The sequence below is a fragment of the Stenotrophomonas sp. OVS01A genome (genome assembly GCF_019969775.1).
Lineage (GTDB): Bacteria > Pseudomonadota > Gammaproteobacteria > Xanthomonadales > Xanthomonadaceae > Stenotrophomonas > Stenotrophomonas indicatrix.
In genome coordinates this window covers 114,803-230,145 of the sequence record NZ_JAHXYV010000005.1, presented here as the reverse complement: position 1 = coordinate 230,145, position 115,343 = coordinate 114,803, and the positions used below count along the sequence as shown (strand labels likewise).

The window sequence follows — 115,343 nt, the reverse complement described above, 5'->3', positions numbered from 1 at the left end:
ACGATTTTCCGCTTCAGCGTGTCGTTGCCCACCGAGATCTGGTTCCCTGCGGTGGTCTGGGAGCCATTGCCCAGCGCCACGCTGTCGGTGTGGGCCGCTACGGCGCGGTCACCCAGCGCCACGGCGCTCTCCGCGCGGGCGCTGGCCAGATTGCCCAGCGCGGTGGAGAACGTGCCGGATGCCGATGCTTCACGACCAACAGCCGTCGCTTGGTTCGCGCTGGCGGTAGCTTTGTAGCCCGCTGCGGTTGCGTGGGTGGCCGCTGCGTTAGCATCGTTGCCCAGCGCCACTGCGCGATCGCCAATGGCGCTCGCACGCAAGCCGGAGGCGACCGCGCCATTGCCACTGCGGCTGAGTGCGCCAATAGCGACTGCGCCAGTGGCGGCGGTGCTTTTCTCGCCCTTGTCATTCACACCGGCACGTGCATCTGCACCCATCGCCACACCATTGCCGTTGTACGCCTTTGCCGCCGATCCCAATGCGGCGCTGGCCGTGCTTCCACTGCCTTCAGCCACCGCCGCTTGACCCAGAGCGACAGCTGCAGCACCGATACGGCCTACGGCAGCATCCGCCGATGCTTTCGCGGCATTGGCGGTGCTGGTGGCAGTGCTCACACGCTGGTTGGTGGCGTGCAGCTGCTTGCCGGTGACGGCCTCGGTACTGGTGGTGCTCAATGCTGCGTCGGCTACGCCGCTGATCTTTCGATTGGCGTTCGACCGGTTACGCACGTCCAGGACGGTGCCGCTATTCTCAGCGCCAACGCGGATCTGCCCGCTGGCAGATGCCTGCGTGACCAGCTTGCTGTTGTCCAATGCGCGCTCCGCCGTCTCCTTCACGCCCAGGAGCTGGCGCCCGTTCACGGCGTCCATGCTGTGCTGACTGACATTGCCGTCAGCGACATAAACGACCCTGCGTGGCGCAGCGGCATTGCCTACGGAGACCACATAGCTCTCCGTAGCTACTGCACCGCGCCCCAATGCCACCGAGCCGGCGCCCTTTGCCTGCGCCTCATAGCCAAGCGCCACACCGTCGTACTCCGCACGAGCAAGACCACCGAACGCGATGGCGCCCGTCCAACCCGGTGTACCAGCGTAAGAATCATTGCCGATGGCGATCCGGGAAATACCGCCACCGTTGTCCACCGTTCTGGCCGCATAGCCCATGGCAATTCCGAATTGGCCGGATGCATGCGCATAGGTCCCGACCGCCACCGCGCCAAATCCGTCGGCTACCGATCGCGCACCAAATACGGCGCTTCCCCCCTGCCTGGCGCGAGCATCGAATCCGAACACAGCATTGTTGTCACCTACCGAGCTTGACCAGTTCCCGAACAACGAGGAGTACCTGCCCTGCATATGGCTTCCAGCACCCAGCATCATGTATGAACTGGTGTTTGGACCAAGCGTGTTTTGGGCCATGCTCGGAACATGGGCCATGAACGGCACGCAGTTGAGGATGATCTGCTCGGGGTTCTGGCACGCGTGATAGGTGACCGCCCCGGCGGTTTCCACACCCGCACCGGGTACGAGCGACGCAGTCACGATCAGCACGGCCGCTCCGACCGATGAGGCCGGCTTACCGCGTGGCGAAGTCAGTTCACTGGCCACCACCCAGCATTGCCGTGCGGTGGACCATAGGCGACGGTAGATCTTGTTCATCGAACTCTCCTTAACAACGATGTCAACAACGCACCCGCCATGGGAATCCGCGTGGCGGGCGTGGAAAAATCAGGGCGTGAGGGTGGTCACGTGTTCGCGATAGCCATCGCGCGTGAGCCGATAGCGCAGCTGCACGGTGTGGCCGGGCACCACCGTGAAGGGCAGCGCAAGGGAACTGCCGGGGTACAGGCTGTGCGATACGTCATGAGCGGTGCAGCGGCTGCCCTCGCAATCGGCGATGCTGGTGATGCCCAGGCGCAGGGTGCCGTCGTTGTACAGCGCATCGCCCTGCACCCGCGGCTGCACAGTGCCTTCGGCCGGCAGCACATTGACCAGCGCACCCCAGACCAGATTCACACCGATACTGGCCTGCGCACCGTCACCGCCCTCGATGCTGGTTTCCTCGGGCCCACGCACCCCTTCGAAGTAGACGCGGTAGGCTGTCTCGGCCTCGACGGGCTGCAGCGGAATCAACCGGATCAACCGGTTGCCGCCGCCCGCGAGGGCGAATTTCCCGGGTGTGATGGCGATGGCCGCCTCGCCCGGCTCGACCTCCACCTCGTGCTCCTGGTCGCTGGCAGGATCTACGATCCGCCGCAGCGAGGCCTGGATGTACTGCGGTTGGGTGGACTGTGAATAGATGCGCATCTGGGTGCTGCGCTTGCCATCCACCGAGGCGCGCATCGGATGCACGGTGAGATTGGCCTGGGCTGGCAACGCCAGCAGCAGCGTCAACGGAATGAGGCAGGCGGCGAGTCGTTTCATGCGGCTTCCTGGGGGGATCAGGGGGTGGTGGTGGGCACACGCAGCTCCACCTGCAGCTCGCCGAAGTAAGTGCCGGCCTGCTGGGTGGAAATGGGAACGCGGGGAATATCGAAGGTGATCGGCGTGGGCACACAGAACACCGGCTGGCTCATGCCCGGCAGGATCACCAGGCGCAGCTGGGCGCTGTCGATGGCGTGCAGTTGCTGTTCCACGCCGTTGGGCATCCGCACCGTCGCGCCGCTATGGGCGAGGCTGACGGCGTAGTCCAGGCGCCGTGTGTCGTCGGTACCGCCATCGGTGTGCCAGAGCGAATAGCCGCTGGGACCGGGCGGATGCCCGCCACGATCGCGGACCGTCACGCCGAGATACTGCGCCTGCGAACCGAGGCCGTCGTACAGGCACATCTCCAGCACCGTGCGTCCACCCACGGTCTGCCCGATGGGATCGTAGGCAGCGTTGAGCTGTACCAGCGGAGTAACGTTGTGAAATGCGGGGAAGTAGATCGAGACAGCGTTTCGATCGGTGATGGTGAAGTCGAAGTTAAAGCGATAGGTCGCGAGTGAACCTCCATCAGGTTCGTCATGCAAGGTCATCACTAGAACGGCGTCCCAATGACCAGCCACCAGCCGAGAAAGCTCGTTCTCCGGCAATACCAAACCAGCGCGTGTTCCGACTGTGGGGTCGCCCCCGCAGGCATCTCCCACTGCTATCCAAGGCGGACGAATGGGTGAAAGCCAGTACGTTCCACATACGCGCGTGTCCATCGCGCGATTAATCCACCCGCGCACGCTTATGTTCGTGGTCATGCCAGAGCGCCGTTCCCGCGCTTGAACAGAGATGAGCCCTGCGCCGTCGCCAATGGCGGTTATTCCGCTTGTAGGGCACGCACCCGTGGCGGAGTCGCTGGACGACGCGCATGTCAGATGAAGTTGTCCGTATTTAAGTGACCTATCCGCGCTGTAACCGAGAACGAATTCGGGCAGCCAGAGCGACACGTCCCCAGGCATCGCCGAGCGATCCCACGTCATCACGATGTTCTGCGCTGCACTCACCGGGTGGGTTTCCGGCGGTCGCTGCCCCCACGCCTTCGGCATCACCAGCAGCCACGCCATCACCAGCATCACCACCCACACACGACGCCGGTTCATGGCGTACCTCCAGCGGCTGCGGTCTGCGGTACAGCGGCGATCAGCGCCTGTTCCTGCAGCAGGCGGGTAACCCGTGCCTGCTGGCGGATATCGGCGGGCAGCTGGGCGACGTTCAACGGCGCGCATTCCACCTGGCCCACCAGCATCACGACATTGCGGCGCTCGCGAACCTCCAGCGGGCACTGCAGCAGGCGATCGTCCTGCAGCAAGTACAGGGTGCGTTCGCGGCGTGGGAAATCGGCGACGAAGCCGCCGTTGGCGCCGGTACCGGGCACTGGCGCATTGAGGATGCGGGCGCCGCGCAGTGGCGCGCCGGCGATGTCGCGGGCGCTGCCGATGAAGGTGTAGGTCACCTCGATCGGTACCGGCATCTGCACCAGCCGGCCGGGAGAGAGGAACAATGGCCGTGCGCCGCCCACCCCGGTCACGCGGATGGCGGCATCGCTGGTCAGCGCACTGGCGTCCTGCACTTCGGCGCGGTGGGTCTGGTAGGCCGGCAGCGGCAGCAGGCGGCGCTCGCCCAGCGCCAGCCGCTGCCGGCGCAATCCGCCCACCTGCAGCTCGGCGGCCACCCCGGTCAGTTCCAGGTCGTCGGTGTCATCCACCTGTACGGCCAGGCCGGCGTCGGCGCCCAGGCCGCCGCCCCAGTAGAAGCCGCGGCGGCCCAGGGCCAGCCCGGAGCTGTGCGTGGCGCTGTAGGCCATCTCGTTGCCACCGCGCTGCTGGTAGTGCGCCAGGGTGGCGCCGGTGTGGCCGATGCTGTTCTGCAGCTGGGCACTGAGCGCGGCACTGTAGCGGTCGTTGTTGTTGCCGCGCAGGTCCAGAGAGGCCTCGCGGTACTGCGTATCCATTTCCTGGCGGACGGTCTGGCCGGCGCTGTAGTTGACGTCCGGCCGCAGGTGCTGCGGCTGCCGGAAGTCGATGCCATAGCGGCGTTGCGAACTGCCGCGCTGGCCGCGTTGCAGGCGGGTCAGGCTCACGTTGAGGTAGATACCGCGGTCGCGGCCGTCGCGCAGGCTGCTGCGCGTATCCTGCTGCCACAGGCCGAGCCGGGTGGAGACACTGAACTGCTGCCAGCGCTGCACGCGGCTGTAGCTGGCCTGCCAGGTGCGGCTGAGCTGCGGCTCGCGCGTGTAGCGCTGCTGCCACGGGGGCAGCAGCGGGTCGAGCCCGGCCATCGGATCGTCGATGTCGCCCGGCAGCAGCGAGCCACGGCTCCAGGTCTGGCGGCGGGTATAGGCCATGTAGGCGCTGCCACCGGCAACCGGCAGCGCGACAGAGGCGCTCAGCGAATCGGCGCAGCCCAAGCGGTCGCGCGCATCATCCTCGAACACACAGGCCTTGCCGCGTACCCGCTGCTGATAGAGATTCCACGAGGCGTGGCGGCGATAGGAGAGCTGGTGCTGCTGGCCGCTGCTGCCGTCGCTGCCCTGCAGGCCACTGAAGGTGGCACGGATGTCCTGGGTGGCGAAGGCATGGCGCAGGTCCACACGCAGCTCGCCATAGCTGAAGCCGCCGAGGTCGGCGACGCCGGCGGTGACCGCCGTGGTGCGGCCCAGTGGCAGGCGCAGGCCGGCCATGGCGGCCATCTCGCCGTCGAAGCGGTCGCTGCGGCGCTCGTTGCGGCGGCCGCCCTGCAGGAACCACTGCACGCTGCTGTTGGTCCAGTCGCCGCCCTTGTCGAACGGCGCGTCTTCGCTGCGCACCAGCTGGCCGTCTTCGTAGACGCGCAGGGTGACGGTGTAGTTGCCGAACGGGAACCGGCGGGTGTCGAGCTGGTTGATGCCGGCCGGCAGGTAGAAGGTCTGCAGCAGGCGCTCGCCATCGAAGGCGTCCACCCGTGCATCGCGGGCCAGCAGCACGGTCAGTGGCAGTGCCTGCACGGCGGCATTGGCATCCACGTAGGCTTGGGTGGTGCCTACGCGCAGGCCGGCGAAGCGATCCATCGGCAGCATGCTGAAACTGAAGGTGCCGCCCTGCGGGCTGGACAGGTTGCGGCGGTCCATGCGCCCGGCCTGCAGATAATGCTGCTGGCCCAGGTCATGGCGGTAATAGGCGTTGTCGAACTGGAAATCATCGCGGCGGCGGCCACCGCGGTACTGCTGGCTGTTGAAGTTCCAGTCCACGGCGAGGTGGCCACGTTGCAGCACGCCCAGCGCACCCGCGCCTTGGGCGGTCAGTGCCTGGTAGCCACGGCCACCGCTGAAATTGAGGGTCTGCTGGTGCAGGAACGCGTTCTCGGCGTTGTTGCTGACCTGATGGAAGCGGTCGGCGGCGGGTTCGGCCGCGATCCACTGGCGGGCGACGAACAGGCGCACCGCGCCTTCGCCTTCGTCGTACAGGGCACGCACGGAATGAGGGTCCTCGGGAGGATCGAGATAGCCGCAGCCGGCACTGCCGCCGCCATAGCGGCAGGCAAGATGGCTGTTGCGTGGCAATGGCTGCGACAGCGCGGGCAGCAACGCGGCCTGCGCCTCGGCGGAAAGGTCCAGCGCCTGCAGCACGCGCGCGGGGTCTTCCAGCTGCACGTATTCCAAAGTCACGCGCACCGGCGAAAGCCCGGCCGAGCGACCGAACAGGCGCACATCGAGTTGTTCGATCTGGCCTTCAACCAGATCCTCGAAGCCGGGCGGAACGCCGCGTGCCGCGACCAGGGGCATGGCCAACGACAAGGCGAGCGCGACCGCCAGCCGGGTGACGGCGGGTGCAGGAACGTTCATGGGAGTGATGCCTGAGGCGGCCGGCCCGTTGCCGGGCCGGCGCGGAGTGTTACGGCGGAGTGGTCTTCTGCTTCATGGCGATGCTGACGATGCCCTCGTAGGCACCAGCGACGGTCAACGGGGCCTTGGTAGCCTGGGCGATATCCAGGTCCATGATGAACGAGGCGCCCGGCAGGGCACCGTCAAAGATCTCCGAGGCCAGGAAGTCCTTCGGCGCCACGGTCAACGGTGTTTTGTTGAGGCTGACGCGCAGCGGCACCGCTGGCGCAGTACCGCTCTGAATGACAAGCATCGGGTCGTGCATCACATTGACTTCAATGTCCTTGCTCTCGTCATTGGTGAAGACACGAACGCGCTCGGTGATGGTGCGCAGGCCATCACCCGGTATGTGGGTCATTTCCATCATGTCGGGCAGCGGGCTGCCATCAGCCTTCAGCAGGGCCAGCGACAGGTCGACGTTGGTGTACACCTTGATGTGGGATTCGGCAGCATTCGCCGACAGCGAAACGGTAGCCAGCGCTGCAGCGAGCGCGGCCTTCTTCAGGATGGAGTTCATGGTGTCTCTCTCGGACGGTGGGATATGAGGCCTCCAGTGCGGAGGCATCACCCGCCTGCGTGGGGGCGGGCGACGGAGAGAATGGTAGGTACCCCTACCCTGCGACGGCCATTCAACCATTCCTAAATAGCTGAACGTTAAGGAAATTCTTTGAAGGCGTTCAATGTTTGAGGGTTATGCAAATTTCCTCAACCGGTCTTTGCAACAAACCTCATTGCGAGACATGCACTTTGCAGAGTCGAGCCATGATCGACGCACGGGTGCTCGTGCTGAGCGCTGGTGGTCAATCCTGGCCACCAGCGTGCCCGGCAGCACCACAGGCTGGTCGTCACGCTGGTCGCGGATGTGATGATCCGAAAAGATGTGGAAACGACCTCCCGTGCCAGAAACCATTCATCCCGGAACCGACGCCTCTTTCAGGAACGATTCCATGGCCGCCACCAGGGCCAGCGGCGTTTCGTTCATCGGGTAATGCCCGGCATCCTCCAGGACCTCCATCGTGACCTGCCGGTAGCGGCGCAGATAGGTGCGCTCCATCAGTGCGCGGTTGAAGGTGGGATCGTGCCTACCCACCAGCACCTTCAACCGATGCTTGCCGACGATCTCATTGCTGAAATCGGTATCCGCCCATGCTGGAAGATAGGCAGCAAATGCTGCAGGTGAAGCGTGTGCCGCCGAATACGCGGCCTTCCAGTCGAGCCATTGCGCTGGCAGCCGCCCGCCGGTACTGCGATCGATGATGGTCCGACGCACGCCTACGTCCCCGGCTGCCGTTTCAAGCAGGCTTCGCGTCGCGGCGTCGTAGGCAATGCCGCCGCAGGGCACCGGCGCAATGGCCACCATGCCGTGTACCCGTTCCGGCGCAAGCACCGCCATTCGTTCAATGGCCATGCCGCCCATCGAATGACCCGCCACGCTGAAGCGTTCGTGGCCCAGGGCGGCCATCAGATCCAATGCATCGGATGCAATCTGGCCGATGGTATAGGCCCCCCGTGCATCGCGCATGCCGCCGTAGCCCCGGCAGTCCATGAAGATGTAGCTGAAGTCGTCGCGCGACAGCCATGGCTCGATGGGCTCGAACGCGTGCGCGTCGCCGAACCAGCCGTGCAGCACCAGGACAGCATGGGGTCCGTGTCCCACGCGATGGAAAGTATTGGTCATGTGGTTCCATTACAGCTGAGGGGAGCGTTGATGCTAGACAGCGCGGATCCGGCCCACCGTCGATGACGGGTCAATCGCTATAGAATCCGGGCCATGCGCAATTCGCTGCTTGATCCCTACGAAGACCTGCCACGCGATGTCGTGGTCACCTCGAACGACTACGCCGCCGAATTTGCGTTTCCCCGCCATGCCCACCGGCGCGGGCAGTTCGCGTTCGCTGCGCGCGGCACCATCAGTGTGGCTACGCCGCAGGGGCGGTGGCTGGTTCCCCCACAGCGCGCCTGCTGGGTGCCTGCAGGCTTGGCGCATGAGATGACCATGCGCGGGCCAGTGACGATGCTCAACGCCTTTCTCTCCGCCGATGCGGCCGACGCCGTGGCGCTGCCGGAGCACTGCCGGGTGTACGCGGTCTCTGCGCTGTTGCAGCAGCTGCTGGAGGCGGCCGTGGACCTGCCCCCGCTGTACGACGAGGACGGGCGCGCAGGCAAACTGATGCAGCTGCTGGTGGCGGAAATCGCATCGATGCCGACACTTTCCCTGCATGCACCGCTGCCCGCCGATGCACGCCTCGCACGTGTCTGCCGCGCATTGCTCGACAGTCCTTCGCTGGCAGTGCGCCTCGATGACGTTGCCGCCGAAGCAGGCATGAGCCGGCGCACGTTCACGCGCCTGTTCCGCGCCGGTACCGGGGTGGGTTTTGCCGAGTGGCGGCAGCAGGTGTGCCTGCTGGTGGCCATCGAGCGGCTGGGACAGGGCCAGGCGGTGACGCGCGTGGCATTGGACCTGGGCTATGCAAGCCCGAGCGCGTTTTCTGCTGCCTTCCGACGTGTGCTGGGATGTTCGCCGAGCCGGTACGCAGAAGCGTAGTACTCGGCCGATGCTTGGTTGTCATGCGCGCTGCGCGCGTGGGTCGAGCGTCGCTCGACGCTGTAAATGTCCATGTGCAACTGGATGGCATCAGGCCGCCTCGCGGCGGCCTGATGGATCTCACTCAACGACAGGATCTCAGAAGAAGATCGCGTACAGGATCAACAGCGGAATCGGCACGCCCAAGAACCAGAGCAGAAGCGTTTTCATGGCAGGTCTCCTTGCATCAGATGCGGGTTACAGGTCGCGGCGACGGCCGCCCCAGGTGGCGCTGAGGCTGGCGAAGAACGCGCCGATCAGCAGGGTGATGAACAGCCACAGTGCGGCATAGGCCGTGGCCTTGCGCGCATCGTCGGCAGCTTGCTTGGCGGTGTTCTTGGCCTTTTCCAGCGCAGCACGCATGCGGGTCTGCACGTCGGTCACACGGGCCTGCGCTTCAGCCGGGCTCATGCCCGTCTCGCGCGCGATCAGCTGCGACAGGTACTGGGTATCGGCCGGGTCCAGGCCGTCCCCCTGCAGACTGTTGACGATGATGCGGTTCACTTCGGCACGGACTTCGCGGCGGTCGCCCATCGGGCCATTGCCCGGCATCGGGCGCGGCGGCGGCGGGGCCGTGCGGGCGTCACGTGGGCCAACGCTGGCGGCGGTCGGGGGCGGCGGCGGTGCGGCAGGGTCCATTGGGCTGGTACCCGGCGCTGCGCCCGCTGCCGGCGCAACCGGAGGTGCACCGGCAGCGTCCGGGCCCGCCGTGGTGGCACCGCGGAACAGCGAATCCACCCAGTAGTTGAGGTCGCTCTCCGGTGCGCCTGCAGCAGCGCTGCCAGCTCCGGCCACGGCAGCACCGGCAGTGGTGGCAGCGGCGCCTGCGGTCGCGCCGGCAACCTTTGCGCCGGCGCCCAGCACGCCACCGATGGCCGAGGTCAACAGGCCAGCAGTGAGCAGGGTCGCCACAGCCCAGGACACGAAGCCGTGCGCGGTGTCGCGGAAGTAGGTTTCATCACCGTGCAGCTGCGTCCACTTGGTGCGCAGGCGACCGGCCAGGTAGCCGCCAAGACCGGAAGCGGCCAGCGCGGTGAAGGTCAGCCACGCGACGCTGGTCCAGCCGAAGGTTTCCTTGGACACCCCTTCGAACGACCAGGGCGAAACCGAGGACAGGCCGAGGCCAACGCCCAGGATCAACAGGATCAGCGACAGTGCGGCGGCCGCAACGGCGCCGGCGAAAATGGCGCCCCAGGACACCGCGCTTTCGCTGGGCGGTGGCACGACGGGAGTGGCCACCACGGTGGCGATGTCAGGACCGAGTGGATCGCGCTCGGGCAGGTCGAAACGGGTACTCATGGGTTGGACGCTCCGTATCAGTGCTGCAGGTGCAGCTGGCGTCCTGAGGCTGCGCGAGCGCTTGTGAAGCTGGTGAGACCCTTGAATCACGCGGTCTTGCCGCGGCGAACATCGTGCCAAGCGCCCGGGCGCAGGAGATCCACGCCACGCGTGGATGGGAAAGCGTGCCAACCAAGGTTGGCATCTACCGAAGCCGGGGCGCAGTAGATCCACGCCATGCGTGGATGATGTTTCGCGGACACTCAAATCGTGCCAACCAAGGTTGGCACCCACCGAAGCCGGAGCGCAGTAGATCCACGCCATGCGTGGATGATGTTTCGCGGGCGCCGAAAGCTTGCCAACCAAGGTTGGCATCTACCCAAAGCGAAGCAAAAAAAACGCCCCGCAATCGCGGGGCGTCTTCAGCACAACCTACCGCAGGCGATCAGCCCTGGTAGTCGCGCACGTCGTGGCCGGTGTAGACCTGGCGCGGACGGCCGATCTTCATTTCCGGGTCGACCTGCTGTTCCAGCCAATGCGAGACCCAGCCAGAGGTACGGCCCAGGGCGAACATGACGGTGAACATCTCGGTCGGGATCTGCAGCGCCTTGTAGATGATGCCGCTGTAGAAATCGACGTTCGGGTACAGCTTGCGCGCGACGAAATACTCGTCCTGCAGCGCGGCCTGTTCCAGCTTCACGGCCACGTCCAGCAGCGGATCCTGCACGCCCAGCTGCTTGAGCACCTTGCCGGTCATCTCGCCGATGACCTTGGCGCGCGGGTCGAAGTTCTTGTACACGCGGTGGCCGAAGCCCATCAGGCGGAAGCCGGAGGTCTTGTCCTTGGCCTTGAGCACGGCCGACTCGACGTTGTCGGCCGAACCGATCTCTTCCAGCATCTTCAGCACGGCTTCGTTGGCACCGCCGTGGGCCGGACCCCACAGCGCGGTGACGCCAGCGGCGACCGACGCATACGGGTTGGCACCGGTCGAACCGACCAGACGCACGGTCGAGGTCGACGCGTTCTGTTCGTGGTCGGCGTGCAGGATGAACAGCAGGTCCAGTGCCTTGACCACGTCCTGGTTCAGCTCGTACTTGCCATCAGCCGACTCGAAGGTCTGCTTCAGGAAGCGGCTGACGTAGTCCAGCGAGGTATCCGGCTTGTTGGCCGGCAGGCCCTTGCCGTGGCGGTAGATCAGCGCCGACAGGGTCGGCACCTTGGCGATCAGGCGCACGGCAGCCTGGCGGCGCTGTTCGGCGTCGGACAGGTCCAGCGAGGCGTGGTAGATGCCCGACAGCTGCGCGATGGCGGCGGTCAGGATGGCCATCGGATGGGCATCCTTGGCGAAGCTGCCGATCAGGGTGTTGATCGACTCATCGACGTTGGCTTCGGCAGCCAGCTCGTCGGTGAAGGCCTTCAGCTGCTCGGCGCTCGGGCGCTCGCCGTTGATCAGCAGGTAGGCCACTTCGACGTAGCTCGACTTTTCCGACAGCTGCTCGATCGGGTAGCCGCGATACAGCAGCACGCCCTTGTCGCCGTCGATGTAGGTGATGGCGGACTTGCAGCTGGCCGTCGCGGTGAAACCGGAATCGTAGGTGAAATACCCCGTTTCCTTGGTCAGCTTCGCGATGTCGACGCAGTCGTTGCCGAGGGTGGGTTTGATGACGGGCAGAACGACCGACTTATCGCCGGCGTTGAGCGTGACCTGATCAAGATCGGACACTGTGTGCGCTCCTTCATGGGAAGGCGCCTGCCCAAGCGCATTGGTCAGGCACGTGAATGACGTCCTCGGCCTGTGCCGGGGATCAGGTCATTATCGCACAGCAGCATTTGCCGGGCGCTAGACAGAAGTCGTAGACGACAGGCAGCCGGCACCCTGCCAGCGAGCGGCCGGGATCGGCAAAAGCGTTGTCACAAGGACGCAGTGTTCCGTCCATCCAAACGCCCGTTGGGCAGGCGCTGGACAAAAACAAACGGCCGCGCAGAGCGCGGCCGTCGGTTCGAACCGGGAACGACGTATCAGCGCGCGTAGCGCTTCTGGAACTTGTCGATACGGCCCGAGGTGTCGATGACCTTGTGCTTGCCCGTGTAGAACGGGTGCGAAGCCGAGGAAATTTCAACCTTCACCAGCGGGTAGTCGTTGCCGTCTTCCCACTTGATGGTTTCCTTCGTGCTCATGGTCGAGCGGGTCAGGATCTTGAAATCGGAGGTGACGTCATGGAAGACGACGTCGCGGTAGTTCGGATGGATATCGGCCTTCATGGGCTCACACCGTAAATGGGCTGGTGGTCAAGAGCGGCATTATAAGCACTGGTTGCCGCCCGGGGCAACCAGTGCAGGGGGCTGACCTCAGTCCGCACCCAGGGCCTGGCGTACCAGGGCCTCGAAACGCCCTTGGTCGTAGGCCATCAGCAGGTCGCAGTTGTCCGCCTGGCCGGTCTGGCGGTTCCAGTCGACGATGGTCGCGCCGCGGCTGAACGTGCCGTTCAGTTCCACATTCAGCGGCCGCGATTCAACCTGCAGCTGCCCTTCCGGGTTCAGCGCCCAGGCCATGGCCAGCGCGTCGGCGGTATACCAGCGGCCGCCCTTGCTGTCTTCGGACAGGCCACGGGTCTTGCGCGAGATCAGCTCGTAGAAGCGCGCGCGATCGGAATCGGCACCCAGCCATTGCTCGGCTTCGGCCAACGGCAGGCCGTGTGCAACGGTGGCTTCCCAGTCCGACACCAGCAAGTGCGGGAACGCGGTGAACACCACATGCGCGGCTTCCGGATCGAAGGCGATGTTGAATTCGGCGGCGGGGGTGATGTTGCCGTGGCAGGTGACTGCGCCGCCCATCACCACGATGCGCTTGATGCGCTGGGGCAGGGTCGGATCGAGTTTCAGCGCCAGCGCCAGGTTGGTCAGCGGGCCGAGCATCACCAGCATCAGTTCGCCGGCATGCTGGTGCGACAGGCGCAGGATGGCCAGCGCGGCGTGCTCGGCGTCGGCCTGGCGGCTCGGCGGCGGCAGGTCCACATCGCCATAGCCATCGCGGCCATGCACGTGGGCGGCGTCGACGGACGGATGCAGCAGCGGATCGGGGCTGCCGGCGAACACCGGCACGTCGGTGCGGCCGACGATGTCGCAGAGCTTGAGGGCGTTGCGGACGGTGTACTGCAGGCCTACGTTGCCGGCGGCGATGGTCAGGGCGACCACGTCATGCCGTTCATCGGCGAAGGCCATCAGCAGGGCCAGTGCGTCGTCGACACCGGGGTCGGTATCGATCAACAGCGGGATCTTCTTGGTCATCGTTGCCGTCTTCAGATCGGCAACGAAGTGTGGACCGGGATGATGACCGTTGCAAGTACGGGGGTTCGGGTTCGGCCGGGCTGCGCCCGGCACCCGCCGAATCAACGGCAACGGCAACGGCAACGGCAGAAGCTGGCATTCCGTGGGATGGCGGGGTGGGTCCGGTTGCGGGGGACGCTGCAAGTACATCCATGTAAGCTCGGTCGCCGCATCCATGCGGCTCACGCCCCCGCAACCGGACCCACCCCGCCTTCGACAGATTTCCGCGATCTGTCGGAATGGCATGACCTGCTTTTGGTGGGTGCCGACCCTGCTGCTGTTGGTGGGTGTCGACCTTGGTCGACACGGTAGATCCACGCCATGCGTGGATGGACGTCGGCGGGATCGGGAAAGATGACGTAATCGGCGTGCCGGGCGGGGCCGCGCTGCAATTGCAGCGTTTTCGATCTCTCCAACTTTTCTCATTGAGGCGCACGGTCCTTCATGGAAAACATGGGAGGCCATCGACAACGGATGGCGCGGGCTTCCAATCCCGTTTGACTGCCTTGTTGTTTACGCTTGCCTGCCGGCATTGCGCGCGTGTTACTGCGTGGCGTCCGGCAGGCAATCCGTCCGCGCGTTCTATGGCGGGCGGTGCGTGGGGGCTTCGCGCCCGCCGGCGTTCTTGAGGCAGTCACCGGTATTGGAACCACTCACCGTCCGCCACCCTCGCCTTCGCGTGCGTGGCCTCCTGCCTTGCGCACAAGGACCGCCGACATGACCGCGTCCCGTTATCCCTTCGGGTTGCTGCTGGCATGCCGGGGTTTGGCCGAATACATGGGCACGCAGTTGCCGGCAGCGTAGGAAATGCAGGGGTCGGATTCGTTGGTCGCAGGGCAAGGGCTCTAACCCCGGCCGGCTGCCCGATCCTTACGCCGAGGCGTAGCGCACGGCCGTACCGATCCAGCGCTGCACCACGCGATCTGCAAGCGCCGGTTGCTGCGCCAGCAGGCGTTCGGCCAGCGCATGCACGCCCGGCAGCAGGCCGGCATCGCGGGCCAGATCGGCAATGCGGAAACCGGCCAGGCCGGTCTGCCGGGTGCCCAGCAGTTCGCCGGGCCCGCGCAGCTCCAGATCCTTCTCGGCAATGACGAAACCGTCGTTGGTTTCGCGCATGGTCTGCAGGCGTTCGCGTGCCATCTGCGAAAGCGGTGCCTGGTACAGCAGCACGCAGCGCGACACCGCCGAACCACGGCCGACGCGGCCACGCAGCTGGTGCAGCTGGGCCAGGCCCAGGCGCTCGGCGTTCTCGATCACCATCAGCGAGGCGTTGGGCACGTCCACGCCGACTTCGATCACGGTGGTGGCCACCAGCAGGTCGATGTCGCCGGCCTTGAACGCGACCATCGTCGCCAGCTTCTCGGCCGCTTTCAGCCGGCCATGCACCAGCCCCACGCGCACGCCCGGCAGCAGCGCCTGCAGCGATTCGTAGGTGGCCTGTGCCGGGGTGGCATCCAGTTCTTCGCTTTCTTCGATGAGCGTGCACACCCAGTACACCTGCCGCCCTTCGCGGCAGGCCAGGGCGATGCGCTCGATCAGCTCGGGGCGGCGATCGTTGTTCAGTGCCACGGTCTGCACCGGCGTGCGGCCCGGCGGCAGTTCGTCGATGGCCGATACATCCAGGTCGGCGTATTCGGACATCGCCAGCGTGCGCGGAATCGGCGTGGCGGTCATCACCAGCTGGTGCGGCACGTTGTTGCCGCCCTTGCCTTTGTCGCGCAGCGCCAGGCGCTGGTGAACGCCGAAGCGGTGCTGCTCATCGACGATGGCCAGCGCCAGATCGTGGAATACCACCGCCTCCTGCATCAGTGCGTGGGTACCCACAACCACCTGCGCTTCGCCGTTGGCAACCTGTTCCATCACCTTCGCGCGCGCCTTGCCGGTGACCTTGCCGGCCAGCCAGGCGATGCGCACGCCCAACGGCTCCAGCCAGCCGCGCAGGTTGTTGAGATGCTGTTCGGCCAGCAGTTCGGTGGGGGCGGCCAGTGCGACCTGCTTGCCCTGCTCAACCGCCAGCATCGCTGCCAATGCCGCCACCACGGTCTTGCCCGAGCCGACATCGCCCTGCACCAGCCGCAGCATCGGGCTGGGGCGCGCAAGGTCTTCGCGGATCTGCTTGAACACGCGTGCCTGCGCGCCGGTCAACGCGAACGGCAACTGCTTCAACAACGCCTTGGCCAGCTTGCCGGGACCGGCCAGCGGCGGCGCGTGATGCGCCTGCAACGCAATGCGCTGGCGACGCAGGCTGAGGTGGTGCGCCAGCAGTTCTTCCATTGCCAGCCGGCGCTGCGCTGGATGGGTACCGGCGGCAAGTGCGGCCAGGTCTGCATCCGGCGGTGGTTGATGCACGGTCAGCAGCGCACTGCGCAGCGATGGCAGGCCGAGGCCCTCGAGCCAGCCGGTCGGCAGCAGTTCCAGCGTGCTTTCTTCCGGCAGGCGATCAAGCGCCTGGCCGATCAGCTTGCGCATCGTCATCGGGCCGACGCCTTCGACGGTGGGATACACCGGGTCGAGGCGGTCGCCGAGATCGGGATCGTCGTTGCGGCCCAGTACCTGGTAGCTGGGATGGACAATCTCCAACCCGAGGTGACCCGGTTTGGGCGTACCAAAGCAGCGCAGACGGTTGCCGACCGCGAACTGGCCGACCTGCTGCTGGCGGAAATGGAAGAAGCGCAGCACCAGGGTGCCCTGCCCTTCATCCTCCACTGCCACTTTCAGCATCGGCCGGTAGCGCATGCCGCGCTCGACGGCCACCACCCGCACTTCCACCTGCGCCGGAATGCCGTTGCGCAGGTCTTCGATGCGGGTCAGCCGGGTACGGTCTTCATAGCGCAGCGGCAGGTGCAGCCAGAGATCCTGCAGGGTGGCCAGGCCACGCGCCTGCAGCTTGGCGGCCACGGCCGGCCCGACGCCGGCGAGCATCGCAAGCGATGCTTCACCGGACGGTGCCAGTGCCGGGGTGACCGCCGCCTTGCGTGCCACGTGGCGGTCAGTCGATGACCATCACCGCGTCGACCTCGAAGTTGGCGCCCTTCGGCAGGCCGGAGACTTCGATGGTGGAACGGGCCGGGAACGGGGCCTGGAAGTAGTCCTGCATCACCGCGTTGACCTTGGCGAATTCGGCCAGGTCGGTCAGGTACAGGCCCAGGCGCACGACCTTGTCCAGCGAACCGCCGGCGGCTTCGGCCACGGCCTTGAGGTTGTCGAAGGCACGACGGGCCTGCGCTTCGACGTCACCGACGCCGACGATGTCGCCGGTGGCCGGGTCGAGCGGAATCTGGCCGGAGAAATACACGGTGTTGCCGGCGCGCACGGCCTGCGAGTACGGGCCGATGGCGGCCGGGGCCTTTTCGGTGTTGATGATCTGGCGGGACATGGGTCGCTCCGGTGCGTTGGGGGAAAACAGAGCGGTGATTGTACCGGGTGGGGGCAATGTCGGCTGGGGTCGGATCCGTTTCCCGGCGGGAAACGGATCCGACCCCGTGCGTTGTGTGCGCGGAACGTCATCCACGCATGGCGTGGATCTACTGCCGGCGAACGGCCTGCACGACCGACAGGCGGCGCAGGCGACGCATCACTTCGGCCAGATGGTTGCGGTCGCGCACCTGGATGTTGAACGCCAGCACTGCGGCGTTGAAGTCGCGGTCCAGGTAATCCACGCGCTCGATGTTGGAATGGCTCTGCGCGATCGCCGCGGCCAGCTGTGCAAGCACGCCGGTACCGTTCTCCACTTCCACCACCAGCGAGGTGTCGTAGTCGCCGGATACGGTGGTATCCCAGCCGATCAGCACCCACCGCTCGGGCGACTTGCGCAGTTCGGCCAGGTTCGGGCAATCCATGCGGTGCACCACGATGCCCTTGCCGGCCGTGTGGTAGCCCATGATGTCGTCGCCCGGAATGGGCTGGCAGCAGCCGGCGAAGGTGACCACGCCACGCTCGCTGCCGTTGATCAGGATCTTTTCCTGCGAACTGTGGCGCGAATGCGCGCCGCCGCGCAGTTCGGCGTAGGCCATCAGTGCCTGCGCGGCCTGGGTCGGCATCCAGTTGCCCAGCGCGACTTCCGCCAGCAGGGCCTCCAGGCGCGGGAACCGGTGTTCGGCCAGGAAGGCATCCAGGCGGCCCTTGGGCAGGCGCTCCAGCGAGCTGTCCATCGCCTCCAGCGCGCGGTCGAGCATGCGGTGGCCCAACTGCACGGCGTCTTCGTGCTCCAGCTGCTTGAGCTGGTGGCGGATGGCGGTGCGCGCCTTGCTGGTCACCACGAATTCGAGCCACTGCGGCTTGGGCGTGGCCGAGCGCGCGGTGATGATCTCCACCGACTGCCCGGACACCAGCTTGGTGCGCAGCGGCACCAGTTTCTTGTCCACGCGCGAGGCCACGGCCATGTTGCCGACGTCGGTATGCACGGCGTAGGCGAAGTCGAGCGCGGTGGAATTGCGCGGCAGGGCCAGGATCTTGCCCTTGGGAGTGAACAGGTAGACCTCGTCCGGGAACAGGTCGACCTTGACGTTGTCGAGGAACTCCAGCGACGAACCGGCGGCCCGCTGCGAATCGATCAGTTCGACGATCCAGGCGTGGGCGCGGCTCTGCGCGCTGTTGGGCGAATCACCGCCGAACTTGTAGGTCCAGTGCGCAGCCACGCCGCGCTCGGCGATCAGGTCCATTTCCTCGGTGCGGATCTGCACCTCGATCGGCGAACCATACGGGCCGAACAGTACCGTGTGCAGCGACTGGTAGCCGTTGGCCTTGGGAATGGCGATGAAATCGCGGAAGCGCCCATCCAGCGGCTTGAACGCGGCATGCACCGCGCCCAGCGAGTGGTAGCACTGCGGTACGCCGCGCACGACCAGGCGGAAGCCGAACACATCCATCACCTGGTCGAAGGATTTGTTCTCGTCGCGCATCTTGTTGTAGATGCTCCACGGGGTCTTGATGCGGCTGACCAGGCGGTGCTCGATGCCTTCCTTGGCCAAGCGCTGCGACAGCTGCACTTCCACCTGCGCCAGCGCCTCGCGGCGCACGACCGGCTGGCTGCGGATGTGCTTTTCCAGGATCGCGTGGCGCCACGGGTACAGCGCCTTGAAGCCAAGGTTCTGCAGTTCGCTCTTGACCAGGCTCATGCCCAGCCGCTGCGCGATCGGGGCGTAGATCTCCAACGTCTCGCGGGCGATGCGGCCACGCGCTTCGCGGCTCTGCGCGCCCAGCGTGCGCATGTTGTGCAGGCGGTCGGCCAGCTTGATCATGATCACGCGCAGGTCGCGCGACATCGCCAGCAGCATCTTGCGGAAGCTCTCGGCGGCCGCTTCCTGGCGGTCGCGGAACTTCAGCTTGTCCAGCTTGGTGACGCCGTCCACCAGTTCGGCCACGGCTTCGCCGAACTCGGCCGACAGGGCCTCGCGGGTCAGCGGGGTGTCTTCGATGGTGTCGTGCAGGATCGCGGCGATCAGCGCTTCCACGTCCAGGCCGAGCTCGGCCAGCACCTGGGCCACGGCCACCGGATGGGTGATGTAGGGTTCGCCCGACTTGCGCGTCTGCCCAGCGTGCGCGGAGGCGCCGACTTCCCACGCACGGCGCAGCAGCGGCAGCTGCTCGGGCGGCAGGTAGTGGGCGGCGCGTTCGAGCTGGAGGACGTAATCGGGTACGGCGGCAGCGGGGACTGCGGCGACCTTGGCAGTGGGGCCTGGGTTCATGGCCAAAGCCTATGCCAGCGCGACGTTTACGGCAAACCCTGAATGCGAAACAGCCCGCACGGGGCGGGCTGTTCGGCGTATCCAGCAATGACGTTGATCGATGCGATCAATCGTCGTTCTTGGACATGTCTTCGTCGGCGACCACTTCAGCGGCGGCCCACTCCAGCGCTTCGCGCTCGGCGCGCTCACGCTCGGCCTTCTCGACTTCGTCGATCAGCGCGTTGTCGATCTTGCGGGCAGCGATTTCGCGCAGCGCCAGCACGGTCGGCTTGTCCTCGGTCTCGCTGTTGTCCAGCGTGGCCTGCACGCCATTGGCGAGCTGACGGGCGCGCTTGGAGGCCATCATCACCAGCTCGAAACGGTTGTTAACGACTTCCAGGCAATCTTCTACGGTAATGCGGGCCATACGGGCTCCCGGCGACCGGTCGGCCGCTCAGTCGAATGAGGGAAAGGGGACGGAGTGTACTGGCAGGGGCTGGACAAAATCAAGCCAACCCCCACCGGACCCTTTAGGAATCAATCAGTTGAACTCGCATCCGGGGTCAGCAGGGCCTGGATCAGGCCGGCATGGCGGACCTTCTGGGCGTCCCGGCGCAGGCGGCTGGCGGTGAAGATCGCACACAGTTCATCCACGGCGGTGTCGAACACTTCATTGACGATGACGTAGTCGAACTCGTTGAAGTGCAGCATTTCATCGCGGGCGGCGCCCAGGCGCTGGGCGATGACCGCCTCGCTGTCCTGGCCACGCTTGCGCATGCGGTCCTGCAGGGCCTGCTTGGACGGCGGCAGGATGAACACCGTCACCGTGCCCGGCACCAGCTGGCGCACCTGCTGCGCACCCTGCCAGTCGATTTCCAGCAGCACGTCCTGGCCGGCCGCCAGCTGCGGCTCCACCGACTGCCGGGCGGTGCCCTTCCAGTCACCATGCACCCAGGCGTGTTCGAAGAAATCGCCAGCGGCGATCATTTCCTCGAACTTCTCGGCGCTGACGAAGTGGTAGTGCTGGCCGTTCACTTCACCCGGGCGCATGGCGCGCGAGGTGAAGGAGATCGACAGGGCAATCTGCGGGTCGCGCGCCAGGGTGGCGTTGACGATGCTGCTCTTGCCGGCGCCGGAGGGGGCGGCAACGATGTACAGCGTGCCGCGTGCGATCGCGGCCGGGGGCGTGGAAATGCTCATTCGATGTTCTGCACCTGCTCGCGGATCTGGTCGATCAGCACCTTCAGCTCGACGGCGGCGTTGGACGTGCGGCTGTCCACCGACTTCGAGCCCAGCGTGTTGGCCTCGCGGTTGAACTCCTGCAGCAGGAAGTCCAGACGGCGGCCGACCGGTTCACGCTGCTTGAGCACGCGGCGGATCTCGACGATATGGCTGGACAGGCGATCCAGCTCCTCGTCCACGTCCAGCTTCTGCAGCCACATCACCAGTTCCTGCTCGGCGCGGCCCGGATCAACCGGATGCGGCAGGTCGGCCAGGCGAGCGGCGAGCTTGGTGCGCTGGCCGTCGCGAATGGCGGGAATCAGCGTGCAGACCTCCGCGGCGATGCGCTCGATGGCATCCACGCGCTCGGCGATGGCGGTGGCCAGCGTATTGCCTTCACGCTCGCGGGCGGCGATGAAGCCCTCCAGCACCTGGTCCAGCAGCGCCAGTGCTTCAATCTGCAGGGCTGCCGCATCGGTGGCCTCACCCTGGGTGACGCCCGGCAGCTGCAGCAGGTCGGTGAAGCTGACCTGCAGGTTGGGGAAATCGGAGGTCAGCCGGTGCGCCAGCTGGCCCAGCTGGCCCAGCAGCACCTCGTTGACCTGCAGGCTGGCAGCCGAGTCCGGCGCGCGCAGGCGCATCACCAGATCCAGCTTGCCACGGCTCAGGCGCGCGGAAATGCGTTCGCGCAGCTGCGGTTCCAATGCGCGCAGTTCCTCGGGCAGGCGCGTGCCCACTTCCAGGAAGCGGTGGTTGACCGAGCGCAGCTCGCAGCCCAGCGTTCCCCACGGGGTGGAGCGCTCGCCGCCGGCATAGGCCGTCATGCTTCGAATCATGGATGTATCCGGTGCTTGCAAAGGGGGAATGGTACCCTAGCGGTCTCTTTTGAGCCCCTTTCCCCGCCCCGTGAAGGCCGCGGGGATGGTGGCGTACTCCCTTTCCCTACGGAACCTGCCCCATGTCCGATTTCCGCCCCAGTGGCCGTCAGCCCGATCAGCTGCGCCCGGTCGTCATCCAGCGCGGTTTCACCCGCCACGCCGAAGGTTCGGTGCTGGTCTGCTTCGGTGAAACCCGCGTGCTGTGCACGGCCAGCATCGAGAACCGGGTGCCGGGCTTCCTGCGTGGCAAGGGCGAAGGCTGGGTGACCGCCGAATACGGCATGCTGCCGCGCGCCACCCACACCCGCAGCGACCGCGAAGCCGCACGCGGCAAGCAGGGCGGCCGCACGCTGGAGATCCAGCGCCTGATCGGTCGCAGCCTGCGCGCCTGCGTCGACCGCAACGCACTGGGCGAACGCACCATCACCCTGGACTGCGACGTGCTGCAGGCCGACGGCGGCACCCGCACCGCGGCCATCACCGGCGCCTACGTGGCCCTGGTCGATGCGGTGAACGTGCTGATGAAGCGCGGCGACATCAAGCGCAACCCGATCCTCGGCGCGGTGGCGGCGGTGTCGGTCGGCGTCTACCGCGGCACCCCGGTGCTGGACCTGGACTACGCCGAAGACAGCGACTGCGACACCGACATGAACGTGGTGATGAACGACGGTGGCGGCTTCATCGAACTGCAGGGCACCGCCGAAGGCCATGCCTTCCGCCGTGACGAGCTCGATGCGCTGCTGGGCCTGGCCGAGAAGGGCGTGACCGAGCTGCTGGCCGCGCAGCAGGCAGCGCTGTCGGCATGAACCGGCGCATTGCCCTGACCACCCTGGTGGTGGCCGACTATGACGAGGCCATCGCCTGGTACACCGGCAAGCTCGGCTTCCAGCTGCTGGACGACATCGACCAGGGCAGCAAGCGCTGGGTGGTGGTCGGCCCGACCGATGGCAGCGCCGCCGCCCTGCTGCTGGCCCGCGCCAGCGACGACGAGCAGCGCAGTCGTATCGGCAACCAGACCGGTGGCCGCGTCGGCTTCTTCCTCAATACCGATGATTTCCGCCGCGACCACGCGGCGATGCTGGCTGCCGGTGTCCAGTTCCTGGAAGAACCGCGCGAAGAACCCTACGCCACGGTCGCGGTGTTCCGCGACCTGTACGGCAACACCTGGGACCTGTTGGAGCCCCGCTGATGAAGAAGCTTGTCCTGGCCAGCCACAACGCTGGCAAGCTGGTGGAAATGCAGGAAATCCTCGCCGACCTGCCGCTGCAGATCACTTCGGCCGCCGAACTGGGCCTGGGCGATGTGGAAGAGACCGGCCTGACCTTCGTCGAGAACGCGCTGCTTAAGGCGCGCGCGGCCTGCGAAGCGACCGGCCTGCCGGCGCTGGCCGATGATTCGGGCCTGATCGTCGATGCCCTCGGCGGTGCACCGGGCCTGTACAGCGCGCGCTATGCCGGTCACCCGACCAATGCGGCAGCCAACAATGCCAAGCTGCTGGAAGCGATGGCCGACATCGCCGATGGCCAGCGCAGCGCCCGCTTCTACGCCGTGATCGTGCTGCTGCGCCATGCCACCGACCCGCAGCCACTGATCTGCGAAGGCCGCTGGGAAGGTCAGATCATCCGCGAACTGCGTGGTACGAATGGGTTCGGCTACAACCCGGTGTTCCTGGACACCACCCACGGCCTGACCGCGGCGGAAATGGAACCGGCGTTGAAGAACGCCATCAGCCATCGCGCCATCGCCCTGCAGCAGCTCAAGCAGCAGCTCAAGCAGCAGTTCGCGGCCTGAACCAGCATCCGACAGGAGACTCAAGGATGACAGTGAAGCGCTACCGCACCGGAATGGAACTGGTGCAACTGCTTGCCGTACTGGGGCTGATCAGTGGTGCGATCTTTGGCGGCATGTTGGCGTGGACAGGGAAGGAATCCTGGTGGGCGGTACCGGTGGTTGCGCTGGTCGGCATGACCGTCATCACGCTCATCGGCGCGCCCATCATGTGGCAGCGCGTCGAACTGGACGCTGCTGCCGGCCACATGCGCTATCACAACATCGGCAGCCTGCATCGGTGGCGCCATGTGGCGTTGGTGGACGTGCTGGAAGTACGGCTTGACAGTTTTGCCGACAAGCGCAAGGCCATGGTCTCCGGTCTCCATCTGTGCATGCGCAATGGCTGCAGTCCGGCGCGCCACCGTTTGATGGACAACGCTATAGGCAGCTACAAAGGGCCCTCGCCCTTCTTCCGCCAGATTGCCGCTGCCGTGCTTCGCGCGCAGCCGCGCTCCCTGGTCGACCCTCTTCTACGGGCGGCGGACTGATCTGCCGCTCCCCCACGTCCGCATCACGCCAGCCATGCCGCACGCCCACGACCACGACCACTGCAACCACCTGCCCGGCGAGTCCTGCGACCACGACGCCCCGCCACGTCTGGTGCCACCGCCGCTGGCGCTGTACGTGCATCTGCCATGGTGCGTGCGCAAGTGCCCGTACTGCGACTTCAACTCGCACCAGGCCAAGGGCGAACTGCCCTTCGATGCCTACATCGATGCGCTGGTGCGCGACCTCGACCAGGACCTGCCGCTGGTCTGGGGCCGGGTGGTCAGCAGCGTGTTCTTCGGGGGGGGCACGCCCAGCCTGTTCCCGCCCGAGGCGATCGACCGCTTCCTGCAGCAGGCCAGTGCCCGCCTGCGCTTTGCACCGAATGCCGAGATCACTCTGGAAACCAACCCGGGCACCGCCGAGCACGGTCGCTTCGATCGTTACCGCGCGGCCGGGGTGAACCGCCTCAGCTTCGGCATCCAGAGTTTTGACGATGCCGCGCTGAAACGCCTGGGCCGCATCCACGACAGTGGCGAGGCCGAGCGCGCGGTGAAGATGGCGCAGGACGCGGGCTACGACAATTTCAACATCGACCTGATGTACGCACTGCCGGAGCAGACCCTGGCCGGTGCCGAGGCCGATCTGGAACGCGCGTTCGCGTTGCAGCCGGCCCACATCTCGCACTACCAGCTGACCCTGGAACCGAACACCGTGTTCTTCGCGCGGCCGCCGCAGGGCATCCCCGATGAAGACCATGCCTGGGACATGCAGGAACACTGCCAGGCGCTGCTGGCGCAGGCCGGCTTCGGCCAGTACGAGGTGAGTGCCTATGCCCGCCCCGGCCGGCAGAGCGCGCACAATCTGAATTACTGGCGTTTTGGTGACTACCTCGGCATTGGTGCCGGCGCACACGGCAAGATCAGTTCCGGTGCCGAGGAACACGTGCTGCGACGCTGGAAGCACAAGCACCCGCAGACGTTCATGGATACCGCAGGCACTGCCGCATCGTTCGGCGGTGATGAAGTGATCGCCGCCGAGCGCCTGCCGTTCGAGTACATGCTCAACCTGCTGCGCCTGCACGAAGGGTTCAGCCTGCGCGACTTCGAATCGCGCACCGGCCTGGCCCGCAGCGTGCTGGACACACCACTGCGCGAAGCAGTGCAGCGTGGCTGGCTGGTGGTGGCAGACGGGCACGTGCAGCCGACCGAACTGGGCCGGCGCTTCACCAACGATGTGGTCAGCCTGTTCCTGGAAGCATGATCTGCTTCGGCGCCGCCATCGCAGGCGGCCCTGAATGGATCCATCGCTAAAGTAGCGCCTTCACCGGCCGACACGGTAGATTCCAAGATCGATCCGCGGGAATCCGGACCCCCTCGCCGATGTCTGCTGTCTTTTCCCTTTCCAGTGCCGACACTGCCCGCCTGGCCGCAGCCGACCTGCCGCCGCGCGTGCGCGAGCTGCTGGGCGCGTTGATCGGCCTGTGCCACCAGGCCCTGACGGCACCGCTGATCCTGACCGTGGAAGCGCTGGAGCAGACCCTGCTGCATGACGCCGACCATGCCCGCAACCCGCAACAGCAGGCCGACCTGCTGGCACAGCGCGGCCAGCTGCATGCGTTCGCCGGCCACTTCAGCGACCGTATGCTCGATGCGCTGGCCGATGCGCTTGCGCGGCTTCGTGAACCGATTGCCCCGGTCGTAGCCGCCACCACGCCACCGCCCTTGCCCGGCATGCTGGGGTTGACCCTGGTCGCCGAGCATGAAGTCGACCGCGACCTGCTGCTGACCGAAATGGTGCGCCGGGAAACCCTGCGTTCGGCCAACGCCTTGAACCTGCTGGGCCAGCGCCTGGGTGTTGTTGCCGGCGCACCAGCCTTTGAAGCTGACACCCTGCCCCTGGCACCGCAGGCCCTGTGCGCGATGGTACGGAAGCTGGCCGAACAGGATGCCCTCAGCGCCGAGGTACAGATGGCGCTGTACCGCAGCTTCGAGCGGCAGGTACTGGAGCGGCTGGGCAATGTGCTCGACCGCGCCAATGCGCTGCTGGCACAGCACGGCATCCTGCCGGGCCTGGTCTACACCCCGTACCTGGCACGTTCTTCGAGCACCCGCCGGATCATCACCCAGTCGGTCGGCAGCGGCCGCAGTGGACGCCCGTCTCCGCGCGTGCCCACGCCGATGACCGGCTGGGGCGGCTCGGCACCGCCCGGCTCGTGGTCGACGTTGATGCAGGACGCCTTCGCCGATGCGGACGCGCCCGGCGCGTCGGCCGGCATGACGGTACCGGCCAGCAGCGTGCTGCACGAGATGCTGCAACAGGCGCGGCAGACCCCGCAGCCAGCGGCCGATCCAGCGGCCCTGCCCAGTGCAGCGGTTGATGCCGTGCTCGCGCGCCTGCAGGGGCAGGCCAGCGCCGCCAGCGCCATGACCGATCTGCAGGCCGCCGTGGTCGCCCAGCTGCGCAGCGAACATGGCGCGCAGGCCAGCCTTGGCAGCCACGACCGCGACAACCTCGATCTGCTGCGTCTGCTGCTGCAGCAGGTGCAGCAGCAGCAACGGCCGGACCCGGTGCCAGCCGCCCTGCTCGCGCGCCTGCAGGTACCGCTGGCGCGCGCAGCGATGGCCGACCCGGGCTTCTTCGTGCGCGACGAACATCCGGCACGCGAACTGCTCAACCATGTCGCTGAAGCCGGCGCCAGCTGGCTCGGCGATGACGATGTCGATCCGCAGCTGCTGCAGCGACTGGCGCAGAGCGTGCAGGGCCTGCTCGGCCAGGATGCACGCACGCCCGAGGCCTTTGCCGCCGCCAACGACGAGATACAGCAGCACCAGCGCGCCGCCGCGCACCGCGCCGAGCTGGCCGAGCGCCGTCACGTGGAAGCCGCACGCGGCAAGGAGCGGCTGGAACTTGCGCGACGCCAGGCCAATGCGCAGATCGACCAGTGCTGCGATACGCAGGAGCCGCCGCGCTTCGTACAGACACTGCTGCGCCAGGCGTGGGCAGATGCATTGACGCTGACCCGCCTGCGCCACGGCGATGATTCTCCGCAATGGCAGGAGCGCCTGCAGCAGACCGAACGCATCGCGGCGATCACTGCCGAGGCCGCCAGCGAAAGCAGCGCGACCGACGCTGCGCTGGCTGCCGAGGTTGAATCGGCCCTGCTGCAGGTGGGCTACCACGCAGAGGAGGCGGCTGCCGTCGCGCGCCGCCTGTCCACGCCGGGTGGCGAAGACGAAAGCACCTCGCGCACCGAGCTCAGTGCACGCCTGAAGGCCCGTGCACGGCTGGGCGAACACACCGGCGCACAGGCCCCGGCAAGCGATGCGGCACCACGCAGCGAGGCCGAGGAGGCCAGTTACCAGCAGCTGTGCGCGCTGCCCTTCGGCAGCTGGTTCGATATCGACGATGGCGAAGGCGCGCTGCGCCGCCAGCGCCTGTCCTGGTACAGCCTGCTGACCGGTCATGTGCTGCTGGTCAACGCGCGTGGGCAGAAGATCGGCGAAACCACCCTGGATGCCCTCGCCCGGCAGATGGCCGCCGGACGCGCGCAACTGGTCACCGAAGACAAGGGCCGTCTGGTCGACCGCGCCTGGCAGGCCAGCCTGAGCGCACTGCGCACTCTGGCCGGACGTCGCCCGCAGGAGTCCAAGGCATGAGTACGCAACCGCCCGTTGATACCCGCCGCGCGCCGCGCCGGCAGGTGTCCGATCTGGTACCGGTGACCGACCAGATGCGCGACAGCGTGGTCGGCCGGCTTGGCAACGTGTCCGAGACCGGCATGCTGATGCTGGCCAGCGCCGCGCTGCGCGACGACGCGCTGTATCAGTTGCGCTTCCCGTTGCCATTGGCCGATGGCCGCAGCGAGTGGATCGACGTCGGCGTACACCTGCTGTGGAGCGAACCGGCGCATGCCCCCGGCCAGAGCTGGGCAGGCTTCCGCTTCCTGACCCTGTCACGCGAGCATCGGCAGCTGCTGCGCCGGTGGATCGGCGAAGACAGCGACGAGGCACCGGTTTCGACGGGCTGAGTGCCGGTTCCGGCACAGCGGATTGCGTCGGTATCCGGCAGAATCTAGGGCCGTTTTCCGTGTCGAGCCACCGCAATGATCCAGCAAGACCCCGGCGCCCTGTATCCCGACCACCTGGCCGTGCTGTGCCGACGCGCCGAGCAGGCGCTGGCACGCGGCGGCTTCGACCACTTGGTGGTGCCCAGCGGCACCCTGCACTACCAGGTCTTCGACGATCGTGACTATCCGTACGCGGTCAACCCGCAGTTCAAGGCCTGGCTGCCGCTGACCCGTGTACCCAACAGCTGGATCGTGTTCACCCCGGGCAAGCGTCCGGCGGTGATCTTCCACCAGCCGTTCGACTACTGGCATGTGGTGCCGGATGCACCGAGCGGCTGGTGGGTCGAGCACTTCGACATCCATATCATCCGCACGCCGGACGAAGCGCTGGCACTGCTGCCGCCCGACCCGGCGCGCTGCGCGATCCTGGGTGAGCCGCAGAGCGCGCTGGGCGCGTATGTGCCCAACAATCCGGCGCCGGTGGTGAACTACCTGGAATGGCACCGCGGCAGCAAGACGCCGTACGAAATCGCCCTGATGCGCCAGGCGCAGGTGTTCGGCGTGCGCGGCCATCGCGCGGCCGAAGCGGCGTTCCGCAACGGCGCCGACGAATTCAGCATCCACATGGCGTACTGCCAGGCCGTGGGCCAGGACGCCACCGAGCTGCCGTACGGCAACATCGTGGCCTTGAACGAGCATGCGGCGGTGCTGCATTACACCGAACTGGGCCGCAAGGCACCGCAGCCGCTGCGCAGCTTCCTGATCGATGCCGGCGCCAGCGCGCACGGCTATGCCAGCGACATCACCCGCACCTACGCCGCCGCCGGCCATGACGAGTTCGCGGCGATGATCGAAGCGGTCGATGCCGCGCAGCAGACGATGTGCGCGGCCGTGCGCCCGGGCTTCGACTACAAGCAGCTGCACGTGGATGCGCACCTGTCGCTGATGGGCGTGCTGAAGGACTTCGGCGTGATCAAGGTATCGCCACAGACTGCGCTGGAAACCGGCGTCAGCGCCGCGTTCTTCCCGCATGGCATCGGCCACCTGATCGGCCTGCAGGTGCATGACGTGGCCGGTTTCGCGGCCAGCGATGAGGGCGGCCGCATCGAGCGGCCTGCCGGCCATCCGTACCTGCGCCTGACCCGCGTGCTGGAGCCGGGCATGGTGGTGACGATCGAGCCTGGCCTGTACTTCATCGACATGCTGTTGAACGAAGTGAAGGCCGCCGGTCATGGCGATGCGATCAACTGGGAGCGTGTGGACTTCTTCCGTCCGTACGGCGGCATCCGCATTGAAGACGAAGTGCTTTGCACTGATGGCGAGGCGGACAACCTGACGCGCCCGGTGTTTGCGGCGGCCAACGGCTGAGCCCCTCGTGGTTGGATGCTGAAATCAAAAGCCGCGGTTGGCGGGGCGGGTGGGCCATGCAGGGGACGCTGCAAGTACGTCCCTGTAAGCTCGATGGCGCCATCCATGGCGCCAACGCCCCTGCATGGCCCACCCGCCCCACCTTTGACAGTTCCTTGCGCGCGTCCAACCACGGAAAAGAAAAAAGAAAAGCAGAAGCGGGTCGCTTGCTGCGCTCGCTCCGTGTCGACCAAGGTCGACACCTACCAATAGTCCCGCGTGCCGACAACCGCCGTTACCAACAGCCGCGGGAAACTGTCGAAGGCGGGGTACTGTGGGTTTGCGGGGTGTGAGCGGCATGGATGCCGCGACCAAGCCTACAAGGACGTACTTGCGGCGGCCCCGCAAACCCACAGTACCCCGCCATCCCACGGAATGCCGCTGTTGCTGTTGCTGTTGCTGTTGCTGTTGCTCTGGCTTGTAGCGGGTGCAGGGCTGCAAGCCCTGCAGAAACACCCTTACCCCGCCATCAACGCTTCGATCTCGTCGGCGCTGCGCTCCAGCCCTTCGGTCAACACCCGATGCCCGTCGTCGGTGATCAGCACGTCATCTTCGGTACGGATGCCGATGCCGCGCCAACGCGGTTCCACCGTCGTGTCGTCCACGCCGATGTACAGCCCCGGCTCGATGGTGAAGGCCATGCCCGGCTCCAGCAGGCGCGAATCGCCGGCCAGGCGGTAGTCACCTACGTCGTGCACATCCAGCCCGATCCAGTGCCCGGTCTTGTGCCGGTAGAAGCGCTGGTACAAGCCTTCGGTGAGATTCTTTTCCAGCGTGCCCTTCAACAGGCCCAGTTGCAGCAACCCTTCGGTGAGGGTCTGCACCGCCGCCAGATGGCCCATTTCGTACGCCACGCCCGGTTTGGCCTGGGCAAGCGCCGCCGCCTGCGCGGCACCCACCAGATCATGCAGCGCGCGCTGCTCGGCGCTGAAACGACCATTGACCGGGAACGTACGGGTGATGTCACTGGCGTAGCCGCGGTACTCGGCGCCGGCATCGATCAACACCAGTTCACCGTCGCGCGAGCGCGCGTTGTTGTCGCGGTAATGCAGGATGCAGGCGTTGCGGCCGGCGCCGACGATGCTGCAGTACGCAGGCACCGCGTCGTTGGCACGGAACACCCGCTCCAGCTCGGCCTGCAGTTCGTACTCGTGGATGCCCGCCTTCGCACTCTGCATGGCCGCGCGATGCGCCAGCACACTGATGTCGGCCGCGCGCTGCATCAACGCCACCTCGGCACCGGACTTGAACAACCGCTGCTCGTGCAGCAGATGGCCCAGTTCCAGGAACTCATGCGGCGGCTGTGCGCCATGGCGCACCTGCGAACGTACGCGGTTCACCCAGCCGATCAGCTTCAGGTCGAAATCCGCATCGCGGCCGAAGTGGTAGTACACCCGCGAACGCCCTTCCAGCAGGCCCGGCAGGATGTCGTCCAGGTCGGTGATCGGGTAGGCATCGTCCATCGCGAACTGCGCCACGGCGCCTTCCTGCCCGGCGCGACCGCCATCCCAGGCTTCGCGCTCGGGATCGCGCTCGCGGCAGAACAGGATCGCTTCGCCGTGGCGACGGCCGGGAATCAGCACCAGCACCGCTTCCGGCTCCGGGAAGCCGCTCAGGTACTGGAAATCCGAATCCTGCCGGTACGGATAATGGGTATCAAGGCTGCGCACCTTCTCAGATGCCGCCGGCAGCACCAGGATCGCGTCTTCGCCCGCCATGTCCATCAACTGCCGGCGACGACGCTTGTACTCGCCGGCAGCGATGCCGGTGCGCTGCTTGATATCCATCAGTTCAGGCGCTGCCGATGGCGCGCGGCCAGCACCACGTCACCGTGCAGCAGCAGCACCGCCACGCGGATGAACTCCTCGATCTCCGACAGGGCTTCGTCGTCATCATCACCGCCCGCTTCAAAATCCTCGCTCGAGGCACGGGCCAGGCTGGCCAGGTCGTTCAGCGCCTCCTCGCCTTCTTCGGACAGGGCCGGCCGGTGGCCGCCACTGCCCAGGCCGAAGCCGCCCAGGAAGGAACGGGTCCAGCTGAACATGGCGTCCGCCTGCGCGGCCACGTCGCTGCTGTCGGTCAACAGCAGCTCGAAGGCGAAGTCCCGGTCTTCCAGCTGCTTGATGGTGGCCTCCAGCAACTGCGCCAGCGCACTGTCGGCAGCTACCTGCGGCAGATTGTCGTCGGCCAGCACGCGCGCCGGCCAATCGTTGCCAGGAGCACCACCAGCGGCCAGCCAGCCGCACAGCCCGCCATGCAGCTCGGCAGCAGTGGCGCCCAGGCCCAGTTCCTGGCTGGCGCGGGTAACGTCGTCGACGGAGGGAAGTTCGGTCATCGTGCGGCTCGTTCGGAAGGGAAACTGCGGAGCGCGCACGCGCGCGCCCGTGAGCCCGGTAGTGTAGCAATGTGTCCGCCTGCTCTCCGTAGCCGCCGGGCCCTGCTGCGACAGTGCTTGACCGCCCTGACCCGGCTTGCCTATCGTGCGGGCATGGAACCCGCCGATCCCCTTGCCCAGCTGCAGGCCTTCGCCGCCCGTGTGGAGGCGTTGCTCGACCGCAACCAGCGGCTGGCCGAGGAGAACCGCAGCCTGCGCCACCAGCAGGAACAGCTGGTGGCCGAGCGCTCGACGCTGCTGGCCAAGAATGAGCAGGCGCGTTCGCGGGTGGAAGCGATGATCACCCGGCTCAAATCCCTGGAGCAGCACACATGAGTGCCGAACCGGTCAGCGTCCGTATCCTAGACCGCGAATACACGGTCGGCGTTGGTGGCGATGAACGCGACAGCCTGATGGCGGCCGCCCGCCTGCTGGATGCGCGCATGCGCGAGATCCGCGGCAGCAACCGGATGGCCGCGGTGGACCGCATCGCGGTGCTGGCGGCACTCAACCTGGCACACGAACTGCAGCTGCTGCGCGATGAGAACGCCCGCCAGGCGGTCGCCCTGCAACAGACCCTGGCCGACCTGAACCGGCGCCTGGACCGGGCGATCGACAGCAGCACCTGAGATGGGCGCGGAATGCGCCTTCTCTTTTCTGAATTGGCACGCACTGTTGCCGACGAACGGCCTATCCAGATCACGCGCGGTAGCTATAATGGCCACGCGTTCTCTGCGGTACTCGACGGCATGTGCAAACATTCGCCTTGTCCCTTAAGAACGACACCGGGAGCGCGACAGCGCCGGGAGTGCAGGTCCGCCTTGCAGCGGGAAGCCCGATGGTTCTCCAGCGTTCCCACTTGAGCCCCCGGGTTCAAGGTCGTTTCGCATGCATCGACATTGCGGAGAATGCAATATTCCAGCAAGGGCGGCGTCTTCGGGCGTCGCCCTTGTTCTTTCCGGCACAATGACGGCTGATCCTTGCCGCACGCTGCCATGACCGACCCGCGACAGGCCCTGCGCCACGACCTGCGGCAACGCCGCCGCGACCTTTCCGCCCCCGCCCGTATCGCCGCTGCCGAATCGCTGGCCGATGCGCTGCTGGCGCTGCCGTTCGCCCCGCGCGAAGGCGCCGTGGCCGGCTACTGGGCGCTGGATGGCGAAATCGCCCTGCACCGCTGGCAACTGCAGCTTCCCGATCGCTTGACCTACTGCCTGCCGGTGCTGCACGGCGACGTGCTGCGCTTCGCGCCCTGGCGCCCCGGCCAACCGTTGACCAGCAACCGCTACGGCATTCCCGAGCCGGACATCGCCATCGAAGACACGCTGGAACCGGCGCAGATGGCCCTGGTGGTGACGCCACTGGTGGGCTTCGACGCACGGTGCCGGCGGCTGGGCATGGGAGGTGGCTGGTATGATCGCAGCTTCGCCTTCCGCCATGATCGGCCGGCGCCACCCTGGCTGGTCGGCGCGGCATTCTCGGTGCAGCAGGTCGAGTCCTTGCCGGTGGCGTCCTGGGACGTGCCGGTGGATGCGATCTGCACTGAAGCCGGCACCCTGCTCCCTTCCGCTGCCCCCGTGAACGCATGACCGCCCGCAAGCGCTACTGGCTGATGAAGTCCGAACCGGACGCTTTTTCCATCGATGACCTGGCCAAGGTCAAGGTTGAACCCTGGAACGGCGTGCGCAACTACCAGGCGCGCAATTTCATGCGCGATGGCATGCAGGTCGGTGACGGCATCCTGTTCTACCACTCCAATACCAAGGTGCCCGGCATCGTCGGCCTGGCCACGGTGGCCAGCGCGGCCTACCCGGACGACACCCAGTTCGATCCGAAATCCGACTACCACGATCCCAAGAGCACGCGCGAGAACCCGCGCTGGATGCTGGTGGACGTGGCCTTCGACCGCAAGCTGAAGCAGGTGATCGCGCTGGACGAGATCAAGCTGCATGCCGAGGAACTCGGCGAAGGCTTCCCGCTGGTTGCCAAGGGCAACCGCCTGTCCGTGTTCCCGGTGACCGCTGCGCAGTGGAAGCTGCTGCTGTCGCTGGAAAAGAAATCCTGATTCCCTGCCTGAGAGCTCTCCGCAATGTCTGAAGCCAAGCGCCTGGCCGCCGAAAAGGCCATCGAGTACGTCGAAGACGGCATGATCGTCGGTGTCGGCACCGGTTCCACCGTCGCCTATTTCATCGATGCGCTGGCCCGCATCCAGCATCGCATCAAGGGTGCGGTGTCCAGTTCCGAACAGAGCACCGCGCGCCTGAAGCAGCATGGCATCGAGGTGATCGAACTGAACCACACCGGCACCCTGTCGCTGTACGTGGATGGCGCCGACGAGTGCGATCCCGGCAAGTGCCTGATCAAGGGCGGCGGCGCTGCGCTGACCCGCGAGAAGATCATCGCCGAGGCCAGCGAGCGCTTCGTCTGCATCGTGGACCCGAGCAAGCAGGTACCGGTGCTGGGCAGGTTCCCGCTGCCGGTGGAAGTGATCCCGATGGCCCGCAGCCTGGTTGCCCGCCAGATCCGCGACATGACCGGCGGCCAGCCGACCTGGCGCGAGGGCGTGGTGACCGACAACGGCAACCAGATCCTGGACATCCACAACCTGCAGATCACCGATCCGGAAAAGCTCGAGCGTGAGCTCAACCAGCTGCCGGGCGTGGTCTGCGTCGGCCTGTTCGCACGGCGCCGTGCCGATGTGGTGATCGTCGGCGGCGAGCCGCCGATCGTGCTCTGACCCTTTCGAAGGACCCTGACGATGTCGTTGCTGCGCTCACTGCTGATGCTCCCGCTGCTGGCCCTGACCGGCTGCGCCACCGATGCTGCCCGCCACTGGGTGGAACTTGACGGTGCGCGCTATGACGTTGAACTGGCCACCAACGATGAAACCCGTGCGCGCGGGTTGATGTTCCGCGACCAGATGGCCGAGGACCACGGCATGCTGTTCGTGCATGACCGCGAGGAAATGCAGGCGTACTGGATGAAGAACACCAAGATCGCGCTGGACATCCTGTACTTCGACAGCGAGCGGCGGCTGGTGAGCCAGCAGCGCGACGTGCCGCCGTGCTCGGCCGGTGACATGTGCCCGCCCTACCCCAGCGGTGGCCCGGCACGCTTCGTGCTGGAACTCAATGCCGGCCAGGCGGAGAAGCTCAAGCTGAAGGATGGCACCGAGCTGATCTTCGGCCCGGGCATCGAGAAGTAGGGGGCGGCCGGGCAGCGCCCGGCACCCGCCGAATCAACATCAAAAGCAAGAGCTGGGTTATCGAGGCATGGTGGGGCGGTGTGGGCTTGCAGGACACCCCGTAAACCCATCCCTGGGGGCTCGTAGGCGCCATCCATGGCGCCTGCGGGCCTGCAAGCCCACACCACCCCACCTCTGACAGCTTCCTGCCGCTGTTGGTGGGTGTCGACCTTGGTCGACACGGTAGATCCACGCCATGCGTGGATGGAAGGACGGCGACGTGACGAATTCACGCCACGCTGCTTGAAACCGCCTGCGATTGCCGCCAGTCTGTGGACATGCAGGACCGGATCACACTCCCCGACTGGGATGCACTGGCCGACTTCGACGACGAGGCGCTGCCACTGCTGCCGACCGCGCTGCTGATCGCGCGCGATGAATATCCCGATCTGCAGCCGTCGACCTACGATGCGCTGGTGCAGAGCCACGTCGAGCACCTGCGCGCCGAGGTGGACAGCATCGAGCACAGCCCGCTGAAGATGGCGGCCATCAACCGGCATCTGTTCGATGAGCTGGGCTACAGCGGCGACCACCAGGAGTACTACGACCCGCGCAACAGCTACCTCAACCAGGTCTTCGAGCGCCGCCTGGGCAATCCGATCTCGCTGGCACTGGTGCAGATGGAGGTGGCGCGACGGCTGGGCATTCCGTTGGACGGCGTGTCATTCCCCGGTCATTTTCTGGTGCGCCTGCCGGTTGACGATGGCGTGCTGGTGATGGACCCGTTCAATGGGGGCCGGCCGCTGGACGTGGACGAACTGCGCGAACGCGCCAAATCACACCTGGGCGGGCAGATGCCCGACGACCAGGTGCTGGCGCAGATCCTCGATCCTGCACCGAGCCGCGCGATCCTGATCCGCATGCTGCGCAACCTGCATGGGGTCTATGCCGAGGCCAGCGAGTGGGATCGTGCCGCGCGCAGTGCCGACCGCCTGCTCAAGCTTGCCCCCGAACAGGACGATGCCCTGCGCGATCGCGGCCTGGCCTACTTGCAGCTGGACTACCTGGCCGGCGCGCGCAACGACCTGGGCCTGTACCTCAAGCGCAACCCCGAGGCCAGCGACGCGCAATGGCTGCGCGAGAAGCTGATCGACCTGGGCGGACCGGTACCGCGGCTGCATTGAGGTTGTCCGGTGTGCGGACCAACGGTCCGCACCCACAGACAGGTCCGATCAATCGATCTCGACCATCTCGAAATCGTCCTTGGTCACGCCACAATCCGGGCAGGTCCAGGTCTCGGGAATGTCTTCCCAGCGCGTGCCCGGGGCGATGCCCTCTTCTGGCAGCCCATCCGCTTCGCGGTACAGGAATCCGCAGACCACGCACATCCAGGTACGCAAGGTGGTGGGGGTGGCTTCGCTCATCGGATAATCAGGGCTGGATTCACGGGCCGCCATTGTCCCATCGCGGTCCACTCACCGGTAGCCATCGATGACTTCTGCTTCCCCGGCGCCCCGCGGCGTCTACCTGATCACCCCGGATGAACCCGATACCGCCCGCCTGCTGGCGCGCACCGCGCCGCTGCTCGCCGCCGGCGCCACCTGGCTGCAGTACCGCAACAAGACCGCCAGCGATGCCCTGCGACGGGAACAGGCCACGGCGCTGCAGGCCTTGTGCGCTGCCCACGGCGTGCCGCTGATCGTCAACGACGACCCCGAGCTTGCCCAGGCCGTCGGCGCGGCGGGCGTGCACCTGGGCGGCACCGACGGTGACATCGGCGCCGCACGCAGCCTGCTCGGCCCGGACGCCATCATCGGCGCCTCCTGCTACGACCAGCTGGCCAACGCAGAGCGTGCCGTGGCGGCCGGCGCCAGCTACGTGGCCTTCGGAGCGTTCTTCCCCACCACCACCAAGGTCACCAGCAGCCGCGCCCACCCCGACCTGCTGCGGCAAAGCGCCGCACTGGGCGTGCCGCGGGTGGCGATTGGTGGCCTGAGCCCGGACAATGTCGGTCCCATCATCGATGCCGGCGCCGACCTGCTGGCCGTGGTCAGCGGCATCTACGCCGCGCAGGACCCGGTCGCGACCCAGCGCGCCTACCTCGCCCGATTCGATACGCAGCAGTAACCCCCAGGAAACCCCATGAACCACGACCAGTCCCACGCCCTGTTCTCCCGCGCCCAGGAATTGCTGCCTGGCGGCGTCAACTCACCGGTGCGCGCGTTCAAGTCGGTCGGCGGCGAACCCTTCTTCGTCGAGCGCGCTGACGGCGCCTACCTGTACGACGTCGACGGCAACCGCTACATCGACTACGTGGGATCGTGGGGCCCGATGATCGTCGGCCACAACCACACCGCCGTACGCCAGGCGGTGAAGAAGGCGATCGACAACGGCCTGTCCTTCGGTGCGCCGTGCGCAGCGGAAGTGACCATGGCCGAGACCATCACCCGGCTGGTGCCGTCGTGCGAGATGGTGCGCATGGTCAACTCCGGTACCGAAGCCACCCTGTCGGCGATCCGCCTGGCGCGCGGTGCCACCGGCCGCAGCTGCATCGTCAAGTTCGAAGGCTGCTACCACGGCCACGGCGACTCGTTCCTGGTCAAGGCCGGCAGCGGCATGCTGACCCTGGGCGTGCCGACCTCGCCCGGCGTGCCGGCCGGCCTGAGCGAACTGACCCTGACCCTGCCCTACAACGACTTCGAGGCGGCCACCGCCCTGTTCGACGCACGCGGCAGCGAGATCGCCGGCCTGATCATCGAGCCGGTGGTGGGCAACGCCAACTGCATTCCGCCCCGCGAAGGCTACCTGCAGCACCTGCGCGCGCTGTGCACGCAGCATGGCGCGCTGCTGATCTTCGACGAAGTGATGACCGGTTTCCGCGTTGCCCTTGGCGGTGCGCAGGCGCACTACGGTATCAGCCCGGACCTGACCACCTTCGGCAAGATCATCGGCGGCGGCATGCCGGTGGGCGCCTACGGCGGCCGCCGCGAGCTGATGCAGCAGATCGCGCCCGCTGGCCCGATCTACCAGGCCGGCACGCTCAGCGGCAACCCGGTGGCGATGGCCGCCGGCCTGGCCATGCTGGAGCTGATCCAGCAGCCGGGTTTCCACGACGACCTGAGCGCGCGCGCCGCACGCCTGTGCGCGGGGCTGGAAGCTGCCGCCGCCGATGCAGGCGTAGCGGTGACCACCACCCAGGTGGGCGCGATGTTCGGGCTGTTCTTCACCGCTGAGAAGGTGGAGACCTATGCCCAGGCCACGGCCTGCGACATCCCGGCGTTCAACCGCTTCTTCCACGCGATGCTGGACCAGGGTGTGTTCCTGGCACCGTCGGCGTACGAGGCCGGCTTCCTGTCCAGCGCACACGACGATGACGTGATCGAGGCCACGCTGGCAGCGGCACGCGTGGCGTTCAAGGCGGCCAAGGGCTGAACCCCGGCCTGGTAGGTGCCGACCGTGGTCGGCACTGCCTGCCCTCATCCACGCATGGCGTGGATCTACTGGATCGACGTGCCTCATCCACGCATGGCGTGGATCTACTGGATCGATGTGCTTCATCCACGCATGGCGTGGATCTACTGGATCGATGTGCTTCATCCACGCATGGCGTGGATCTACTGAGCTGCGTCTCTGGAGTAGAGCCACGCCATGCGTGGCTGCTGCGCACTCAACCGAAGACGAACTTGCCCTTCATCATCGCGAAGTGGCCGGGGAACGAGCAGAAGAAGGTGTAATCGCCGCCCTTCTGCATGCCCTTCGTGGAAAAACGCACGCGGGCGGTCTCGCCACCACCGATCACCTTGGTGTGGGCCAGCACGCGCTTGTCGGCCTTCGGCAGGTAGCTGTCGGCCAGGGTCATGCGCATGCCTGCCATCGCCACCGGCTGGTAGTCGGCGGTGCGGGTCAGCACCCAGTTGTGGCCCATCGCGGTGGCGGCCAGCCTGCCGGTGTGGCGCAGGGTCAGGTCGATTTCGCTGCAATCGGCGGCCACCTTGATCTCCCGGCTGCTGAAGCTCATCTGGTCGGTGCTGTCGATGCTCACCGCACATACGCGCGCCATCGCCGATGGCGCCAGCATCAGCGCACCCAGCCCCACCGCTACCGTCCAAGCCTTCATCGTCGCGTCTCCTGCAGGTTCGGTGGTCATTCTAGGCAGACACCTGGCCACCCGGCTGCGACCGTGTGTCGCAGTGGTGGTCCAGGGTTTGCGCGGGGATACGGCAATGGCATGCTCGACCGATGCGGATCGATCTTCTCCTGCTCGATGTTGATGGCGTGCTGCTGCACTACCAGCGCGCACAGCGCGTGCTGCATCTGGCGCAGGCGCTGGGCGTGCCGACCGCGCACGTGCAGGCCGCGCTGTACGACGGCGGGCTCGAAGTGGCACACGACAGCGGCACGCTGGATGGCGCGCGCTATCTGGCCCAGCTGGGCGAACGGCTCGGCACAACGGTAACGCTGCAGACATGGATCGCCGCCCGGCACGCGGCCAGCCACCCGCAACACGCCGTGCTGCAACGGCTGCATGCCCTGCAGGTGCCGATGGCGGTGCTGACCAACAATGGTGCCTTGATGACGCAGGCGCTGCCGACGCTGCTGCCGGAGCTGTTTCCCAAGTTGCACGGCCGGGTGTTCTGCAGCGCGGACTTCGGCCTGCGCAAGCCTGCGCCGGAGGTGTTCCTGCGCACGCTCGCAGCCCTCGAGGTGGCACCGGCGCACACGCTGTTCGTCGATGACCTGTTCGTCAACGTGCGCGGTGCACGCGCAGCGGGCCTGCACGCGGAAACCGTGCAGGACGGGCGCGGACTGGGGAAGGTGCTGAGGCGCTACGGGGTGCGGTAGCGCCAGGCCATGCCCGACGAGCGCAGCGGAAAAGCAACGCCGGGCATGGCCCGGCGCTACCTTGGTCAATGATCAGCGCGCTGCGACGAACGCGGCAATCGCCGCACGCAGGCGCTTGAGGCCTTCCGCCACTTCTTCGTCGGTGATGTTCAGCGACGGCACGAAGCGCAGCACGTCCGGGCCAGCCTGCAGGGTCAACAGGCCCTGCTCCGCAGCGTGGTCGAGGATGGCACCGGCCTGGCCAGCGAACTCCTTGCTCAGCACCGCGCCCAGCATCAGGCCGCGACCGCGCACCTCGCTGAACACCTTGAACTCATCGTTGATGCGGGCAAAGCCATCGCGCAGCGCCTTCGACTGGCGGCTGACATTGGCCGCGATCTCGGCCGAGGCCAGCTTGCGCAGCGCCACGCGGGCGACGGCCGCGGCCAGCGGATTGCCGCCGAAGGTGGTGCCGTGGGCACCGAACTGCATGGTCTCGGCCACCTTCGGGCCGGCCAGCATCGCGCCGATCGGGAAACCACCGCCCAGTGCCTTGGCCAGGGTCACCATGTCCGGCACCACGTCATCCTGCCAATGCGCGAACAAGGTACCGGTACGGCCCATGCCAGCCTGGATCTCGTCCAGCACCAGCAGTGCGTTGTGCTGGTCGCACAGCTCGCGCACGCGCTTGAGGAAACCGGACTTGGCCGGCATCACCCCGCCCTCGCCCTGGATCGGCTCCAGCATCACCGCCGCCACGTCGCCAGCGGCCATCGCCGTTTCCAGCTGCACTTCATCGTTGAAGTCGATGTAGCGGAAGCCCCCCGGCAGCGGCTCGTAGCCTTCCTGGTACTTCGGCTGGGCGGTAGCGGTCACCGCGCCCATGGTGCGGCCGTGGAAGCTGCCGCGGAAGGTGATGATGACGCGCTTGTCGGCCGGGCGGCCCTGGCTGGAGGCCCACTTGCGGACCATCTTGATCGCCACTTCGTTGGCTTCGGCGCCGGAGTTGCACAGGAACACGCGCTCGGCGAAGCGACTGGCCTTCACCAGTTCCTCGGCCAGGTGCAGCGGCGGCGCGCTGTAGAACACGTTGCTGGTGTGCCACAGCTTGCCGGCCTGTTCGACCAGCGCGGCGACCAGGTCCGGGTCGTTGTGGCCCAGGCCGCACACGGCGATGCCCGCGGCCAGATCGATGAACTCACGGCCCTGGCTGTCCCACACGCGGGCGCCCTGGCCTCGCTCCAGCACCACCTGGCGGGGCTTGTACACCGGCAGGTAGTAGTGCGACAGGGAGATCAGCGGATCGGTAGCGGCGGTCATGGCGGTCAGCAGGGTTCAGGAATGCCCATTCTCGCGCTGGAACCCGTGCGGCACAATGCACGCATGCGACCGTTTTCCGCCCCCCAGCTGAACCCCGCCACCGAGACCGGCTGGCGCCGCCGGTGGTTCGACATCATCTACCGCCACGACAGCCGGCCCTCGCGCAATTTCGACCTGCTGCTGGTCTACGCGATCATCGCCAGCGTGCTGGTGGTGATGTTCGACAGCGTGCAACGCTTCCACATCGCCCATGCCGACTGGCTGTACGTGCTGGAATGGGGCTTCACCATCCTGTTCACCGCCGAATACGTGCTGCGGCTGGTGGTGGTCAAGCGCCCGCTGCGCTACGCGGTGAGCATCTGGGGCATCATCGACCTGGCCTCGATTCTGCCGACCTACCTGTCGCTGTTCATTCCCGGTGCGCAGAGCCTGCTGGTGGTGCGCGCACTGCGCATCCTGCGCGTATTCCGCATCCTCAAGCTGACCCGCTACATCGAAGAAAGCGGCGTGCTGATGCAGTCGCTGTGGCGCAGCCGGCGCAAGATCCTGCTGTTCCTGTTCACGGTGGTCACCATCACCATCATCGCCGGCACGCTGATGTACGTGATCGAGGGACCGAACCATGGCTTCACCAGCATTCCCAGCAGCATGTACTGGGCGGTGGTGACGATGGCCACGGTCGGCTTCGGCGACATCGTGCCGCAGACCGTGCTCGGCCGCTTCGTGACCTCGGTGCTGATCCTGATCGGTTACAGCATCATCGCCGTGCCCACCGGCATCTACACCGCCGAACTGGCCAGCACCATGCGCGATGCCGAGCTGGCCGCGCGCCGCGATGCACGTGGCTGCCCGCACTGCGGGCTGGAAGGCCACGAGCCGGATGCGCGGCACTGCCGCAAGTGTGGCGGACCGCTGCCGGATACGTTCAGCCACTGACGATGAGCCCAGCCGACGGCCGGCCCCACCGAAGCCAGCGGAGTAGATCCACGCCATGCGTGGATGAAGCCCCACCAAAGGCACACAGCAGATCCGCGCGATGGACGAATGCGGCATCCCGCATCCATCCATCGCAGTCGACCCACTGGCTCAATTCATGCGATTGCTGGTGGTCACCAGATCGTTGTAGGCGGCCATCACTGCCGCCTCCGAGCCCGCAGGCGCCGATCCGACACGGCCACTGGATGCCCGTTCTTCCTCGCGCTCACGTTCGGTGAATGCCTTACCTGACGCAAGGCGGTCGACGCGGCGGCCGGCATCCCGGATCAGTACGTCCGTCGACCGCTGTACATGCGCCCACAGCGGGTTGTCCTTGCCCACGCCTGCATCCTGCATTTCCTTGACCAGCGCTTGGTAATCGGCCAGCTGTGTGCGCGCCACCTGCAGGTCCGGCGCCTCTCCCTGCAGCGACAGCGCCAAGCGCTTGCCGTCACCGATCATGCGCAGGTGGTAGTACGCCAGTGAACGACCTTCGTCCGCTTCGATCTGCTTGAGCTGCGCGGCACGGCGTTCCTCCTCGTTCTTCTCCAGCGCCGCATCCAGGGCCTCGCTGGCCTTGAAGAAGTCAGCGTAGGCCTGCATCAGCAGCGCATGCTGCGCGCGCATGCCTTCGCCGTTGTCGCGCCGATAGTCCTCACGGGTGAAATAGCCATCAGCGCGTTCGATCAGCGCATACAACGACTGGAAGGCCGTCTGGTACTGCCGCACCGGCTCATCCAGCGGCGTGGCCGGCGTCCGGGCCAATGCATCGGTCAGCGGTTGGCCGCAGTACTCGACACGATGCGACAGCACCTTGCCCGGCGAGCGCGGCTGCGCTTCCTTGCCCGTCGGCCCCGCTTCGGGATCCTTGATCCAGGCGGTATAGGTCTGGAAGCCCTCTTGGATGGGCTGTTCGACGCCGTTGTAGCACTCGATGTAGGCGTTGATCTTCTGCAGGCCCGGATCGGCCACCGCCAGTCCTGTCGATCCGTTGCAACCAGAGAGGGTGGCGGCAGCGCCGAGCATAAGCAGAGAAAGTACACGCGCGGAAGAATTCAAACCGGTTCCTTGCAGATATGAGACGGCGCACATTCTCGCGCGCGGTGGAACAGCCCGCATACGCGGACGCCGATGCCATTGAGACGACGGGACACCCCATCCTTCACGTCGCAATCAGCCAGGTCGAATGCGACAAAAGTGGGGGCAGTGCGCCGGATTACTGGCGGTTGCTCTGGAACACCAGTGCGTTGTAGATGTGCAGCAGTCGCCCGGTCGAGCCGCTCGGCGCCATCGACGGCGACGCCAGCATCCTCTGCTCGAAATCGGTGTACGGAACCTTGCCACTGACCCGCTGCAGCCGCTCCTTGCCTTCGCGGCGGAAGTTCTCGGCCTCGCGTTCGAAGCTGTTCCAGTCCAGCTTGCCCGGCTCCTGATCGGCCACCTTGGCATGCGCTTCGTCGGAAATGCGGTTGAAGGCGTCCAGTCGCTCCCGTGCCCGGGCCACGTCGAAGTCGTCCTCGCCCATCATCTCCATGATCGCTTTCGCTTCCAGCATCATCGCCAGTCGGTAGTACTCGCGGGTGCGTCCTTCGGCCTGCTCCAGCGCCTTGAGCTGTTCGCGCTGGGCAGCGTCGTTCTGGCGCTCCAGTTCGGCGTTGAACGTTTCACTGGCAACGACGAAATCCTTGAAGGCGGCCATCAATGGCGCGTGCAGCTGCTTGCCCTTGGCAAACCCGTCGTCTTCGTAGTCCTGGCGATCGTAGTAGTCGTGCGCGTCCTTGCTGATCGGCACCAGGGCCTTCAGCGCCTGCTGATAGCGACCCGCAGCGGCATCGAGATCGGCAAGCGCCGGCTTGGCAGCCATCGCCTCGGTCACGGGGGCGTCGCATTGTTTCATGTCGTAATCGCCGATCTCGAACGGTCCGTACACGTTCGTCTCGCGCCCGCTCGGGCCGGCGTCCACGTCCTTGATCCAGCGCGTGTAGGTCTGGATGCTGCCGTGCGTCTTCGAATCAAGCGCGTTGAAGCAGCCGATGTAGGCGTTGAGCTTTGCGGTCAACTGCTGTTGGGCGTCAGCCGGCGCCGTGCTGGCCTCCGGCTTGCCGGCGGAACCCGCGTCGCCGTCAGTTGCGGGCGCCTTGCCACCACAGGCAGCCAGAAGAAGCGACAGCGAAGCGGCGAGCGCCGCGATGGAAAGAGTACGTGACATGGGCTCACATCCCTGTTGAAAACGATTACAGCCGCGCATTCTAGCGCAGCGGGCCGAAGGCGGCAGCCATCGGCCTTTCCCTACCGGCAGGCTCAATCCAGGAACAGATCCGGCAGCAACGGACGCGACGCATCCACCGCATACCCGGAAAGATCGGTCACGCCAGCTTCGGCCAGCACCTCCTCATCGATCAGGAAACGGCCGTGGAAACCTGCCGCCTCGCGCACCAGCACCGCATGTGCAGCGTCGGCCATGATCTGCGGCGTGCGGCAGCCGCCGACGTCCACGCCCGGAATCATGTTGATCGCATCGGTCGCAATGACCGTGCGCGGCCACAGCGCATTGACCGCCACGCCCTGCGGACCGAACTCGGCGGCCAGGCCGAGGGTGACAAAGCTCATGCCCATCTTCGCCAGCGTGTAGCCGGTATGCGCGCCCCACCACTTGGGCTCGAGGCTCGGCGGCGGCGCGAGGGTCAGGATATGCGGGTTCGGCGCCTGCAGCAGGTACGGCAGGCAGGCCTGCGCGCACAGGAAGCTGCCGCGCGAATTGACCTGCTGCATCAGGTCGAAGCGCTTCATCGGCGTGTCCAGGGTGCCGCGCAACCAGATGGCGCTGGCGTTGTTGACCAGGATGTCGATGCCACCGAACGTGTCCACGGCGGCAGCAACGGCCGCCTGCACCTGGTCTTCTTCGCGGATGTCGCACTTCAGCGCAAGGCCCTGGCCACCGGCTGCAGTGACGGCCTCGGCAGCACTGTGGATGGTGCCCGGCAGCTTCGGATTGGGCACCGACGACTTGGCGGCAATGGCGACGTTGGCGCCGTCACGCGCGGCCCGCAGCGCGATCGCCAGGCCGATGCCACGCGAGGCACCGGTGATGAAAAGGGTTTTGCCCTGCAGACTGCCCACGTTCCACACTCCAGCGTATGCAATGAGCCGCTAGTATGCCGCGCCGACGCGGAGTTCACCGCACGTTGACGATACTGGCGCCCCGGTCACTGCACGAGGTCCATGCCATGCGCTGTTCCCGCCTGTTGTTGCCTGCCCTGGGCCTGGCCCTGCTCACCGCCTGCCAGGGCCGCTCGCCCGAACCCGGCAGCGCGCCGGCCAAGGATGACGCCGCCAGCGTCGACAAGGCCACCGGTGATGGCAAGCTGCGCTGGAGCGAGGCCGTTGTCTGGGATGGTGACCTCAACGCCTGCCGCCAGGGCGACAGCGCGGCCACCCGCGATTGCCTGCGCGATGCGATGCGGTCCGGTGGGGCCAGTGCCGATGCGGTCACTGCGGCCGAGCAGCTGTCCACCGGTGGCGAACTGGCCTACGTGACCGCCTGGCATGAACACGACGGCCTGGGCGTGGCCACCGTCGAGTATCCGTTCCGCGCCAATACCAATGAAGGCACGCGCCTGGTCGATGCCGCAGGCAAGCGTATCGACGTGGATGCGGTGCAGCTGGACGACACGCTGCGCGCCGATCCCGGCGTGCAGGAGGTGCTCAAGGCGCATCCGCAGGCCACGCCGTTCGCGCCGGCGCAGGCCGCGGGTACCGCGGCGCTGGATGGGGGCGGCATCCGCCTGCTGTACCGCACGCCGCTGCGCGACTGCCATGCGTGCCCGGACGTGGGCCAGCTGCAGATCGGCTATGACTTCGATGGCAAGCGCAACTTCATCGGCCAGCAGGTGGTGCCGGTGACGCCGTAGGGGTTTGCCGCGCCATGCGGCAACGCGCATCCACGCATGGCGCGGATCTACTGATATCCGCGCACCTGCTTGCTCAGCAGGTGCGGCGCGATCCATCGATGCACCGGTGCCACCGGCAGCATGTACAGGCGGCCGAACGCGTTGTGGGTGTGCACCACCGTCGCCACTTCCAACATATCGCCGTGCCATTGCAGCGCCAGCTGCACGCGCAGATGGCGGTCGTTGTCTTCCAGCACGATGGCATCCTCGTCCAGCGCCTGCAGGGTGAAGATGCCGAGGCGTTGCCCGGGCTGCGGATCGGCGGTCTGCTGCACTCCGCGCAGCGAGCCGAGATCCTTCATGCCCAGCAGCCGCATGCCCCTGTTGCGCAGCGCCATCAGTCCATCGAACCAGCCGGGCACCGTCGCGGCCATATCGCGGTAGGCCTGCAGCGCCGAACGGCCGTTGCGCGGCGCCGCCTCTTGGCAGGCATGGACGAAATCGGCACCCGGCAGTTGCGAACGCAGCACGCTGCCTTCGCTCAGCTGGGTGCTCACGGCTTGGGGCCCTGCCCTTCGTTGTCTTCCCAATGCAGGATGCGGCGGGTGACGAAGCGGTAGACCGGCTTGCCGGTGGCGAACCAGAGATCGCGCACCCACGACGTGCGCTTGAGCACGCGCTTCTCCACCGGCGTCAGCGACTCCCGGCAGTACATGCGCTTGTGCTTGAGCAGGTGGCGCAGGTCCTCGCGCGCCAACAGGCGCATCCAGCGCGAGCGCGGGTCACCGATCACTGCCAGCTGGAAGTCGATCAGGGCCGGTCGACCGTCCTCGGTCACCAGCCAGTTGGCTTCCTTGGCCAGGTCGTTGTGGGCCACACCGCGCCGATGCAGCTGCTGCAGCAGGCGGCGTGCGGCGCGGAACCAGGCCACGTCACCGCGCGGCGGACGCTGGTACATCGCGTCGCCGGCCATGAAGCTGCGGTCGAGGTGGCGGCCATCCCAGTCCAGCAGTTGCGGCACGTCGGCCATGCCATGGATGTGGCGCAATGCACGCGCTTCGCGTCGCGCCAACCACCACGCTGGCAACCGCAGCCACAGCGGCGTGGCCCCCAGATCGCGGCGCACGAAGGGGCCTTCAGGCCCCTGCACGAGGAGGATCCGGCCGAAACTGTCGGCCTTCAGTGCATGCGTTGGCGCGTCATTGGATACAGGCATGGCGACATTCTAGGCGATGGCGCCGGTTGCAAACGGTCACCAAGCGGCTGGGAACCAGTCACCTTCACGCCCCTATAATCGGGCAATGGACTCTTCATGGATCGACGCCACCCTCGCGTGGATTGCCGCTCATCCCGTGTTGGCGGGTGCGGTCATCTTTCTGATCGCCTTCTGCGATGCGGTCATCATTCTTGGCGCCATCGTGCCGGCGCTGCCGTTGCTGTTCGCCGTTGGCGTGTTCATCGGCCTGGGCCAGATCTCCGGGCCGTATGCGGTTGCCGCCGCGGCGCTGGGCGCGTTCGCCGGTGATGGCATCAGCTACTGGATAGGCCGGCGCTGGGGCGACCGCCTGCGTGGCGTCTGGCCGTTCAGCCGCTACCCGCAGCTGCTTGACCGGGGCGAGAACCTGTTCCGCCGCAATGCGTTCAAGAGCATCCTGATCGCCCGCTATGTCGGTGCCATCCGGCCGTTCGTGCCCGCCATTGCCGGCATGTTGAAAATGCCCGCCAGCCGTTACGTGCAGGCCAGTGGCATCGCCAGTATTTCCTGGGCCATGCTGTTCCTGGCACCGGGCTGGATTCTTGGCGAAGCCTATGATGCCGTCGCTGCTGTTGCCGGCCGGCTGGTGGTGGTGGTGGGCTTGTTGGCCGTGATCCTCAGCCTGGTCTGGGCCATCGTGCTGTACGGCTATCGCTGGTCGGCCGCGCGCATGGACAGCTGGCTGGCGCGGCTGCTCGACTGGTCCAACCGGCACCCGACGCTGGGCCGCTACACGGTGGGCGTGCTCGACCCGAAGCGCCGCGAATCGGTGCCGCTGGCGATGCTGGCGCTGATGCTGCTGTTGTTGGGTTGGGGCTGGTTCGCGCTGCTGACGGTGGTGGTCGCCCATGGCGAGCCGTTGGCGGTGGACCTGCTGGTGCACCAGGCGATGCTGGCCCTGCGCAATCCGCTGGCCGACTACCCGATGGCCGCGTTGGCCTCGCTCGGCGCATGGCAGGTGCTGCTGCCGGCAACCGCTGCCGCGATGGGCTATCTGGTCTGGCGCCGGCGCTGGATGGCGGCCGCCCATTGGCTGGCCGCATTGGCCTTCGGCCTGGCCCTGACCAAACTGCTCGGCGCCACCGTCGATGTGGTGCGCCCGATCGATGCCAGCAGCGGCTTCGGCTTCCCGTCGGTGTCGGTGACCATGGCCACCATCACCTTCGGCTTCTTCGCGGTGCTGATCGCCCGCGAAATGCCCGGCCGCACCCGCGTCTGGCCCTACCTGGTGTCGGGCATCGTGGTCAGCCTGATCGGCTTTGCGCGCCTGTACCTGGGTGCGCACTGGCTGAGCGATGTCATCGGCGGCATGTTGTTCGGCACCTTCTGGCTGCTGGTGCTGGGCATCGCCTACCGCCGCCGCTTCAACCGCTCGTTCTGGGTAAAGCCGGTGGCATGGCTGTTCTACGGCGTCTTCGTGGTGGCGGCGATGTGGTACGCGCCGCGCAACATCGCCATCAAGCTGGAACGCTTCGAGCCGACCCTGCCGGCGCCGCTGGCGATGGACGCGCAGGCCTGGTGGCAGCACGACTGGGCGAAGCTGCCGGCGCGTCGCAACGAATTCGACGATGACCAGCGCTGGCCACTGGACGTGCAGGTGGCCGGTGCGTTGGCGCCGCTGCAGGCGCAGCTGGAAGCGCGCGGCTGGCAGGTGCAGGCCCAGGCCGGCTGGCAGGAAGCGCTGCTGATGCTGGACAAGAACACCGGCGCCAATGAACTGCCGGTACTGCCGGCGACACTGGATACGCGCGTTGAAGCGCTGCTGATGGTGCGCCAGGGCGCGCAGACCGACGAGCGCTACGTGCTGCGCTTGTGGCAGGCGCCGGCGCAGCTGCAGCCGGGCGACACCCCGTTGTGGCTGGGCAGCGCACAGACCCTGCGCTACGAGCGCCACTTCCAGTGGATCGGCATGTGGCACCCGGTGCGGGGCATCGACCCGGCGTTGAACGCGGTCAAGGAAGCGGTGCAGTCGTTGCCGCAGCGCGAGGATGTGCAGCCGGAGACCGGGCTGCCGGTACTGCGGTTGAAGACCGCCACGCCGTAACGAAGCCGCCGGGCATGGCCCGGCGCTACCGTCCCGCTCTGGTAGTTGCCAACCTTGGTTGGCGCTTTCGGGAAAGGCTGCCAACCAAGGTTGGCATCTACCGACGACGCCGGGCCATGCCCGGCGAGCACCGCGGCCGGGCTTTTACGGCATCCAGCCCAGCAGCTGCTGCAGGCGCTGGTGCGGGTCGTCCAGCTGCAGCAGTTGCAGGCGCTGCTGTTCGCTCAGCGGCAGCAGCTCGGCCAGCCGCCAGCTGACCCAGCTGGCCTGGTCCATCAAGGCCGGCGAGGCCGGTGCGAACGCCGTGCCCGCCTGCTCGATGATGTGGTCCAGTACCGTCGCCAGCAACGCATGCTGCGGACGCAGTTCGTCATCGGGATCCTCATCGCACCAGCGCACATCGGCAACCACCAGCCCGTTGTCGCGCACGCGCGTGCGCTCGACGTGGAAACGACGGGTGCCGCGCAATCGCAGCTGCAGCACGCCATCGGCGCCGACATCGAAATCCTCGATCTTCACCTGCACGCCGAAGGCGGCCGGCGTTGCAGGCGCTCCCACTTCGTTTCCTTCCAGGATCAGGCAGACACCGAAACCTTCACCGCTGCGGCCGGTTTCGCGCACCAGATCCAGGTAGCGTGGCTCGAAGACCCGCAGGCCGATGGCCGCGCCCGGCAGCAGCGTCGTATGCAGCGGGAACAGCGGCAGCGAACCCTCACTGCTCATCGTGCCTGCAGCCCTGCAAGGAAGCGGCGCGGCGCGCCGTCGAAGCCGCCGTTGGACATGAACACCACATGGTCGCCGCTGCGCACGTCGGCCTGCAGCTGCGCCAACAGCGCATCGGTGTCGGCCACGGCATGCGCCTGTCCGCGCACCGCCGCGATCACCGCTGCCGCATCCCAGGCCAGCTCCGGGCGGTGCAGGAACACCACCTCATCGGCGAGTGCCAAGGACGGTGCCAGTGCTTGTGCGTGAGCGCCCAACCGCATCGAATTGCTGCGCGGCTCCATCGCCACCACGATGCGGGCATCACCGACCTTGGCACGCAGCCCTTCGAGGGTCGTCGCAATCGCGGTCGGGTGATGGGCGAAGTCGTCGTAGACGGTGATGCCATCGTGGTTGCCGATCACTTCCATGCGCCGCTTGACGCTGCGGAAGCGCGCCAGCGCCGGGATCACCTCGGCCGGCGCGACACCCACGGCGTGCGCAGCGGCCAGCGCAGCCAGGCCATTGAGCACATTGTGCCGGCCCAGCAGCGACCAGTGCACATCACCCAGCGCCTGCCCGCGATGATGGACGCGGAACGCGCTGCCATCGGCGGCCAACAGCTCGGCATGCCATTCCAGCGCGGGGTCGAAGCCGAAGCGTTCGACCGGGGTCCAGCAGCCCATCGCCAGCACTTCGGCCAGGTGCGCGTCTTCGCCATTGACGATCAGGCGGCCGCGCGCCGGCACGGTACGCACCAGGTGGTGGAACTGGCGCTGGATCGCCGCCACGTCGGGGAAGATGTCGGCGTGGTCGTATTCAAGGTTGTTGAGGATCGCCACCAGCGGCCGGTAGTGCACGAACTTGCTGCGCTTGTCGAAGAACGCGGTGTCGTACTCGTCGGCTTCGACAACGAACTCGCGGCCCTGGCCCAAGCGGGCGGACACGCCGAAGTCCTCGGCCACGCCGCCGATCAGGAAGCCGGGGGAGCGACCGGCATTCTCCAGCAGCCAGGTCAGGATGGTGGTGGTGGTGGTCTTGCCATGGGTACCGGCCACGGCCAGGGTGTCACGGCCCGGCAGGACCTGCTCGGACAGCCACTGGGCGCCGGAAATGTAGCGCTGGCCGGCGTCCAGGACGGCTTCGACGGCAGGATTGCCGCGCGACAGCGCGTTGCCGATCACCACCTGCCCGGTGCCCTCCGGCACGCTGTCGGCGCGGTAGCCCTGGTCCAGGGTGATGCCCAGCTGCTCGAGCTGGGTCGACATCGGCGGATAGATGGCCTGGTCGCTGCCACTGACCGTATGGCCCAGTTCCCGCGCCAGGGCGGCCACGCCACCCATGAAGGTGCCGGCGATTGCAAGGATATGTACGCTGCTCATGACCGGGGATTGTGACCGATCACGGCTGTATAGGGCCATTGTCAGCACCGGGGTAAGAGAACCCCTACAGCTGCTGTGAGAAAACTCCAGCCACATGTCAGGGAATTCCTGATAGCGATGTTCTGTGAACCCGGACACAATTCAGGATGCCAGCCGCAGTACCCGAACCGGTCCTACTCCCCAAGAGGCCATCCCCAAGGGAGCTCATGCTGTGGGGGCCCTGAGCAAGCCCTTTGCTGGCACCTATGAAACGAAACAGGCCTGATCCTCGCGGATCAGGCCTGTTTTTTTGCGCCTGCGGTGGCCGGCATCAACCGGCCACGAGGGTCAGCGCTTGATCGCCGCCAGGATGCGGGCTTCGATCTCGTCCAGTTCGCCGACGCCATCGACGCGGGCCAGGGTGCCCCGGCCGGCGTAGAAGTCCACCACCGGAGCAGTCTGCTCGGTGTAGACCTGCAGGCGCTTGCGCACCGATTCCGGATTGTCGTCAGCGCGGCCCTGCTCCTGCGCACGGCCGGCGATGCGCTCGACCAGCAGTTCGGTGGCCACGTCCAGCTGCACCACGGCATCCAGCGGCTGGCCGATCTCGGCCAGCATGCCGTCCAGCGCGTTGGCCTGGGCCACATTGCGCGGATAGCCGTCAAGGATGAAGCCCTTGGCGACATCGGCCTGGGCCAGGCGCGACTTCAGCATGCCCAGCAGGATCTCATCGGACACCAGGTTGCCGGCATCCATCACCGACTTGGCCTGCTTGCCCAGCTCCGAGCCGGCGGCAATTTCAGCGCGCAGCATGTCGCCAGTGGAAATGTGGGCGATCTCGAGCTTTTCCTTCAGGCGCGTCGCCTGTGTCCCCTTGCCCGAACCGGGCGGTCCCAACAGAACCAATCGCATTGACCTGACTCCAACGTGTTGAAAATAAAGAAGGTTCGCGCCCCGGACGGTCCGGTATCGCTGCACCGCAATAGCGCCACTTTAGCGCATCCGGGTAATGTCCCTGCAATGTCCCCTCCCCCGAACAGGTAGAAGCATGCGCAATGGCACCCTCCTTTACGCCCAGTCCGGCGGCGTCACCGCCGTCATCAACGCCACTGCCGCGGCGGTGATCGAACAGGCCCGCGCCAAGGGAATCAAGGTCCTGGCTGCGCGCAACGGCATCCTAGGCGCCCTGCGCGAGGAGCTGATCGACACCAGCAAGGAGAGTGCTGCAGCCATCCGCGCCCTGGCCCACACCCCCGGCGGCGCGTTCGGCTCGTGCCGGGTCAAGCTGAAATCGCTGGAGGCCGACCGTGCACGTTACGACCGCCTGCTGGAGGTCCTGCGCGCCCATGACGTGCGCTGGTTCCTCTACAACGGCGGCAACGACTCGGCCGATACCGCACTGAAGGTGTCGCAGCTGGCAAAAAGCTCCGGCTACGACCTGACCTGCATCGGCGTGCCCAAGACCATCGACAACGACCTGGCGGTGACCGACACCTGCCCCGGCTTCGGCTCGGCGGCCAAGTACACGGCCGTGTCCGTGCGCGAAGCGGCGTTGGACGTGGCGGCGATGGCCGAGACCTCCACCCGCGTCTTCATCTACGAGGCGATGGGCCGCCACGCCGGCTGGCTGGCCGCGGCCGCCGGCCTGGCCGGCACCGGCGAGGACGACGCCCCGCACATCATCCTGCTGCCCGAGCGCGCCTATGACGAGGCCGCGTTCCTGGCCAAGGTCAAGGCCGTGGTCGCGCGCGTGGGCTACTGCGTGGTGGTGGCGTCGGAAGGCATCGCCACCGCCGATGGCCGCTTCGTCGCCGACGCCGGCGGCGGCAAGGACTCCTTCGGCCATTCGCAGCTGGGCGGCGTGGCCGCGCATCTGGCCGGGCGGGTCAAGGACCAGCTGGGGCTGAAGGTGCACTGGGCCCTGCCCGACTACCTGCAGCGCTCAGCCCGCCACCTGGCCAGCAAAACCGACTGGGAACAGGCCCAGGCGGTGGGCAAGGCCGCGGTGCAGCTGGCGCTGAAGGGCCAGAACGGGGTGATGCCAGTGATCGTGCGCAGCAGCGATGCACCGTATCGCTGGAAGATCGAAGCCGCACCGCTGTCGAAGATCGCCAACCACGAGAAGAAGATGCCGGCCAGCTTCATCCGTCGCGATGGATTCGGCATCACGGCCAAGGCGCGCGCCTACCTGCAGCCGTTGATCAAGGGCGAAGCACCGTTGCCCTACGGTAGCGATGGCCTGCCCAAGTACGTGACGCTGAAGAACGTGGCGGTGAAGCAGAAGCTGCCTGCGTTCGAAGGCTGACCCCCTCCGTCCCCTTTTTGCGAGGAATGCCATGGCGTTGCGTGTTGTTCGACTTGGCTCAGCGCGCGCGCCCGGTGAAGGCCTGCGCATCGGCACCGTGCGGCGCCCGCCGCGCGGTGTGCCGCGCAGCGAATTTGCCCGGCAGGACTGGTACGACGTGTGGTTCCCGACGCTGTCACCCAGCGCGGAGCTGGTGAAACAGGCGCATGAGGCGAAGAGCGCCGCCGACTGGACGGCGTTTTTCCGTCACTACAACGCCGAAATGAAGGCGCCCGATGCAGCGCATGCGCTGGACCTGCTCGCAGCGCTGTCGCAGCACAGCGATATCGCGGTGGGCTGCTATTGCGAGGACGAGGCGCATTGCCACCGGTCGGCACTGCGCGATCTGCTGGTGGCGCGTGGAGCGAGGCTTGCGGATTGATCGCGGGGTTGCCGGCCAGCGGCCGGCACTACCCAGGTCTCACACCCAGTAGATCCACGCCATGCGTGGATGCCTGGCCTCAATTGCAGGCCTTGCCCAGGCCTCCCTCCCAGTAGATCCACGCCATGCGTGGATGCTCGGCCTCAATTGCAGGCTTTGCCCGGGTCTCCAATCCAGTAGATCCACGCCATGCGTGGATGCTCGGCCTCAATTGCAGGCTTTGCCCAGGCCTCCCTCCCAGTAGATCCACGCCATGCGTGGATGCTCGGCCTCAATTGCAGGCTTTGCCTTCCATCTGCAGCTGCGCGGCGAACATCGTCACCTGCGGGATCTTGCCGGCAGCGGCCTGCTTCTTGGCTTCCTCCAGATAGATGCGCGACTGTCCCTGCCCATCCAGCGCCTGGGCGTTGTTCACCGGCAGACGCCACACGCGCACCACCGCCTGCTGCGCCGGGCAGGCGGCATTCGGAACACGGATCACATCATTGAGTTTCCAGCCCTTGTCAGCGCTCGGTTGTGCCTTGCTGTAGTCGACAAAGCGGGCACGCGGCTGGCACTGCTCGCTGGTGCGCACCGCCGAGAAACGATAGGGCTCCGCCGCCTGGCCGGTGAACGCGCCTTCCAGGCGGGCACAGGCTTCGGGAATCTGCCGCAGCGTGTGCACCGCGCCGACCGCTTGTGGTGCACCCACCGCGCGCTGCAGTTCCGGTGCTTCCGCCGCGAAGGCAGGCAGGGCCGGGGCCAGAACGGCAAGCATCAACAGGGACAGGCGCATGGGGATTCTCCGACGGGACTGCGCGCAGGCTTGCAGAGGTTGGCTTAACGGGGTGCAAAGGTGGCGATGGGGACGACGGATATCGCGTCGGTGCAGCAACCGCTGCGCTCGCCGGGCGCGGCCCGGCGCTACCATCCGGGCGCGGGTGCACGCATACTGCGGACACCAGGGAATGCTGAACACCGCCATACGTCGGACGACCACCAAGGTCGGTACGGGTTGGTTCCAGGCTGCAGCCCGTCGTCCCCCTCGTGGTGCCGTTCATCGCCACTGGATGCTTGTCCATCCATTCTGCGGAGGGGTCTAATGCTGGAACGTCACGGGCTGTCATTGGCGCTGGGCTGCGCCATTCTCGCGATCCTGTACGGAATCGTCTCGGCGCGCTGGATCCTGCGCCAACCCACCGGCAATGAACGCATGGTCGCCATCGCCACGGCCATCCAGGAAGGCGCGCGCGCCTACCTCAACCGCCAGTACCTGACCATCGGCATCGCCGGCGTGGTGCTGTTCGTGCTGGTCGGCATCTTCCTGAGCTGGTACACCGCGATCGGCTTCGCGGTCGGTGCGGTGCTGTCCGGTGCAGCGGGCTACATCGGCATGAACGTGTCGGTGCGCGCCAACGTACGCACCGCAGAGGCGGCGCGCCACGGCATCAGCGCGGCAATGGACGTGGCCTTCCGCGGCGGTGCGATCACCGGCATGCTGGTGGTCGGCCTGGGCCTGCTCGGCGTGGCCGGCTACTACGCGTTGCTGCTGCGCATGGGCCTGCCGATGGAACAGGCACTGCATGCACTGGTCGGCCTGGCCTTCGGCTCATCGCTGATCTCGATCTTCGCGCGCCTGGGCGGCGGCATCTTCACCAAGGGTGCCGATGTCGGCGCCGATCTGGTCGGCAAGGTCGAAGCGGGCATTCCCGAGGACGACCCGCGCAACCCGGCGGTGATCGCCGACAACGTCGGCGACAACGTGGGCGACTGCGCCGGCATGGCCGCCGACCTGTTTGAAACCTATGCGGTCACCGTGATCGCCACCATGCTGCTGGGCAGCCTGATGCTGGCCGAGGCCGGCGCCAATGCGGTGCTGTATCCGCTGGTGCTGGGCGGTGTTTCGATCATCGCTTCGATCATCGGCGCGCTGTTTGTGAAGGTGAAGCCCGGTGGCTCGATCATGGGCGCGCTGTACAAGGGCGTGATTGTCTCTGGTGTGCTGGCAGCGATCGCGTTCTATCCGATCACCACAGGACTGATGGCGGACAACGTGTACGGGCCGATGGCGCTGTATGGCTGTGCGCTGATCGGCCTGGTATTGACCGGCCTGATCGTGTGGATCACCGAGTACTACACCGGTACCCAGTACAAGCCGGTGCAGCATGTGGCACAGGCCTCGACCACCGGCCATGGCACCAACATCATCGCCGGCCTCGGCATCTCGATGAAGTCCACCGCGCTGCCGGTGATTGCCGTCTGCGCGGCGATCTGGGGCGCGCACGCGCTGGCCGGTTTGTACGGCATCGCCATCGCCGCCACCGCAATGCTGTCGATGGCGGGCATGATCGTCGCACTCGATGCCTACGGGCCGATCACCGACAACGCTGGTGGCATCGCCGAGATGGCAGAGCTGCCTTCGGAGATCCGCGACATCACCGATCCGCTGGATGCGGTGGGCAACACCACCAAGGCGGTCACCAAGGGCTATGCCATCGGTTCGGCAGCACTGGCCGCGCTGGTGTTGTTCGCCGACTACACGCACAACCTGCAGGCGGCCAATCCCGGCCAGGAGTTCCGCTTCGACCTCAGCGACCACACGGTGATCATCGGCCTGCTGATCGGTGGCCTGATTCCGTACCTGTTCGGTGCGATGGCGATGGAAGCCGTCGGTCGCGCGGCCGGCGCGGTCGTGGAGGAAGTGCGGCGGCAGTTCCGCGAGATTCCCGGCATCATGCAGGGCACCGCCAAGCCGCAGTACGACAAGGCGGTGGACATGCTGACCCGCTCGGCAATCCGCGAAATGATCGTACCGTCGCTGCTGCCGGTGGCCGTGCCGGTGGTGGTCGGCCTGCTGCTGGGGCCACGCGCGCTGGGTGGGCTGCTGATCGGCACGATCGTCACCGGGCTGTTCGTGGCCATTTCGATGACCACCGGCGGCGGTGCCTGGGACAACGCCAAGAAGTACATCGAGGATGGCCACTTCGGCGGCAAGGGCAGCGAGGCACACAAGGCAGCGGTGACCGGCGACACCGTCGGTGACCCGTACAAGGACACCGCCGGCCCGGCGATCAACCCGCTGATCAAGATCATCAACATCGTGGCGCTGCTGCTGGTGCCGTTGCTGTAGCAGGTGTGCGGCTGACGGCCATGTCGATGGCCGTCAGTCACTGCACTTATGCAATCGGCGATACAGGAGCGATCTCGGCCGGCACAGGCGTTTTCGAACCGTGGAGCCGCCTCATTGCCGGCCTATCGAATGCGATGCGCCCCCTTCACGTCCGACACTAACGGCCCCACGCAATCGGCAATTCCCCAGTAGGCACTTGTCTTTCCACCCGGCAATGGATCGAAGAAGGGATCTCGATCATCTGCGGTTTCCAGCAGCACCTGCAATGGGATATCGCTCGCCAAGGGAATTTCACAGATGACCGATCGAATTTCGTACTCAGATGTGCCGGTTTCGGGATCAGTTCTCTCGACGGTCCCCACGATCGCCCAATGGCAACTCTTCAGGACTCCATCAATGGAACGTACCGCACAGCTGATCTTGAAGGGGCGCTGATAGTCATAGACACCAGTGCAGAGCGCATCGCCACAGGCAACATCAAAGCCTTCGAGCCACCTTTCCTCAAGTCGATCAAACGCGGCGGTTCCCATTCCCGGAGCGGGATAGTTACGCGCATCGACAAAGGCAGGCTGTGCCTGGGCAGGCCACGCCAGCCATAGCCCGAAGATGGCGGCAATCAACGTTGAGCGGCTCATCCCAGCCTCCCCGGTACACAATCCTTGCTCAGATGCCACAACGACGTATCGCTTCCAGGTAGTGGGACATGTAACGGATCCCGGTTCCGTAGGGCGGCTGCCAGCGCAACGGCCCCCACCCTGGCCATTGGCAGAACGCAGTCGTACGTCGTTGCCGCTCCGTGCACGGCCCCTGTCGACGGAGTCATTTCCAGCTGCATGGCAACAAATACCCAGTGGCAAGCAGCGATGTCTCCGGTACGAGTATCAGCGGAACAACGGAAATGCACCGGACGGTACTCACCCAGCGAACTGGCACAGGTGCCTTTCGCACACTCCCTGTTGAAGCTCTTTCCTATTGCCCTGGCTGTTTCGGGGAAGTCGGACGTCTCCTTCGAATAGCTACCCAGATCAACATAAGGCGATCTCGCCGGTGCCGCTCCCAGGGGATGGGAAGCACCAGCAATCCCCACAACCAACAACACAGCGACTGCCCACATCGAAACTCTCCAGCATTGAGTGGAATTCCAGTCTGCGCGCCGCGTCCATCGTGCTGCACCAAGAAACCCCGGGACTCGACGTCAGAGTTCACCGCGCCACGATGTCGATCGTCCAAGAAGACCTCCCCCCCACCTTTATATGAACCACGCGAGGGTTCCTCTGACCCTGCTTGCGTTGATAATGCAGTTTCTTTCCCTTACCAGCCCGCACCGATGATCACCACCGAACCGCGCATGACCAATCTTTTTCTGCAGCTGGGCCTGGACGCCAGCTCCGACGGCATTGCCCGGTTCATCGCCGACCACCAGTTGGCTGCCGAAGTGGAAGTGGCTGACGCGCCGTACTGGAACAACGCCCAGCGCCAGTTCCTGGCCGAGTCGCTGCAGGCAGACGCGGCCTGGACCACCGTGGTCGACGAATTGAACGAAGCGCTGCACGAAGCAGCGGTGAAGGCCGCGACCGGACAATAAACACCCGGTCCCAGGCATCGGTGCGGACGCAGCGTCCGCACCGGCCCGGCCTGCGCCGACGTTCGAACACGATCACTCGATACCGCCAAGGAGAGGCCAGGCGCGCGGCGCGACACGGTGCCAGCATCACGCCCAGCGCCAGCCTATCCAGCCGTCAAAGACAGTCTGTCAGCCCGTCATAGACGCTCGTGGTCGTACCGGGCAAGGGCGCGTGGATCGCCTCATCCCCGGAACCCACCTGCCAGACCTGCAGGAGCTGCTCCAACCGGGTTCCAGATGCCAGCGGCAGCACGCATGCATAGCTGCCAAGGTCGACATCGATCCGTCCTTCCTTCCGCACCCAGGTATCGCTGCCGGCGAAGGTCCAGATACAGCTGCCGACCACACCTGTTGCTCGCTCCACCGAACAGCGCAGGCGCATGGCCCACAGGTTGTAGTACTGCCCCTCGCAGAACGTGTCGCCGCAGACATCATCGAACCCGCGCACCAGCATCCGTTCGGCGGCCAGGAACCGCTCCCGGCCGGTCGCTGGATCGGGATAGTCACGGGCGTCCACGAACGCCGGCGCGGCCTGCGCAGCGCCAACCACCATCAGACCGCAGAGCAGCCATCGTGCCGGGAAAGTGCGCATCAGGCGTCCCTCCCCTGCGCCCGCAGGCAGTCGGCAAGCCCGTCGAACAGCCCATGATCGAGCCCGGGCAGCGGTGCCATCAGCCCATCCGGCGCCTCCAGCGCGGCAAAGAAGGCTTCAACCGGCACCCCGGGCCGCATCTCCACCGGGCAGGTCCAGCGACCGTTGTCGACCTGCACCTGGCCGGTGTCACCCTGCACCACCAGTTCGCTGGCCGCCAGCACCCACACACATCGCTGCACCGTGCCCCGATGGGCCAGCACCGCACAACGGAACTCCATCACCCGGTAGTTGCTGTAATCGCCTTCGCAGAAGGTATCGGCGCACACACGGTCGAACGCCTGTGCAAGCGCTCCCTCAAGCGCGTAGGCCCTGTCCCACCCGGCCTCCCGGGTCGGGTAGTGGATCAGGTCGACATGCGTCCCGCGCGCGAGCGCGGCCAACGGAGCAAGCAACAGCAGGACGCCGCAGCGCCAACGATTCCAGTTCATGGCAGGTCTCCTCGGTTCAGGGTTCCAGCCTGCCCCGGCCGCCCGGCCGGCCCCATCGGGAAACCCCGGCCTGGCCGGTCGTCGGCTACCGCGACGGCCCGTCGGCGCCCCACCCTGCACAGCGACCGGCAAAGGCATAAAATGGAGGGCTATCCGTCTACATCCCCCACCTGGAGCACACCATGGGTCTGGAACTCGTCTCGCCCGGCAAGAACCCGCCGGAAGAAATCAACGTCATCATCGAGATCCCGAAGGATTCCGAGCCGGTGAAGTACGAAGTGGACAAGGAAACCGGCGCGATCTTCGTCGACCGCATCCTCTCCACCCCGATGCGCTACCCCTGCAACTACGGCTACGTGCCGAGCACCCTGTGCGGCGACGGCGATCCGGCCGACGTGCTGGTGGTGCTGCCGCTGCCGCTGGTCCCGGGTTCGGTGGTGCGCTGCCGTCCGGTCGGCGTGCTGAAGATGAGCGATGAGGCAGGCAGCGACGAGAAGATCCTGGCCGTGCCGGTTTCGAAGATCTTCAGCGGCTATGCCCACGTCGAGGACATCGCCCAGGTGTCCAGCCACTGGCTGGAGCGCATCGGCCACTTCTTCGAGCACTACAAGGACCTGGAGAAGGGCAAGTGGGTCAAGCTGGACGGTTGGGGCGGCGCGGCCGAGGCCAAGCAGATCCTGATCGAGGCGCACCAGCGCCACCTCGACAGCAAGGCCTGAGACTGAACAGCATTGCTCCGGCGCACGGCGTCGGAGCGATGCGGGTCACGTTTCATGACGGCGGCACATCACCTTTGCCGCCGTATTAGGTAAATTGCGTCACTTCACACGTCGTCGACATCGACCGTCGAGACAGCCAGGGGAATGTGTCGTGCGTATTCTGCTTGTTGGGGATACAGCCAGCCTGCCGGCTGAGCTGACCGAATTCATTGCCGATCTTGGGGAAGACTGGCAGCCGTTGACCGCCACCGATGGCCATGCCGCGATGACCGCGGTCGCCACCCAGGGCGTGGACGCGGTGATCGTCTGCCCGCAGTTGCCTGATCTCAACGCGACCACGTTGCTGGGACAGATCCGCACCTTGCGCCCGGAGACCATCCGCATCGCGCTGGTCGATGCACAGCATGGCAACCGGCCGCCGCCGGCGCGCCTGATCGGGGTCGCCCATCGCTTCCTGCCATTGCCGCTGGCACCAGAAGTACTGCTGGAAGCATTGACCAGCCTGGAAGAGCTGCGCGAAGTGCTGGACAGCCCGCGCCTGCGCGATGCCATCGGCCGCATCGAGAAGCTGCCTTCGCCGCCGCACCTGTACCTGAGCCTGACCCAGGCTCTGGAACATGACGACGACGCCGACAGCGCCGATGTCGCCAAGCTGGTCGCCGCCGACCCGGCGATCGCGGCCAAGGTGCTGCAGCTTTCCAATTCGGCGTTCTTCAGCCAGGGCCGCACCATCGCCGACCTGCGCACCGCCGTGACCCGGCTGGGCCTGGCCACGCTGCGTGACCTGGTGCTGGCCAGTGAGGTGTTCTCCGCGCCGACCTTGTCCGGGGCCGAACGCAACTCGCTGCAGCAGCGTGCCTTGATGGCCTCGCGATTGGCCGCACGCCTGCTGCCCGACTCCAGCGCCGAACTCGGTGCCACCGCCGCCCTGCTGGCCGACATCGGCCTGCTGCTGCCGGGTGTACGCAACGAGCGCAGCGAAACGGAGCCGGCCGATGATGATCGCCCCGGGCATGCCGAAGCCGGCGCCTATCTGCTGGGCCTGTGGGGCCTGCCGATGCCGATCATCGAGGCGGTGGCGTTCCATCTGCAGCCGCAGCGCGCCAATACACGCAGCTTCTGGGTGACCGGTGCGGTGCACGTGGCACTGGCGCTGGTCAACGGTGACCCGGTGGATGAAGAGTATCTGCAGCGCGCCGGTGTGCTGAACAAGCTGCCGCAGTGGCGCGAGCACGCCAACAGCCTGATGGGGCTGGTGCCGAGCGAGGCCTGAGGCGTAGCGTCAGGCGGGTACGAAGGGGACGAAAGGCAGGCCACGTGGCCTGCCTTTTTTCGTTGTGCCGGACGTTCATCCACGCATGGCGTGGATCTACACGGGCATGGATCAACCGTCGGTGACCGGAGGTTCGGCGCGCGCGGCGTGGACAGCCGCGTTGCTCGACCGCACAAACAAGAAGGGCGGACCTTGCGGCCCGCCCTCCTCTTTCTGCTGTCACGCTTCGATGGATCAGAAGCGCTGGGTGTACTTCATGTAGTAGTAGCGACCGATGTCGAAGCCACCGTAGTAGGAGAAGCTCGAGTTCGGCTGGCTGTACATGACCGGGCCTTCGTGGTTGAACACGTTGTTGGCACCGACCGAGACCGTAGCCTGCCACGGCAGGGTGTAACGCACCTGCACATCGTGGAAGGTGTTCGAACCGACCTTGCGGGTCGGCTGGCCCAGGGTGTAGGCCGAGTTGAAGTCAGGCAGGTTGCACTCGGTGTCGTAGGAGCACGGCTCCTTCATGCTCGAGTAGTAACGCACGGCCCAGTTGACGCCCAGGTTGCCCAGGCTCCAATCGACATTCAGGTTCGAGCGGACGCGGAAGTTCGCACCCCAGTCGCCGGTTGCCCAGCTGGTGTGCTGCTCGACCGGAGTCTCGGCTTCGTTGTCGCGCTTGTACTCGAGGTAATCGACGTAGGTGGTCTTCCAGTCAACCACGATCTTGCCGAAGGAGAACTCCGGCAGGCGGTACTTGATGCCCAGGTCGTAACCTGCGGTTTCCTGGTAGCCACCGTTGATCAGGGTACGGGTAACGTCGACCACCTGGTTGACGGTGCGGCCTTCGGTACCGCGGCTGAAGCGGTCACACGCCGACGCCACGCCCAGCACGTAGCACTGGTTGAGGATCGAGGTCACCGACTCGGCGGCGATCACGTTGTTGATGCGGATCTTCCACCAGTCCAGGCTGACGTCCAGGCCCTGCACGAAGTTCGGGCTGTAGACCAGGCCAGCAGTCCAGGTCTTGGAGGTTTCCGGCTGCAGTTCCGGGTTGGAACCCGACTCGAAGGCGCTGTAGGACTGGGTGCCCGGGCCGGTCGACTGTGCGCCACCGGAGGTGATCTGGCGGAAGTTCGCCGGAACGCCACGTGCGCCGCAGGCCGCGGCAACCGACGGATTGCGCGAAGCCGAGCCGAAGCTGCTGTCGCACGGATCGGTGTAGGCGTCGAAGGTCTGCGAGGTGCCGCCGTACATGTTGGCGATATTCGGCGCGCGGAAGCCCGTCGAATAGGTCGCACGCACCAGCAGGTCGTCGATCGGCTTCCACTTCAGGCCGAACTTGCTGTTGATCGTGTCGCCGAAGGTGTTGTAGTCCGAATAGCGACCGGCCATGTCGAGCGACAGTTCCTTGGCGAACGGCATGTCGGCCAGCACCGGCACGTTCAGTTCGACGTAGAACTCGTCGAGCTTGTAGCTGCCCTTGGTCGGTGCGCCGGCCAGGTCGGTGCTCAGGCCCGACTGCAGCAGTGCATCCGGGTTGTACTCACCGCTTTCCTGGCGGTGCTCGTAACCGGCAGCGATGGCCAGGTCACCGGCCGGCAGCGTGAACAGCGAACCGGAGATGTTGGCGCTGTAGGCCTTGGTGGTGTTGGTGTAGGTGTCGTGGCTCGGCAGGAACAGGTAGGCCTGCAGTGCCGGGTCAGCCAGCGAACCGTTGCCGGTGGAGCCGTACGGTGCGAGCGGGTTCCACGGGGTGCAACCGGCGATCACCTTGCCCGGGGTGCCGCAACGGGCAACGTCGCCGTCCATGAAGGACGGGCCGACGGCGTTCTGCACGTTCGGGATGAACAGGTTGCCGGTGCCGGTCTTGACGCCCTTGTTCTGGTTGTAGACGTAGCCCACGTCCCAGTCCCAGAACTTGTCGGCGAACTCGAACGAACCTTCCAGGCCGGCCGAGAAGCGGAAGGTTTCCTGCTCGGATTCGGTCTGGCGCGGGAACTCGGAGGTGCGACGGATGAAGTTCGCGTCCTTGCCCAGCGGGTTGTAGATGCTGTCGGCCGACAGCGGGGTGCCATAGACCTCGGACTGGTACGGGTAGCCGGCAATCTGCGAGGTCGCGGTGCGCTTGGTGTACAGCACGTTCGCGGTGGCGCGGATGTTGTCGGTCAGGTCGTAGTTGCCGTTGGCAAAGACCGAGCGACGGGTCAGCTTGTTCTGCAGCCACATTTCCTGGCTGGCATTGGTGTAGTCGGCGGTGCCGAACTCACGGAAGTCGCCCATGCCGTTGCCGGCACCGGTATTGGCACGGGTGTACCAGATATCGTCGTTGGCGTCCTTCGGGGTACCCATGTCGTCGATCAGCACGCCCTGGTTCGACGCCGGCGACCAGCCATTGGCATCGTCGTCGGTCGGGAACGGGTGGAAGCGGCCGTTCGGGTAGCGGCTGAAGGAACGATCCTTGGCCTGGACCTCATCTTCCTTGCTGTATTCGGCGCCGAAGGTGATCGAACCGCGCTCACCGGTCTGGCCGTAGACGAAGTTGTAGACCTGCTTCTGGCCGTCGCCCTGGCCGTACTGGCCACCGTAGACGCTGGCTTCCAGGCCGTCGAAGTTCTTGCGGGTGATGATGTTGACCACGCCGGCGATGGCGTCGGAACCATAGATGGCCGATGCACCGTCGGTCAGCACTTCGATGCGTTCCACGACCGAGGTCGGGATCGAGGCCAGGTCGGTGTAGCCGCCGGTGCTGGTGCCCATGCGCTTGCCGTCCAGCAGCACCAGGGTGCGCTCCGGGCCGAGGTTGCGCAGGTCGACGTACTGGCCGCCGACTTCTTCGCCGGAGCTCAGGGCATCGGCGCGGCTGATCGCCGGCGAACCGGTCGCCGACAGGTTCTGGACGATGTCGGCAACGCTGGTGAAGCCCTGCTTTTCAATGTCGGCGCGCTGCAGCGCGATCACCGGCTGCGCGGTTTCCATGCTCGCCTGGCGGATGCGCGAACCGGTGACCGAAATGCGGTCCAGGTCGGTCGTGCCGCCGGCAGCTGCGTCCTGCGCCGAAGCGAAGGACGGTGCCAAGGCAAGCGCAATGCCGGCCGGCAACAAGCCGAGCCGCACTGCAGGAATACGAACGTTCATCAATCTCTCCAAGGTACGTGTTAGTAGCGTGTTAAAACGCCGTAGCACGTTACGATTGCGTTGCAGCGCTGTATTTGCGCGACACAACCGGAGACTTTGCGGAGTGTGGCGGAAGCTGTCCGTCATTCTCGCGGAAGCGCGAGGCGGACTGGCCGTAGCGGGCGCGGAAGGCACGCGCGAAGCTGCAGCAGTTGTCGAAACCGCTGGCGGCAGCGACTTCGCCGACCATCATGTCGGTATCGCGCAGCAGATCGGCCGCACGTTCGAGGCGCAACCGTGCCGAAAGCGACTGCGGGCTTTCCTCGTACAGGCTCTGGAACGTCTTGGAGAGATACCAGCTGGAGAAGTTGGTCAGCTCGGCCAGTTCGCCGATGCGCACCACACGGTGGCTGTTGCCTTCCAGATACAGGCGCGCGCGCTGCATGCGACCAAACACCTGGCGCTTGCGGCTGCGCGAGCGGCCCGGGCAACGCTGTACGTTGTCGGCCAGGCTGCGCTGCAGACCGGCCAGATGCAGCAGCAACGGACGCAGTGCCTGCGCCGGCTGCCCGCTGGCGAGGGCGTCACGCCACAGGCGCAGCGCCACCCGCGCATCAGCGCGGTTCATCTGGCCACGACCGGCGTACAGGCCGCAGTCGGCCATTTCGGTCAGCACGCGCAGCGCTTCCACGTTCAGGTTCATGCCCACGCACAAGCCGTTGCGTCCGGCCTGGACCAGCGGCCTGGACTCCTTCTCGAACGCGATCCACTCGCCCTGGCGAAGCCGGAACCGCCCTTCCTTGGCTTCCACCCACGAGGTGCCGCGCACCTGCATCCAGACGCTGAAACTGGTGCCGGCGGTCTGCAGGCTGCCGAGGCGGGCAACCCCCATGCAGGTCGGCGCGACATCGTCGATCGCCTTGTCCAGGGATACGGTTTGGCCACGATCGGCCAGCGAGAGTTGACGCATAGGGGCACCACGGATTTGCCAAGTACAGGCCTCCGTTTTGCCAAATGAGGTGACAGCGCGTCAGGAAAGACTGCCGAGATCGCCACGAATTCGCGGCGAGATCGTCACGAAGAAATTACGAAGGCCCTTTCTCGTTCAAGATCAATAATTTGGAGAATGCCGGGAACAGTGCGGGCGGTTGTTCGGGCAGTCGCATCACACCGATGTCGGCGCCATCGCTGATGGCCAGGGCCAGGTACAGGCTGTTTCCGTCGGCACTGGCGCTCAGTCCATTGCCCGCGCTCAGCCGCTGGGCGTCCAGGCAACGCTCGGCTTCTTCGCGTCCGGACTGGATACGGACCAGAGTCGTGCCACAGCTGGCACTGCTGCCGAGGTAGTCGATGCTGCCGTTGCCGGCCACTGTCCAGGTCCGGTAGCGCCAGCGGCTGGGCCGGTCCTCACTGACCTGCTGCACGCTGGCAGGGGTCAACGCTGCGTCCACCGACCACAGCCCACCGGCTGCCAGCCGGGTGAACAGCACCCGCCCGGTACTGCGGTCGAAACGCGCCTGCGATACGCCTTCCAGGCTGGCCAACCGCCGCCATGGCTGCGCGCTGCGGTCGAACAGGCTCAAGCGGGTGTGCTGGTCGGCATCACGTTCGACCACCAGCAGCTGCTCCGCGTCTGCGCCGTACAACGCCTGCAATGGCTGCTCGGCGGGAACCGGAAGGCGATGCAGTTGTTCATCGCGCGGTGCGATCTCGTAGACAACCGCTTCGCCATGCTCATCGCGGCCCACCACCAGCAGATGCCGGCTGTCGGCCGACCAGTCGGGCGCCTGCCGTGCCTCGGGCTTCAGCCCCTCGATCGGCCGCAGCGACTCCGGCCGCTGCATGTCGGCCCACCACAGGGCGAAGCTGCCGGAACGATCGGAACTGAACACCAGTTGCCGCCCATCCGGTGCCACCATCGGTTGCCCGTCGCGGCCACTGGAGGCGAACAGGCGCTCACCGGCACCGCCCTGCGCGGGCATCCTGAACACCCCGAACTGCGCGCGCCGATGCACGAACGCCAGCATGTCACCGCGGCGGGACACTGCCGGCCACTGCGCATCGTCGAGCCCAGCGTCGCGCAACGTGCGGCGCTCGACGTCGAGGTAGTACAGGCGTGCTTCGCTGTCCACGCGGCGACCGAACACGATATGCCGACCGTCGCCCAGCCACGCCCAACCACGCAGTTCGGCCGATTCGGTGGTCAACTGCTCGGGCGTGCCGCCGCTGGCAGGCATCCGCCACAGGTCGCCCAGCTGAGGGTTGCGGACAAACACCAGCCATCGGCCATCCGGGGAATAGCGCGGGGCGTAGTCGAAATCATCCTCGTCGACAGCGTACTCCAGCGCACGCCATTGGCCGGTGGCCAGATCGAGCACGCGGATGCCGCGATGGGCATAGCGACCGACCATGCTGCCGAAGACCAGGCCACGACCATCGGGCGTCCAGTCGAAACTGAGCAGCTCGGTGCCGTCGCAGCGCGTGGCCTGGCGCACGGCGCCGCCGGTGGCGCTGGCGATCAGCACCTGGCAGCTGGCATCGGCACCAAAGCGGGCGAAGGCGATTTCGCGGCCATCGGGCGACCAGTTCGGGAAGCGGTCGCTGGCACCTGCCGGTGGCGATAGCAGCTGGCGCGCCGGGGCATTGCCAGAGGTCTGCACCTTGATGGCGTTGCCGCCGGTGCCATCGTCGTTGGCGCCTTCGTAGGCGACCTGCGATCCATCAGGAGAAAGTGTGGGATAGGTCTCGAAACCGGCCGTCGCGGTAATCAATCGATACGGCCGCTCCGGACTTCCGATCACCCGCGTGCCGTTCTCCACTGCCGCATCCACCGGAGAATTCACCGGCGCCGGGCGGCGCAGCAGCAGTACGCTCAACACCACCAGCGCAAGCAGCATCACCACGCCCAGTGCCAGCAGCAAGCGACGGCGCAGACGGCGCCAGCGGCGGCTTCCGCGTTCAACCACCGGCACGCCGGCGGCGGCCACGGCATCCGGCGCAGGCGGCTGTGATGCGGTCGAGTCCTCTACAACGGCGATCGCATCGGTCTCGTGGTCCGCCAGCGGTTGCACCGGCACAAGCAGGCGGTAGCCGGTCTTGGCGATGGTTTCGATGTACGCCTGGCCGTTGTCGTCGTCGACGCTGAACGCCTTGCGCAGCTGGGTCACGGCCTGGGTCAGCACATCGTTGGTCGGCAGCGTGTCCGGCCACACTTCGGCGAACAGCTCGTCACGGGTCACCACCCGCCCCGGCTGCCGCATCAACACGCGCAGCACGCCCAGCGACTTGGGCGTCAAACGGCGTGTACGGCGGGCACCGGCGACTTCGACCTCACGCGAGGACAAAGTAACGATGCACTCACCGACGCGGACGCGGTCGGATTCAGGCGACTGGATTTCGCTATTGATCATTCGTTGCTATGGGGCTGAAACAGGCCGCAAACACTGTTCACCATCGATCCCTTCCCATCCTTGGCACAGCAAGAAGCCAGATTCCGCACAAAGCATCGGCGCATACCGCAAAAAAAACGAAGCCTCCGGATATTAGCCTATGCGAGTTACCTCGCCTATCGCGTGGTCGACATCAGGCTCTCTCTCGCCGACGCATTCACATAATACGCATCATCATTCGCGCCCTTTTGGGCGCGATATTTTTATCTGGCGTTCATTTTCAGAAGCGTTTCAGCATGGTCAGGCCAACCAGCCGCGAAACCACCAGCGCTACGTACATGACGCCGGAAAACTGCTCCAGCATTACCAGCGCGCGGGCCTGCGGATGCAGTGGCACGACGTCGCTGAGACCTACCCCCGACAATAAGCTGAAGCTCAGATAAAGCAGCTCCATCCATGTGCGCTGCGCGCCGCCACTGGCGCCCTGGAAACTGCCCGGATACCACTGCTGACATACGGCAAAGGTAAAAGCGAATGCCCATGCCAGCAGAGTGAACGTGGCACCGGCGGCGAACAGCTCGTCGCGCGTCACTTTGTGGTCCTGCAGCATGTAAGCGATCAGCGCACCGGCGGTGTAGAAATACAGCAGGCTTTCCAGCAGCTGCGCGGTGATGCCCAGTGCAGGCCGGTCGAGCAGGGCCGCCGAAAGGGAAAACACCACCGCCGGGATGGCCAGCACCAACGCCAGCCATGTCCCCAGCGGGCTGCGCTGCACCACCCACAGTGCCAGGCCGAGCACGGCCATGCCGAATACGCCTACTGCCGCGCGCCCGGCAGCAGTTTCGTCCAACGCCGGGTACAGCAGCACCGACAACAGCTGTGCGCCGAGCAGCCAGGCAGAGGGATGACGGCGGGCGATGGCCAGCCAGCGGGTGGTGACGGCAATAGGCATGGTTCCGTGTCCCCGGGGAACGATGGGGCGAGGATAGCGGCATGTCGGTAAGTTGGGTGACTGGACGGTGCCGGGCATGACCCGGCACTGCCCATCTGCGATCAGCCCTGCTGGTACACCTCGGCGCCGGCCGCCCGGAACTGCTCGGACTTTTCCTGCATGCCCTTCTCGGCGTACTCGCGCACGTCCTGGGTGATCTTCATCGAACAGAAATGCGGGCCGCACATCGAACAGAAGTGGGCCAGCTTGTGCGCGTCCTTGGGCAGGGTCTCGTCGTGGAATTCCTTGGCCTTCTCCGGGTCCAGGCCGAGGTGGAACTGGTCTTCCCAGCGGAATTCGAAGCGTGCCTTGCTCAGCGCGTTGTCACGCACCTGCGCACCCGGATGCCCCTTGGCCAGGTCAGCAGCATGGGCGGCGATGCGATAGGCCATGATGCCGTCGCGCACGTCCTGCCGGTTGGGCAGGCCCAGATGCTCCTTCGGCGTGACGTAGCAGAGCATGGCAGTGCCGAACCAACCGATCATCGCCGCACCGATCGCGCTGGTGATGTGGTCGTAGCCCGGTGCGATGTCGGTGGTCAGCGGGCCAAGCGTGTAGAACGGCGCCTCGCCGCACTCGCGCAGCTGCTTGTCCATGTTTTCCTTGATCAGCTGCATCGGCACATGGCCGGGGCCTTCGATCATGGTCTGCACGTCGTGCTTCCACGCAATCTTCGTCAACTCGCCCAGCGTCTCCAGCTCGCCGAACTGCGCCGCATCGTTGGCATCGGCGATGCAGCCAGGACGCAGGCCATCACCCAGCGAGAAGGTCACGTCGTAGGCCTTCATGATTTCGCAGATGTCTTCGAAATGCGTGTAGAGGAAGTTTTCCTTGTGGTGGGCCAGGCACCACTTGGCCATGATCGAACCGCCGCGGCTGACGATGCCGGTAACCCGCCTGGCGGTGAGTGGCACATAGCGCAGCAGCACCCCGGCATGGATGGTGAAGTAGTCCACGCCCTGCTCTGCCTGTTCGATCAGGGTGTCGCGGAAGATCTCCCAGGTCAGCGCTTCGGCGCGGCCATCGACCTTCTCCAGCGCCTGGTAGATCGGCACCGTACCGATCGCCACCGGCGAATTGCGGATGATCCATTCGCGCGTTTCATGGATGTGCTTGCCGGTTGACAGGTCCATCACCGTGTCGCCGCCCCAGCGGATCGCCCACACCAGCTTTTCCACTTCCTCTGCAATGCCCGAGGACACCGCGCTGTTGCCGATGTTGGCGTTGATCTTGGTCAGGAAGTTGCGGCCGATGATCATCGGCTCGCTTTCCGGGTGATTGATGTTGTTGGGCAGCACCGCACGGCCGCGGGCGATTTCCTCGCGCACGAATTCCGGGGTGATGATCTGCTGGATCGACGCACCGAATGCCTCGCCAGGATGCTGCTGCAGCAGTGCGGCATCGCGGATCGCTTCCAGCCGCTGGTTCTCGCGGATTGCCACGAATTCCATTTCCGGGGTGATGATGCCGCGGCGCGCATAGTGCATCTGGGTGACGTTGGCGCCGGCCCGCGCGCGACGTGGCAGGCTGCGCGCGGGAAAACGCACCGGGTCCAGCTTCGGATCATGTTCGCGCGCGCGGCCGAACGAGGAGCTGAGGCCGTCGAGCTGCTCGGTGTCGTTGCGCTCCTCCACCCAGCCACGCCGCAGTGCCGGCAGGCCCGCGGACAGGTCGATGCGCACGTCCGGATCGGTGTACGGGCCGGAGGTGTCGTAGACGGTGACCGGTGCGTTCTCTTCGCCGCCGAACACGGTCGGCGTGCGGGTCAGCGCGATCTCGCGCATCGGCACCTGCAGGTCCGGGCGCGAGCCAGGCACGTGGATCTTGCGCGAGCCGGGAATGGGCCGGGTCACGGATTCGGAGAGTTGCTGGGCCTGTTGCTGCAGGGCGGAGAGCTGTGCGTTCATCGGGCATCGTCCAGGAAGGTCAGGGACGAAGCGGCGGCGCACTGCCACCGCGCACGGACGGCACCAAGGCGCTCCCTGGGCAGGTTCCGGGTACGGCTGCATTGCAAAGCTTCCCTACGCCGGTATGAGCCGGATCAGGTTCCAAGGGACTATCTCAACCGTGGCCACAAGGCCGCGGTACCCCCGCTTCTTGGTGGGCATTAGAGCATAGAAACCACTCGACCTCCTGGCCGTTCATCCACGCAGGGCGCAGATCTGCCGCACCCGCGTTAACAGAACCGTGACGTCGCATTCAGTAACGTGCACGCGCGCCGCACCGTTGCACGTGGCGCTTTCCCTGCCGCCATCGCGGTGCCTGTCCGGTGCGCGCACACTGTCGCCGGCCTACTCCCTGCAAGCTTTCGCTCGCTCCCCTCAATCCCTTGATCGGAGAAGCTCCTTCATGGTGTTTCGCATTTCCATCGCACTGGTGCTTGCCCTGGTGCTGCTGGCCGGCCTCGCGCCCGGTCCCTTCAATACCGTCGTGCAGGCGGCGCTGGCTGATGTCATCCGCAGCGTCGGTTGGCTGTACCTGCTGGTGGTGTTCCTGGCGCTGGTGTTCCTGATGTACCTGGCCTTCGGCCGCTTCGGCAACCTGCGCATCGGTGGCGAAGACGCCGAACCCGAATTTTCGCGCGCCAGCTGGATGTCGATGCTGTTCGCCGCCGGCATGGGCATCGGCCTGGTGTTCTGGGGCGCGGCCGAGCCGATCTCACACTTCACCAAGCCACCGGAAGGCATTGCGCCACAGAGCATGGATGCCGCGCGTGCATCGATGCGCTATGCGTTTTTCCACTGGGGCCTGCATCCGTGGGCGATCTATGCACTGATCGGCCTGGCGATGGCCTGGTTCCAGTTCAACCGCAATGGACGGGGGCTGGTCAGCGATATGCTGCAGCCGATCATCGGCCGCCACCATCGCGGCTGGATCGGCCGTGTCGTCAACATCGCGGCGGTGGTCGCCACGGCGATCGGCGTGGCGACGACGCTCGGCTTCGGCACCATCCAGATCGCTGCAGGCGTGGAGCGCGTATTTGGCCTGCAGGCGACTGTACCGGTGCAGATGACCATCATCGCCATTGCCTTCGTGCTGTACATGGCCTCGACCGCCAGCGGTGTGGAGCGCGGCGTGAAGTGGCTCTCCAACTTCAACCTGGCACTGGCTGCATTGCTGGCCGCGACCGTACTTGTGCTGGGGCCGACTGGCTTCATCTTCGATACGTTCACCACCACGCTGGGTTCCTACCTCAACCAGCTGGTGACCATGAGCCTGCGCATGTCGCCGTTCTCCGGCAGCACGTGGGTGGCCGACTGGACGATCTTCTACTGGGCCTGGTGGATTTCGTGGGCCCCGTTCGTGGGTTCCTTCATCGCGCGCATCTCGCGCGGCCGCAGCGTGCGCGAGTTCGTGATCGGCGTGGTGTTGGCACCGACCCTGCTGGGCTTCTTCTGGTTCGCCGTGTTCGGGGGAACGGCATTGTGGGCGCAGATCTTCGGCCACGCCGACCTTGTGCAGGCACTGGGCAATGGCTATGAGACGGTGCTGTTCACCCTGTTCGACAGCCTGCCGGCGTCGCTGATGCTGTCGGCGGTGGCGTTGGTGCTGTTGATGATCTTCTTCGTGACCTCGGCCGATTCGGCGGTGCTGGTACTGGCCAGCATGTCCACCGACGAAGCCGGGGATCCGCCGCTGAAGCGCAAGCTGGCGTGGGGCATCGCGGTAGCGTTGATTGCGGCGGCATTGCTGCTGGCGGGCGGGCTGGATGCGTTGCAGGGCATGATCACGATTGCGGCGTTGCCGTTCGCGCTGCTGATGGTGCTGGTGATGGTGTCGCTGTACCGGGTGCTGGACCAGGAGTACACGCGCGAGCGGCGGCAGGCGCAGCGCCAGCGACGCATGATCGATGCGTGGATCGCACGCGAGATGGCGGCGCAGGAAGAGACCCAGGCGGAGGCGGCACGCGCGCAGGATCAGGATTGAGGGTGTTTTGCAGCCTGCGGCTGCACCGCTTCTTTCAAGCAACTGCAAGTGCAACTTCAAAAGCCGAGGCGGCTCTGGGCTGTTGCTTGCCTGGCAGGGAGGGGGCCGATGGCGGGACACGCCGCAAGTACGTCCCTGTAGGCTCGGCCACGGCATCCATGCCGTGGACGGTCCCGCCATCGGCCCCCTCCCCGCCTCCGACAATTTCCCGGTGACGGTTGGTGGATCCACGCCATGCGTGGATGAAGGTGTATCGGAAAACAAGAAGGGGTCGGATCCGTTTTCCAAAGGGAAACGGATCCGACCCCAACCATCAGCACGCGGCTGTTGTTGTTGCTTTTGCTTTTGATCTTCTTCTTTCTCTTCCTGCGGTGGCCGCCGCAGGAAACTGTCAGGCGCCGGGTGGGTGGGCTGGGCGGGGGTGTCAGCCGCATGGATGCGGCTGCCAAGCCTCCAGGGACGGATTCACGGCGTCCCCCGACCAGCCCACCCGCCCGGCCCAACAAGCGATCCCGCTTCTTAACCCACCGCAGAGGGGGCTCAGCCCGTTGGCCGGGGAACCTCAGTAGCCCGCCGCCTGCCCGTCCTTGCGGCTCTCCGACGCGCCGTAATACACGCCGGTTTCCGGATCACGCTGGATCGCCTGATAACCACCATATGGACCATCGGCGAACACCACCCGGTGCCCCTTGCGCATCAGCGCCCGCACCGTCTCGTACGGGAACCCGGTTTCCAGATTGACCTCGCCACCATCAGTCATCGCCGTCGCCTGCCCGGTCGGTTCGGTCGATCCCTCATGCTGGATGCGGGGGGCATCACCGGCCTCCTGCAGGTTCATGCCGAAGTCCACCAGGTTCATCACGATCTGTGCGTGCCCCTGCGGCTGCATCGCACCGCCCATCACGCCGAAACTTGCATAAGGCTTGCCGCCCTTGGTGATGAAGGCCGGAATGATGGTCTGGAAGGGACGCTTGCCCGGTGCGTAACCGTTGGGATGGTTCTTCTGCAGCACGAACATCTCGCCGCGATCCTGCAGGATGAAGCCCAGCCCCGGCGGGGCCATGCCGCTGCCCATGCCGCGGTAGTTGGACTGGATCAGTGACACCATCATGCCGTCGGCATCGGCCACGGTCATGTAGATCGTGTCGCCCTCTTCCAGCTGCTTGGGCGTGCCCGGCTGCACTTCCTTCAGCGCCTTGTCCATCGAAATCAGCGCGCGACGCTGCGCTGCGTACTCCTTGGAAATCAGCTTCTGTATCGGCGCGGGCTGGAACGCCATGTCGGCGTAGAAGCGCGCACGGTCGGCGAAGGCCAGCTTCTTGGCTTCCACGAACAGATGCACGTGCTCGGGTGAGCCGAACGGAATCTTCGAGAAGTCGTAGCCTTCCAGTACGTTGAGGATCTGCAGCGCGGCGATGCCCTGGCTGTTGGGCGGCAGCTCCCACACGTCGTAGCCGCGGTAGTTGCTGCTGACCGGCTCGACCCACTCGCCATGATGGTCGGCCATGTCCTGGTAGCTCAGGTAGCCGCCGTTCTTCTTGAAGTAATCGCCGATGGTATGGGCGATGTCGCCCTTGTAGAAGGCATCACGGCCGCCGTCGGCAATCTTCTGCAGGGTGTCGGCAAGGTTGGGGTTCTTCCACATCTCGCCCTTGCGCGGCGCGTGGCCATCGATCGTGAACTGTTCCTTGAAACCCGGATACTGCGACAGCTTCGGCACCGAGCGATCCCAGTAATAGGCAATCACTTCGGCAACGGGATGACCGTCGCGCGCGTAGCGGATGGCCGGGGCCAGGTTGTCGGCCATCGGCTTGCGGCCGAAGCGCTCGTGCAGCGCGAACCAGCCATCAACCGCGCCCGGCACCGATACCGGCAGCGGGCCGGTCGCGGGGATCTCCTTCAGGCCACGGCGCTGGAACTCGGCCAGAGTGAGTGACTTCGGCGAACGGCCCGAGCCGTTGTAGCCGTAGAGCTTCTGCGTCTTCGGGTCCCACACGATGGCGAACAGGTCGCCGCCGACGCCATTGCCAGTCGGCTCCATCAACCCCAGCGCTGCGTTGGCCGCAATGGCGGCATCGACGGCTGAGCCACCGGCCTTCATCACGTCCAGCGCGATCTGGGTAGCCAGCGGCTGCGAGGTGGCGGCCATCGCATGCGGGGCGATCACCTCCGAACGGGTGGCGAAGGTGTGGCCGGTAATGCGGTCGGCGGCCTGGGACAGCATGGGCACGGCAGCCAGCACGGCAGCTGCCAGCAGGGAACGGGCAAGACGTCGGGACACGGTCAGGTTCCGAGGGAAGGGGTGGTGACCCGATCTTCGCCGCTACCGCGACCGGGGGCCATCGGGCATAGGTCATGGGGCGCCTCATGGAGCCACGGACGCCATTGCCACGAACGCTTCGCAATGCGCGCGGAACCTCCCGCGGCACACGGGGCGCTGCACGACCCGGCGAGCGCAGCTGGTATCGCCGGAATCCGCGCAAAAAACCCGTTGAAAAGAGTGAATTCGGGTTCACCGAAACACTTTCAGCAGCAACCATCCTTGCGCCACAAGCGATTGCACTGCATGCAGCGGAAACTGACGGAAATAGTGCTGCGAGGGTTGACACAGCGGAAATGGCTGTGGTTTTCTCGATCACATGTTGCATCACAACACACCACCGCGAACCCACATCGAAGCCGCCGATACCGGCGCCGCCTCGCTGCGTTCGATTCTTGTGCTCGTACTTATTACCCAACCAACAGGTGCGGGACGAGCCAGCGTGTAAGCAACAAACACACCGGAACTCTTTAAAAACCCGCACCCGCCCAGGTGCGGGTTTTTTCATTTCAGGACCTGGTTTCAGACGCAACCACCATGACCACCGCCTCCTCCACAACTTGGACCTGCTGCACCACGAACTCTCGTGGTGGCAGTACCTGTGCGATGCGCGGCGCTGCCCTCCCCGCTTTTCCCTGACCGGCCGGTACGTCGCTTCGACTGCCGGCCGTCTTTTTTCTTCCCACCCGCAAGGAACCTCCCCCATGAGCACCAACGAACTGCCCCAGACCAAGATCGCCGTCATCGGCTACGGCAGCCAGGGCCGCGCGCACGCGCTGAACCTGCGTGAATCCGGCTTCGATGTGGTGGTAGGCCTGCGTCCGGGCGGCCCCACCGAGGTCAAGGCACAGGCCGATGGCTTCACCGTGAAGGCACCGGCCGATGCGGTGAAGGATGCCGACCTGGTCGCGGTACTGACCCCGGACATGGTGCAGAAGAAGCTGTACGAGGACGTGCTGGCGTCGAACATGAAGCAGGGCGCGGTGCTGCTGTTCGCGCATGGTCTGAACGTGCACTTCGACATGATCAAGCCGCGCGAAGACCTGGACGTCGTGCTGGTCGCACCGAAGGGCCCGGGTGCACTGGTCCGTCGCGAATATGAAATCGGCCGCGGTGTGCCATGCATCTGGGCGGTCTACCAGGACAAGAGCGGCAAGGCCGCCGAGTACGCGCTCGCCTATGCGGCCGGCCTGGGTGGTGCGCGCGCCAACCTGATCCAGACCACCTTCAAGGAAGAAACCGAAACCGATCTGTTCGGCGAGCAGGCGGTGCTGTGCGGCGGCGCTTCGGCACTGGTGCAGGCGGGCTTCGAGACGCTGGTCGAAGCCGGTTACCAGCCGGAAATCGCCTACTACGAAGTGCTGCACGAACTGAAGCTGATCGTCGACCTGTTCTACGAAGGCGGCATCTCGCGGATGCTGGAGTTCATCTCCGAGACCGCGCAGTACGGCGACTACGTCAGCGGCCCGCGGGTGATCGACGCCGGTACCAAGGCGCGCATGAAGGAAGTGCTGAAGGACATCCAGGACGGCACCTTCACCAAGAACTGGGTGGCCGAGTACGAAGCGGGCCTGCCGAACTACAACAAGTTCAAGCAGGCCGACCTGGAGCACCCGATCGAGAAGGTAGGCAAGGAACTGCGCGCCAAGATGGTCTGGTTGCAAGGTCAAGCCGCGTAACAACGCGGCACCCCCACCCGCTCTGCAAGGTTCCCCCATGAACTCTCCCACACACCGCAGCGCGCCGCCCAACGGCGCGCGCTGGCTGACCCAGGCGCTGGAGGCCGAGGGTGTCCGTACGCTGTTCGGCTATCCGGGCGGCACCATCATGCCGTTCTACGACGCGCTGGTGGATTCGTCGCTGAAGCACATCCTGGTGCGCCATGAGCAGGGCGCGGCACTGGCCGCCAACGGCTTTGCGCGCGCCAGTGGCCAGGTCGGCGTCTGCGTGGCGACCTCCGGTCCGGGCGCGTCGAACCTGGTCACCGGCATCGCCGATGCGATGCTCGATTCGGTGCCGATGGTCTGCATCACCGGCCAGGTCGCCACGCCGCTGCTGGGCACCGATGCGTTCCAGGAACTGGACGTGTTCGGCCTGACGATGCCGATCGTCAAGCACAGCTGGCTGGTGCGCAGCGTCGATGACCTGCCGCGCGTGGTGGCCGATGCTTTCCGCATCGCCCGCGAAGGCCGTCCCGGCCCGGTGCTGATCGATCTGCCCAAGGACGTGCAGCTGGCCGATGCCAGCCACCTGCCGGCGCATGTGCCAGCCAATGTGGAACCGCCGCCGGCCCCCGCCGACGCGGCCATCGCCGAGGCCATCGCGGCTCTGGCGGCGGCCGAGAAGCCGGTGGTCTACGCCGGTGGTGGCATCGCCTTGGGCGATGCCGTGCAGGACCTGCGCGAATTCGTCGAAGCCAGCGCCATCCCCACCGTGATGACCCTGCGTGGGCTGGGCGCGCTGCCTCCCCAGCACCCGCAGTCGCTGGGCATGCTGGGCATGCACGGCACCCGCGCGGCGAACATGGCCGTGCAGGAAAGCGATCTGCTGCTGGTGCTGGGTGCGCGCTTCGATGATCGGGCGACCGGCAAGCTGGCCGAGTTCGCACCGTTTGCCCGCGTGGTGCACATCGATGCCGATGCGTACGAGATCTCCAAGCTGCGCAGCGCCGATGTCGCCGTGCCCGGCAACGTCGGCCACGCCATCCGCGCCCTGCGTGCGGCCTTCCCCTCCCCCAAGGCCCACCAGGACGCATGGCGCAAGCGCTGCGCCCAGCATCGCGATCGTTTCGCCGCGCGCTACGACGCACCCGGCCAGCACATCTACGCCCCGGCGCTGCTGAAGCGCCTGAGCGAACTGGCGCCGGCCGATACGGTGGTCGCCTGCGACGTCGGCCAGCACCAGATGTGGGTTGCGCAGCACTGCCGCTTCACTCATCCGCGCAACCACCTGACCAGCGGTGCACTGGGCACGATGGGCTTCGGCCTGCCGGCGGCGATGGGCGCGCAGTTCGCCTGCCCCGAGCGCACGGTGGTGCTGGTGTCCGGAGATGGCAGCTTCATGATGAACGTGCAGGAGCTGGCGACCATCGCCCGCTGCCGCCTGCCGGTGAAGATCATCCTGCTGGACAACAGTTCGCTGGGCATGGTGCGGCAGTGGCAGGAACTGTTCTTTGCCGAGCGTTACAGCGAGATCGACCTGTCCGACAACCCGGACTTCGTCGCCCTGGCCAAGGTATTCGGCATCGCGGCCACGCGCATCGATGCACGTGATGACGTCGAGGGTGGCCTGGCCGCGCTGCTGGCCGAACCCGGCCCGGCCCTGCTGCACGTGGCCATCGATGCACGCGCGAACGTGTGGCCGCTGGTACCGCCCAATACCGCCAACAGCACCATGCTGGAAAGCAACCCTGCACATGCACGCCAGGAGATCCCCAATGCAATACCGGCTTGACCTGGTGCTGCAACCGGCCGAGGGCGCGCTGCTGCGCGTGATCGGCATGGCCGAACGCCGCGGTTTCGCGCCGCGCGCGATCACCGGTGCGCCGGTAGCCGCCGATGATGGCCGTTGGCACCTGCAACTGGTGGTGGACAGCCAGCGCCCGCCGGAAACGCTGTGCCGGCAGATGGAAAAGATCTACGACTGCGTTTCGGTGCAGATGACCGCACTGGAAGGAGCATCCGCATGAACGCCCGTACCGTTTGCAACACGGTGCCGGTACGGAGGCGTCTTCTTCGCCGCCCGTGCCCGCATGCGGTGGTCGGCAACACCCTGCTGGTGGCCCATGCCGGCCGCTGACGCCAGCAAGGAAAGCGATGTCGGCGACGTAACCGTTGCCGACGTACTGGCTGCGCAGGCCCGCCTGCGCCGCTTCCTGCCGCCCACGCCGCTGCATCATGCCGAGCGCTTCGGCACCTGGCTGAAGCTGGAAAACCTGCAGCGCACCGGCTCGTACAAGGTGCGCGGCGCGCTAAATGCCCTGCTGGCCGCCCGCGAACGTGGCGATACCCGGCCGGTGATCTGCGCCTCGGCCGGCAACCACGCCCAGGGCGTGGCCTGGGCCGCCTATCGCCTGGATGTGCCAGCCATCACCGTGATGCCGCATGGCGCACCGGCCACCAAGATCGCTGGCGTCGCCCATTGGGGTGCAACGGTGCGACAGCACGGCAACAGCTATGACGAGGCCTATGCGTTCGCCGTCGAACTGGCGCAGCGCCACGGCTACCGCTTCCTGTCCGCCTTCGACGATGCCGATGTCATCGCCGGCCAGGGCACCGTCGGCATCGAGCTGGCCGCACACGCGCCGGACGTGGTGATCGTACCGATCGGCGGTGGCGGCCTGGCATCCGGCGTCGCCCTGGCGCTGAAATCGCAGGGCGTGCGCATCGTCGGCGCGCAGGTCGAGGGAGTCGATTCGATGGCCCGCGCGATCCGCGGCGACGTGCGCGAGATCAATCCCGTGCCGTCGCTGGCCGATGGCGTGCGGGTGAAGATCCCCGGTTTCCTGACCCGTCGCCTGTGTACCTCGCTGCTGGACGACGTGGTGATCGTGCGCGAAGCCGAGCTGCGCGAGACCCTGGTGCGGCTGGCACTGGAAGAACACATCATCGCCGAAGGCGCCGGTGCGCTGGCACTGGCCGCCGGCCGTCGCGTCGCCGGGCGCCGCAAGTGCGCGGTCGTCTCCGGCGGCAACATCGACGCCGGCGTGCTCGCCGGCCTGCTCACCGACATCCGCCCACGCCCGCCACGCAAGCCGCGCCGGCGCCGGGCAGAAACCCCGCGCTCGCCAGGCAAGGCGACCGCCACCGCTTTTCCCACGCCTTCCCCTTCCCCCCTGCAAGCCGTCGCACCCGCTGTCGAGGAGATTTCCCTGTGACCACCATCGAACGAATTACCACCCCGCGCATCCGCATCTTCGACACCACCCTGCGTGACGGCGAGCAGTCCCCCGGCTGCAGCATGAGCCCGCCGCAGAAGCTGGTGATGGCGCGTGCGCTGGACGAACTGGGCGTGGACATCATCGAGACCGGCTTCCCGGCCAGCTCGCAGTCCGACCGCGAAGCGATGGCCCTGATCGGCCGCGAACTGCGCCGCCCGAGCCTGAGCCTGGCGGTGCTGTCGCGCTGCCTGCAGGCCGACATCGAAACCTCGGCGCGTGCGCTGGAAGCCGCTGCCAACCCGCGCCTGCATGTATTCCTGTCGACCAGCCCGCTGCACCGTGAGCACAAGCTGCGGATGACCCGCGAGCAGGTACTGGAATCGGTACGCAGGCACGTAGCGCTGGCCCGTTCCTACATCGATGACGTGGAGTTCTCCGCCGAGGATGCCACCCGCACCGAACTGGACTACCTGATCGAGGTCTCGCGCGTGGCGATCGCTGCCGGCGCCACCACCATCAACCTGCCCGACACCGTCGGCTTCACCACGCCGGAAGAGATCCGCACGATGTTCCAGCAGGTCATCGCTGGCGTCGCCGATGTGCCGAACGCAGCCAACGTGATCTTCAGCGCCCACTGCCACAACGACCTGGGCCTGGCCGTGGCCAACTCGCTGGCCGCCATCGAAGGCGGCGCGCGCCAGGTCGAATGCACCGTCAACGGCATCGGTGAGCGCGCCGGCAACTGCTCGCTGGAAGAGATCGCGATGGTGCTGAAGGTGCGCCAGGCTTTCTACGAGCAGGACACCGCCATCGACACCCCGCGCATCGTCGGCACCTCGCAGCTGCTGCAGCGCCTGGTCGGCATGCCGGTACAGCGCAACAAGGCCATCGTGGGTGCCAATGCCTTCGCCCATGAGTCGGGCATCCATCAGCACGGCATGCTGCGTCACCGCGGCACCTACGAAATCATGCGTCCGGAAGACGTGGGCTGGGAAGATTCGCAGATGGTGCTGGGCCGCCACAGTGGCCGCGCTGCCGTCGAAGCACGCCTGCGCGCACTGGGCTTCTGGCTGGAAGAAGACGAGCTGAAGCTGGTGTTCGAGCAGTTCAAGGGACTGTGCGAGCAGCAGCGTGTTGTCACCGATGCCGACCTGCAGACGCTGATGCAGGGCGGCTCCAATGCCCAGGGCTACCGTCTGGCTTCGATGACCATCAGCGATGTCGGCAGCCGCGCCAACGCGCTGGTCGAACTGTCCGACCCGGACGGCAACCGCGTGGCCGAGACCGCGCAGGGAGACGGCCCGGTCGATGCGCTGTTCGGCGCATTGTCGGCTGCCACCGGCGTGCAGCTGATGCTGGACAGCTACCACGTGCACAGCGTCGGTATCGGCGCCGACGCGCGTGGCGAAGCCAACCTGAGCGTGCGCCACGAGGGCGTGGAGTACGACGGCACCGGTACCAGCAAGGACATCATCGAAGCGTCCGCGCTGGCCTGGCTGGACGTGGCCAACCGCCTGCTGCGCCAGCGCCAGGCCAACGCCGGCATCAGTACTGAATCACCTGCCACCGCCACCGCCACCGCCTGAGGAATGTGAGATGAGCGCCTTCGACACCGCAACCACCGCCAGCAGCGCTGGCCAGCAGTGGAATGCCCAGGACTATGCGATCGATGCCGGCTTCGTGCCGACCCTCGGTGGCGCCGTTGCGCGCCTGCTCGATGCGCGTGCCGGTGAGCGCATTCTCGACCTGGGTTGTGGCGATGGCGTGCTCACCACCGAACTGGCCCTCAGCGGCGCACATATGCAGGGCGTCGATGCCTCGCCGGAAATGGTGATCGCCGCGCGTGCGCGGGGCGTCGATGCGAAGGTGATGGACGGCCACGCCCTGGCCTTCGACCGTGCGTTCGATGCAGTGTTCAGCAACGCAGCCCTGCATTGGATGCCCGACCCGGATCGCGTGCTGGAGGGCGTGCGCCGCGCCCTGCGCCCCGGCGGGCGCTTCGTCGCCGAGTTCGGCGGCCATGGCAACGTGGCCACGATCACTGCCGCCGTGCAGGCCGCGCGCGTCGCCCATGGCCATGGTGCCAGCGCATTCCAGTGGTACTTCCCCACCGCCGATGCCTACGCAGACCGCCTGCGCCAGCATGGCTTCCAGGTGCAGCTGATCGAATGCCTGCCGCGACCGACCGCGCTGCCGACCGGCGTTGCCGGCTGGCTGCGGGTATTCGCCGCTCCACTGCTGGACGACCTGCCGGCCGAGGCGCGCGCCACGGTGCGCGATGCCGCCACTGCCCTGCTGGCCGACCTGCCGCGCAATGCCGCCGGCCAGCCGCTGGCCGACTATGTGCGCCTGCGCGTGCTCGCGCGGCGCCGCTGACCTGCTCCTGTTACTTTCTCTTCGATGCCCGTTACTCCGTACTCCTGCCAGGCAAACGCATGACTTCCGCACCCCGCACCCTGTACGACAAACTGTGGGACGCCCACGTGGTGGTTCCAGAAACCGACAGCGCGCCCGCCGTGCTGTATATCGACCTGCACCTGATCCATGAAGTGACCTCGCCGCAGGCTTTCACCGAGCTGCGCGAGCGTGGCCTGAAGCCGCGCCGTCCGGATCGGACCAAGGCCACGATGGACCATTCAACGCCGACCCTGCCGGCCGCTGCCGACGGTACGCTGCCCTACGCCAGTGCCGCCTCCGAAGCACAGGTCGCGATGCTGGCGCGCAACTGCGCCGAGCACGGCATCGAACTGTTCGACATGGCCTCGGACAACCGCGGCATCGTCCACGTGATCGCACCGGAACAGGGCTTCACCCAGCCGGGCATGACCATCGTCTGCGGCGACAGCCACACCTCCACCCACGGCGCATTCGGGTCGCTGGCCTTCGGCATCGGCACCAGCGAAGTCGGCCACGTGCTGGCCACGCAGTGCCTGCTGCAGCGCAAGGCGAAGACGCTGGCGATCACCGTTGATGGCAAGGTCGCGCCGGGTATCGGCGCCAAGGACGTGGTCCTGCACATCATCGGCGTGATCGGCGTCAATGGTGGCACCGGGCACGTGATCGAGTTCCGCGGCAGCACCATCGAAGCGATGGACATGGAACAGCGCATGACCCTGTGCAACATGTCGATCGAAGCCGGTGCACGCGCCGGCATGGTTGCGCCCGACCAGGTGACGTTCGACTTCGTCGCCAATACGCCGCGCGGCCCCAAGGGCGCCGACTTCGACGCTGCCGTTGCCCGCTGGACGCAGCTGCGCAGCGATGAAGGCGCGCGCTTCGACAGCGAGGTGCACATCGATGCCGCCGATATCCGCCCGACCCTGACCTGGGGCACCCACCCCGGCACCGCCATCGCGGTGGATGCGCCGATCCCGGCGGCCAACGATGCCGCCGCGCAGAAGGGCCTGGATTACATGCACTTCCAGGCGGGACAGACGCTGGCCGGCACGCCCGTGGACGTGGTGTTCGTCGGCTCCTGCACCAATGGCCGGCTGAGCGACATGCGCGAAGTGGCACAGGTGCTGCGTGGCCGTCGCATCGCCGAGCGCGTGCGCATGCTGGTGGTGCCTGGTTCTGAAATCGTCAAGCGCCAGGCCGAGGCCGAAGGCATCCATGAGATCGTGCGCGCGGCCGGTGCCGAATGGCGCGAACCGGGCTGTTCTATGTGCATCGCCATGAATGGCGACCTGGTCGCCCCCGGCCAACTGGCGGTCAGCACCAGCAACCGCAATTTCGAGGGCCGCCAAGGCCCGGGCTCGCGCACCCTGTTGGCCTCGCCGATGAGTGCTGCCTGGGCCGCGGTGCAGGGCCACGTTGCCGATGCCCGTGAGCTGTTCGCCCAGGAGGTGGCCTGATGAGCGGCTTCCGCACCCTGAGCTCGGCCAGCGTGGTGCTGCGCCAGACCAACATCGACACCGACCAGATCATTCCGGCGCGGTTCCTGTCCACCACCGAACGTGCTGGCCTGGGCCGCAATGCGTTCAACGACTGGCGCTGGCAGGCCGATGGCTCGCCCGTGGCGGACTTCGCCTTCAACCAACCGCACAATGCCGGCCGCAGCATCCTGCTGGCCGGGCGCAACTTCGGCTGCGGCTCATCGCGCGAACATGCGCCGTGGGCACTGACCGACCTCGGCCTGCGTGCCATCGTCAGCAGCGAGATCGCCGACATCTTCCGCGGCAATTCGCTGAAGAACGGCCTGCTGCCGATCGTACTGGACGAGGCCGACGTGCAGCTGCTGATGCAGCGCCCTGACGATGAGCTGACCATCGACATTGCGGCGCGCGAGCTGCGCACGCCCGATGGCCGCATCTACTCCTTCCCGTTGGACGGCTTCTCGCAGACCTGCCTGCTGGAAGGCGTCGATCAACTGGGTTATCTGTTGGGCCGTGTCCCTGAAATCGAACGTTACGAGAGTGAGCATGCACGCTGAAATTGTTGTCCTGCCCGGTGATGGCATCGGCCCGGAAGTGGCCGCCGCCGCGGTCGCCGTTCTGAACGCCGTCGCCAAGCGCTTCAACCACACCTTCACCTTCAGCGAGCACGACATCGGTGGCATCGCCATCGACCGCCACGGCGAACCGCTGCCGGCGTCGACCCTGGCCGCCTGCCAGGCCGCCAATGCTGTGCTGCTGGGCGCCGTGGGCGGGCCGAAGTGGTCCGACCCGAACGCCAAGGTCCGCCCGGAACAGGGCCTGCTGGCGATCCGCAAGGCGCTGGGCCTGTATGCCAACCTGCGTCCGGTGCGCACCCATGAAGCCGCACTCCACGCCTCGCCGATCAAGGCCGAGCTGCTGCAGGGCGTGGACTTCGTCGTGGTGCGCGAACTGACCGGTGGCATCTACTTCGGCGACAAGACCCGCGATGCCGACAGCGCAAGCGATCTGTGCCGCTACACCGTGGCCGAGATCGAGCGTGTGCTGCGCAGTGCCTTCCGGTTGGCGCAGCAGCGTCGCGGCAAGGTCACTTCGGTGGACAAGGCCAACGTGCTGGAAACCTCACGCCTGTGGCGTGACGTGGCCGCGCGCATCGGCCGCGAGGAATTCCCGGACGTGGCGCTGGAACACCAGCTGGTCGATTCCATGGCGATGCATCTGCTGGCCAAGCCACGCGAGTACGACGTGATCGTGACCGAGAACATGTTCGGCGACATCCTCACCGATGAGGCCTCGATGCTGGCCGGTTCGCTGGGCCTGCTGCCATCGGCATCGCTGGGCGAGCCGGGTGCGGTGGGTATCTACGAGCCGATCCACGGCTCGGCACCGGACATCGCCGGCAAGGGCATCGCCAACCCGTACGCGACGATCTTCAGCGCGGCAATGCTGCTGCGCCATTCGCTGGGGCTGGAAGACGAAGCAGCAGCGGTGGAAGCGGCGGTGCACGCGGTGCTGGACGATGGCGTTTTCACCGCAGACCTGGCCGCCAAGGGCCACGCGGTGAGCACGGCGACGGCCACCGACGCGGTGCTGGCCAAACTGGGATGAGTGATCGGGGTACCGGACGGCGTCCGGTACCCGTTCTCTCTGCGCATCCCGCACTGACTCACTCAGTGCGGGATGTTCGCGCTCTGCGGATCGCTCGCGGCCGCGCGCATCTGCGAGCTGCTGCATCCGGTCAGGATAGTGCCGTCGTCAGCTCTGGCCACCACGCGTTCATGGATTCGGATGCTGCCTGAAGGCAAGCCGCTGCGCGACGCTTCGCGTTGCCAGACCTGCACGCCGGCCTGCTGGTGAGCAGTTGTCAGACCGGCATCGAGCAACACGCTTGCCACGTTGATTCTGCCAAGGTCTGCAGCGGTCAGGCCGGCCGGTGCGGCCAGCACCTTGTCGGTGGTGATGCCCTGGATCTGCAGCGGCGTCTGCAGTTCGATCTGGAAGATGGGGAGCACCGTGCCGTTGATCGCATGCGTGGGTGCCGACACTGCGCGCACCTCTGCCGGCCATTCGCCCTGCGGCTGTTCCATCACCTGCTGCAGCAAGCGCCCGACGCGGCGCAGGGCCGCATCGTCGGCACGGCACTCGATGGCCGCAGTGAGGTCATTGGCATCTGCACGCTGCTGCCGATCCAGTGGCAACGTTCCCTGCGTGCTGGCAGATTGGGCAGTACATCCCAACCGATAGCCGTCGCCATCGCTGCTCACCATGATCGACGGGGCCGACGTGTTGCCATCAACCGATCGTGCGGACCACACCCGGAAAGGTTCACGCAGCGTGCTCGACTGCAGCTGCAGGCCATGGCGGGCAACGATACGATCACGCGCTGCAGCATCGATGGCAATGGACAACCCCTGCGCGTCTGCGAATACGCGCTGGGTCCGGACGCCCTGCGCGGTCAACGGCACCGGCACATCGATGACCGTCACCGAAGCAGCGTCGGCGTCTCCGGCCTGCTCGAAATGCCAGTCACGCAGATGCAACGGGTGACCGGCCGGATCGCCGTAGCGTGCCGCCCGCAGGGTGCTGGCGACGGTCTGCCGGGTATCTGCACTGGCACGGCATTCGAGCACGGCGAGCAGGTTCTGCTGGAAGCGCAGGGCCTCGGTCTGCGCCGGCTCTGCATCGGCATGACCGCAGCAGGCAACCAGCATCAGCACGCAAGCGCGGATCGTGCGAGGGAACATGCAGGCTCTCCGGCCCCGGGACAGCCCGCTATTGTGCCCGTGAACGCCCTGAAGCTGTCCACTTGGGGATCAACAGTAGATCCACGCCATGCGTGGATGAAGCCAAGAGCATCCACGCATGGCGTGGATCTACTGCGCGAACCCAAGCCTCGCGTGTCTCTACTTGGTGGTGTAGCCGCCGTTGACCAGGATGGTCTGCCCGGTCATCCACCAACCGTCGGTCACCAGGAAGCGGATCCACGGCACGATGTCGGCGATGTCGGTCAGGCCGGTACGGGTGAACGCCGACAGCGCCGCGGCGGTCTTGTGATACGCCTGCGCATCGGCACTCTCGGCCGGATAGAAGAACGGCGTATCCATCGGCCCGGGGCCGATCGCGGTCACCGAGATCCCTCGCTCGCCAAACTCCTTCGATGCCGCGCGGGTGAAGTGTTCCACCGGCGCCTTGGTGCCCGCGTAGCTGGAATAGAACGGCGTGAACGCGCCCAGCAGGGACGTGACCAGCGTGCAGATGCGGCCGCCGTCGTTGACATGGCGCCCTGCCTCCTTGAGGAAAAAGAAGGCCGTCTTCGCATTGACCGCGCTCATCTGGTCGTACTCCGCTTCGCTGATGTCCAGCATCGGCTTCTTCAGCACTTTGCCGACGGTGTTGATGGCGATGTCGGGGCGACCGACGGCGGCGACCGCGTCGGCGAACAGGCGCTCCATCGCAGCGGCCGAGGTCAGATCGGCCTGCAACGCCACGGCCTTGGCACCTGCGGCCTGCACCGCCGCAACGGTCGCCTCGGCGTCGGCCTGGGTGGCGGCGCTGTTGTAGTGGATGACGATGGCCTTGGCGCCCTGTTCGGCGAAGTCGCGGGCGATCAGCCCGCCGAGATTCTTGGCACCGCCGGCGATCAGCACGGTCTTGCCCTGGATACGGTGGTCGGTCATGGCATCGGTCTCGGGAAGAGGCTGCCGGGCTGGCAACCCTGTGCCGACGACGATATCGTGCAGAAATTGCGGATAAAGACCGCAACATTGACTTACTTTCCAAAGCGGGCGAACAATGGACCGGATCGAGCGTTTCCGCATCTTTGCCCGGGTGGTGGAGTGCACCAGCTTCACCCGCGCCGCCGACCAGCTCGGCCTACCCCGCTCCACCGTCTCGGCGGCCGTGGCGGAACTCGAGCAGCGCCTGGGCACGCGCCTGCTGCAGCGGTCCACCCGCAGGGTCTCCACCACCCACGACGGCGACACCTTCTACGTGCGCTGCCTGCGCCTGATCGCCGAGGTGGAAGACGCCGAGTCGCTGTTCCGCCAGGACGACGCACAGCCGAGTGGCCTGTTGAAGATCGATGTACCCAGCCGGATCGGCCGCCGCATCATCGCCCCGGCGCTGCCGGACTTCTTCGCACGGCACCCCCAGGTCGAGCTGGACCTGGGCATGACCGATCGCGCGGTGAATCTGATCGAGGACGGCTGCGATGCGGTGCTGAGGGTGGGCCAGCTGGGTGACTCCAGCCTGGTGGCCCGCACGCTGGGCCAGCTGGACTTCGTCAACGTTGCCGCGCCGGCGTACCTGCACGCGCACGGCGTACCGCAACACCCCACCGACCTGCAGCAGCACCGCGCGGTGAACTATGCGTCGCCTACCACGGCGCGGGTGGAGCCGTGGGAATGGCAGGACGGCGCGCAGCTGCGCACGCTGCCGATGCCCGGCTGGGTGCGGGTGAACAGCGCCGAGGCGTCGATTGCCTGCTGCGTAGCAGGGCTGGGACTGCTGCAGATTCCACGCTACGACGTGCAGGCCGAACTGCAAACCGGTGCGCTGGTGGAAGTGATGCCCCAGTACGCGGCGCAGCCGCTGCCGGTGACCCTGTTGCTGCCGCACCGGCAGCATCGCGCGCAACGTGTGCAGGTGTTCCTGGATTGGCTGGTGCCGCTGCTGCGTGAGCGGCTGCAGTTGCAGGGGTGATCGGCCGGGCGGCTGCCCGGCGCCCGCAGATGCAACTGCAACTGCAAAAGCCAGAGCGGCTCTGGGTTGTTGCTTGGTTGGCGGGGAGGGGGGCAGCTGGCGGGACACGCCGCAAGTACGTCCCTGTAGGCTCGGCCACGGCATCCATGCCGTGGACGGTCCCGCCAGCTGCCCCCTCCCCGCCTCCGACAATTTCCCGATGACGGTTGGTGGATCCACGCCATGCGTGGATGAGGTGTATCGGAAAACACAAAGGGGTCGGATCCGTTTTCCAATGGAAAACGGATCCGACCCCAACCATCAGCACGCGGCTGTTGCTGTTGCTTTTCGCTCTTCTTCTTTCTCTTCCTGCGGTGCAGGCCACAGGAAACTGTCAGGGGCCGGGTGGGTGGGCTGGGCGGGGGTGTCAGCCGCATGGGCCCGAGGCATGCCTCGGGCGGGCTGGGCAGGACGCCCAACCCCGGTCTTGCCGTGTGCGCAGGACAGCGCACACGAGCAAGCGGCTGCCAAGCCTACAAGGACGTACTTGCGGCGTCCCCCGAACAGCCCACCCACCCAGCCCAGACCAGCGATCCCGCTTCTGAACCCACCGCAGAGGGGGCTCAGCCCGGTGGCCGGGAAACCCGGGGCATCACGCCCCGGATTCGTCCGGCTTGACCCGGAACCACGCCGCATACAACGCCGGCAGGAACACCAGCGTCAGCACCGTGCCGACAATCAATCCACCCATGATCGAAATCGCCATCGAGCCATAGAAAGCGCTGCGCGACAGCGGGATCATCGCCAGCACCGCCGCCAGCGCAGTCAGCACGATCGGGCGGAAACGCCGCACCGTCGCATCGATGATCGAATGCCAGCGGTCATGCCCGGCATCGATGTCCTGCTGGATCTGGTCGATCAGGATCACCGAGTTGCGCATGATCATGCCCGCCAGCGCGATGGTGCCCAGCAGCGCCACGAAGCCGAACGGCGCGCGGAACAGCAACAGGAACAGCGTCGCACCGATGATGCCCAGCGGAGCGGTCACCAGCACCATCGCCGCACGCGAGAAGCTGCGCAGCTGCAGCATCAGCAACGTGGCCACCACGATCAGGAACAGCGGCATGCCGGCCTTGATCGAGTTCTGCCCGCGAGCCGAATCCTCAACCGAGCCGCCGGTCTCCAGCAGGTAGCCGCTGGGCAGGTCGGCACGGATGCCATCCAGGGTCGGCACGATCTGCTGCACCACGTCCAGCGGCTGCATGCCATCACTGATGTCGGCACGCACGGTCACCGTCGGCAGGCGATTGCGGTGCCAGATGATGCCGTCCTCGAAGGCGTATTCCAGCCGCGCGACCTGCGACAGCGTCACCGCGGTACCACTGCTGGTCGGAATCGCCAGGCTGCCGAGCAGGTCCAGCTGCGCTCGCTCGTTGTCCGGGCCACGCAGCAGCATCTCGATCTGGCGGTTGCCTTCGCGATAGGTGCTCACGCTCATGCCCGACAACGAGCTGCTGAGGAACTGGCTGACCTGCGCACTGCTGACGCCCAGCGCGCGGGCGCGGTCCTGGTCGATCACCAGCCGTACCACCTTGCTCGGCTCGCTCCAGTCCAGGTTCACGTTCATCACGTGCGGGTTCTCGCGCACCTTGGCCTCGACCTGGCGCGCGATCGCCTGCACCTGCGCGATGTGCTCGCCGGACACGCGCATCTGCACCGGATAACCGACCGGCGGCCCATTCTCCAGGCGCGTCACGCGCATCTGCACATCGGGGAACTGCTTTATCACTTCCTTCAGCATCCAGTCGCGGGTCGATTCGCGGGCCTTGGCGTCTTCGGTGAGCACCACGAACTGGGCGAAGTTGGTGGCCGGCAGCTGCTGGTCCAGCGGCAGGTAGAAGCGCGGCGAACCGGTGCCGACGTAGGCCACGTAGTTGCTGATGCCTTCGCGCCCCTTCAGCAGCTTCTCCAGCTTGTCGGCCTGTGCCTGGGTCGCGGCCAGCGACGCACCTTCGGCCAGCTCGATGTCCACCATAAGTTCCGGGCGGGTCGAGTCGGGGAAGAACTGCTGTGGCACGAAGCGGAACAGCATCAACGAACCGATGAACAGTGCAATGGTCGCAGCGATCACCCACCAGCGATGGCGCAGGCAGGTATCCAGGAACGCCCGGAAGCGGGTGTAGAACGGCCGCTGGTACGGATCATGATCGTGCGCATGCTCCTTCGGTGCGATCCAGCGCGCGAGTGAAGGATGCCGGTCGGCCCACTGCAGGCGCTTGGCGCGCCAGCGGCCGGCCAGGCTGTCCGGCTTCGGCAGCTGCGGGTTGAACAGGTCCGGCAGCATCTTGTCACCCAGGTACGGGATGAACAGCACTGCCGCGATCCACGACACCACCAGCGCGATGGTCACCACTTGGAACAGCGAACGGGTGTACTCACCCGTGCTGGATGCCGCCGTGGCGATGGGCAGGAAGCCAGCGGCAGTGATCAGGGTACCGGTCAACATCGGGAAGGCGGTGGATTCCCAGGCGAAACTGGCCGCGCGCAGGCGGTCGTAGCCCTGCTCCATCTTGGTGGCCATCATCTCCACCGCGATGATCGCATCGTCCACCAGCAGGCCCAGTGCCAGCACCAGTGCACCCAGCGAAATCTTGTGCAGGCCGATATCGAAGTAGTGCATGACGAAGAAGGTCATCGCCAGCACCAGCGGGATGGTCACGCCCACCACCAGGCCGGTACGCAGGCCCAGCGAGAAGAAGCTGACCAGCAGCACGATCACCACCGCTTCGGTGAGCACCTGCACGAACTCGCCCACCGACTCTTCCACCGCATGCGGCTGGTCGGACACCTTGCGCAGCTGCATGCCGGCCGGCAGGGTCTTCTGCAGGCGTTCGAACTCGGCATCCAGGGTGGCACCGAGCTTGAGGATGTCTCCGCCGTCCTTCATCGCCACCGCCAGGCCGATCGCATCCTGGCCCATGAAGCGCATCTTCGGCGAGGCCGGATCGGCAAAGCCACGCTTGACCTCGGCGATGTCGCCCAGATGCAACGTGCGTTCGCCGGCCTGGATCGGGAATTTGCGGATGTCCTCGATCGAATCGAACTGACCGGTCACGCGCAGCTGCACGCGGTCGGTCGGGGTTTCGAAGAAGCTGGTGGCGCTGACCGCGTTCTGGTCGGCCAGCGCCTGCTGCACCTGCTGCAGCGATACGCCCAGCGTGGCCAGCTTGGTGTTGGACAGCTCGATCCACACCTTCTCGTCCTGCAGGCCGACCAGGTCGATCTTGCCGACGTCGGGCACGCGCTGCAGCTCCAGCTGGATGCGGTCGGCATAGTCGCGCATCACCGCGTAGTCGAAGCCTTCGCCGGTCAACGCGTAGATGTTGCCGAAGGTGTCGCCGAACTCATCGTTGTAGAAGGGCCCGACGATCTCCCTCGGCAGCGTCGCGCGGATATCGCCCACGCGCTTGCGCACCTGGTACCACAGGTCCGGGATCTGCTTGGAGCGCAGGCTGTCGCGCGCCATGAAGATCACCTGCGATTCGCCCGGCCGCGAGTACGAACGGATGAATTCGTACTCGCCGGTGTTCATCAGCGCTTTTTCGATCGGCTCGGTCACCTGCCGCGAGACCTGCTCGGCGGTGGCGCCCGGCCACATCGTGCGTACCACCATCGCCTTGAAGGTAAAGGGCGGATCTTCAGACTGGCCCAGGTGCTTGTAGGACCAGGCACCGATGACGGCGAACGCCAGCATCGCGAACAACACCAGCGCACGGTTGCCCAGCGCCCATTCGGAGAGATTGAAGCGGCGCACGGGTCAGTGCCCCTTGCCTGCGGCCGGCGCCGGCTTGGCGGCCGACGGTGCCAGCACCGGGCGGTTCTGGCGGTCGACCGGCGTCACCACCTGGCCTTCGCGCAGCAGATGGCCGCCGGCAGCGACCACCCAGTCCGTCGCGCCCACGCCGGACACGACCGGCACGGCCTGCGCGCCGTAGGCACCCACCTGCACCGGCGTTGCCTTCAATGCACCGTTGGACGGATTGACCACCCACACGCTGGCCTTGCCATCACTGCCGCGCAGCACAGCCGCCAGCGGCAGCTGCAACGCACCACTGCGCCCGGCGGTGGCAAACACCCGCGCACTCTGGCCCAGTTCCACTTCGCTCAGTGCTTCCGGCGCCAGGCTCACGCGCGTGGCATAGGTGCGCGCCTGTGCATCGGCGGCCGGGGCGATCTCGCGCAGGGTGCCCGGCAGCAGCTGGCCCGGACGGTTCCACAGTTCCACCTGCACCGACTGGCCGACCTTGTAGTCGCGGATGCTGCTTTCCGGCAGCGCGATCAGCACCTCACGGCCACCATCGGCGGCCAGGGTGAACACCGTCTGCCCCGCGCTCACGACCTGGCCGGCTTCGGCCTGGCGGCTGGCGATCACGCCATCGGCGGGTGCGCGCAGCTGCGCGTACTCGGCCTGGTTGCGGGCCACCGCGAGGTTGGCCCGGGCGGCGTTGGCCTGGCCCTGTGCAGCCTTGAATGCCGCCGTCTGCTGGTCCAGTGCCGAGCGGCTCACCAGCTGGTCTTCCGCCAGCTTGGCATAGCGCTTCTGGTCATCGCGCGCGCGCACCAGGTCTGCTTCCGCCGCCGCCAGCTGCGCCTGCGACGCCGCCGCCTGCGAGGCGTAGTCGGCCGCATCCAGCTCGGCCAGCAGCTGGCCCTTCTTCACCCGCTCGCCTGCGTCGACGAGGCGCCTGACCAAGTTGCCGCCAACCCGGAACGACAGTGGGCTTTCCTGGCGGGCACGCACCTCGCCGGGGTAGGCGGCCGCGGCCTGTCCATCCTGCGTGGTGGGATGCACCACCAGCACCGGGATGGCCGCCGCCGGCTCGGCGGCCTGCTTGCCGCACGCTGCCAACACCACGACCAGTACGCCTACGCCCAACCAACGCATGTTTTTCATGAGGTACAGGACCTGAAAAGAAATCCGGGGGGAACGCGCCGGCAACATACTGTTGCAACGCGGACATTAGTGAACCAGCCGGTATAGTATAAATATCGAACCGCTTGGTCTAGTATTAGCGGAATGAGTTCTCCCACTTCCCGAAAGCCGACGGCCAAGCCCGCTGCCAAGGCTGCCGGTCCCGGGCGCCCCAAGGATCTGGGCAAGCGCGCGGCAATACTCGAGGCAGCCAAGACACTGTTCATTGAACAGGGCTACAGCGGCGTGAGCATGGACAGCATTGCTGCCCAGGCCGGCGTCTCGAAGCTGACCGTTTACAGCCATTTCGGCGACAAAGAGACCCTGTTCTCCGAAGCTGTGCAGTCCAAGTGCATCGAGATGCTGCCCGACGCGCTGTTCGTGGCCGACGTCGAAGGCCCCCTGCGTGACCAGTTGCTGGGCATCGGCATGGCGTTCTTCGAGATGATCACCTCCGACGCGGCCCTGTCGATCCAGCGGATGATGATGGCGCCGGAGACCGACGAGCGCCTGCGTGAACTGTTCTGGCAGGCGGGCCCGCAACGCACCTGCGAGGCACTGGCCGACTTCATGCGTTCGCGTGCCGAGCGCGGCGAACTGGATATCCCCGACTGCTACATCGCCGGCCAGCAGTTCCTGACCCTGGTGAAGGGCGAAGTGCACATGCATATGATGTGCGGCATGCCACTGTCCCCCGTCGAGACCGATGCTGCGATCCATGTGGCCGCCAGTGTGGATTTCTTCCTGCGCGCCTACGCGCCGCGGGGGGCTGGGAATGCTGGATAACCAAAACTGAACGAACCGGAGGTCGCGATGACTTCCGGCACTGCGACCCCGGCCACCCCGCAGCTGATGCTCTGGGCGCGCCGCCGGCCTCCGGCACCGGTAAAATGGCCGGCCCACTGCGCTGGATTTGAACCTCATGACGATTGATTACGCCCACGCCCGCGAACTGATGGTGGAACAGCAGATCCGTCCCTGGGACGTGCTGGACATCAAGGTGCTCGACGTCCTGGCCCGCCTGCCGCGCGAGGCCTTCGTCGCCGACGCGCACCGGGCGCTGGCCTATGCCGATGTCGAACTGCCGATCGGCAACGGCCAGAAGATGATGAAGCCGGTCATCGAGGGCCGTACCCTGCAGGCACTGGATCTGCAGCCGGGTGACGAAGTGCTGGAAATCGGCACCGGCAGCGGCTTCCTGTCGGCCTGCATCGGCGCGCTGGCGCGCGACGTGCTGAGCCTGGAAATCGACCCGGAACTGGCCGCCGCTGCGCGCGCCCGCCTGGATGCCACCGGCCTCGGCACCAACGTGCGCGTGGAAGTGGCCGATGGCCTGGCCTGGCAGACCGAACGCCGCTTCGACGTGATCTGTGTCACTGGCGCCGTTGACGTGGTGCCGTCACAGTTTGCTTCGTGGTTGCGTCCGGGTGGTCGCCTGTATGTCATCCAGGGCCGTTCGCCGGCGATGGAAGCACTGCTGGTGAAGGCCGATGGCAGCACCGAGTCGCTGTTCGAGACCGATATCGATTACCTGCGTGGTGCCGCCCCGGCCCCCCAGTTCCACCTCTGAGTCCAAGGAAGCCGCAATGATCCGCCGATCCCTCGCTGTTGCGCTGGCCACTGCCCTGCTGCCGTTGTCCGCCCATGCCGCCGACCTGCTGCAGGTCTATGAAATGGCGCGCAATGGTGACCCGCAGCTGTCCGCCGCCGAATCTACCCGGCTGTACGACAAGGAAGGCGCCGTGCAGGCGCGTGCTGCCCTGCTGCCGCAGATCAATGGCCAGGCCCAGTTGAGCCGCACCCGCACCGAAGCCGACCATGATGCCAACTCCGGCACGGTCACCAGCAAGCGCCGCAACTACACGATCGACGGTTCGCAGACGCTGTTCAACTGGACGCAGATCAACAACCTGCGCTCGCAGCGCGAGCTGAGCAAGGCGGCTGATTTCACCCTCGACTCGGCCAACGACAACCTGATCGTGCGCACCTCGGCGGCCTACTTCAACGTGCTGGTGGCGATCGAATCGCTGAACGCCGCACAGACCAATGAAGCGGCCGCGAAGAAGCAGTTCGACTTCGCCGACAAGCGCCTGGAAGTGGGCCTGGCGCCGATCACCGACGTGCATGAAGCCCGCGCCCAGTACGACCAGGCGCGCGCCAACACCATCGTTGCGCAGAACACCCTGGCCGATAACTACCAGGCCCTGACCGAACTGACCGGCCAGCCGGTGGTCAACCTGAAGGGCCTGCCGGCCGATTTCCGTCCGGAAGTGCCGGCCAACCGCGGCAACCTGGACCAGCTGGTGCAGCAGGCGACCACGCAGAATCCGGCGCTGAAGGCGCAGGAGCTGAAGGTCGGTGCCGCCGAAGCCGGCGTGCAGGCCGCCCGTGGCGGTCACTACCCGACCCTGTCGCTGGGCGGCAGCTGGGGCAAGAGCGCAACCTGGGGCGACAGCGTCGGTGCCGGTTCGCTCTCCCCCGATGCACGCACCAACAGCATCGGCCTGACCCTGAGCGTGCCGATCTTCTCCGGCGGCGCCACCCAGTCCGGCGTGCGCCAGGCGCTGGCCCAGCGTGACATCGCCCAGGATGGTTTCGAGCAGCAGAAGCGCGCGCTGGACCGCAACACCCGCAATGCCTACCAGACCCTGGTGCAGGGCATCAGCGAAGTGGAAGCGCGCCGTTTGGCCGTGGTTTCCGCGCAGAGCGCCTACGATGCCTCGCAGGTTGGCCTGGAAGTGGGTACCCGCACCGTGCTGGACGTGATCCAGAACCAGCGCATCCTGTTCTCCGCACAGCTGGATTACGCGCAGGCCCGCTACAACTTCCTGCAGAACCGCCTGCTGCTGAGCCAGGCCGTGGGTGGCCTGGATGTCGCCGAACTGCAGGACATCAACCGCCTGCTGACCCAAGACGCGGGCAACCCGTCGACGACCACGAACTGAGTCGGCGCGACCGGCCTGGTCACAAAGCCACCCGCGAGGGTGGCTTTTTTATTGATTGCAGATGGCCTGCGGTGTGTGGGGGGCGCTAGCGCGAACGCCCGGCGCGCCGACGCAACAGGACGCCTGCCAACACGACCGCCAGCACCACCAGCACCGGTAGAAACAGCCGCGACGTGACTGCCGGCAACAGGCACAGTGCGGTTGCCACTGGGGAGAGCACCATCGGGATCAGCCGCCGTTCGCCGGCCGCGGCCCGCACCTGCCACTGGCTGCGGGCAACGCCGAGGCACACGGCGGCCAGGACCAGCAGGCCTGCAGGCCCCGGCAGCTGTGGAAGCCACCCCTCCGGCAGCGACAGCGCCAACGCCGCCGACAGCACGGTCAGCGCCAGCGTCAGCAGCAAGCGCGCACCGGTACCCACTTCGCCGGACTTCGGCGGCCAGACTTCCACCCCCAGCCGCGCGGCCAACAGCAGCAGCACCAACTGCAGGGCCGCCAGCCCCGCGCCGCCCGCCAACGGCAACAGTGGCAGCAACCACTGCAGCTGCGGGATCCCCTGCAACGCCACCGACAGCGGCCGCGTGCTGGCCAACGCGGCAAACTCGACGAGGCCCGACTGCAGCGCAGCCAATACCATCAGCCACAACATCGCCATCAGCACCGCTGCGCCAGCGGCTCTGGAAACCTGCGAACGAGGGCGCGGCACCCGCCCGGAAAACCCTGCCAGCAGACCTGCACCCAGCAGGACGCCTAGCAATGCCACGCCCGCTGCCAGCACGCCACCCACCCCGAAGCGATAGGGCGCGGTAGCCGATGGCAGCCACGGAATCCAATGCGCGTAGTGCACATGGCGTGCTGCCAGCAACAACAGCAGCAGGCCCACGCCCAGCTTCACCGTCAACAGTGCACTGGCCAACAACAGCGCGCGCGGCGTCCGCAGCACTGCAGCGGCGGCCCCCAGCAGCAGCACCAGGATCGCCGCCGCCAGCGGCAAGGGCAGCCACTGCCCGGGTGCAGCGTCGATGACCTCGGCGGCTGCGTACAGATGACGCGCCATCGATTGCGCCAGCCCTGCGATGGTCGCCGTCAGTTCCAGCAGCAGGGCAATCACCAGTACGTCGGCAGGCAGCCTGCCCCAGGCGGCACGCAGCAGACCATGCAGACCCGAAGCATCCGGCAGGCGCCGCATCGCCATGCGCAGGCAATACAGCATCGGCACTGCGCCCAACGCCGCCAGCAACAGGCTGAGGACAATGGCGGGCCCCGCCTGTGCCGCCGTGTGCTGCCCGACCAGGGCGACAACGCTGCCGCCCAACAGCAGGGTCAGCGCCACCACCAGCAGATGGTCGGTGCCCAGCCTCCCGGGCTTCGCGCTGGCGTGCAGCGCGCCTCCGTTGTCGCCGATCATTCAAAGCTCCCTTGATGTCGCCCAAGCGTGGTCGACAACAAGCTGGCAGCCTGACGCGGTAAGCGGAATCGGAATCTGCGCCATACGAACGATGATGTGACAGCTTGCACGCCGTGGTCGGCGCGAGCGGTCCAGCTACGACAGATTCACCACCATCAAGCGGGCTTGATGCAGGCGTTCACGACAGCGCAAAGGCAGGGCGCCCTTGAAACACCTGAGGGCGACAGGCGGGGTCTCAGGCCAGCGGCGGCGGCAGGTGTGGAGCCACCAGCTGCAGGGTCCGCTGCAGCGCGCCGCGGCCATTGCTGACCAGCGTGCAACCGGCGCGGGCCATGTCTTCGCGCGCCTGCACGTCGTCGAGCAGGTGCAGCAGCAGATCACCCACCGCCTGCACGTCTTCGCCGATCAGCAGTGCACCGGCCTCGCGCATGCGCCGCGAGATCTCGGCGAAGTTGTGCAGATGCGGGCCGGTCACCGCTGCGGTGCCCATCGCTGCCGGTTCCAGCAGGTTGTGGCCGCCGATGGCCTGCAGGCTGCCACCGACGAAGGCGACCTGGGCACAGCCGTAGAACGGCATCAGTTCGCCCAGCGTGTCGATGACGAAGACATCGCTACGCGCGTCCGGCCACTGCTGTGCGCGCCGTGTCGACACGTTCCAGCCCTGCTCGCGGGCCAGCGCCTCCACCTTGGGGAAGCGCTCCGGATGCCGCGGCGCCCACAGCAGCAGCAGGTCCGGATGCTGCTGGCGCAGGCGGCGGTGCAGGTCGATCACTGCCTGCTCTTCACCATCATGCGTGCTGGCCGCGATCCACACCGGGCGCGTGGCCGGCACATGGGCATGGAACTGTTCAATGAAGGGCTGCACGTCCGGCGTGGCGATGTCGAACTTCAGGTTGCCCAGTGCCTGCACCTGTTCCGGCGCCGCGCCCAGCTGCACGAACCGCGCAGCGTCATCCTGCGACTGTGCGGCCACGCAGGTGACCGTGCGCAGCGCACGCCGGATCAACGCCGCCAGCACGCGGTAGCCGCGCAGCGATCGGGCCGACAGGCGCGCATTGAGGATGTACACCGGAATGCGACGGTCGCGGCAGCCGAACAGCATGTTCGGCCACAGCTCGGTTTCGAGGATCAGCGCCAGGCTGGGCTGGAAGTGCCCCAGGAAGCGGTTGACGCTGCCCGGCACGTCGTACGGCAGGTACACATGGTCCAGCGCATCGCCCCACAGCGCGCGCACCCGTTCCGAGCCGGTCGGGGTGATGGTGGTGATGACCCAGCGGATGTCCGGCCGCTGCGCGCGCAGCGCATTGACCAGCGGCGCAGCGGCGTTGACCTCGCCCACCGAGACCGCATGCAGCCAGACCCGGGGCTGGCCGCTGGGCTGCGGATAGGACGCATAGCGTTCATCCCAGCGCCGGAAGTATTCACGGACCCGGAAGCCGCGCCAGACCAGGTGGTACACGGTGATCGGCAGCAGGAGGTACAGCACGGCCGAGTACAGGCCACGCAGGATCCATTCGACAGGGTCTTTACGCATGCGGCAAGGATACGGGAGCCCCCCGGGAAAGACACGCGGCCGGGTTGGTAGAATGGCGGCATGTCCGATGCCACCACCGCCGTCCGTCCGTCGCTGCGTGATCCACGCAACTGGCCGATGTTTGCCGTCATGTTCACTGCCTTCGGGATCGCCCGGCTGCCGTGGACGCTGCAGCGCGTGCTGGGCCGCGGGGTCGGCTCGATCGCCTGGCGCCTGGCCGGCAGCCGCCGCCATGCCGCCGAGGTCAACCTCAAGCTGTGCTTCCCAGAAAAGGACGAGGCCTGGCGCAAGTGTCTGGTGCGCGACAGCTTCGACGCCTTGGGTGTGGGCATTTTTGAATGCGCGCGTTCCTGGTGGGGCAGCATCGACAGCATCCGCCCGCAGGTGCACATCGAAGGGCTGGAACACCTCAAGCAGATGCAGGCCGAAGGCCGCGGCGTGCTGCTGGTCTCGGGCCACTTCATGACTCTGGAAATGTGCGGCCGCCTGCTGTGCGACCACGTCGACCTGTCCGGCATGTACCGCAAGCACAAGAACCCGGTGTACGAGTGGGCGGTGAAGTTCGGCCGCCTGCGCTATGCCAAGGCGATGTACGCCAACGAGGACATCCGCGCGACGGTGCGCCACCTGAAAAAGGGCGGCTTCCTCTGGTATGCGCCCGACCAGGACATGCGCGGCAAGGACACCGTATTCGTGCCGTTCTTCGGCCACACCGCCTCCACCATCACCGCCACCCACCAGCTGGCGCGGATGACCGGTTGTGCGGTCATCCCCTACTTCCATCGCCGCGAAGGCGGGAAGTACTTCCTGAAGATCGGCGCGCCGCTGGAGAATTTCCCCAGCGAGGACGTCGAAGCCGATACCGCGCGGGTCAACCAGGCCATCGAACAGATGGTGCGCGAGGCACCGGACCAGTACCTGTGGATCCATCGCCGCTTCAAGCGCCAGCCAGGCGGGCGCAGCGATTTCTACAAGTGACGTGAGATTTGGATGGCTCATCCACGCATGGCGTGGATCTACCGGGAATGCCGATCAGCAGCCAGCCGCCGATCAGTAGATCCACGCCATGCGTGGATGTTCTCTCTTCCGATGCCGGAATCTACAACGGCCAACGACACCAGGCGTGAGGGTAGTCCCCCACCCCACCAGCCAATCCGGCCCGCACCGGATTGCCCAGGATGTACATCGCCTTGTCATGAAGGGATTCATCGGTACGCACCGCATGGTCGTGATAGCCGTGCTGCCAGAGCGGCCCTTTTCGTCCCGATATCCGGTTCAGCTGCCGGCTGCTGCGTGATTTCAGCAACGCCATGCACTGGGCCAGCGTTCCCTTCTGCAGTTCCATCAACCAGTGCAGGTGGTCGGGCATCACCACCCAGGCGAGGCTGTGGCTGATGCCGCTGCGTTCGACGAAGCGCAGCGCGTCCACCAGCACAGCGACATTGCCTGCGTCGGAGAAGAATGGCTCCCGGCCGTGTGTTGTCGTGGTCAGGGAATAGACATTTCCCGTGCGGGAGTAGCGACCGTAGCGGAGTCTGGGGCTTGCCATGGGGACAGACTGCGGTTTGCCCGGTCATCCTTGCATTGGCGGACCACCCTGCGGCCAGTCGGGAAAAGCCGCGACACCGGCCAATGTTCATGGGAAAGCCCATCCACGCATGGCGTGGATACGACCAGCCACCCCGCACAATCCAGTAGATCCACGCCATGCATGGATAGGCCCCCACCCGCACACGCAAGTAGATCCACGCCATGCGTGGATACGACCAGCCCCCCCGCACAATCCAGTAGATCCACGCCATGCGTGGATAGGGCCGCGCCCCGCACACGCCAGCAGATCCACGCCATGCGTGGATGGGACGTTCCCCAACCCCGCACAATCCAGTAGATCCACGCCATGCGTGGATGCGGAGATTACCCGGCGCCCGGCTGATCGTCCGGTTCGCGCGCCAGCAACGTGCCGACGAACAGCGCGGCGAGCAGGACGGTCAAGCCGCCCCAGAACGCGGAATAGAACGCCAGGTGCGTATTGAGCGGGAACACGGTGACCGCCAGTGCCAGCATTGCCGGGCGTGCACGTTCGCGCGCCGGGGCCGGGGCGAAACGCCATGCCCGCCATGCCTGTGCCACCGCCGCCAGCCACAGCAGCAGCCCCAGCACACCTGTCTCGGCCAGGATCTCCAGCACGATCTGATGGGCGTGCAGCGCGGGCATGGTGCCCCACACCGCCGGTCCTTCATCCGCAACGCAGTGGGGATAGGCATCTCGGAAGCCGCGTGCACCGACACCATTGATCGGGTGTGCTTCGATCATGCAGGCCGCCGCGCTCCAGATGCGGGTACGGCCGGACAGGGCCTGCTCGACCCCGTCCTCGCCACCGTCCCAGGCCATTGCCGTGCGCGCCACACGCTCACGCAGCTGCGGCACGCTGGCCGTCAACACGCCCGCCGTGAGCACAGCGGCCAGTGCCAGCAGGCCCAACCGCTTCCACCCCAGTTGGCGCACGCCGCTGTAGGCGACCACCAGGCCGAAGGTGATCCATGAGGCACGCGAGCCGGCCAGCAGCAGCACCACGCCCACTGCAGCAGCGGCCAGCAGCCAGCCCGCATTGCCGAAACGGCGCGCCGCCGGCAACAACAGGAACGGCGAAAGACTGGCCAGCACCTGGCCGAATTTCAGGTTGCACGGCCCAAGCGCGCCGCTGAGACGGTCGGCCAGCGCGGCTTCTTCAGCCGGGCACAATGCGTGGCCGCTGATGGCCAGCTTGATCTGCTGCAGCGACCAGAACCAGGGGCTGGTGCCTGCCAGTGCCTGCACCAGCGCATCGAGCGTCCACAGGCCGGTGATCACCGCCAACCCACCCAGGGTCAGGCGCCGCCGCTGCGGGGTGGCCACGGCGATCGCCACCAGCCACATGAAAGGCAGATAACGCAGCCCGGCCGCAGCCTTGGTCCACGACGCCGACGGGTCCACGGCATCGAAGGCCGAGAACGCCTGCGGCAACCAGTAGCCAAGGAAAAGAATCGATGTCAGCGCCCACGCTGCCGGGCTCAGCAGATGGGGGCGATGCTGCACCCGGCGGATGACCATGCGTGCGGCGGCGTACAACGCCCCCAGGCCCAGCACTGTTTCGGCGATACCCGGCAGCGGCCACAACGCGACGTAGGCCAGCACCCACCAGGGTGCCCAGCGGCCGGCGCGCTCATCGCGCAGGGGCGGCGTGGCGTCAGCCAGCGAGGTCGGCATAAAGACGGAGGGTATCGCGCTGCATGGCCTGCAGGGTAAACGGGATACGGCCCGGCAGCGACGGCGGCTGTGCCAGCAGGGCCAGCGCACGTTCACCCAGCAGCTGCGCATTGCCCAGCGGCACGGCGCCACTGGGCTGCAGCTGCTGCAGCAGTTCGCCGACCCCACCATGGTTCCAACCCAGCACCGGGCGGCCGACCGACAACGCTTCGACCACGGTGCGACCAAAGGCTTCCGGTTTGTCCGACAGCTGCAGCACCAGATCGCTGGCGGCGTACGCCTGGGCGATGCGCGCAGTCGGCGTGCTGATGTGCACCGCCCCGGTCACGCCCAGTGCAGCCGCCTGCCTGCGCAGCTCTGCCACATAGGCTTCCCGGCCAGGCTCGTCGGTGCCCAGCATCCACAACTGTGCCGGCACGCCTGCTGCACGGACATCGGCAAGCAGCTGCAACGCGTGGGCGTGGCCTTTCAGGCGGGTGCCGCGACCGGGCAGCAGCAACAACGGTCCGTCGACCTGGGCCAGCCACGGGTAGTCGGCCGCCAGCGCCAGCCGGGGGCGCCGATCAGCGCGTGCCACGCGCGGGAACTGGCTGACATCCACCCCGCGCGGGATAACCTGCAGCCTGTCGTGCGGCACCGTCGGGTAATGCGTGTGTACGTAGTCGCGCACGCTGTTGGACACACAGATCACGCGTTCGCCGCTGGTCATCACCGCGCTGTAGCGGCTGGGCGAATTCAACCCATGCACGGTAGTCACCCAATGCGGGCGTTGCGCCGGCTGCATCGCACGGATCGCGTACAGCCCCAGCCACGCCGGCAGGCGCGAACGGGCGTGGACGATGTCGGCGCCCACTTCGGTGAACAGGCGACGCAGGGTAGGCAGATGGCGCAGCGTCAGCAGCGACTTGCGGCCGATATCCAGGGTCAGGTGCTCGGCACCGCTGTCGAGCAGCGGCTGCACCAGGCGACCACCAGCGGACACCACCAGCGCGCGATGGCCGGCAGCGACCAGGGCCGCGGCGATTTCAAGGGTCGAGCGCTCGACACCGCCGGAGTGCAGCGCCGGCAGCAACTGCACCACGGTCAATCGGCGCATCGAGGGGGCAGCCGTTTAGTCGGCCAGCACGAACACGGCGCCGCAGTAAGCACACTGCGCTTGCCCGTTGGGTTCGTCTTCGATCGGCAGGTACACCCGCGGATGCGAGTTCCACAGCGCCATTTCCGGGGTCGGGCAGCTCAGCGGCAGATCGCTGCGGTGCACGGTGTAGCGCTTTTCGGCGTTGGCGGGCGCGGTGGCGGTATGGCTCATGGCGGATGTCGATGAACGGATTGCGAGGCCTGCGATTCTAGCATCTGGGCCCGGTAAACACCGTGCGCTGCGTGGCCGCTGCGCGCGGCGGCCCGCTTGCAGCCTTCGCCGGTGCAGCCACGTGCGACCGCCCTGCCCTCCCGCGCCGCCGTCGCCCCGCCCCCATCGGCGGGAAATCCCAGGCAGGCCAGTCAGTTCCGCGCGGAATCGGTCGTCGTTCGAATTTCCCGCATTTGGATCGAACTAAATGGCACTTGTCAGGGCGCTGCCGGCTGTTGCAGCATCGGCAGCGATCCATTCCTGACCCGATCGCATGGCCCGCCCCCCACCGGACCTGCATCGCCTCCCGACTGCCCTGCGGCGGACGGGGCGATGCTGTCCGTGGTGTTCGCCGATGCGGGTTCTGCCTGCCGCCTGCCCTACCGGGAGACCCTGCATGACCCTGTCCGATCCGCGCCGCGCCCTGCTTCCGCTCGCCCTGGCCCTGGCCTGTGCGACCACTGCGACGCCGGTGCTGGCGCAAGGGCTGCAGACCTCCTTCGAGCCGGGCGAACCGGCACCGGCCAGGTCCGATGGCACCTTGTCCGTCGACGTCGGCGGCGGCCCCGGCGCGCCGTACGCGGCCAAGCGCAACGTCGGCTACAGCGGCCTGCATGCGTTGCACTACAGCGCCAGTGGCGGCCAGGCACGCCGCGAACTGTTCAAGACCGATCTGCCCATCGACACCGACACCACGCTGTCCTGGCTGGTATTGCCGGAGATCGTCGGCAAGGACACCGTGGCCTCCACCTATGTCTCGCTGGACCTGCTGCTGGACGATGGCAGCCGCGTCTCCGCCAGCGGCGCGCGCGACCAGCACGGCGTAGCGCTGGGCGCACGGGCGCAGGGCGATTCGAAGACGTTGTACCCGCAGCAGTGGGCGCGCAAGGCGGTCAGGCTGGGCGACATGCCGGCGCTGAAGGGCCGCCGCGTGCTGGCCATCGAGCTCGAGGTGGCCAGCGCCAATCGCGCGCCGGTGTCGGGCTGGATCGACGACGTGCGCCTGGACGTGCAGCCACGGCAGGCGCCGCAGCGGGTCTCCGACTGGGTACTGACCACGCGCGGAACCCAGGCCAACGGCACCTTCTCGCGCGGCAACAACTTCCCGGCCACTGCGGTACCGCACGGTTTCAACTTCTGGACGCCGGTGACCGATGCCGGCGCACTGAACTGGCTGTACCGCTGGAACGAGCAGAACGATGCGAAGAACCGGCCGCAGCTGCAGGCGTTGGCGCTGAGCCACCAGCCCAGCCCGTGGATGGGCGACCGCCAGACCTTCCAGGTGATGCCCTCCGCCACGCGCGGTGTGCCCGAAGCGGACCGCAGCAAGCGGGCGTTGTCCTTCGACCGCACGCAGGAAAACGCGCGCCCGTATCGCTATGACGTGCGCTTCGACAACGGCATCGCCGCGTCCATCGCCCCCACCGACCATGCCGCGCTGTTCCGCTTCGAGTTTCCCCAAGGCGGCGACGCCAACCTGCTGTTCGACAACGTCGATGCCCGCGGCGGACTCACCCTCGATGCCGCTACGCAGACGTTGACCGGCTACACCGATACCCGCAGCGGCCTGTCCAACGGCGCCACCCGCATGTACGTGGTCGCCAGCTTCGACAGGCCGTGGCGCAGCAGCGGCCAGATCGGCACCGGCCGCCCGACCGGCTACATCAAGTTCGACCCGGGCAGCGAGCGCCGGGTGACGATGCGCATCGCCACCTCGTTGATCTCGGTCGAGCAGGCGCGGCACAACCTGGCACTGGAAATCGCCGCCGCCGACACGCTGGAAAGCGTGGCCGGACGCGCACAGGATGCGTGGGATGCGCGCCTGGCCCGTTTCGACATCGGCAATGCCAGTGACGACCAGAAGACCACGCTGTACTCCAGCCTGTACCGGCTGTACCTGTACCCCAATTCCGGCCACGAGAATGTGGGCACCGCCGCCGCGCCCGAGTGGCGCTATGCCAGCCAGGCCAGCGCCGCCGATGACAACACCGAGGGCAGCGCGACGCGCAGCTTCGCACCGGTGCGCGACGGCAAGGTCTTCGTCAACAACGGCTTCTGGGACACGTTCCGCACCACCTGGCCGGCGTATGCGCTGTTCACCCCGGATGATGCCGGGCAGCTGGTACAGGGTTTCATCGAGCAGTACCGCGCCGGTGGCTGGGTCGCGCGCTGGTCCTCGCCGGGCTACGCGGACCTGATGGTCGGCACCAGCTCGGACGTCGCCTTCGCCGATGCGTGGCTGAAGGGCATCGGTGGCTTCGATCCGGAAGAGGCCTACGCCGCAGCGCTGAAGAACGCCACCGTGGTGCCACCGGACCGCCACGTCGGCCGCAAGGGCATGGATCGATCGACGTTCCGCGGCTATGCCAGCGCCGACGTGCATGAAGGCATGTCGTGGACGATGGAAGGTGCGCTCAATGATTTCGGCATCGCCAACATGGCCGATGCCCTGGCCAAGCGCGCGACCACACCGTCCGCACGCGAACGCTACGCCACCGAGGCCGACTACTTCCGCCACCGCGCCGGCAGCTACGCGACGTTGTTCGATCCGGCCGCCGGCTTCTTCCAGGGCCGCAGGCCCGATGGTAGCTGGCGCCTGCAGGCCAAGGACTACGACCCGCGCGTGTGGGGCCACGACTACACCGAATCCAATGGCTGGACGTTCGCCTTCACCGCCGCGCACGATGGCGAAGGCCTGGCCGCGCTGTACGGTGGCCGCGACAAGCTGGCCGCCAAGCTCGATACCTTCTTCGCCACCCCGGAAACCGCCGACGCCGCATTCGCCGGCTCCTACGGCGGCACCATCCATGAGATGACCGAAGCGCGCGACGTGCGCATGGGCATGTACGCGCACAGCAACCAGCCGGCACACCACATCCCGTGGATGTACCTGTATGCCGGGCAGCCGTGGAAGACCCAGCAGCATGTGCGCGAGATCCTGTCGCGGCTGTATGTCGGCAGCGAGATCGGCCAGGGCTATCCGGGCGACGAGGACAACGGCGAGACCTCGGCGTGGTACGTGCTGGCCTCGCTGGGCCTGTATCCGCTGCGCATGGGTGCGCCGGAGTACGTGATTGGTTCGCCGGCGTTCCAGCATGCGCGCGTCGAGCTGCAGGGCGGCGCGGTGTTGACCGTCAATGCACCGCAGAATTCACCGGAGAACGTGTACGTGCAGTCGCTGAAGATCAACGGCAAGCCGTGGAGCAAAACCTGGGTGCCGCACGAAGTGATCGCCAAGGGTGCAACCCTGGACTTCGTGATGGGCCCGCAGCCGTCACGCTGGGGCAGCGGCGTGGATGATGTACCGCGCTCGCTGACCGCCCGTGGCCAGCGCCCGCAGTTGCTGCACGATCTGCTCGGCAACGGCGCGCAGGCGGCACTGGCTGATGGCCGTGCCCTGCCCGCGCTGATCGACGACGATGCCAACACGGCCGTGCCGCTGGGCGGTGGCGTGACCATCGCACTGAGCCACGTGGGCGATGGTGTACCGACGATGTACACGCTGACCAGCGGTGACGGCACGATCCGTGGCGGTGAGTGGACGCTGGAAGCGCGTGCCGGCAACGGGCGCTGGGTAACGCTGGACCAGCGACGCGGCGAAGATTTCACCTCGGCGCGGCAGACCCGCCCGTTCCGTATCGCCTCGCCCTCACGCTACGCCGAGTACCGTCTGCGCCTGGCTGCGCCGGGGCGCCTGCAGCTGGCCGAGATCGAACTGTTGGCGCCCTCCCCCCTACAATGACGTCCATGCGCCTACGTTTGCTCCCCCTCGCTCTTGCCGCCCTTGTATTTCCCAGCCTCAGCCACGCACAACCGCAGACCCAGGCCTTCGATGGGCAGGTCAGCCGTGACGGGGTGACCCTTTACTACCAGGATGCCACCGGCGCGCTGGCCGCGCCGGTGCGCAAGCGCATCATCGATACGTTCTACTTTGCTTACCTGCGCGAGCGTGCGGACTTCCGCCCGGCCGCGCCGAACGAAGTGCGCATCGTGATCGATCCGGCGTACAACGGCGTCGCCTTCGTCGGCGACAAGGACAAGGCCAGCACGATCACGATCAATCCGGGCTGGCTGGTCCAGCACCCGGATGACATCGATCTGGTCACCCACGAAGCGATGCACATCGTGCAGGGCTACCCCAGCTATGGCGACAAGCGCGTGCCGGGCTGGCTGGTGGAGGGCATTGCCGACTACGCCCGCGATCGCTACGGCATGAACAACGCCGCTGCCGGCTGGGCGTTGCCGGACAAGCTGAGCCAGGGCCAGACGGTGGAAAGCGGCTACCGGGTGACCGGTGCCTTCCTGAAGTGGGCCGAAGCGGCGCACCCGGGACTGGTGCTGGCACTGGACAAGGATCTGCGCGACGGGCGCTATGCGCCGGCGCTGTGGCAGAAACACACCGGCAAGACCCTGCCGGCGCTGTGGGCGGAGTATGCCAAACCGCGCTCCCCGGCCCCTGCGCCGCCGCCCGCGCGGCGCGCGAAGCGGCGGTAAGCTCGACGTTGCCGGGGCGATGCCCCGGCCTTCAACGCGACTGCACGAAACCGGCGTACAGCGCGAACAGCTGCTGGAAATACCGCTTGCTCACTCGACTGCGCATGACACTGCTCCGCCCATGGAAAGTTGGTCGGGCCCAGGGTGGGAAGGCCGGTCCGGTCCCTTCCCACGGCCAGGCCGCGTGGGCGTATTGGGCCGCAGCGAGGTTGCAGGGCGATTACCGGGCGGCTGCAGTTCTCCGGTAGCGCCGCGCCATGCCCGGCGGAACATGCCCGGCGGAACACGGGAAGCGCCGCGCTGCGCGGTTGCCGGCCAGCGGCCGGCACTACCGTTTCCGCGCTGCTTCTCCGGTAGCGCCGGGCCATGCCCGGCGGAATACGGGAAGCGCCGCGCTGTGCGCTCGCCGGGCATGGCCGGCACTACCGTTTCCGCGTTGCTTCTCCGGTAGCGCCGGGCCATGCCCGGCGGAACACGGGAAGCGCCGCGCTGCGCGGTTGCCAGCCAGCGGCCGGCACTATCGTTTCCGCGTTGCTTCTCCGGTAGCGCCGGGCCATGCCCGGCGGGATACAAGAAGCGCCGCGCTGCGCGGTTGCCGGGCAGCGGCCGGCACTACCGTTTCCGCGCTGCTTCTCCGGTAGCGCCGGGCCATGCCCGGCGGAATACGGGAAGCGCCGCGCTGCGCGCTCGCCGGGCATGGCCCGGCGCTACCCGATCCGGCTTCCGCTGGGCGGAAACAGAAACGCGCCCCGTGGGGCGCGTTTCTGCAGATCGCAGCGGAACGAAGGCTTATGCCTTCTTTTCCGCTTCGATCTGCTTGCGGATCTGCGCATCAACCGCGGCGATCGCGGTCATGTTCAGGATCCGGCGCGAGGTCGCGCTGGTGGTCAGGATGTGCACCGGCTTGTTGACGCCCATCAGGATCGGACCGATCGCCACGCCATCGGTGAACACGCGCACCAGGTTGTAGGCGATGTTGGCCGCTTCCAGGTTCGGCAGCACGAACAGGTTGGCACGGCCCTGCAGGGTCGAGCCCGGCAGCAGCTTCTGGCGCAGGGCTTCATCCCATGCGGTGTCGCCCTGCATTTCGCCGTCCACGTTCAGACGCGGGTTGCGCTTGAGCAGCAGCTCGCGCACCTGGCGCATCTTCAGCGCATCCTTCGAATCGTGGCTGCCGAAGTTGGAGTGCGACAGCAGTGCCACCTTCGGTTCGACGCCGAACAGCTTCATGCGGTAAGCGGCCTGCAGGGTCGCTTCGCACAGCTGCTCTGCGGTCGGGTCTTCCTGCACGTGCGTATCGACGAAGAAGAACACACCCTGCTGGTTGATCACGCCGGTCATCGCCGAGGTCGAGGTGACCTTCGATTCCAGCGGCAGCACGCTGCGCACGTAACCCAGCTTCTTGTGGAAGCGGCCGACGATGCCGGTCAGCATCGCATCGGCTTCGCCACGGGCCACCATCACCGCAGCGATCAGGGTCGGGCGCGAACGCATCAGGTTCTTGGCGGCGGCCACGGTGACGCCACGACGGCCGGTCAGGCCGTGGTAGTACTGCCAGTATTCGTTGAAGCGCGGGTCGTCATTGATGTTGGTGACTTCAATGTTCTCGCCGATCTTCAGGCGCAGGCCGAGGCGCTCGATGCGCGATTCGATCACTTCCGGGCGACCGATCAGGATCGGATGTGCCAGGCCGTCGTCGACCACGTTCTGCACCGCCTGCAGCACCACTTCTTCTTCGCCTTCGGCATACACCACGCGCTGCTTGTCGCTGCGCGCGCGATCGTAGACCGGCTTCATCATCAGGCTGGTGCGGTAGACGAACTGCGACAGCTTCTGCCGGTAGGCTTCCATGTCGGCGATCGGACGGGCGGCCACGCCCGAATCCATCGCGGCCTGGGCCACGGCGGCCGACAGCTCCACCAGCAGGCGGCGGTCGAACGGACGCGGGATCAGGTATTCGCGGCCGAAGCTGGGGGTCTCACCGCCATAGGCAGAGCCCATGTCGGTGGCGGCGCGGCGGGCCAGCGCGGCGATCGCGCGCACGCAGGCGATCTTCATTTCCTCGTTGATCGCGGTCGCACCGACGTCCAGCGCACCGCGGAACAGGTACGGGAAGCACAGCACGTTGTTGACCTGGTTCGGGTAGTCCGAACGACCGGTACCGATGATTGCGTCCGGACGCGCGGCGCGCACCAGTTCCGGCATGATTTCCGGGGTCGGGTTGGCCAGGGCGAAGATCACCGGGTCCGGCGCCATCGTCTTGACCATCTCGGCGGTCAGGATGCCCGGCGCCGACAGGCCCAGGAAGATGTCCGCGCCATCGACGATCTCGGCCAGGGTGCGCTTGTCGGTATCGCGCGCATAGCGCAGCTTTTCCGGGTCCAGGTCGGTACGGCCGGTGTGGATCACGCCTTCGCGGTCGAAGGCCAGGATGTTCTCCGGCTTCAGGCCCAGCTGCACCAGCATGTTCACGCAGGAAATGCCGGCCGCGCCCATGCCCGTGGTCGCCAGCTTCACTTCTTCGATCTTCTTGCCGGTGATCGCCATGGCGTTGAGCACCGCAGCACCGACGATGATCGCCGTGCCGTGCTGGTCGTCATGGAACACCGGGATCTTCATGCGCTCGCGCAGCTTGCGCTCGACGATGAAGCACTCCGGTGCCTTGATGTCTTCCAGGTTGATGCCGCCGAAAGTCGGCTCCAGCGAGGCGATGATGTCGACCAGCTTGTCCGGGTCGTTCTCGTCCACTTCGATGTCGAACACATCGATGCCGGCGAACTTCTGGAACAGCACGCCCTTGCCTTCCATCACCGGCTTGCCGGCCAGCGCGCCGATGTTGCCCAGGCCCAGCACCGCGGTGCCGTTGGAGATCACCGCCACCAGGTTGCCGCGGGCGGTCAGCTCGCTGGCCTGCTGCGGATCGGCCTTGATCGCTTCACAGGCGTACGCCACGCCCGGCGAATACGCCAGCGACAGGTCGCGCTGGGTCAGCATGGGCTTGGTAGCGGAAACCTTGATCTTGCCGGGCGGAGACATCCGGTGGTAATCGAGGGCGGCCTGTTTGAAATCTTCGTTGGACATCGATGTGGGTTACATGAATGGGCAGAAGGGACAGGGGATCATACCCCCGTTGGAGCGGTCGGACCTGTCGCTATGCTGTCGCAGTGATGCTGCGACCGCACAATTCCATGGCGTATGCGACGTTACCAGAGCACAGCTTCGGCGCTGGCGATGACAGCCGTGGGACGCCTTGAAACGCTGCGGGGCCGTGCCACTGTCGTGACCGGCCCCGCAGTACCACACACCCGGATCAGCCCTTGGCGGGCAGCGCCTCGGTCATCGCCAGCGGCACGGCATCGACCGGCGGCGGCAGTTCGCTTTCGCGACCATCCAGCGCCAGCTTCAGGCGGTCGCGGTCCAGCGCACCTTCCCAGCGCGAGACCACCACCGTGGCCACCGCGTTGCCGATGAAGTTGGTCAGCGAGCGGCACTCGCTCATGAAGCGGTCCACGCCCAGGATCAGCGCCATGCCGGCCACCGGCACTTCCGGCACCACCGCCAGGGTGGCGGCCAGGGTGATGAAGCCGGCACCGGTGACGCCGGCAGCGCCCTTGGAGCTGAGCATCGCCACCAGCAGCAGCGCGATCTGGTGGCCCAGGGTCAGCTCGGTGTTGGTGGCCTGGGCGATGAACAGCGCGGCCAGGGTCATGTAGATGTTGGTGCCGTCCAGGTTGAACGAGTAACCGGTGGGGACCACCAGGCCGACCACCGACTTGCTGCAGCCGGCACGTTCCATCTTCTCCATCAGCGACGGCAGCGCCGACTCCGACGACGAGGTGCCCAGCACCAGCAGCAGCTCGGCCTTCAGGTAACGGGCCAGCTTGAACACCGAGAAGCCACACAGGCGGCAGACCACGCCCAGGATCACCGCAACGAACAGGAACGCGGTGAGGTAGAACGAGCCGACCAGCCAGGCCAGGTTGACCAGCGAGCCGACGCCGTACTTGCCGATGGTGAAGGCGATGGCACCGAAGGCACCGATCGGCGCGGCCTTCATCAGGATGTGCACCAGCTTGAACACCGGCGCGACCAGCGCTTCCAGGAAGTTCTGGATCGGCTTGCCCTTCTCGCCCACCGAGGCCAGCGCGATGCCGAACAGCACCGCCACGAACAGCACCTGCAGGATGTTGCCGTCAACGAAGGCGCTGATCAGCGTCTTCGGGATGATGTCCATCAGGAAGCCGACCAGGGTCAGGTCGTGCGACTTCTCGACATAGCTGTGCACCGCGGTCTGGTCCAGCTCGGCTGGGTTGATGTTCATGCCGGCGCCGGGCTGCACCACGTGCGCCACGATCATGCCGACGATCAGCGCCAGCGTGGAGAAGAACAGGAAATACGCCATCGCCTTGGCGAACACCCGGCCCACCGTGCGCAGGTGGGTCATGCCGGCGATGCCGGTGACGATGGTCAGGAAGATCACCGGGGCGATGATCATCTTCACCAGGTTGATGAAGGCATCGCCGAGCGGCTTCATCTTCTCGCCGATCAGCGGCTCGTAGTGGCCGAGGACAGCACCCAGGACGATCGCCACGATCACCTGGAAATACAGTTGGCGGTAGAGCGGCAACGGCTTGCTGGGCACCGGCGCAGCGGTCGGGATGTGCATGGCGGACTCCGGAAGGGGCGTTTTCAGGCACGTACGGCCCCGGAAATGCACGGGAACCGTTACCGTGGAAACTGACCGCACGCCCCGTGACTGCAGGCGCAGGGGTGCGACCAATGGACGCCTTTGTACGCGCCGGGCACGCCGGCGCAGATAACCTATTGGTACTAGCCCCCCGGTTCAGGTGGCTGCGCTGCCTACACTGGCGCCGCACCCCTGATCGCGGGGACGCCGGTGGCCCGACCTGAACGGCCGGGCGCGTCATTGCGAAAGTTCCGGCCATCGCGGCCGTTGTTGTCCTGTCCACACGCAATCCGAGAGAGCCGCACCACCCATGCGCCCGATTCCCACCTTGCTGGCCCTTTCCCTGGCCGCCCTCCCCGCCTTCGCATCCGCTGCGGATTTCGACAACTGGCCGACCAAGTACGCCTTCGGCGACGGCACCGAGCTGGCCGCTACCGCCAACATCGCCTACGACTACAACGACTTCTCGTCCGCCAGCGGCATCGAGGATGACGATGCGGTGCGTCGCAAGGAGTTCGGCGCGACCCTGAAAAAGAAGGGCGTGTACGACGCGATGGTCTACTACGATTTCCAGGCCGATACCTGGCTGGACGTGTTCGTGCGCTTGGAGAGCAAGGCGTTCTTCGGCCGCGATGTCGGCCGCTTCCGCTTCGGCTACATGAAGACCCCGGTCGGCCTGGATGCCAACACCTCCTCGCGCGCCGGCAGCTTCCTGGAAACCGCGCTGCCCGTGCAGGCGTTCTACGCAGGCCGCCGCACCGGCGTGGAATGGGTGCTGGAGCGTCCGCAGTACCTGCTGCAGGCCGGCGCCTATGGCGGCAAGGACCTGCAGGGCGACAACCCCGGCACCACCCAGGCGGTGCGTGCGGTGTGGACGCCGGTGAAGGCACCGGGCGATGTGATCCACCTCGGCCTGGCCTATTCGCAGGAAAATCCGCGCGGTTACCACGATGGCCGCGACGTGCACCACGAAGCCAGCGCGCGCCTGCGGGCCCGTCCGGAAGCCGGCCTGACCGATATCCGTCTGGTCGATTCGGGGGCGCTGGTCACCGCCGACCAGATCCGCCGCACCGGCCTGGAAGGCATCTGGATCCGCGGTCCGTTCTCGCTGCAGGCCGAAGCGCTGCAGGCCACCGTCACCCGCAATGATGGCAAGCCTGACTACACCGGCCACGGCCAGTACGCGATGGCCAGCTGGGTGCTGACCGGCGAATCACGCCCGTACAACGCCGGCGCCGTTGCCAACATCAAGCCGGCGCACGACTACGGTGCGGTGGAACTGGTGGCCCGCTACAGCCGCCTGGACCTGGACGACGGCAGCATCCTCGGTGGCCGCCAGCACGACCTGACCCTGGGCGCGAACTGGTACCTGACCAGCCACTTCAAGTTCCAGGCCAACTACGTGAAGGTCGACGCCAGCCGTCGCGGTGTGCGCAGCACCCCGGAGATCTTCGAACTTCGCGCGCAGATGCACTTCTGATCCCTTCCACGCGTCAGATCCCGGCGGGCGTGCATGCCACGCCCGCCGGCCCTGCGTAGACTGCCGCCATGTACTGGCTCAGCCGACACCGCCTGCAGTTGCTGACCGTTCTGGTGATGGTGGCCGGCACCGTGCTGTGCGCGGCCGCCGCAGGCCACTATGCCTGGCGTCGCGCGCTGGGCACCGAAAGCGCGCAGGTGCAGCGCCAGCTGCAGCTCTATGGCCAGGGCCTGCAACAGCGCATCGACCGGTTCGGCACCCTGCCGCAGGTGATGGCGCTGGACCCGGACCTGCTGCATGCACTGCAGGTGCCGCCTTCCCCCGCCGAGCGGCAGCGCCTGAACCTCAAACTGCAGCGCGCCAACCAGGTTACCCGCACCTCGACACTGACCCTGGTCGGCCGCGATGGCGTGGCCGTGGCCGCCAGCAACTGGGACCAGCCGACCAGCAACGTCGGCGAGGATTACAGCTACCGTCCGTACTACCAGCAGGCGCTGGCCCATGGTCGTGGTCGCTTCTACGGCATCGGC

Annotated in this window: 99 protein-coding genes, 1 other RNA gene and 1 riboswitch (2 of these 101 running past the window's edge); of the genes, 49 read left to right on the top strand and 51 right to left on the bottom strand. The window is 66.5% G+C overall.

Annotated features, from left to right (window positions below; genetic code table 11):
* From LC407_RS17030 to LC407_RS17005, 6 genes are all read right to left on the bottom strand, one after another.
* Positions 1-1,658, bottom strand: the 5' portion of a protein-coding gene (locus LC407_RS17030; RefSeq protein ID WP_223483251.1) for an ESPR-type extended signal peptide-containing protein. 1,990 nt of this gene lie to the left of the window's left edge; the window shows 1,658 of its 3,648 coding nt (coding positions 1-1,658); the start codon lies at positions 1,656-1,658; its stop codon lies off the left edge, out of view.
* Between the two features lie 69 nt (positions 1,659-1,727).
* Complete coding sequence (locus LC407_RS17025; protein WP_019184595.1) at positions 1,728-2,423, bottom strand: giant cable pilus chaperone protein; 696 nt, start codon at positions 2,421-2,423, stop codon at positions 1,728-1,730.
* A gap of 17 nt (positions 2,424-2,440) precedes the next feature.
* A complete protein-coding gene (locus LC407_RS17020) occupies positions 2,441-3,571 on the bottom strand; it encodes a CfaE/CblD family pilus tip adhesin (RefSeq protein ID WP_223483250.1) in 1,131 nt (376 codons plus the stop codon).
* On the bottom strand, positions 3,568-6,291 hold the full coding sequence (locus LC407_RS17015; RefSeq protein WP_223483249.1) for a TcfC E-set like domain-containing protein: 2,724 nt from the start codon (positions 6,289-6,291) through the stop codon (positions 3,568-3,570). The genes LC407_RS17020 and LC407_RS17015 overlap by 4 nt, the downstream gene beginning before the upstream one ends.
* A gap of 49 nt (positions 6,292-6,340) precedes the next feature.
* The gene (locus LC407_RS17010; protein WP_223483248.1) at positions 6,341-6,847 is read right to left on the bottom strand and encodes a CS1 type fimbrial major subunit; all 507 of its coding nucleotides are present in this window, start codon (positions 6,845-6,847) and stop codon (positions 6,341-6,343) included.
* Positions 6,848-7,240: 393 nt separating this feature from the next.
* Positions 7,241-8,008 (bottom strand): alpha/beta hydrolase, encoded by a 768-nt coding sequence (locus tag LC407_RS17005; protein WP_223483247.1) that lies wholly within the window; start codon positions 8,006-8,008, stop codon positions 7,241-7,243.
* 93 nt (positions 8,009-8,101) lie between these two features.
* Between LC407_RS17005 and LC407_RS17000 the strand changes: the two genes are divergently transcribed.
* Positions 8,102-8,875: a helix-turn-helix transcriptional regulator gene (locus LC407_RS17000; protein ID WP_223483246.1), complete on the top strand. Its 774-nt coding sequence runs from the start codon at positions 8,102-8,104 to the stop codon at positions 8,873-8,875.
* A gap of 237 nt (positions 8,876-9,112) precedes the next feature.
* Here LC407_RS17000 and LC407_RS16995 read toward each other — a convergent pair whose 3' ends face one another.
* From LC407_RS16995 to LC407_RS16950, 10 genes are all read right to left on the bottom strand, one after another.
* A complete protein-coding gene (locus tag LC407_RS16995; protein WP_223483245.1) occupies positions 9,113-10,213 on the bottom strand; it encodes a hypothetical protein in 1,101 nt (366 codons plus the stop codon).
* A 424-nt stretch (positions 10,214-10,637) separates the two neighbouring features.
* Positions 10,638-11,915, bottom strand: a complete 1,278-nt coding sequence (locus LC407_RS16990; RefSeq protein WP_025874217.1) for a citrate synthase — start codon at positions 11,913-11,915, stop codon at positions 10,638-10,640.
* A gap of 296 nt (positions 11,916-12,211) precedes the next feature.
* On the bottom strand, positions 12,212-12,454 hold the full coding sequence (locus LC407_RS16985) for a type B 50S ribosomal protein L31 (protein ID WP_006389217.1): 243 nt from the start codon (positions 12,452-12,454) through the stop codon (positions 12,212-12,214).
* Between the two features lie 87 nt (positions 12,455-12,541).
* Positions 12,542-13,480, bottom strand: coding sequence for a nucleoside hydrolase (locus LC407_RS16980; protein ID WP_032976990.1), 939 nt, complete (start codon positions 13,478-13,480; stop codon positions 12,542-12,544).
* A 909-nt stretch (positions 13,481-14,389) separates the two neighbouring features.
* Entirely contained in the window at positions 14,390-16,501 is a 2,112-nt protein-coding gene (recG, locus tag LC407_RS16975) for an ATP-dependent DNA helicase RecG (RefSeq protein ID WP_059064985.1), read from the bottom strand.
* A 7-nt stretch (positions 16,502-16,508) separates the two neighbouring features.
* Positions 16,509-16,895 carry a RidA family protein gene (locus tag LC407_RS16970; RefSeq protein ID WP_025874214.1) on the bottom strand — a complete coding sequence of 129 codons (387 nt, stop codon included), beginning with the start codon at positions 16,893-16,895 and terminating at the stop codon, positions 16,509-16,511.
* Positions 16,896-17,043: 148 nt separating this feature from the next.
* Positions 17,044-19,206 carry a bifunctional (p)ppGpp synthetase/guanosine-3',5'-bis(diphosphate) 3'-pyrophosphohydrolase gene (locus LC407_RS16965; RefSeq protein ID WP_025874213.1) on the bottom strand — a complete coding sequence of 721 codons (2,163 nt, stop codon included), beginning with the start codon at positions 19,204-19,206 and terminating at the stop codon, positions 17,044-17,046.
* Between the two features lie 106 nt (positions 19,207-19,312).
* Complete coding sequence (gene rpoZ, locus LC407_RS16960) at positions 19,313-19,612, bottom strand: DNA-directed RNA polymerase subunit omega (RefSeq protein ID WP_005410877.1); 300 nt, start codon at positions 19,610-19,612, stop codon at positions 19,313-19,315.
* A gap of 110 nt (positions 19,613-19,722) precedes the next feature.
* The gene (gmk, locus tag LC407_RS16955) at positions 19,723-20,385 is read right to left on the bottom strand and encodes a guanylate kinase (protein ID WP_218787930.1); all 663 of its coding nucleotides are present in this window, start codon (positions 20,383-20,385) and stop codon (positions 19,723-19,725) included.
* Positions 20,382-21,242 carry a YicC/YloC family endoribonuclease gene (locus tag LC407_RS16950; protein WP_223483244.1) on the bottom strand — a complete coding sequence of 287 codons (861 nt, stop codon included), beginning with the start codon at positions 21,240-21,242 and terminating at the stop codon, positions 20,382-20,384. Before LC407_RS16950 ends, gmk begins: the two co-directional genes overlap by 4 nt.
* A 122-nt stretch (positions 21,243-21,364) precedes the next feature.
* Here LC407_RS16950 and rph point away from each other — a divergent pair, with 122 nt between their 5' ends.
* The 8 genes from rph (at position 21,365) to pepQ (ending at position 29,037) form a co-directional block, all read left to right on the top strand.
* Positions 21,365-22,090 (top strand): ribonuclease PH, encoded by a 726-nt coding sequence (rph, locus tag LC407_RS16945; protein ID WP_025874210.1) that lies wholly within the window; start codon positions 21,365-21,367, stop codon positions 22,088-22,090.
* Positions 22,087-22,473 (top strand): VOC family protein, encoded by a 387-nt coding sequence (locus LC407_RS16940; RefSeq protein WP_025874209.1) that lies wholly within the window; start codon positions 22,087-22,089, stop codon positions 22,471-22,473. Before rph ends, LC407_RS16940 begins: the two co-directional genes overlap by 4 nt.
* Positions 22,473-23,075, top strand: a complete 603-nt coding sequence (rdgB, locus tag LC407_RS16935; protein WP_025874208.1) for an RdgB/HAM1 family non-canonical purine NTP pyrophosphatase — start codon at positions 22,473-22,475, stop codon at positions 23,073-23,075. The genes LC407_RS16940 and rdgB overlap by 1 nt, the downstream gene beginning before the upstream one ends.
* Positions 23,076-23,101: 26 nt before the next feature.
* Positions 23,102-23,602 (top strand): hypothetical protein, encoded by a 501-nt coding sequence (locus LC407_RS16930; RefSeq protein ID WP_025874207.1) that lies wholly within the window; start codon positions 23,102-23,104, stop codon positions 23,600-23,602.
* Positions 23,603-23,636: 34 nt separating this feature from the next.
* The gene (gene hemW, locus LC407_RS16925; RefSeq protein ID WP_223483243.1) at positions 23,637-24,863 is read left to right on the top strand and encodes a radical SAM family heme chaperone HemW; all 1,227 of its coding nucleotides are present in this window, start codon (positions 23,637-23,639) and stop codon (positions 24,861-24,863) included.
* Positions 24,864-24,982: 119 nt separating this feature from the next.
* Positions 24,983-27,259: a DUF1631 family protein gene (locus tag LC407_RS16920; protein ID WP_223483242.1), complete on the top strand. Its 2,277-nt coding sequence runs from the start codon at positions 24,983-24,985 to the stop codon at positions 27,257-27,259.
* Entirely contained in the window at positions 27,256-27,630 is a 375-nt protein-coding gene (locus LC407_RS16915; RefSeq protein WP_025874204.1) for a PilZ domain-containing protein, read from the top strand. Before LC407_RS16920 ends, LC407_RS16915 begins: the two co-directional genes overlap by 4 nt.
* A gap of 75 nt (positions 27,631-27,705) precedes the next feature.
* A complete protein-coding gene (pepQ, locus tag LC407_RS16910; protein ID WP_223483241.1) occupies positions 27,706-29,037 on the top strand; it encodes a Xaa-Pro dipeptidase in 1,332 nt (443 codons plus the stop codon).
* Between the two features lie 497 nt (positions 29,038-29,534).
* On the opposite strand, the gene LC407_RS16905 is transcribed toward pepQ, so the two are convergent.
* Both LC407_RS16905 and LC407_RS16900 read right to left on the bottom strand, forming a co-directional pair.
* Positions 29,535-30,857 carry an aminopeptidase P N-terminal domain-containing protein gene (locus LC407_RS16905; protein ID WP_099786135.1) on the bottom strand — a complete coding sequence of 441 codons (1,323 nt, stop codon included), beginning with the start codon at positions 30,855-30,857 and terminating at the stop codon, positions 29,535-29,537.
* A 5-nt stretch (positions 30,858-30,862) separates the two neighbouring features.
* The gene (locus LC407_RS16900) at positions 30,863-31,411 is read right to left on the bottom strand and encodes a YecA family protein (RefSeq protein ID WP_059064996.1); all 549 of its coding nucleotides are present in this window, start codon (positions 31,409-31,411) and stop codon (positions 30,863-30,865) included.
* Between the two features lie 153 nt (positions 31,412-31,564).
* On the opposite strand from LC407_RS16900, the gene LC407_RS16895 reads away from it, so the two are divergent.
* The 8 genes from LC407_RS16895 (at position 31,565) to LC407_RS16860 (ending at position 35,818) form a co-directional block, all read left to right on the top strand.
* A complete protein-coding gene (locus LC407_RS16895; protein ID WP_025874200.1) occupies positions 31,565-31,786 on the top strand; it encodes a TIGR02449 family protein in 222 nt (73 codons plus the stop codon).
* Complete coding sequence (locus LC407_RS16890) at positions 31,783-32,079, top strand: cell division protein ZapA (protein WP_025874199.1); 297 nt, start codon at positions 31,783-31,785, stop codon at positions 32,077-32,079. The genes LC407_RS16895 and LC407_RS16890 overlap by 4 nt, the downstream gene beginning before the upstream one ends.
* Positions 32,080-32,176: 97 nt before the next feature.
* A non-coding RNA gene (gene ssrS / locus LC407_RS16885) (6S RNA) lies at positions 32,177-32,362 on the top strand.
* Positions 32,363-32,445: 83 nt separating this feature from the next.
* Positions 32,446-33,039, top strand: a complete 594-nt coding sequence (locus tag LC407_RS16880; protein ID WP_025874198.1) for a 5-formyltetrahydrofolate cyclo-ligase — start codon at positions 32,446-32,448, stop codon at positions 33,037-33,039.
* Positions 33,036-33,515 carry an EVE domain-containing protein gene (locus LC407_RS16875; protein WP_025874197.1) on the top strand — a complete coding sequence of 160 codons (480 nt, stop codon included), beginning with the start codon at positions 33,036-33,038 and terminating at the stop codon, positions 33,513-33,515. The genes LC407_RS16880 and LC407_RS16875 overlap by 4 nt, the downstream gene beginning before the upstream one ends.
* Positions 33,516-33,539: 24 nt before the next feature.
* Positions 33,540-34,187 carry a ribose-5-phosphate isomerase RpiA gene (gene rpiA, locus LC407_RS16870; RefSeq protein ID WP_032976728.1) on the top strand — a complete coding sequence of 216 codons (648 nt, stop codon included), beginning with the start codon at positions 33,540-33,542 and terminating at the stop codon, positions 34,185-34,187.
* A 21-nt stretch (positions 34,188-34,208) separates the two neighbouring features.
* Positions 34,209-34,655, top strand: a complete 447-nt coding sequence (locus LC407_RS16865) for a DUF192 domain-containing protein (protein WP_025874195.1) — start codon at positions 34,209-34,211, stop codon at positions 34,653-34,655.
* 317 nt (positions 34,656-34,972) lie between these two features.
* Positions 34,973-35,818: a SirB1 family protein gene (locus LC407_RS16860; RefSeq protein ID WP_025874194.1), complete on the top strand. Its 846-nt coding sequence runs from the start codon at positions 34,973-34,975 to the stop codon at positions 35,816-35,818.
* A 48-nt stretch (positions 35,819-35,866) separates the two neighbouring features.
* Here the strand turns inward: LC407_RS16860 and LC407_RS16855 are convergent, their stop codons facing one another.
* A complete protein-coding gene (locus LC407_RS16855; RefSeq protein ID WP_025874193.1) occupies positions 35,867-36,091 on the bottom strand; it encodes a rubredoxin in 225 nt (74 codons plus the stop codon).
* 34 nt (positions 36,092-36,125) lie between these two features.
* Here LC407_RS16855 and thiE point away from each other — a divergent pair, with 34 nt between their 5' ends.
* The 3 genes from thiE to LC407_RS20870 are packed head-to-tail and all read left to right on the top strand — an operon-like array spanning position 36,126 to position 38,255.
* Entirely contained in the window at positions 36,126-36,761 is a 636-nt protein-coding gene (gene thiE / locus LC407_RS16850) for a thiamine phosphate synthase (RefSeq protein WP_223483240.1), read from the top strand.
* 15 nt (positions 36,762-36,776) lie between these two features.
* Positions 36,777-38,066, top strand: a complete 1,290-nt coding sequence (gene hemL / locus LC407_RS16845; RefSeq protein ID WP_025874191.1) for a glutamate-1-semialdehyde 2,1-aminomutase — start codon at positions 36,777-36,779, stop codon at positions 38,064-38,066.
* A gap of 54 nt (positions 38,067-38,120) precedes the next feature.
* Complete coding sequence (locus LC407_RS20870; protein ID WP_263292357.1) at positions 38,121-38,255, top strand: hypothetical protein; 135 nt, start codon at positions 38,121-38,123, stop codon at positions 38,253-38,255.
* Positions 38,256-38,301: 46 nt separating this feature from the next.
* On the opposite strand, the gene azu is transcribed toward LC407_RS20870, so the two are convergent.
* Entirely contained in the window at positions 38,302-38,751 is a 450-nt protein-coding gene (azu, locus tag LC407_RS16840) for an azurin (RefSeq protein WP_025874190.1), read from the bottom strand.
* Positions 38,752-38,873: 122 nt separating this feature from the next.
* On the opposite strand from azu, the gene LC407_RS16835 reads away from it, so the two are divergent.
* Positions 38,874-39,476, top strand: a complete 603-nt coding sequence (locus tag LC407_RS16835) for an HAD-IA family hydrolase (protein WP_223483239.1) — start codon at positions 38,874-38,876, stop codon at positions 39,474-39,476.
* Positions 39,477-39,548: 72 nt separating this feature from the next.
* Here LC407_RS16835 and LC407_RS16830 read toward each other — a convergent pair whose 3' ends face one another.
* Positions 39,549-40,775 carry an acetylornithine transaminase gene (locus tag LC407_RS16830; RefSeq protein ID WP_088101212.1) on the bottom strand — a complete coding sequence of 409 codons (1,227 nt, stop codon included), beginning with the start codon at positions 40,773-40,775 and terminating at the stop codon, positions 39,549-39,551.
* A gap of 63 nt (positions 40,776-40,838) precedes the next feature.
* Here LC407_RS16830 and LC407_RS16825 point away from each other — a divergent pair, with 63 nt between their 5' ends.
* Positions 40,839-41,711 carry an ion transporter gene (locus tag LC407_RS16825; protein WP_025874187.1) on the top strand — a complete coding sequence of 291 codons (873 nt, stop codon included), beginning with the start codon at positions 40,839-40,841 and terminating at the stop codon, positions 41,709-41,711.
* A 150-nt stretch (positions 41,712-41,861) separates the two neighbouring features.
* Here LC407_RS16825 and LC407_RS16820 read toward each other — a convergent pair whose 3' ends face one another.
* The 3 genes from LC407_RS16820 to LC407_RS16810 form a co-directional block, all read right to left on the bottom strand.
* Positions 41,862-42,809 carry a YiiG family protein gene (locus LC407_RS16820; RefSeq protein ID WP_223483238.1) on the bottom strand — a complete coding sequence of 316 codons (948 nt, stop codon included), beginning with the start codon at positions 42,807-42,809 and terminating at the stop codon, positions 41,862-41,864.
* Between the two features lie 157 nt (positions 42,810-42,966).
* The gene (locus LC407_RS16815) at positions 42,967-43,959 is read right to left on the bottom strand and encodes a YiiG family protein (protein WP_025874185.1); all 993 of its coding nucleotides are present in this window, start codon (positions 43,957-43,959) and stop codon (positions 42,967-42,969) included.
* 92 nt (positions 43,960-44,051) lie between these two features.
* Positions 44,052-44,870, bottom strand: coding sequence for an NAD(P)-dependent oxidoreductase (locus LC407_RS16810; RefSeq protein ID WP_223483237.1), 819 nt, complete (start codon positions 44,868-44,870; stop codon positions 44,052-44,054).
* A 107-nt stretch (positions 44,871-44,977) separates the two neighbouring features.
* Between LC407_RS16810 and LC407_RS16805 the strand changes: the two genes are divergently transcribed.
* The gene (locus LC407_RS16805) at positions 44,978-45,661 is read left to right on the top strand and encodes a hypothetical protein (protein WP_025874183.1); all 684 of its coding nucleotides are present in this window, start codon (positions 44,978-44,980) and stop codon (positions 45,659-45,661) included.
* A 47-nt stretch (positions 45,662-45,708) separates the two neighbouring features.
* Here LC407_RS16805 and LC407_RS16800 read toward each other — a convergent pair whose 3' ends face one another.
* Together LC407_RS16800 and LC407_RS16795 are read right to left on the bottom strand one after the other, a co-directional pair.
* On the bottom strand, positions 45,709-46,197 hold the full coding sequence (locus tag LC407_RS16800; RefSeq protein ID WP_080149893.1) for a DUF2867 domain-containing protein: 489 nt from the start codon (positions 46,195-46,197) through the stop codon (positions 45,709-45,711).
* A complete protein-coding gene (locus LC407_RS16795; RefSeq protein WP_025874181.1) occupies positions 46,194-46,856 on the bottom strand; it encodes a serine/threonine-protein kinase in 663 nt (220 codons plus the stop codon). Before LC407_RS16795 ends, LC407_RS16800 begins: the two co-directional genes overlap by 4 nt.
* Before the next feature lie 85 nt (positions 46,857-46,941).
* On the opposite strand from LC407_RS16795, the gene LC407_RS16790 reads away from it, so the two are divergent.
* Entirely contained in the window at positions 46,942-48,939 is a 1,998-nt protein-coding gene (locus tag LC407_RS16790; protein WP_223483236.1) for a bifunctional DedA family/phosphatase PAP2 family protein, read from the top strand.
* A gap of 144 nt (positions 48,940-49,083) precedes the next feature.
* Here LC407_RS16790 and LC407_RS16785 read toward each other — a convergent pair whose 3' ends face one another.
* The 3 genes from LC407_RS16785 to LC407_RS16775 all read right to left on the bottom strand — a co-directional run bounded on the left by LC407_RS16785 (position 49,084) and on the right by LC407_RS16775 (position 51,914).
* Positions 49,084-49,662: an LON peptidase substrate-binding domain-containing protein gene (locus LC407_RS16785; RefSeq protein ID WP_032976742.1), complete on the bottom strand. Its 579-nt coding sequence runs from the start codon at positions 49,660-49,662 to the stop codon at positions 49,084-49,086.
* Positions 49,659-51,023, bottom strand: a complete 1,365-nt coding sequence (mpl, locus tag LC407_RS16780) for a UDP-N-acetylmuramate:L-alanyl-gamma-D-glutamyl-meso-diaminopimelate ligase (RefSeq protein ID WP_059065014.1) — start codon at positions 51,021-51,023, stop codon at positions 49,659-49,661. The genes LC407_RS16785 and mpl overlap by 4 nt, the downstream gene beginning before the upstream one ends.
* Before the next feature lie 327 nt (positions 51,024-51,350).
* Positions 51,351-51,914 carry an adenylate kinase gene (locus LC407_RS16775; RefSeq protein WP_025874177.1) on the bottom strand — a complete coding sequence of 188 codons (564 nt, stop codon included), beginning with the start codon at positions 51,912-51,914 and terminating at the stop codon, positions 51,351-51,353.
* A gap of 136 nt (positions 51,915-52,050) precedes the next feature.
* Here LC407_RS16775 and LC407_RS16770 point away from each other — a divergent pair, with 136 nt between their 5' ends.
* Entirely contained in the window at positions 52,051-53,307 is a 1,257-nt protein-coding gene (locus LC407_RS16770; protein WP_025874176.1) for a 6-phosphofructokinase, read from the top strand.
* 31 nt (positions 53,308-53,338) lie between these two features.
* Entirely contained in the window at positions 53,339-53,728 is a 390-nt protein-coding gene (locus LC407_RS16765; protein ID WP_105164601.1) for a DUF488 family protein, read from the top strand.
* 271 nt (positions 53,729-53,999) lie between these two features.
* Here LC407_RS16765 and LC407_RS16760 read toward each other — a convergent pair whose 3' ends face one another.
* Positions 54,000-54,503 (bottom strand): hypothetical protein, encoded by a 504-nt coding sequence (locus tag LC407_RS16760; protein ID WP_025874174.1) that lies wholly within the window; start codon positions 54,501-54,503, stop codon positions 54,000-54,002.
* A 306-nt stretch (positions 54,504-54,809) separates the two neighbouring features.
* Between LC407_RS16760 and LC407_RS16755 the strand changes: the two genes are divergently transcribed.
* On the top strand, positions 54,810-56,837 hold the full coding sequence (locus LC407_RS16755; protein ID WP_033831939.1) for a sodium-translocating pyrophosphatase: 2,028 nt from the start codon (positions 54,810-54,812) through the stop codon (positions 56,835-56,837).
* A 122-nt stretch (positions 56,838-56,959) separates the two neighbouring features.
* On the opposite strand, the gene LC407_RS16750 is transcribed toward LC407_RS16755, so the two are convergent.
* The gene (locus LC407_RS16750; protein WP_223483235.1) at positions 56,960-57,472 is read right to left on the bottom strand and encodes a hypothetical protein; all 513 of its coding nucleotides are present in this window, start codon (positions 57,470-57,472) and stop codon (positions 56,960-56,962) included.
* A 692-nt stretch (positions 57,473-58,164) separates the two neighbouring features.
* Between LC407_RS16750 and LC407_RS16745 the strand changes: the two genes are divergently transcribed.
* Positions 58,165-58,422 carry a DUF2789 domain-containing protein gene (locus LC407_RS16745; RefSeq protein WP_223483234.1) on the top strand — a complete coding sequence of 86 codons (258 nt, stop codon included), beginning with the start codon at positions 58,165-58,167 and terminating at the stop codon, positions 58,420-58,422.
* Between the two features lie 154 nt (positions 58,423-58,576).
* Here LC407_RS16745 and LC407_RS16740 read toward each other — a convergent pair whose 3' ends face one another.
* Positions 58,577-59,053 carry a hypothetical protein gene (locus LC407_RS16740; protein WP_080149884.1) on the bottom strand — a complete coding sequence of 159 codons (477 nt, stop codon included), beginning with the start codon at positions 59,051-59,053 and terminating at the stop codon, positions 58,577-58,579.
* Complete coding sequence (locus tag LC407_RS16735; protein WP_025874162.1) at positions 59,053-59,544, bottom strand: hypothetical protein; 492 nt, start codon at positions 59,542-59,544, stop codon at positions 59,053-59,055. Before LC407_RS16735 ends, LC407_RS16740 begins: the two co-directional genes overlap by 1 nt.
* A gap of 182 nt (positions 59,545-59,726) precedes the next feature.
* Here LC407_RS16735 and ppa point away from each other — a divergent pair, with 182 nt between their 5' ends.
* Positions 59,727-60,263: an inorganic diphosphatase gene (ppa, locus tag LC407_RS16730; RefSeq protein ID WP_005410935.1), complete on the top strand. Its 537-nt coding sequence runs from the start codon at positions 59,727-59,729 to the stop codon at positions 60,261-60,263.
* Positions 60,264-60,414: 151 nt separating this feature from the next.
* Positions 60,415-61,536 (top strand): HDOD domain-containing protein, encoded by a 1,122-nt coding sequence (locus LC407_RS16725; protein WP_032976758.1) that lies wholly within the window; start codon positions 60,415-60,417, stop codon positions 61,534-61,536.
* A gap of 234 nt (positions 61,537-61,770) precedes the next feature.
* Here LC407_RS16725 and LC407_RS16720 read toward each other — a convergent pair whose 3' ends face one another.
* From LC407_RS16720 to thiC, 5 genes are all read right to left on the bottom strand, one after another.
* Positions 61,771-64,659: a TonB-dependent receptor gene (locus LC407_RS16720; RefSeq protein WP_059065027.1), complete on the bottom strand. Its 2,889-nt coding sequence runs from the start codon at positions 64,657-64,659 to the stop codon at positions 61,771-61,773.
* A gap of 49 nt (positions 64,660-64,708) precedes the next feature.
* Positions 64,709-65,608 (bottom strand): helix-turn-helix transcriptional regulator, encoded by a 900-nt coding sequence (locus LC407_RS16715; protein WP_025874158.1) that lies wholly within the window; start codon positions 65,606-65,608, stop codon positions 64,709-64,711.
* A gap of 115 nt (positions 65,609-65,723) precedes the next feature.
* The gene (locus tag LC407_RS16710; protein ID WP_223483233.1) at positions 65,724-68,048 is read right to left on the bottom strand and encodes a winged helix-turn-helix domain-containing protein; all 2,325 of its coding nucleotides are present in this window, start codon (positions 68,046-68,048) and stop codon (positions 65,724-65,726) included.
* A 259-nt stretch (positions 68,049-68,307) separates the two neighbouring features.
* The gene (locus tag LC407_RS16705; RefSeq protein ID WP_032976761.1) at positions 68,308-68,979 is read right to left on the bottom strand and encodes an ion channel; all 672 of its coding nucleotides are present in this window, start codon (positions 68,977-68,979) and stop codon (positions 68,308-68,310) included.
* A gap of 101 nt (positions 68,980-69,080) precedes the next feature.
* Positions 69,081-70,925: a phosphomethylpyrimidine synthase ThiC gene (gene thiC / locus LC407_RS16700; RefSeq protein WP_025874155.1), complete on the bottom strand. Its 1,845-nt coding sequence runs from the start codon at positions 70,923-70,925 to the stop codon at positions 69,081-69,083.
* A 93-nt stretch (positions 70,926-71,018) separates the two neighbouring features.
* Positions 71,019-71,120: riboswitch (TPP riboswitch) on the bottom strand.
* A gap of 247 nt (positions 71,121-71,367) precedes the next feature.
* Between thiC and LC407_RS16695 the strand changes: the two genes are divergently transcribed.
* Positions 71,368-72,945 (top strand): BCCT family transporter, encoded by a 1,578-nt coding sequence (locus tag LC407_RS16695; protein ID WP_025874154.1) that lies wholly within the window; start codon positions 71,368-71,370, stop codon positions 72,943-72,945.
* Positions 72,946-73,507: 562 nt separating this feature from the next.
* Here the strand turns inward: LC407_RS16695 and ggt are convergent.
* On the bottom strand, positions 73,508-75,169 hold the full coding sequence (gene ggt, locus LC407_RS16690; RefSeq protein WP_223483264.1) for a gamma-glutamyltransferase: 1,662 nt from the start codon (positions 75,167-75,169) through the stop codon (positions 73,508-73,510).
* Positions 75,170-75,969: 800 nt separating this feature from the next.
* Here ggt and ilvC point away from each other — a divergent pair.
* The 9 genes from ilvC (at position 75,970) to leuB (ending at position 85,627) form a co-directional block, all read left to right on the top strand.
* Entirely contained in the window at positions 75,970-76,944 is a 975-nt protein-coding gene (gene ilvC / locus LC407_RS16685) for a ketol-acid reductoisomerase (RefSeq protein WP_025874152.1), read from the top strand.
* A gap of 37 nt (positions 76,945-76,981) precedes the next feature.
* Positions 76,982-78,718, top strand: coding sequence for an acetolactate synthase 2 catalytic subunit (gene ilvG, locus LC407_RS16680; RefSeq protein ID WP_059065039.1), 1,737 nt, complete (start codon positions 76,982-76,984; stop codon positions 78,716-78,718).
* Positions 78,702-78,953: an ACT domain-containing protein gene (locus LC407_RS16675; protein ID WP_025874150.1), complete on the top strand. Its 252-nt coding sequence runs from the start codon at positions 78,702-78,704 to the stop codon at positions 78,951-78,953. The genes ilvG and LC407_RS16675 overlap by 17 nt, the downstream gene beginning before the upstream one ends.
* A 96-nt stretch (positions 78,954-79,049) precedes the next feature.
* On the top strand, positions 79,050-80,141 hold the full coding sequence (locus LC407_RS16670; protein ID WP_025874149.1) for a threonine dehydratase: 1,092 nt from the start codon (positions 79,050-79,052) through the stop codon (positions 80,139-80,141).
* The gene (locus LC407_RS16665; RefSeq protein ID WP_223483232.1) at positions 80,138-81,730 is read left to right on the top strand and encodes a 2-isopropylmalate synthase; all 1,593 of its coding nucleotides are present in this window, start codon (positions 80,138-80,140) and stop codon (positions 81,728-81,730) included. Before LC407_RS16670 ends, LC407_RS16665 begins: the two co-directional genes overlap by 4 nt.
* A 10-nt stretch (positions 81,731-81,740) precedes the next feature.
* A complete protein-coding gene (locus tag LC407_RS16660) occupies positions 81,741-82,520 on the top strand; it encodes a class I SAM-dependent methyltransferase (protein WP_025874147.1) in 780 nt (259 codons plus the stop codon).
* A gap of 59 nt (positions 82,521-82,579) precedes the next feature.
* Positions 82,580-83,998, top strand: a complete 1,419-nt coding sequence (gene leuC, locus LC407_RS16655) for a 3-isopropylmalate dehydratase large subunit (RefSeq protein WP_025874146.1) — start codon at positions 82,580-82,582, stop codon at positions 83,996-83,998.
* Positions 83,998-84,576 carry a 3-isopropylmalate dehydratase small subunit gene (gene leuD / locus LC407_RS16650; RefSeq protein ID WP_025874145.1) on the top strand — a complete coding sequence of 193 codons (579 nt, stop codon included), beginning with the start codon at positions 83,998-84,000 and terminating at the stop codon, positions 84,574-84,576. The genes leuC and leuD overlap by 1 nt, the downstream gene beginning before the upstream one ends.
* The gene (gene leuB / locus LC407_RS16645; RefSeq protein WP_025874144.1) at positions 84,566-85,627 is read left to right on the top strand and encodes a 3-isopropylmalate dehydrogenase; all 1,062 of its coding nucleotides are present in this window, start codon (positions 84,566-84,568) and stop codon (positions 85,625-85,627) included. Before leuD ends, leuB begins: the two co-directional genes overlap by 11 nt.
* A 62-nt stretch (positions 85,628-85,689) precedes the next feature.
* Here leuB and LC407_RS16640 read toward each other — a convergent pair whose 3' ends face one another.
* Together LC407_RS16640 and LC407_RS16635 are read right to left on the bottom strand one after the other, a co-directional pair.
* Positions 85,690-86,763, bottom strand: coding sequence for a hypothetical protein (locus tag LC407_RS16640; RefSeq protein ID WP_223483231.1), 1,074 nt, complete (start codon positions 86,761-86,763; stop codon positions 85,690-85,692).
* 159 nt (positions 86,764-86,922) lie between these two features.
* Positions 86,923-87,696, bottom strand: a complete 774-nt coding sequence (locus LC407_RS16635) for an SDR family oxidoreductase (RefSeq protein ID WP_049465737.1) — start codon at positions 87,694-87,696, stop codon at positions 86,923-86,925.
* A gap of 115 nt (positions 87,697-87,811) precedes the next feature.
* On the opposite strand from LC407_RS16635, the gene LC407_RS16630 reads away from it, so the two are divergent.
* Positions 87,812-88,720 (top strand): LysR family transcriptional regulator, encoded by a 909-nt coding sequence (locus LC407_RS16630; protein ID WP_025874141.1) that lies wholly within the window; start codon positions 87,812-87,814, stop codon positions 88,718-88,720.
* 631 nt (positions 88,721-89,351) lie between these two features.
* Here the strand turns inward: LC407_RS16630 and LC407_RS16625 are convergent.
* Positions 89,352-92,513, bottom strand: coding sequence for an efflux RND transporter permease subunit (locus tag LC407_RS16625; protein WP_223483230.1), 3,162 nt, complete (start codon positions 92,511-92,513; stop codon positions 89,352-89,354).
* Between the two features lie 3 nt (positions 92,514-92,516).
* Positions 92,517-93,653, bottom strand: coding sequence for an efflux RND transporter periplasmic adaptor subunit (locus LC407_RS16620; RefSeq protein ID WP_033831969.1), 1,137 nt, complete (start codon positions 93,651-93,653; stop codon positions 92,517-92,519).
* 123 nt (positions 93,654-93,776) lie between these two features.
* On the opposite strand from LC407_RS16620, the gene LC407_RS16615 reads away from it, so the two are divergent.
* The 3 genes from LC407_RS16615 (at position 93,777) to LC407_RS16605 (ending at position 96,616) form a co-directional block, all read left to right on the top strand.
* Complete coding sequence (locus LC407_RS16615; RefSeq protein ID WP_032975445.1) at positions 93,777-94,457, top strand: TetR/AcrR family transcriptional regulator; 681 nt, start codon at positions 93,777-93,779, stop codon at positions 94,455-94,457.
* A gap of 136 nt (positions 94,458-94,593) precedes the next feature.
* Positions 94,594-95,241, top strand: a complete 648-nt coding sequence (locus LC407_RS16610; RefSeq protein WP_032975442.1) for a protein-L-isoaspartate O-methyltransferase — start codon at positions 94,594-94,596, stop codon at positions 95,239-95,241.
* Between the two features lie 16 nt (positions 95,242-95,257).
* Complete coding sequence (locus tag LC407_RS16605; RefSeq protein WP_025874136.1) at positions 95,258-96,616, top strand: TolC family outer membrane protein; 1,359 nt, start codon at positions 95,258-95,260, stop codon at positions 96,614-96,616.
* 85 nt (positions 96,617-96,701) lie between these two features.
* Here LC407_RS16605 and LC407_RS16600 read toward each other — a convergent pair whose 3' ends face one another.
* Complete coding sequence (locus LC407_RS16600; RefSeq protein ID WP_223483229.1) at positions 96,702-98,024, bottom strand: amino acid transporter; 1,323 nt, start codon at positions 98,022-98,024, stop codon at positions 96,702-96,704.
* Positions 98,025-98,259: 235 nt separating this feature from the next.
* On the bottom strand, positions 98,260-99,558 hold the full coding sequence (waaA, locus tag LC407_RS16595) for a lipid IV(A) 3-deoxy-D-manno-octulosonic acid transferase (RefSeq protein ID WP_025874134.1): 1,299 nt from the start codon (positions 99,556-99,558) through the stop codon (positions 98,260-98,262).
* A 60-nt stretch (positions 99,559-99,618) separates the two neighbouring features.
* Here waaA and LC407_RS16590 point away from each other — a divergent pair, with 60 nt between their 5' ends.
* Positions 99,619-100,536 carry an LpxL/LpxP family Kdo(2)-lipid IV(A) lauroyl/palmitoleoyl acyltransferase gene (locus LC407_RS16590; protein WP_223483228.1) on the top strand — a complete coding sequence of 306 codons (918 nt, stop codon included), beginning with the start codon at positions 99,619-99,621 and terminating at the stop codon, positions 100,534-100,536.
* A 121-nt stretch (positions 100,537-100,657) separates the two neighbouring features.
* On the opposite strand, the gene LC407_RS16585 is transcribed toward LC407_RS16590, so the two are convergent.
* From LC407_RS16585 to LC407_RS16570, 4 genes are all read right to left on the bottom strand, one after another.
* The gene (locus LC407_RS16585; RefSeq protein WP_223483227.1) at positions 100,658-101,107 is read right to left on the bottom strand and encodes a transposase; all 450 of its coding nucleotides are present in this window, start codon (positions 101,105-101,107) and stop codon (positions 100,658-100,660) included.
* 365 nt (positions 101,108-101,472) lie between these two features.
* Positions 101,473-102,804, bottom strand: a complete 1,332-nt coding sequence (locus LC407_RS16580; RefSeq protein ID WP_132824254.1) for an O-antigen ligase — start codon at positions 102,802-102,804, stop codon at positions 101,473-101,475.
* Entirely contained in the window at positions 102,785-103,900 is a 1,116-nt protein-coding gene (locus LC407_RS16575; protein WP_025874130.1) for a glycosyltransferase, read from the bottom strand. Before LC407_RS16575 ends, LC407_RS16580 begins: the two co-directional genes overlap by 20 nt.
* A 15-nt stretch (positions 103,901-103,915) precedes the next feature.
* Positions 103,916-104,113, bottom strand: coding sequence for a zinc-finger domain-containing protein (locus LC407_RS16570; RefSeq protein WP_025874129.1), 198 nt, complete (start codon positions 104,111-104,113; stop codon positions 103,916-103,918).
* Positions 104,114-104,549: 436 nt separating this feature from the next.
* On the opposite strand from LC407_RS16570, the gene LC407_RS16565 reads away from it, so the two are divergent.
* Both LC407_RS16565 and LC407_RS16560 read left to right on the top strand, forming a co-directional pair.
* Positions 104,550-107,894: a GH92 family glycosyl hydrolase gene (locus LC407_RS16565; RefSeq protein WP_223483226.1), complete on the top strand. Its 3,345-nt coding sequence runs from the start codon at positions 104,550-104,552 to the stop codon at positions 107,892-107,894.
* Positions 107,891-108,646 (top strand): basic secretory protein-like protein, encoded by a 756-nt coding sequence (locus LC407_RS16560; protein ID WP_032951610.1) that lies wholly within the window; start codon positions 107,891-107,893, stop codon positions 108,644-108,646. Before LC407_RS16565 ends, LC407_RS16560 begins: the two co-directional genes overlap by 4 nt.
* Before the next feature lie 789 nt (positions 108,647-109,435).
* Here LC407_RS16560 and LC407_RS16555 read toward each other — a convergent pair.
* Both LC407_RS16555 and LC407_RS16550 read right to left on the bottom strand, forming a co-directional pair.
* Positions 109,436-111,727 (bottom strand): NADP-dependent malic enzyme, encoded by a 2,292-nt coding sequence (locus tag LC407_RS16555; protein WP_025874126.1) that lies wholly within the window; start codon positions 111,725-111,727, stop codon positions 109,436-109,438.
* A 229-nt stretch (positions 111,728-111,956) separates the two neighbouring features.
* A complete protein-coding gene (locus tag LC407_RS16550) occupies positions 111,957-113,312 on the bottom strand; it encodes a dicarboxylate/amino acid:cation symporter (protein WP_025874125.1) in 1,356 nt (451 codons plus the stop codon).
* Positions 113,313-113,643: 331 nt separating this feature from the next.
* On the opposite strand from LC407_RS16550, the gene LC407_RS16545 reads away from it, so the two are divergent.
* Together LC407_RS16545 and LC407_RS16540 are read left to right on the top strand one after the other, a co-directional pair.
* Positions 113,644-114,813: a porin gene (locus LC407_RS16545; protein ID WP_025874124.1), complete on the top strand. Its 1,170-nt coding sequence runs from the start codon at positions 113,644-113,646 to the stop codon at positions 114,811-114,813.
* A gap of 68 nt (positions 114,814-114,881) precedes the next feature.
* On the top strand, positions 114,882-115,343 hold the 5' portion of the coding sequence (locus tag LC407_RS16540) for a PAS-domain containing protein (protein ID WP_223483225.1). It continues 2,190 nt past the right edge of the window; 462 of the gene's 2,652 nt are visible here — the first part of the coding sequence; its start codon is at positions 114,882-114,884; its stop codon lies off the right edge, out of view.

Bases quoted from the DNA above. Each gene is read 5' to 3' on its own strand.
- LC407_RS16575 (WP_025874130.1), bottom strand. From the start codon at position 103,900: ATGCGCCGATTGACCGTGGTGCAGTTGCTGCCGGCGCTGCACTCCGGC.
- gmk (WP_218787930.1), bottom strand. From the start codon at position 20,385: ATGAGCATTTCCACGCCCCCGGCCGCGATCGCACGCGGCACGCTGTAC.
- ggt (WP_223483264.1), bottom strand. From the start codon at position 75,169: ATGCTGTCCCAGGCCGCCGACCGCATTACCGGCCACACCTTCGCCACC.
- LC407_RS16675 (WP_025874150.1), top strand. From the start codon at position 78,702: ATGCAATACCGGCTTGACCTGGTGCTGCAACCGGCCGAGGGCGCGCTG.
- LC407_RS17025 (WP_019184595.1), bottom strand. From the start codon at position 2,423: ATGAAACGACTCGCCGCCTGCCTCATTCCGTTGACGCTGCTGCTGGCG.
- LC407_RS16715 (WP_025874158.1), bottom strand. From the start codon at position 65,608: ATGCGTCAACTCTCGCTGGCCGATCGTGGCCAAACCGTATCCCTGGAC.
- mpl (WP_059065014.1), bottom strand. From the start codon at position 51,023: ATGAGCAGCGTACATATCCTTGCAATCGCCGGCACCTTCATGGGTGGC.
- LC407_RS16580 (WP_132824254.1), bottom strand. From the start codon at position 102,804: ATGCCGACCTCGCTGGCTGACGCCACGCCGCCCCTGCGCGATGAGCGC.
- LC407_RS17020 (WP_223483250.1), bottom strand. From the start codon at position 3,571: ATGAACCGGCGTCGTGTGTGGGTGGTGATGCTGGTGATGGCGTGGCTG.
- LC407_RS16710 (WP_223483233.1), bottom strand. From the start codon at position 68,048: ATGATCAATAGCGAAATCCAGTCGCCTGAATCCGACCGCGTCCGCGTC.
- thiC (WP_025874155.1), bottom strand. From the start codon at position 70,925: ATGAACGCACAGCTCTCCGCCCTGCAGCAACAGGCCCAGCAACTCTCC.
- azu (WP_025874190.1), bottom strand. From the start codon at position 38,751: ATGAAGGCTTGGACGGTAGCGGTGGGGCTGGGTGCGCTGATGCTGGCG.
- LC407_RS16865 (WP_025874195.1), top strand. From the start codon at position 34,209: ATGTCGTTGCTGCGCTCACTGCTGATGCTCCCGCTGCTGGCCCTGACC.
- ilvC (WP_025874152.1), top strand. From the start codon at position 75,970: ATGAGCACCAACGAACTGCCCCAGACCAAGATCGCCGTCATCGGCTAC.
- LC407_RS20870 (WP_263292357.1), top strand. From the start codon at position 38,121: ATGGCGTGGATCTACTGGATCGACGTGCCTCATCCACGCATGGCGTGG.
- LC407_RS16970 (WP_025874214.1), bottom strand. From the start codon at position 16,895: ATGTCCCGCCAGATCATCAACACCGAAAAGGCCCCGGCCGCCATCGGC.
- LC407_RS16695 (WP_025874154.1), top strand. From the start codon at position 71,368: ATGGTGTTTCGCATTTCCATCGCACTGGTGCTTGCCCTGGTGCTGCTG.
- LC407_RS17000 (WP_223483246.1), top strand. From the start codon at position 8,102: ATGCGCAATTCGCTGCTTGATCCCTACGAAGACCTGCCACGCGATGTC.
- LC407_RS16550 (WP_025874125.1), bottom strand. From the start codon at position 113,312: ATGCACATCCCGACCGCTGCGCCGGTGCCCAGCAAGCCGTTGCCGCTC.
- LC407_RS16980 (WP_032976990.1), bottom strand. From the start codon at position 13,480: ATGACCAAGAAGATCCCGCTGTTGATCGATACCGACCCCGGTGTCGAC.
- LC407_RS16835 (WP_223483239.1), top strand. From the start codon at position 38,874: ATGCGGATCGATCTTCTCCTGCTCGATGTTGATGGCGTGCTGCTGCAC.
- LC407_RS16805 (WP_025874183.1), top strand. From the start codon at position 44,978: ATGCGCTGTTCCCGCCTGTTGTTGCCTGCCCTGGGCCTGGCCCTGCTC.
- LC407_RS16740 (WP_080149884.1), bottom strand. From the start codon at position 59,053: ATGCGCACTTTCCCGGCACGATGGCTGCTCTGCGGTCTGATGGTGGTT.
- LC407_RS16635 (WP_049465737.1), bottom strand. From the start codon at position 87,696: ATGACCGACCACCGTATCCAGGGCAAGACCGTGCTGATCGCCGGCGGT.
- LC407_RS16920 (WP_223483242.1), top strand. From the start codon at position 24,983: ATGTCTGCTGTCTTTTCCCTTTCCAGTGCCGACACTGCCCGCCTGGCC.
- LC407_RS16765 (WP_105164601.1), top strand. From the start codon at position 53,339: ATGGCGTTGCGTGTTGTTCGACTTGGCTCAGCGCGCGCGCCCGGTGAA.
- LC407_RS16640 (WP_223483231.1), bottom strand. From the start codon at position 86,763: ATGTTCCCTCGCACGATCCGCGCTTGCGTGCTGATGCTGGTTGCCTGC.
- LC407_RS16775 (WP_025874177.1), bottom strand. From the start codon at position 51,914: ATGCGATTGGTTCTGTTGGGACCGCCCGGTTCGGGCAAGGGGACACAG.
- LC407_RS16770 (WP_025874176.1), top strand. From the start codon at position 52,051: ATGCGCAATGGCACCCTCCTTTACGCCCAGTCCGGCGGCGTCACCGCC.
- LC407_RS16785 (WP_032976742.1), bottom strand. From the start codon at position 49,662: ATGAGCAGTGAGGGTTCGCTGCCGCTGTTCCCGCTGCATACGACGCTG.
- LC407_RS16915 (WP_025874204.1), top strand. From the start codon at position 27,256: ATGAGTACGCAACCGCCCGTTGATACCCGCCGCGCGCCGCGCCGGCAG.
- LC407_RS16790 (WP_223483236.1), top strand. From the start codon at position 46,942: ATGGACTCTTCATGGATCGACGCCACCCTCGCGTGGATTGCCGCTCAT.
- LC407_RS16630 (WP_025874141.1), top strand. From the start codon at position 87,812: ATGGACCGGATCGAGCGTTTCCGCATCTTTGCCCGGGTGGTGGAGTGC.
- LC407_RS16875 (WP_025874197.1), top strand. From the start codon at position 33,036: ATGACCGCCCGCAAGCGCTACTGGCTGATGAAGTCCGAACCGGACGCT.
- LC407_RS16760 (WP_025874174.1), bottom strand. From the start codon at position 54,503: ATGCGCCTGTCCCTGTTGATGCTTGCCGTTCTGGCCCCGGCCCTGCCT.
- hemL (WP_025874191.1), top strand. From the start codon at position 36,777: ATGAACCACGACCAGTCCCACGCCCTGTTCTCCCGCGCCCAGGAATTG.
- ilvG (WP_059065039.1), top strand. From the start codon at position 76,982: ATGAACTCTCCCACACACCGCAGCGCGCCGCCCAACGGCGCGCGCTGG.
- LC407_RS16705 (WP_032976761.1), bottom strand. From the start codon at position 68,979: ATGCCTATTGCCGTCACCACCCGCTGGCTGGCCATCGCCCGCCGTCAT.
- leuB (WP_025874144.1), top strand. From the start codon at position 84,566: ATGCACGCTGAAATTGTTGTCCTGCCCGGTGATGGCATCGGCCCGGAA.
- LC407_RS16825 (WP_025874187.1), top strand. From the start codon at position 40,839: ATGCGACCGTTTTCCGCCCCCCAGCTGAACCCCGCCACCGAGACCGGC.
- LC407_RS16950 (WP_223483244.1), bottom strand. From the start codon at position 21,242: ATGATTCGAAGCATGACGGCCTATGCCGGCGGCGAGCGCTCCACCCCG.
- LC407_RS16745 (WP_223483234.1), top strand. From the start codon at position 58,165: ATGATCACCACCGAACCGCGCATGACCAATCTTTTTCTGCAGCTGGGC.
- LC407_RS16660 (WP_025874147.1), top strand. From the start codon at position 81,741: ATGAGCGCCTTCGACACCGCAACCACCGCCAGCAGCGCTGGCCAGCAG.
- LC407_RS16880 (WP_025874198.1), top strand. From the start codon at position 32,446: ATGACCGACCCGCGACAGGCCCTGCGCCACGACCTGCGGCAACGCCGC.
- LC407_RS16600 (WP_223483229.1), bottom strand. From the start codon at position 98,024: ATGATCGGCGACAACGGAGGCGCGCTGCACGCCAGCGCGAAGCCCGGG.
- LC407_RS16605 (WP_025874136.1), top strand. From the start codon at position 95,258: ATGATCCGCCGATCCCTCGCTGTTGCGCTGGCCACTGCCCTGCTGCCG.
- LC407_RS16860 (WP_025874194.1), top strand. From the start codon at position 34,973: ATGCAGGACCGGATCACACTCCCCGACTGGGATGCACTGGCCGACTTC.
- LC407_RS16940 (WP_025874209.1), top strand. From the start codon at position 22,087: ATGAACCGGCGCATTGCCCTGACCACCCTGGTGGTGGCCGACTATGAC.
- LC407_RS16590 (WP_223483228.1), top strand. From the start codon at position 99,619: ATGTCCGATGCCACCACCGCCGTCCGTCCGTCGCTGCGTGATCCACGC.
- LC407_RS16750 (WP_223483235.1), bottom strand. From the start codon at position 57,472: ATGAGCCGCTCAACGTTGATTGCCGCCATCTTCGGGCTATGGCTGGCG.
- thiE (WP_223483240.1), top strand. From the start codon at position 36,126: ATGACTTCTGCTTCCCCGGCGCCCCGCGGCGTCTACCTGATCACCCCG.
- LC407_RS16900 (WP_059064996.1), bottom strand. From the start codon at position 31,411: ATGACCGAACTTCCCTCCGTCGACGACGTTACCCGCGCCAGCCAGGAA.
- LC407_RS16815 (WP_025874185.1), bottom strand. From the start codon at position 43,959: ATGTCACGTACTCTTTCCATCGCGGCGCTCGCCGCTTCGCTGTCGCTT.
- waaA (WP_025874134.1), bottom strand. From the start codon at position 99,558: ATGCGTAAAGACCCTGTCGAATGGATCCTGCGTGGCCTGTACTCGGCC.
- LC407_RS16570 (WP_025874129.1), bottom strand. From the start codon at position 104,113: ATGAGCCATACCGCCACCGCGCCCGCCAACGCCGAAAAGCGCTACACC.
- LC407_RS16855 (WP_025874193.1), bottom strand. From the start codon at position 36,091: ATGGCGGCCCGTGAATCCAGCCCTGATTATCCGATGAGCGAAGCCACC.
- LC407_RS16560 (WP_032951610.1), top strand. From the start codon at position 107,891: ATGACGTCCATGCGCCTACGTTTGCTCCCCCTCGCTCTTGCCGCCCTT.
- rph (WP_025874210.1), top strand. From the start codon at position 21,365: ATGTCCGATTTCCGCCCCAGTGGCCGTCAGCCCGATCAGCTGCGCCCG.
- LC407_RS16755 (WP_033831939.1), top strand. From the start codon at position 54,810: ATGCTGGAACGTCACGGGCTGTCATTGGCGCTGGGCTGCGCCATTCTC.
- LC407_RS16985 (WP_006389217.1), bottom strand. From the start codon at position 12,454: ATGAAGGCCGATATCCATCCGAACTACCGCGACGTCGTCTTCCATGAC.
- LC407_RS16545 (WP_025874124.1), top strand. From the start codon at position 113,644: ATGCGCCCGATTCCCACCTTGCTGGCCCTTTCCCTGGCCGCCCTCCCC.
- LC407_RS16670 (WP_025874149.1), top strand. From the start codon at position 79,050: ATGCCGGCCGCTGACGCCAGCAAGGAAAGCGATGTCGGCGACGTAACC.
- LC407_RS16720 (WP_059065027.1), bottom strand. From the start codon at position 64,659: ATGAACGTTCGTATTCCTGCAGTGCGGCTCGGCTTGTTGCCGGCCGGC.
- pepQ (WP_223483241.1), top strand. From the start codon at position 27,706: ATGATCCAGCAAGACCCCGGCGCCCTGTATCCCGACCACCTGGCCGTG.
- LC407_RS17005 (WP_223483247.1), bottom strand. From the start codon at position 8,008: ATGACCAATACTTTCCATCGCGTGGGACACGGACCCCATGCTGTCCTG.
- LC407_RS16795 (WP_025874181.1), bottom strand. From the start codon at position 46,856: ATGCCTGTATCCAATGACGCGCCAACGCATGCACTGAAGGCCGACAGT.
- LC407_RS16735 (WP_025874162.1), bottom strand. From the start codon at position 59,544: ATGAACTGGAATCGTTGGCGCTGCGGCGTCCTGCTGTTGCTTGCTCCG.
- LC407_RS16995 (WP_223483245.1), bottom strand. From the start codon at position 10,213: ATGAGTACCCGTTTCGACCTGCCCGAGCGCGATCCACTCGGTCCTGAC.
- LC407_RS17010 (WP_223483248.1), bottom strand. From the start codon at position 6,847: ATGAACTCCATCCTGAAGAAGGCCGCGCTCGCTGCAGCGCTGGCTACC.
- LC407_RS16930 (WP_025874207.1), top strand. From the start codon at position 23,102: ATGACAGTGAAGCGCTACCGCACCGGAATGGAACTGGTGCAACTGCTT.
- LC407_RS16620 (WP_033831969.1), bottom strand. From the start codon at position 93,653: ATGAAAAACATGCGTTGGTTGGGCGTAGGCGTACTGGTCGTGGTGTTG.
- LC407_RS16890 (WP_025874199.1), top strand. From the start codon at position 31,783: ATGAGTGCCGAACCGGTCAGCGTCCGTATCCTAGACCGCGAATACACG.
- rpoZ (WP_005410877.1), bottom strand. From the start codon at position 19,612: ATGGCCCGCATTACCGTAGAAGATTGCCTGGAAGTCGTTAACAACCGT.
- rpiA (WP_032976728.1), top strand. From the start codon at position 33,540: ATGTCTGAAGCCAAGCGCCTGGCCGCCGAAAAGGCCATCGAGTACGTC.
- LC407_RS16830 (WP_088101212.1), bottom strand. From the start codon at position 40,775: ATGACCGCCGCTACCGATCCGCTGATCTCCCTGTCGCACTACTACCTG.
- LC407_RS16965 (WP_025874213.1), bottom strand. From the start codon at position 19,206: ATGAACCCAGGCCCCACTGCCAAGGTCGCCGCAGTCCCCGCTGCCGCC.
- LC407_RS16555 (WP_025874126.1), bottom strand. From the start codon at position 111,727: ATGTCCAACGAAGATTTCAAACAGGCCGCCCTCGATTACCACCGGATG.
- leuC (WP_025874146.1), top strand. From the start codon at position 82,580: ATGACTTCCGCACCCCGCACCCTGTACGACAAACTGTGGGACGCCCAC.
- hemW (WP_223483243.1), top strand. From the start codon at position 23,637: ATGCCGCACGCCCACGACCACGACCACTGCAACCACCTGCCCGGCGAG.
- leuD (WP_025874145.1), top strand. From the start codon at position 83,998: ATGAGCGGCTTCCGCACCCTGAGCTCGGCCAGCGTGGTGCTGCGCCAG.
- LC407_RS16610 (WP_032975442.1), top strand. From the start codon at position 94,594: ATGACGATTGATTACGCCCACGCCCGCGAACTGATGGTGGAACAGCAG.
- LC407_RS17015 (WP_223483249.1), bottom strand. From the start codon at position 6,291: ATGAACGTTCCTGCACCCGCCGTCACCCGGCTGGCGGTCGCGCTCGCC.
- LC407_RS16565 (WP_223483226.1), top strand. From the start codon at position 104,550: ATGACCCTGTCCGATCCGCGCCGCGCCCTGCTTCCGCTCGCCCTGGCC.
- rdgB (WP_025874208.1), top strand. From the start codon at position 22,473: ATGAAGAAGCTTGTCCTGGCCAGCCACAACGCTGGCAAGCTGGTGGAA.
- ppa (WP_005410935.1), top strand. From the start codon at position 59,727: ATGGGTCTGGAACTCGTCTCGCCCGGCAAGAACCCGCCGGAAGAAATC.
- LC407_RS16615 (WP_032975445.1), top strand. From the start codon at position 93,777: ATGAGTTCTCCCACTTCCCGAAAGCCGACGGCCAAGCCCGCTGCCAAG.
- LC407_RS16585 (WP_223483227.1), bottom strand. From the start codon at position 101,107: ATGGCAAGCCCCAGACTCCGCTACGGTCGCTACTCCCGCACGGGAAAT.
- LC407_RS16895 (WP_025874200.1), top strand. From the start codon at position 31,565: ATGGAACCCGCCGATCCCCTTGCCCAGCTGCAGGCCTTCGCCGCCCGT.